The organism is Streptomyces sp. NPDC001732 (assembly GCF_053596315.1).
This window is the reverse complement of the sequence record NZ_JBSFFY010000025.1, coordinates 1-109,355: the sequence shown is the minus strand read 5'-3', so window position 1 is coordinate 109,355 and position 109,355 is coordinate 1. Positions and strand designations below refer to the sequence as shown.

Below are 109,355 nucleotides of genomic sequence, written 5' to 3'. Positions count from 1 at the left end.
ACATGCACAAGGTCATCGAGGAACTCGTCGACGACGGCGACTACCTCGAAATCCACGAACGCTGGGCCACCAACATCATCTGCGCCCTGGCCCGGATGGACGGGCAGGTCGTCGGGATCGTGGCCAACCAGCCCCAGTCCCTGGCCGGGGTCCTGGACATCGAGGCGTCCGAGAAGGCCGCCCGCTTCGTCCAGATGTGTGATGCATTCAACATCCCCATCATCACTCTTTTGGACGTACCCGGCTTTCTGCCCGGGGTCGACCAGGAGCACGGTGGAATCATCCGCCACGGGGCGAAGCTGCTGTACGCGTACTGCAACGCCACGGTGCCGAGGATCTCGCTGATCCTGCGCAAGGCGTACGGAGGTGCGTACATCGTCATGGACAGCCAGTCCATCGGGGCGGACCTGACCTACGCCTGGCCGACCAACGAGATCGCGGTGATGGGTGCGGAGGGTGCGGCGAACGTCATCTTCCGTCGGCAGATCGCCGACGCCGAGGACCCGGAAGCCATGCGCCGCCGCATGGTCAAGGAGTACAAGGCCGAGCTGATGCACCCGTACTACGCGGCCGAACGCGGGCTGGTCGACGACGTCATCGACCCCGCCGAGACCCGCGAGGTGCTGATCGCCTCGCTCGCCATGCTCCGCAACAAGCACGCCGACCTGCCGTCCCGCAAGCACGGCAACCCCCCACAGTAAGCAATGAACGACGGGGCGCGGCGGGACCGGTCCCGATCGGGGGGTCGTACCGCCGAGTCCCGTAGCCAGGAGACATTTGATGGTCAAGCAGGACCGTGCGGCCCGCACACGTCAGTCGTTGATCCGTGCCGCCGCCGAAGTGTTCGCGCGGGAGGGCTTCGTGCCCGCCTCGCTCACCGCGATCAGCCGCCGGGCCGGGGTGAGCAACGGCGCGCTGCACTTCCACTTCGAGAGCAAGAAGGCGCTGGCCCGAGCCGTCGAGGAGGAAGCGGCGCAGACCGTGCGCGGCATCACCGGGAAGGCGCGCGACGGGGAGGGAGAAGGCCTGCGGATGCTCATGGACACCACGCACGAGCTGATGGGCCGGCTGGCCGACGACATCGTCGTCCGGGCCGGTTTCGAGCTGGGCGGCGACCCGGCCCGGGGGGAGGATTCCCTTCTGCGGCGCGAGTGGCAGCAGTGGATCGAGGACATGCTGCGGCGCGCCGAACAGGAGGGCGGACTGGCCGAAGGCGTGTCGCCGGGCGATGCCTCGCCCGCCATCATGGCGGCGACCGTGGGCTTCGAGGTGCTCGGCGGTGAGGACAGGGCATGGTTGTCGGAGGAGACGATCGCCGGGTTCTGGGAGCTGGTGCTGCCCGGTCTGGCGGCCGGGCGGGAGCAGCCGGTGACGGCCGGGGCTTCCGGCCGCAGGGTCGTCAGGCCCGCGCAAGCAACAGACTGATCACGCTGTTTTCAGGCTTCGTCGAGAATGGATCTTGCTGGATACCCCTCCTCGCCCACCGGGCGAGGAGGGGTCGTTCTTTCTGTGCCCTCATCAAATCTCCAGGTGAGGAAGGATTTTGAGCGTCAAGAGCGAGTCAAAAGAAACAGCGCGTTCGGTTTGATATTGACAAACCGTACGTCCTGTTTTTTACTCGAGGTACTTCGGAGCTCATGATTCATGCACGAACAGGGGAGACGGCGTGGATATCGATGTACTGGGCGCGTTGGCCGTCCGTGAGAACGGGCTCTCGGTGACGCCGACGGCCCCGAAGCCGCGGCAGGTCCTGGCCCTGCTGGCGCTGCACGCCGATCAGGTCGTGCCCGTGGCCACACTGATTGAGGAGCTCTGGGGTGACCGGCCGCCGCGCAGCGCCCGTACGACCCTGCAGACGTACGTACTGCAGCTGCGGGACCTGATCGCGGTCGCGCTGCGGGAGGACCCGGAGGGGGTCGGGCCCCGTTCCGCCAAGGACGTGCTCGTCACCACGCCGGGCGGCTATCTGCTCAACACCTCCGGCGGCACCAGCGACGTCCGCGAGTTCGAGCGGCTGGCCGGACTGGGGTACCGGGCGATGGACGCCGGTGACTTCCCGGGCGCGGCACGGCAGTTGGGCGACGCGCTCGCGCTGTGGACCGGCGCCGCGCTGGCCGACGTGCAGACCGGGACGCAGCTGGAGATGGAGACCCGGCGGCTGGACGAGACCCGGCTCTGCGCGCTCGATCAGCGCATCGAGGCCGATCTGCGACTGGGTCGGCACAGGGAGCTGCTGGGCGAGCTGACCGTGCTGGTCAGCCGCTACCGCACGCACGAGAACCTGCACGGTCAGTTCATGCTGGCGCTGTACCGCTCCGGGCGCCGCAGCGAGGCGCTCGACGTGTACCAGCGGCTGCGCTCCGTCCTGGTACGGGAGTTGGGGTTCGAGCCGTCCGCCGGGCTGCGGCGGTTGCAGCGGTCGATCCTGATGTCCGGTCCGGAGTCCGCCCTCGACCCGGCCGCCGCCGGCGGTGGTCGCGAGCGCCTCAGCCGGGTCGGCTGAGGGGAGGGGAGCGAAGATGCAGGCCAGATCGCAGCGGACCCGGCAGAGGCTGGTTCGCGCGGGCGCGGAGATGTTCAACCGGAACGGCTACGCCAACGCGACGCTGGGACAGATCGCCGGGGCCGCCGGGATGACGAAGGGGGCGCTGTACTTCCACTTCGCCTCCAAGGACGGGCTCGCGGACGCGGTGCAGGAGCGGGGCCGCGACATGTTGCAGGACTTCATCCGGGAGCACTGGGAGGCGGGCGTACCGCCGGTGCAGGTGCTCATCGACATGACGCACTGGCTGGCACGGACGTTCCACGACGATCCGGTCATCCGGGCCAGTTTCCGGATCACCAACGAGTGCACCGGGCGGCGGCCGCCCGTCACCGACTTCCACCAGGCGTGGATCACCGAGGTGCTGCGGCTCCTCGGCCAGGCCCGGGAGGCGGGCGCGTTGCAGGACCGCGAGGTGGGGGACGGGCCCGAGGCGCTGCTGTCCGCGACGGTGTGCGGCATCGGGGTGCTGGCCGGCACCGGCATGTCGTACCCGCAACTCGGCGACCGGGTCGCGGCGTTGTGGAAGCCGCTGCTGTCGGCGCTCGTGCCGCCCGGTGACGTGGCGCGCTACCGCACCCGTCCGCCTGCCGCTGCCGGGAACCCCCGGCCGCAGGTCGTCGCCAGAAACCCCCACGCGCCGGTGCCCCCGGCGGACGCCCCCCGGCCGGTGCCCGCGGCAGGCGGCCACGCCGCCGGGCCCGCGACGGACGTCCCCGCCCCGGTGACTGCCGCAGCCGCTCACGCACCCGTGACCACCGCGGGCGCTCACGCTCCGGTCGGTGGTGTGAACGGCGATCCGGCGGTCACCGCCGGGAGTCCGGCCGGGGAACGGGCTGCCTGAACGGGCCGCCTGAACAGGTTGCCTGAATGGGGCGCCTGAACGGGCTGCCCGAGAGGCCGTGCACGGTGACACGGCTCGCTCGTACGGAGTAGTCGCGGGGGAGTGCTCCCTCCCGGGGACCAGCCCACGGCTGCACATTTCAGCACGGACGGCGATAGCCGCCGGTCGGACGCGCCTTCGATACTTCTTTCGTCGGCCAGCCGGGACGGACACTTTGGAGCCCATCCATGCCCCATGAACGTCAGAATTCCCTCAGGGCGGATGCTGCCGCGCCGCCGCCCGACGTGGTGACCGAGGTCGTGGTGGTCCTCGCCGACGTACTGCGGCTGAAGCCGGAGAAGATCGACCCTGGGCAGACGTTCCGTTCACTGGGGCTCGACTCGCTGCTGACCGTGGAGTTCGTCGCCACGGTGAATGCCCGGTACGGCACGGCCGTCAAGGCGGCTGCCCTGTTCGACCATCCGACTCCGCTGGCCTTCGCCCGGCACGTGGCGAGCGAGCTGGGGGCAGGGGGTTCCGGGGACGAGGCCGTGTCGCCGTCCGGTGCCCGGCGCCCGGCCGTGATCCAGGCCCAGGGGCCTGCACCCGTCATGCCGGGGCCGAGGCCCGCCGTGCCGATGTCGATGCCGATTTCGGTGCCGCCCGTGTCGGTGTCGGCCCCCGCCTCCGCGCCTCCGCCGCCCGAAGGTCCGCTCGCCGCGTCCGCGCCCTCCGGGATCGGCGCGAGGGAGATCCTCGACCACCTGCGCGAGGAACTTGCCCGCATCCTGTGCTGCGACCCGTGGGACATCGACCCCACGGCCGCGTTCAACCTCCTCGGCGTGGACTCCATCATCGGCGCGCAGTTCGTGGCGGTCATCAACGACGCGTACGGCATGGAGGAGCGGGCGGTCGCGCTCTACGAACACCCCGATCTCGCCGCGATGGCCTCGCACATCGCCCACGTCACCACGGGGGCGACGACCACGCCGATGGCCGGGGCAACGGCCGTACCGGCGGCGGAGCCGGTCGCGGAGGCAGAGTCCCCGGGGCTGCAGGCGTTGCTCGACGCGGTGCGCGACGACCGGCTCTCCGTCGACGAGGCGCTCACTCTGCTGCCCAGGCGGGCGTGAACGGGCGGAAGGCAATGGACGAACGAGAAATACTCACCCGCTTCAAGGCCGGCACCCTGGAACGGGGGCAGGCCGTGCGGCTGCTGGCCGGACTGGAGGCCGCATCCGGCCCCGCCCCGGAGCCGGTCTTGCCGAGGGCCCCGGGCGCGGTGACACCGGAGGCCCACGACCGGGTCCCGTCGCCGGGCCCCGGTCCGGTACGCCCCCGGGCGGGGACGGCGGTTTCCTCGTCGGCTCCTTCGCGGGTTCCGGCGCAGGGCCTGCCGCAGGTCCGCCGGGCCGGTAGGGCCGTGGACGTCGAGGACCGGTTCGCCGTCGTCGGGATCGCCGGGCGCTATCCGCTCGCCCCCGACCTGCGCGCCTACTGGCAGAACCTGCGCGAAGGGCGGGACACCTCGTCGGGCGCGCCGCTCTGCCGCCCCGGCGCGTCGCTGCTGAGCGCGGGGCAGCGCGGACACTTCCTGGACGGGGTCGCCGACTTCGACGCGGACTTCTTCGGGCTGACCGACCGGCGGGCGAGGCTGATCGATCCCCAGGAGCGGCTCTTCCTCGAAACCGTCTGGGAGGCGCTGGAGGACGCGGGCTGCACCGGCACCCGGCTCGACGCCCTGACCGGTCCGGGCGGCGCGCCGCGCGGCCTCGGGGTGTTCGCCGGGGTCAGCGCCGCCGACTACGCGCTGGTGGCCGCCGAGGCATGGGCGCGCGGCGGGCGGGAGATGCCCGAGAGCGGCCATTGGAGCGTGGCGGGCCGGCTCTCCGGCCTGCTGGGACTGAGCGGGCCGGCGCAGGCCGTCGACACCGCGGAGTCCTCCGCCCTCGTCGCGGTGCACCTCGCCGTCGGCGCACTGCGGCGCGGGGAGTGCGCGGCGGCGGTGGCCGGCGGGGTCGAACTGCTGCTGCACCCCTCGCGCGGCCGACAGGGCGTGGGGGAGGGCGTGGGCGCCGTGGTGCTCAAGCCGCTCGCCCGCGCGCTGGCCGACGGCGACCATGTGCACGCCGTCGTGCGTTCCACCTCTGCGGGCACCGGCTCCGGGACCGGCGCACCCGGGCTGCGCGAGACCCGGGAGACGACCGCCTGCCGGGTGGGCGACGCCGGGGCCGTCACCGGTCTCGCCGCGCTGACCGCCGCCGTGCTCCAACTGCGGTACGGCGTCCTCGCTCCCGCCCGGGGCGAGGACACGGCCACGCCGTGGCCGAGGCCCCGCGACGCACAGGGGCACGAGCTGCCCCGCACGGCCGTCGTCGAGATGACGGGCGGGGGCGGGCCGTTCGACGCGTACGCCGTTCTGGAGGAGTTCGTACCGGCCCGGCACCCCGGGGCCGGGTCCGTTCGTGCCGACAGGGGTACCCGCGCCGATGAGACCGATGCGACCGATGAGGACAGGGAGCGTGGCGGGACCGGTGACGCCGCCGGACGCGACGAGCTGATCCTGCTCTCCGCGCCCACCCCCGGCCATCTCGCCGCCACGGCAACCAGATTGGCCGACTGGCTCGCCTCGGACAACGGCAGGAGCGGGGACACCACCACCGGAGACGAACGAGTGGCGCTCGTCGATGTGGCCCGTGCCCTGCGCGCCGGCCGTGAGGCACGTCCCTGCCGGATCGCGCTGCTCGCCCGCGACATACCCCAACTGGTCGGCTCACTGCGGGAGTTCGTCCGAAACGACATGGGCGGTACGGACGGCGAGGGCGCGCACGGAGCGGGTGACCGCAGCAGTGGTGTGCACAGCACTGCTGGTGTGCGGTACGCGGACCTGCGTACCGGCGGGACCGATCCGCTGGGCCTGGGTGACGTACCGGAGACCCACGACTACCTCGGCGCGCTGTGGCGGGCCGGGCGCGTCGAGCAGCTGACGCGCCTCTGGCTGTCCGGTCTCGCCATCGACTGGGCCGCGCTGGAGTCCGGGACGGGCGTCGGCGGAGCCCTGGTGCCGCTGCCCCCTTCGGCGTTCCTGCGACGCCCCCTGTGGCTGGGGGGCCAGGAGGGCACGGAGGAGAAGGGGGCACCCGGATGACCGGTCTCTCGGTGGTGGAGCGCCCCGTCGACAAGTTCGCACCGGCCCGGTCCGAACCCGTCAAGCTGTGGTTCTGCCCCAACGACGAGCTCACTCCGGGGATCGCCGCCACCCTGGCCGCGCACTGGCTGGACGAGCACGAGCGGGAGATCGCGAGCCGGTTCCTGTTCGAGCGCGACCGGCGTCAGTACCTCGTAGCCCACACGCTCGTACGGCGGGTGCTGGCGCTGGAGAGCGGTGTGCCCGAGGCGGAGGCCGTGATCTGGCGCTCCTCGCGGGGGCGGCCGTTCCTGCAGAAGCCGGTGGAGGGGCTGCCGCGCGGCGGCCGGGAGCTGGACTTCAACCTCTCCCACGCCCACGGCCACAACTTCCTCGGCGTGGTCCGGCGCCACCGGATCGGGGTGGACGTGGAACGGCTCGACCGGGGCGACCAGGGGTTCGACGCGATCGTGGAGACCTTCGCGCCCGAGGAACAGGAGTGGGTGGGCCGGGCGGCACCGGGCCGCCCCCGGGACCGCCGGGTGCTGCGGCTGTGGACGCTGAAGGAGGCGTACTCCAAGGCGCGCGGGCTGGGGCTCGGGCTGCCCTTCGACAGCTTCGCCTTCACTCTGGCCGAGGACCGGGGAGTACAGGGCTTCCGCCCGCCCGAGAACGAGACCGCGCTGCCGTGGCGGTTCCTGGAACTGGAACCGGTGCCCGACGTCCTGGCGGCCGTGGCCGTGGCGGCCGACGCGGACATACCACCCGTCTTCCATCTGCACCACGGCTTTCCGTGGGACCGTGGCGCGCCCCGGCTGCTGGCCCTGCCGGAACCGGTCGCCATGGCGGCGTAATGGCGGCGTAGGGGGCGAGGACAGGGGGTTCTTCGGGGTTCCGGGCGGTGGGCGGACCGGCCGACGATGGGTGCGCCCACGCACGGACCGGCCACCGGCCCGTGCGAGACAGCGCGGGCCGGCCGCGACGTGTTCGTACCCGCGCGGGCCGGCCGCCGACCGAGGGAGCCCCTTCTGTGACCGTGCCGTACACACCGCCGCGGGCCGCCGCGACAGGCGCCCGGGAATTCCGGGACGCCATGGCGTTGCTCGCCGCGCCCGTCACCGTCGTCACCACCGCGGACGGCGACGGGAGCCCACGGGGGTTCACCGCCAGCTCGGTCACCTCCGTCTCCCTCGACCCGCCGCTCGTCCTGGTCGGCGTCACCCGCGGCTCCGGCTGCCACCAACCCCTCCTCGACCGGGGGGAGTTCGTCGTCAATGTGCTCGGCGGCCGGCACGGCGCACTGGCACGACGCTTCGCGACCACCGGCACGGACCGGTTCGCCGACGGGGAGTTCGAGGCATGGCCCGGCAGCGGTCTGCCGTACCTGCCGGACGCGGCCGTGCTGCTGCGCTGCACCCTGGCGGACGTCGTGCCCGCGGGCGACCACGACCTGCTGTTGGGCAGCCCGGCCGAGGTGCGCACGAACGGCTCCAGCGGGGCTCTGGTCTGGTACCAGCGAGGCTTCCATGTTCCTGTGCAGACTTCCCAGGAGAGAACGGCGGCCATCCGGGTGGCCTGACGACGTGGGGGGTGCCGGTGCGGCTGGCCCGGCGGGACGCACAACTCGACCTGCTCGACCGGAACCTGGTGACTGCCCGGCAGGGCGGGGGCGGTGCGGTGCTCGTCACCGGCAGTCCCGGCACCGGCAAGAGTGCTCTGCTGCGGGTCTTCGCCGAGCGGGCCGGGAAAACGGGTGCGCTGGTGCTGGACGCGTCCGCCTCACCGGCCGAGACGGATCTGCCGCTCGGCGTCGTGGGGCAACTGCTCAGTGGCGCGGGACCGGACGCCGAACGCCATCGCGCGGTGCCGTCGCCGCTCCGTTCCCCCACCCGGCCGGCCGGGCGCGGGAAGCCCGCCGACGAGCCGGCGGTGCTCCACGAGGCCCTGCGGGAACTCGCCGTGACCGCCCCCGTGGTGGTCCTCGTCGACGACGCGCACCACATGGACGAGGTCTCCGCCCGGTGCCTGCTGTACGTGTGCGGGCGGCTCGCCGCGAACCGGGTCCTGCTGGTGATGAGCGGCCTGCCGCGGTCGCACTCCGGGCCCCCGTTGCCCCTGCCCCTGGCCGAACTGCTGAGACACCCCCGCTGCACACCCGTACCGCTCACGCCCCTCGACGAGGACGGCGTCGCCGCGTTCCTGGCCGCGCCCCGGGGCGGGGGGATGGACCTGCCGACGGCGCGGCGGCTGGCCCCCGACTGGCACCGGTTCACCGGCGGGAACCCACGACTGCTGTGCGGGCTGCTCGACGACCACCGGGACTGCGAGCCGGTGCGGCCGTCCCGCCCGGTGGCGGGCACGGCGTTCCGGCGGGCCGTCACCGGCTGTCTGCGGGGTGCCGGTGCCCCGGCGGTCTCGGCCGCGCGGGCCCTGGCCGTGCTCGCCGACGCGGCGACGCTCACCCTGCTCGCCCGGCTGCTGGAGATCCCCGAGCGCGCGGTCGGCCCCCGTCTGGCCGAACTCGACGCGATCGGACTGCTGGACGGCGGACGGCTGCGCCACGAAGGGGTGCGGGCGGCCGTACTGGAGGAACTGTCCGCCCGGGAGTCCAGCCGGCTGCACACCACGGCGGGCCGGATGCTGTACGAGAACGGCGCCGAACCGGCCTCGGTCGCCCGCCACCTGGTCGCCGCGGACACCGCCGGTGGCGGACCCGGCCCGGGGTGGGCCGTACCGCTGCTCGCCGAGGCGGCCCGGCACACGATGAGTTCCGGCGGGGCACGGCAGGCCGCGGAGTTCCTGCGCACCGCCCATCGGGCCGGTGGCCGCGAGGGGGCCGGGCTGTTGACGATGCTGGCCCGTGCCGAGTGGGAGGCCGACCCCGCGGCGGTGATCCGGCATCTGCCCGCCCTGGAACGGACCCTCGGCGCCCGGTGGCAGACGGCCGAGGACACGGTGGGAGCGATGGGACTGCTGCTGTGGCACGGACGCCCCACCGAGGTGGTACGGGCCCTGCCCCGGGCCCCGCACCCCGACGGGGCGGACGGGACGGACGGAACCAGTGCACTGGGCGGACCGGCCGCGGCGCTGGCGTACGTCTATCCGGGGACGAGCCTTGGACCGTTCCCGCCCGGCGCTTTCCTGCACGGCGGCGACGATGCCGGGCCTTCCCCGCACGGGGCTTTCCCGCACGGGGGTGCCGGTGCCGGGCCTTCCCCGTACGGTGCTGACGGCCCCGGACCGTTCCCGTACGGCGGTCACGGAGGCGGGCCCTCCCCCCAGGGCGCTGACGGTGTCGGCGCGGACGAGCTCCGGGACGAGGCCGCCGAGCGGGTGCTGGCGTCGATCGTCTACGACCACGCGCCTCCCGCACCCGTCACCGCCGTCCTGTCGGCGCTCCTGCACACGGGGGAGACCGGGCGGGCCGCCCGGTGGTGCGGGTTGACGGCCGGCGGGGACCGGACGCGGGCCACCTCGGTCCGCCGGGCGGTGGTTGCCGCCGCGGCGGCCGTGGTGCACGGCCGTACCGGTGCGTACGACCTCGCGGCCGAGCACGCGGAGCGGGCGCTGTCGCTGATGTCGCCGGGGGCGTGGGGCGTGGCCATCGGAATGCCGCTGTCCGCCGCGGTGCTGGCGGCGACCCGGAGGGGCGCGTACGAGGAGGCCGTGCGGTGGCTGCGCGTCCCCGTGCCCGCCGCGATGTTCCGCACCCGGGCCGGGCTGCACTACCTGCTGGCCAGGGGGCACCACCAACTGGCCGTCGGACGGCCGAAGGCCGCACTCGGCGACTTCCACGCCTGCCGGGACATGCTGGCCGGGTGGCGGCTGGAACCGCGGGGCGCCGTCGACTGGGCCACCCCGGCGGCCGATGCCCTGCGGGTGCTGCGCGGGGAGGACGCCGCGAACGGCGACCCGATCGCCGCACTGACCGAGGCCGAACGACGGGTCGCGGTACTGGCGGCCGACGGCTGCACCAACCGGGCCATCGCGGCCCGGCTGTACGTCACCACCAGCACGGTGGAGCAGCATCTGACCCGGGTCTACCGCAAGTTGTGCGTGAAGTCGCGCGGGGACCTGGCACACCTGGTGGCGGCCCGCCCGCACTGAGAGGGGCTCCCGGTGCGGGCGGAAAACGGAACCACCGGACGGTCCGGAAGACTGCGGCGGCGGCACCGGCCGGACGCCCTCGGATCAGTCGGGTCGCCCGCCGAACTGCCAGTCGTGCACCTCGACGTCGGCGTACCGGTCCCGGGTCAGGACGGCGCGTGCCGTGTCCGGGTCCGGTGCCCGGAGCAGCGCGGCCGTGCCGAGCCAGGCGGTGCCGTCGTCGGACAGCAGCGGCCCGTAGGCGATCAGCTCGTCCCGGCCGGGCGGCACCGCGAGATCGGCGGCCTCCCCCGAACCGAGACCGAGCACCAGGTACCGGTTGCCGCCGGTCCGGCCGCCGGGGAAGTCCCACATGGTGCGCCCCAGTGTGTTGCGCCACCGCCGCAGCAGCACGTCCCGGTAGACACCGGCCTGGTAGTTCGGCTCGTCGAAGGCGAACGCGCGGGCGGCGGCGGGATCGGGCAGATCGACGATGTGCACGCTGCCGGTGGGCGGCCCGTCGGTACCGGCGAAGGTCGGACCCCGGGCGATCATCTCCTTCTCGTACCGGTCCATGTACGACCAGTGCTCTTCCGACAACGTGCCGCGCAGCGGCATGGAGCCGGACCGGTCGCGGTGGTAGCAGAGGAATTCCATGACCCCAGGATCTCTTCGAGGGGGCGGCACGGTCGAGCGGGTTTCACCGCGCCGGCCGTGCCCCGGCGTCCGTCAGCGGCGGGCGCCCGCCGTGCACAGGCCCCGGCCGTTCTTGCGGCCGAGCAGGCCCGCGGACACCAACTCGTCCAGGACCGCCGCCGGTTCGTGCTCGGGGGTGCGGAAGAACTCGTACAGCCGGTTCTGGATGGCGAGCGAGACGTCGAGGCCGATGGTGTCCAGCAGTGCGAACGGGCCCATGGGGTAACCGAATCCGGACCGGATCGCGTGGTCGGTCTCCTCGATGTTCACGTCGTGCCGTTCCAGCAGGGCGAGGGCCGCGCCGAGGTAGGGGAACAGCAGGCTGTTGACGATGAAGCCGGTGCGGTCCGGGCACGTCACCGCCGTCTTGCCGAGGGTGCGGCAGAAGGCGCGCGCCGTCGCCAGGGTCGTCGGGGCCGTCGCGTCCGTGTGCGCCAGCTCCACCAGCTTCATCACGGGCGCCGGGTTGAAGAAGTGGATGCCCACGACGTCGGCCGGGCGGCCGGACGCCTCGGCGCACGCGGCGACCGGGAGACTGGACGTGGTGGTGGCCAGCACCGTGCCGGGGGCGCAGATCCTGCCGAGCGCCGCGAACATCGCACGCTTGACGTCGAGGTCCTCGGCGACCGCCTCGACGACCAGATCGCAGTCGGCCAGCGCCGCCATGTCGTGGGCACCGGAGAGGAGTTCACGGGCCGAGTCCTTGGCCTCGACGGTGACCCGGCCCCGCCGCACGCCCCGGGTCAGGGAGTCGGCGACGGCGTCCAGCGCACGCTGCGCCTTCTCCGGGTCGCGGGCCACGAGGACCGTGGGGTGTCCCGCCGTGGCCGTGACCTCGGCGATGCCGCGCGCCATCGCGCCGGAGCCGAGCACACCCACCCGGCGCACCAGCACACCGTCCGGTTCGCCGGGGCCGTCGGCCGGGCGGCCGAGCACGGCACCGGTCTCGTCGTAGGTGTGGAAACCCTCGCCGGTGGTGCGGCCGAGCCGCCCGGCCGCCACCAGCCGGCTGAGCAGCGGGGCGGGTTCGAAGGCGCTGTCGCCGGTGCGCCGCCACAGCTCCGTCAGCACGGCGTGGGCGGTGCCGAGACCGATGCGGTCGAGCGTCTCCAGCGGGCCGGCCGGCAGTCCGCAGCCCAGCCGCATGGCGGTGTCGATGTCGTGCCGGGTGGCGTAGCCCTCGTCGAAGAGGACGACGGCACGGTTGAGGAAGCCGAGGACCAGGGCGGTGGCGTCGGCGGCGGGCCGGGCGCCGACCGTGACCGGGGTGAGCCCGGCCGAGGCCACCAGCGCGTCCACGGCGGCGGCGGTCTCCGGGGAGGTCAGGGCCGTACGCACCGGTTCGACGGGGCCGCCGGTGACGGGCGGGGTGAACAGGCGCAGCCCCGCCACGTCGGCCGGCCTGCCGGTGGCGACGGCCAGCCGCGCGACGGGCAGCGCCGCCGTGGTGGTCAGTACGGGGGTGCCGGGCGGGCAGACCGCGGTGATCCGGCCGAGCACATCGGTCTTGACGGCGAGGTCCTCCGACACCGCCTCGACGACCAGACCGGCCGCGCGCAGCGCGGTGTGGTCGGCGGTGAAGGTGACGTCGGGACGGTCGGGGCCGTCCCCGGCGGCGGTGGCGGCCTTGAGCCGCCCGGCCACGCGGGCCAGGACGTCCAGGTCGGTGTCCACGGCGACGACGGTGTGGCCCGCCCCGTGCAGCAGGTGCAGGAGTGCCTCGCCCATCGATCCCAGGCCGACGATGCCCGTCACGGGCGTGCTGCTCTGTCGTGCGGTCGTCATGAGGTCCGCGCCTCCTCTTCCCGGAACCGGTTGATGGCGTCGATGTGCTTCTCGCGCATTTCCTCGTCCCGGACGCCGAGCCCCTCGCGCGGGGCCAGGGCCAGCACCCCGACCTTGCCCTGGTGGCGGTTGCGGTGCACCTCGTACGCGGCCTGGCCGGTCTCCTCCAGGGAGTAGACCTTCGACAGGGTCGGGTGGATCTTCCCCTTGGCGACCAGGCGGTTGGCCTCCCACGCCTCGCGGTAGTTGGCGAAGTGCGAGCCCACGATCCTCTTGAGCGACATCCACAGGTAGCGGTTGTCGTACTCGTGCCTGAACCCCGACGTGGAGGCGCAGGTGACGATCGTGCCGCCCTTGCGGGCGACGTAGACGGAGGCGCCGAAGGTCTCGCGGCCCGGGTGCTCGAAGACGATGTCCACGTCCTCGCCGCCGGTCAGCTCGCGGATGCGCTTGCCGAAGCGCTTCCACTCGCGCGGGTCCTGGGTGTGCTCGTCCTTCCAGAACCGGTAGTCCTCGGCGCCGCGGTCGATGATCGCCTCGGCGCCTATCGCCCGGCAGATCTCCGCCTTCCGTTCGCTGGAGACCACACAGATCGGATACGCGCCGCCCGCCAGCGCCAACTGGGTGGCATACGAGCCGAGTCCGCCGCTGGCGCCCCAGATCAGCACGTTGTCGCCCTGCTTCATGCCGGCGCCGTTGCGGGACACCAGCTGGCGGTACGCGGTCGAGTTCACCAGGCCAGGGGAGGCCGCCTCCTCCCAGCTGAGGTGCTCGGGCTTGGGCATCAGCTGGTTCGACTTCACCAGCGCGAGCTGCGCCAGGCCGCCGAAGTTGGTCTCGAAGCCCCAGATGCGCTGCTCCGGGTCGAGCATCGTGTCGTCGTGGCCGTCCGCCGACTCCAGCTCCACCGACAGGCAGTGCGCCACGACCCGGTCGCCGGACCGCCACCGGTTCACCCCGGGCCCGGTACGCAGCACCACCCCCGCCAGGTCGGAACCGAGGACGTGGTACGGCTGGTCGTGGCGGGCGGCGCCGGGGAACCGCTTGGCGTACCGCTCCAGGAAGCCGAAGGTCGGCATCGGCTCGAAGATCGACGACCACACGGTGTTGTAGTTGATGGCGCTCGACATGACGGCGACCAGGGCCTCGCCCGGACCCGGTTCGGGGGTCGGCACGTCCTGGAGGTGCAGCGACTTGCGCGGGTCCTTGTCCGCGGAGGCCATTCCCTCGAACATGCCGGTGTCCTCCTTGCGGACCACGGCACCTCGATAGCTCTCCGGGAGCCGCAGACCCGCGAAGTCCCGCGGCGTCGCGTCCTCGGAGAGAAGAGCACTGATGATCTCGTCCACGTGAATTCCCTGATTCTCTTGAGAGCCGAGGAGAGCGAAGCGGGCCACTGTCCGCCCAGCGTGGGGCACCGCACCGCCCACGGGGCACCCCTGTCAGCCCCCTGAAGACGCGCGCCCGGTCTAGGGGGCGGTTAGGGGAGGCCCGGGAGCGGGGCGCGCACCCATCCTGTGCGCAGGCCCCACTCGGACCAGATGTCGGATCGACCATCGGATCGGAACGTCGGATCGGACGGCGGACCGGAACGTCGCACCGGACATCGGACCGGAACATCGGATCGGCTAGGAGAACTCATGACGGGAATTCCCGGCGACAACCCCTGGTTCAGGAACTACCGGCCCGCTCCCGACGCGCCCGTACGCCTGATCTGTCTGCCGCACGCCGGCGGGTCGGCCAGCTTCTACTTCCCAGTGGCGCGGGAGCTCTCGCCGCAGGTGGAGGTCCTGGCCGTCCAGTACCCCGGCCGGCAGGACCGCCGCACCGAACCGGCCGCCACCGACCTGGAGGCGCTCGCCGACCGGATCGCCGAGGCGCTGGAACCGTGGACGGACCGGCCGTACGCGCTGTTCGGGCACAGCATGGGCGCCGTCGTCGGCTACGAAGTGGCCCGCCGGACGGAAGCCGCGGGCCACGGCCCCGTCGAACTGTTCGTCTCCGGCCGCAGCGCCCCCTCGCTGGACCGCGCGGACGCGTGGTACCCGAACACCGACGAGGAGGTCGTCGCCGAGATCCGGAAGCTGGACGGGACGGGAGGCACGCTGCTCGACGACGAGGAGACGCTGCGCATGATCCTGCCCGCGCTGCGCGCCGACTACCGGGCGGTGCGCGGCTACCGCCACCGCCCGGGTCCGGCCCTGGACTGCCCCGTCACCGCGTTCACCGGCGACCACGACCCCAAGGCGCGGGTCGAGGACGTACAGGCATGGGTGAACCACACCCGGTCGGCCTTCGGCCTGCGGGTGCTGCCCGGCGGCCACTTCTTCCTCGTCGACGAGCAGGAAGAGGTGCTCCGCACGGTCCGGGAGCGGCTGACCCGGACCCCGGTGGCGGCATGACCGTGTACTCGCCCGCGCCGGGCGGCACCGGAATCCTCGGCACCGGCTCGTACCTGCCCGAACGGGTCGTCACCAACGAGACGGTCGCCGCTCGGGCCGGGGTCACCGCCGAATGGATCGAGCGCAGGACCGGCATCCGCGAGCGGCGCCGGGCGGCGGACCACGAGGCCGCTTCGGACCTCGCGACCGAGGCCGCCGTGCGGGCCCTGGCCGATGCCGGGGCCGGCCCGGCGGACCTCGCCTGGATCGTCGTCGCGACCTCCACCCCCGACCATCCGCAGCCGGCCACGGCCGCGTTCGTGCAGCACCGCATCGGCGCGCGCCGGGCGGCGGCCTTCGACGTGAACGCCGTGTGCACCGGATTCATCGCCGCACTGCACACCTGTTCCCGGCTGCTGGCCGTGCCCGAGACCGACGGGCGGCGGCGCCTGGGGCTCGTCATCGGCAGCGAGGTCTACTCGCGCATCATCGACCCCACGGACCGCAGGACCGCACCGCTGTTCGGGGACGGGGCGGGCGCCGTGGTGCTCGGCCCGGTGCCCGACGGCCGGGGGCTCCTGGGCACGGGCATGCGCACCGACGGCCATCTGCACGAACTGATCGGCGTCACCGCGGGCGGCAGCAGGAAACCCGCGTCGGAGAAGACCGTCGCCCGCGGCGACCACTTCTTCCGGATGCAGGGGCGGGACGTACGGGCCTTCGTGGAGCGGGAGTTGCCGGACGCCGTCTCGGGCACCCTCGACGCCTTCCGGGTCACGGCCGACGAGATCGACCACTTCGTACCGCACCAGGCCAACGGCGAGATGCTGCGGAGCGTGGCCGCCGGACTCGGACTGATCTCGGCACGGGTCCACCTCCCGGTCGAACGGCACGGGAACACCGGGGCCGCCTCGATCCCCCTGGCACTCGACCACGCCCGCCGCACGGGCGGGCCGGTCGACGACGATCTGGTGCTGCTGGCGGGATTCGGCGGCGGCATGACCCTCGGAACCGCTCTGCTGCGCTGGGGCCGTTAGGGCGCTTCCGACAGGGGCGGCCCGGCCCGTTTCAGCGCCGCAGATACCGCCGCAGGGCGTCGGCCAGGCCCTGGTTCCACGTGTGGAGGTGGGCGGCGCGGCGGGCGTTGACCTCGCAGGAGTACGACGAGCCGTCGTGCAGTACGAGGGTGACGAGCAGCCGTGTGCGGCGCACGGTGCGGCAGGTGACGTCGGCGATCTCGGGCCAGGAGAACTCGGCCTCCACCTCCGACCGGTCGGGGTCCTCGTCCCCCGCCCCCTGGGACGGGGCACCGGTCCGGTACAGGGTGAACATCACACCGTCGGCGTCCACCAGGATGCTGGATTCGGCGTCCGCGGCGATGAACACCTCGTCCTCGGCGGCGGGAACGTGCGGGGCGGGGACATGCGGAGTGGGGACGGGTGAGGTGGGAGCGTGCGGGGCGTGGGAGGGTTGGGGTGGCAGGTCCACCCGCGTCGGTACGTACGTGGCCGCCTGGTCCGCCGGAGCCGGAGCCGGAGTGGGAGTCGGGGCCGGAGTCGGCCTCGGAGCTGGAGCTGGAGCCGGGATTGAAGTCGAGGCCAGCAGTTGGCGAGGGTCGGGGGTGGGCGCTTCGCCTTCCTCCGTCCGTTCCGCCGGTGTCTCGAACCAGTCCAGGAGCTGGTCGGTCGTCGGGCGCCGTTCCGGTTCCTTCGCCAGGCAGGCCGCCGCCACATGCCGTACCCCCTCGGGCACGACGTCGAGATCCGCGGGTTCGTGCACCGTGCGATACATCATCCCCATGGGCGTCCCTCCGCCGAACGCGCTGCCGCCCGCCGCCGCGACAAGGACCGCTCCGAGGGCGAACACATCCGCCGCACCGGTGACTTCGTCGCCCGTCGCCTGCTCGGGGGCGAGGAAACCCGGGGTGCCGAAGGCGTGGCCCGTCGCCGTCAGACGGGTCGACTCGAACGCCCGTGCGATGCCGAAGTCGAGCACCCGGGGACCGTCGTCGGCCATGATGATGTTGCCGGGCTTCAGGTCGCGGTGGACGAGCCCGCACCGGTGGATGGCCTCCAGAGCCTCGGCCAGACCGGCCCCGAGCGCCCTCAACGCCCTTTCGTCCATGGGCCCTTGCGTACGGAGGAACTCCGCGAGCGTGGGCCCGGGGACGTACGCGGTGGCGAGCCAGGGCGCCGGGGCGTCCGGATCGGCGTCGACGACGGGCGCGGTGTGGAAGCCACCGACGGCACGTGCCGCGGCGACCTCGGCGAGGAACCGCTCGCGGAAAACGGGGTCGGCGGCCAGTTCGGACCTGGCCACCTTCACGGCGACGGCCCGCCCGCCGCGGGACCGGGCGAGGTACACGCTACCCATCCCGCCCTCGCCGAGCTTGCGTTCGATGGTGTACGAGCCGATGCGGCTGCCGGGCGCACCGAGCGCCCCGCCCCCTGTACTCACGCGGTCCCCCACAGTCCTTTCCGCCGGCCACCCCGGCCGATCCCCGCCGATGCGGTGGAGGAGATCGTCTCACCACCCCGGTCCGGAGAACGAGGAGGGCGGGAGGTCAGGAGGGCCTGGGGGCTCCGCGTCAACAGTGATTACGGGGGCGGACACCTCATCGCCTCCCCGGACGGGACGATCACCAAGCGTCGCAAGACGGGCCGACCCGAGCGGACCCGACCGGGGCGGGCAGGTCCCGGGCGGGCAGGTCCCGGGGCAGCCGGGCGGTCAGGGCGTCGATGCGGCGGGACAGCGCCTCCTGCTCCCGGCCCAGTTCGTCGACGCGGCGTCGCAGCCGGGCCAGTTCGTCGCCCGGGTCGGGGACCGCCGTCGGGGTCGGGGCGGACAGGGTGGGGGCATGGTGGAGGATCGCCTCCATCCGGCCGCGCAGCGCCGGCCCCGGCTCGATGCCGAGCGTGCCCCTCAGCCGACGGCGCGCCCGCTCGTACACCCCCAGTGCCTCGGCCTGGCGGCCCCCGCGGTACAGGGCGAGCATCAGCAGGTCGTAGAAGCGCTCCCGCAGTGGGTGATCGGCCGTCAGTTTCTCCAGCTCGCCGGTGATCTCGCCGTGCCGGGCGCAGCGCAGGCTCGCCTCGTACAACGTCTCCAGGGTGGTGAGCCGGTTCTCCTCCAGCCGGTCGGCCTCGGTGGCGCAGATCTGTCCGGGACCGCTGTCCTGGAGGGCGGGCCCGCGCCACACGGCCAGGGCGCGGCGCAGCAGTTCGGCGGCGCGGCCGGGGTCGGAGGCGAGCATCGCCCGGCCCTTCGCGGACAGACGGTGGAAGCGCTGGACGTCGGTGGTGGCCGGGCCCAGGTTCAGCAGATAGCCGGCCGGCAGGGTACTGATCCACTCCCGACCGCTGTCGACCGTGCTGCCGCCCGCCGTGCCGCTGCTCACGGTGGCGTCGCCGTCCGTCGTGCGGCCGGGGGACGGAAGCAGCCGTCGCAGTCGGGCGACATGGGCCTGGAGGGCGTTCGCGGCGTTGGCCGGGGGACGGTCGCCCCAGAGTTCGGCGGTCAGCCGGTCGCCGGGCAGGAGCTGTCCGGCGTGGACGACGAACGCGGAGAGCAGGGCGCGTTGTTTGGAGCCCGGCGGGACGATGCTCGCTCCCGTGAGCGGGTCGTGCACCTCCACCGGTCCCAGCAGCCGGAACTCGATCCCGCCGTCGTCCGTCGCGGCCGGGAGAACCGGCGCCGTGGACGGCGGGGCGAGTTCGAGCACGGCCATCACGGCACCTTGCGGGCGGACGTGGCGAGAGCGAGCGCCCGCCGGGCGTCCTCGGTAATCCGCCCGGTCAGCGCGGCGGGGTCGGGCTGGAAGTAGAAGTGTCCGCCCTCGAACAGGTGCAGACCGAGGAAGTGTTCCGACCGGTCCGCCCAGCCGGCCAGCCGGGCGGGCGGCGCCGCCGCGTCGCCGGTGCCGCCGAAGACGGACAACGGTACGGGCAGGGGCGCCGGGTCGGGAACGGGCCGCCAGGTCTCCACCAGCCGCAGGTCACCCCGGATGGCCGGGCCGAACAGCTCCCACATGTCCGGGTCCTCCAGGACCGCGGTGGGCGTACCGCCCATCTCGGTCAGTTCCCGGCGCAGCCCGGCATCGTCGAGCAGGTACCGCTGGGTCCCGTCGCCCTCGGGGCGCGGCGTCCCACGTGCCGAAAGCCCCAGCCAGACCGGCGGGGTGCGGCCCTCCGCGAGGAGCCTGCGGGTGAGTTCGTAGGCGACGAGGCCACCCATGCTGTGGCCGAACAGGGCGTAGGGACCGGTGAGTTCGGCATCCAGTTCGGTGAGGAAGTGGTCCACGAGCTGGAGGGCGTCCCCGATGGCGGGCCGGTCCGCCAGCAGGCCGCGCCCGGGAGCGTCGACGAGACGCACCTCCCAGTCGGCCGGGAAACGGTCGGGCCAGTCGCGGTAGAGCAGATGGGAACCACCCGCGTGGTGGAACACGAACAGGCGCAGCTCCATGCTGATTCCGTCTCCGTCTTGGGGCCGTGGTCTACGGTCGGAGTACCGGACCATAGTCGATGCGCGCGAATGGTGATCATTCCTCCGGCCCGGTTCGAGCACGTGTGCACTTCCCCTGGACGGAGGGCGCACGGCTGAACGACTACGTTCCAAGCACGCCCCGGGACCGCCCATGAACACAACCGCCCATGACACGGCCTGTCCTGGTGCTGCGATGTGGAAAGCCCCGAACCCGCCCTCGCCGCCTCGGATCTGCACGTGGTGATGTGCTGTGCGATGTGCACCATTACCTGTACACGGTGCTGAGCTGCGCTGTTGATGGGGAGTCGAACCCCGCGTTGCTCTTCACGCGCCCGGAGTGGGCTGGAAAACCGCCGGCCCTCGGTGTGTGCACGCCTCCGAAGCTGCTACCTGCTCCACATCGTTCCAGCCTGCTGGACTGCTCAGTCCAGCAGGTCGACCTCCCAGTTCGTACGCTGGATCCGCACATCGACCTCGCGGATCTCCCGGGCGAGTGCATCCGCCTGATCACGCAACTCGGCGACCGGAAGCGCGGAGAGCATCATCAGCTCGGACCGAAGTTGCCGGCCGTATCCCCGCTCGCCCTTGCCCGCCGCCGCGTCCGCCGCGGCGGTGACCACGGAGTGACGCAACCGCAGGACATCCCGGTGTGCGAGGGCATCGGTGAGCGTGCCGTCCGGACCCATCTCCACGGTGGCATTGGTCCGGTTGATCCGCCGGATCAGCGTTTCCAGAGTGTCCAGCACCTCACCGGCCTCGGCCAACAGCTGAGCTGCGTCCTCGGCGGGTGTCTCCCCTTCCTGGTACCGCGCACTGTCGACGACCCGCGCTCGCAGCTGTTCCACACGGCGCGCCGCTTCTGCACGTTCTGCCAGTGCCTCGGCAAGCTTCACTGTTTCCGTCTCTCCCTCCATGAGCCGTCACAAGTATATGAATGCGAACCAACTCATACGCATCTGGTTTTTGAGCCGCTGGAGCCCTGACCAGCCACCTGGCCAGCCACTGGAGTGCCGGTGCGGGTCCGGCGCAGAAATCCGGTGCCCGGCACCAGGCCCTTCGGGCAAGAATGCGCACATGGACAACGCGGCGGGGTTGGCGGGGCGTTTGATGACTGCGGCGCGGGTGGCGCAGGCCTCGGAGGCGGACCACGACTGGCACGCCTACTGGGCGTTGGTCCGGGAGACGGCGAAGGGGGAGAGCGGGGAGACCGCGTTGCGCTGCGGGTCGGGGTTGCTGCGGTCGGCCGACGTCCTGGAGCGGAAGGTGGGCTGTGATCTGGTGGGAAACGCGGCCGACGCGCATGAGTCCCTGCGTGGCGAGGCGGCAACCGCCCTGATGGCGCTGGCCGAGGTGGAGACAGAGGTCTGCGTGCTGTCGTCCCTCGTTTGCGGCCTGGGCCGGGTGCAGGACCCGCGCGCCGTTCCCGTGCTGGTAAGGCTTTCCGGACACGAGGACGCCGCCCTGCGGCGTCAGGTCGCCTCGGAATTCACCTTCATCGACAGCGGACTGCCCGACGGGCCCGATGTCCGGGCGCTGATCCGGCTCACCCGGGACCAGGACCCCGAGGTCCGCAACTGGGCGGCCTTCACGTTGGGATTCCAGCTGGAGCAGGACACGACCGCCATCAGGGATGCGCTGTGGAGGTGCACCACCGATGAGTGCGGCGAGGTCCGGGAAGAGGGTGCGCGAGGGCTGGCCAGACGGCACGACCCACGGGCCGTCCCGCTGATCGCGCACCTGCTGGACTGCGACGACGGGTCCCACGTCTTCACCCTCGACGCAGCGGCGATCCTGGGCGCCCCCGAACTCCTGCCGGCTCTGGCCACCCATGAGCCCGACCCGCCCGAAACCGACCGGGCCATCGCGGCCTGCGACCCGGTGCGGCGGGCCCGGATGGAGGACGACGCCTGGACGGTCGTCGTGGAGTTGGAGCGGCTGCGCTCCGACCTCGGCGCGGCGCTCAGCTCACCGCGCTACGAGTCGGTGCACTGGATGAAAGTGACCCACCGGGAGACGGTCGACGCAGGCTACGACGTGGCCTCACTGCTCACCCGCGCCGGCGGGGACCCGGTGCGGGCGGCCGAGCTGGTGGTGGCCGACCTCGTGGCTCAGGGCAACCCACGGGACGGCGCACCTGGCAGTAGCGTGAGGACGTGATGGCCGAGGGCGAGGCGGCAGACAGCGAAGCACTGGTCGGCGGCATGGTGAACGCGGGCGCGGTCTTCCGTCGCGGTGCCCTGGTGGAACGTCCGGCGCCGCGCACCGCGCGCGCCCTGCACGCCCACCTCCTCGCCCTTGAAGAGCACGGTTTCGACGCGGCGCCGACCCCGGTCGGGCTCACCGCGGACGGTGGCCTGCAACGCTGGGACCGCATTCAGGGATGGCTTGCGGCCCACCGCGAGACGTTCGTAGCCGCCCTGTCGGACTGACCGGCCGTCGGCCGGCACGGCGATCGCGCGGATGGGTACGGCGATCGCGCGGGCGCGGACACCGGTCCCGCACGGGGTGCGGGACCGGGCCGGGGGTGTTGTGTCAGCCGGTGCAGGTGACCTTCACCGCGGATATCGCGTGGTGTTCGTAGTGGTTGTCCTCGCCCCGGTCGTGCAACCGCACGGAGAGCTTCTGGGCGTCCACGGCGAAGGTGCCCGGCACGTTGTACCAGGTGCCACGGCGTTCCGCCTGGCGGACGGTGAAGGAGCCGACCAGGTTGTTGGTCCGGGGCAGGAAGCGGTCGTAGACGGTGTAGTAGCTCGGGTTGCCGCCCACCTGCACGATGTTGGAACTGCCCGGAACGTGGACGGAGACGCTGCACTTCCTGGCGGTGGAGGGCAGGTCGAACAGCCAGGTCGCCGAGCCGCCCGAGTCCTTGGAAGAACTGCCGGACATCGGCATGGACAGGTACGTCCCGTCACAGCCGGAGCCGCCGTACCCGCCGGAGTGGGTGGCCCAGCCCTCCTTGCCGTCGGTGTAGTAGCCGGACTGCTGGAAGCGCTGGGTGTCGCACTCGGGTCCGGACACACCGCTGTACACCACGGCGGGGGTCGACCTGGGCGCCGTGTCGGTCGAGGGGGCCTTGGCGGAGGTGTCCGAGCCCTTGCTGCCGGAGGTGCTGCTGCCGGTGCCGCTCTTCGAGGTCCGGTCGGTCCCGCCTCCGGTGGACTTGGTGTCCTTCGTGTCCTTGGACTTCGTGCCGGTGGTGTCGTCCACGGGCTTTCCGCCGGCCCCCGTGTCCGTCCGGACGTTCCCGGCCGGGCCCTTGTCGCGCCGGGCCGAGGCGTCTCCCCGGTCCTTGGCCCCGGCCGGTCCCTTGCCCTGGGGGCGGTCGGGGTCGGTGCCCGGGACGTAGCCGCCGGAACTGCCGTCGTCCTTCCACGCCGCCGCGGCTTCCTTGCTCTTCTTGTCGGGCTCGTCCTGCTGGGCCCCCGCCACGATGAAGGGGGCCGCCAGCAGCAGCGCGCCGGCGAAGGCGGCCGCGACCACCATCGGGCGCGAGATGCGGCCGGGACGTTCCGGTGAGTCCTCCTTCCCCGCCGAGCCCCCTGCGGGGGGACTGGACGAGGCCGCTGCGGAAGCGGTCGCCGTCGCGGCGACGGCCGTCGTGGTGGAGGCGGTCGCGGTGGCCCGCTCGGCGGCGGCCGACCCGTCGGGAGTCGACTCGGGAGCCGATTCGGGAGCCGATTCGGGGGTCGCCCCGGAGGAAGCGGAGGGAGCCGAAGAGGTCGGGGGAGTGGAGGAAGGTGCCGGTTCCGGGGTGGTCGATGCCTCCGCCTCGGCGTCGCTCTCCGCAGCCCCCGACGAGGTGGAGACGGCGGGTGCGCCCACGGACACGGAGGCGGCGCTCAGCCGGGCGGCCTTCCGGGCCGGCGGTGCCTCCTCCTGGGCCGCCGCCGCACCGCCGCCGTCCGGCTGCTGCTCGGGCTCGGACGTGTTCCTGCCGATGGAGACCCCGGCCGCGTGCACCACTGCCGGGGTCTTTGCAGCGGGCTCACCGGTCTCGCCGGGCTCCTCCGGGCCGGACTTCGAAGCGGTCGGCGTCCGCGCTCCACCGCTGTCCTTGCCACCGGCCGTCGTGTCGGTGCCGCTCTCCGTCGACGTGCGGGACGACGACTCGGACGGTGCGCCCACGGCCTCTCCCCGACCGCGAGCGGGCTCGCTCTCCTCACCGGATCGCTCTCGCTCCACCGATCGCCCCTCTCTCCCTGCCATTGGTCCTTCTCATCCCTTCACTCGTTCTTCGGCGGGCTTCACCCCCGGTCCCGCCACAGTGTCTGACGTTGCGTCAGTGTTCGTAGGCCTGGTTCTCGCTCTCGGCGGTCAACCACGCGATGGTGCGCTGGAGATGGTCCCCCTGACGCTGGAACGTTCCGAACTCGTCCCGTTGCAGGTTCCGCACCCCGAACTCCGTACTCAGATGGGAGTCCAGCACCTGCAGGAGGGGGAACGGGCCGCTGGCCACGGGGCCGGACATCAACATGTCGTCGGCTTTGAAGAGTTCTTGCTGCTCGATGTTCTCGCAGACCTTCTCGATCAGCTTGTCGATGAAGACGGATTCCTTCTGCGCGGCGATGAAGTGATTGCCGTAGCCGCCGGTGCGCAGCAGATGTGCCGCCGCGATGCGGATCTGGTCGTCGAAGGGTTTCTGCGTCAGCTGGGCGACGTCCGTGCCGTTCACCCTCGCCATCTCGGTCAGCGCCTTCCGCAGGCTCTTCTGGTCCCGGAGGAGTGGGCCGAACACGGGCAGGTCGTTCTCGCGGAGCTTGGGAACGTTCGGCCCGAGGTCCACCGTCCCCGGCCCCAGGTCCACGTCGGCGTACACACCACCGTGCATCTTGAGGATGCTGTACCGGGCGAGGTCGGAGGCGAACGGGTACGCCCTGCCCTTGCTCGCCACCGAGTAGGTGGCCGACAGGCGCGGGTCGACGGCATCCTCGATCGTCCTGCGCATCAGTCCCGCCGTGACCCGGATCCTCGCCCCGCTGGAGAAACTCAGCTTCGTGTTCCCGTCCGTCCACAGGTTGGTCTTCCAACCGGCGCTGTTGGCCTTCTGGGTCCAGTCGAAGATGTTCGTGAGCGCGGCCGCGGGGATGTCCCCGCCGATCCAGATGAAGTGGAGCTCGCGCGGGATCTCGGGCGGAGCCGGGATGGCGGGGAGCATCGCGACCAGTGTGCGCAGATCCTCCAGGTAGCCCGGCTGGGGGTGCTGGTTCTCCAGACGGCTGAAGAGCAGATCCACGGCGTCCTTGTCGTGCCGTTCGATCGCGGTGAAGAGGTACGCCTGCACCTTCTCCTTGTCGTCGGGACGCAGGACCTGTTCGGTGCCGTCGTTGTTCGTGAAGGCGATGTCCAGCGTCGACTCCGGTTGCTGCTGCGCGGTGTTGTCGGGGCCCGGCGTCATCGATACGGGCTCGGCCTGCGCGGCCTGCCGGTCAGTCTGCTGGTGGGTCTGCTGATCGGCCTGCTCGGTCTCCGGGGCGTTTGTCACCGGCTCGGGAGAAGTCACCTGCTCCGCACCGTCCTGTGTGCTGCTCGGGGGAACGAAGTTGAGGGCTTCGAAGATCATGTCCGAGTACGCGGACGCGGATGTGGACGCGGACGGCTGGCTCTTCTGGTTCTCCTGGTCCGGGGCGGGTGTCACCGCGGAGTTGTCGTCGACGTTCTCGATGTCCTCGCCGGCCGTGAACCACCGGCCGCGGCGTCGGGTGGTCGGGTCCGCGAGAAGGCCCAGCACGCCCGAGGCACCTGCGGACCCGGTCGCCGGTTTCGCGTGACCGACCGCGACGTCGGGCGCGTACCAGAGGCGTCCCGGTACGGCGTGTGCCGCGTCCATCACGAGGCTGCGGCCGTCGGTCTGCCGGGGCTTTCCGGTTTCGCACGCGACCAGCACGACCGGGGCCGGGGGCTGTGCCGGGTCGCGCAACGTCTCCATGAAGCGTGCGAACTGGTCGCCGTCGACCACCAACGGCTTGTCGCCCGCCACATGGAGTTCGATGCCGTCCTCGGAGCCGTGCGCGTCGAAGAACAACGGGCTGACCGGCTTCTTCGCCCCCCGGGCCTGCGCGTCGGCCCGCCAGGGGACCTTGCCGGTCGCGGAGCCTCCGTCGGTGTCGAGGACGTACGTCTCGTCGTCCATGGCCCGGTGGTGCGTGAACACCGTCTCGTCCGGGTGGTACGTGGCGTAGAAGTCCTTGCGGGGGCCCCAGTCCTGCGGGTTGTGCGACGCGTACCCCAGGGTCCGGCCGTCGGCGCCACGGATCACCCGGAGGCCCTCGTAGACGCGGCCGTAGGAGATCCGGCGCCCGTCCTTGCCCGTGAGCACGGCGTCCGGCGTCGCGTTGCCGGACGTCCACGGCGGCAGCGGTCCGTCCGAGGGCCAGGAGAGCGGCGAGGGCGGCGCGGGGAGGTCGTCCCCGGTGAGGGACGACGTCGTCCGGTCGTTGGAGAAGAACTTCTGCGTTCCGGAGAAGGAGGCGCTGCTGCCGTGGCCGGTGGGATTCCTCCGCAGCGTGCCGGCGAACCTGCCCAGCCTCTCCCGCAGCGTGCCGGAGCGTTCGACGGACGGCGTGACCGGCTCGTCCGGGCCGGTCAGGGACGCGGTCTCCTGGTTCGCGCTCTCGTCGGTCACCCAGGCCAGGTCGATCCAGGTGTCCCGGGCAGCCTCCGTGGGCCTGAACCTGGCCGTTCCCCTCAGCGTGCTCGCCTGCTGGGACGGGTTCTTCCGCATCCACTCCCTGTTGTAGTTGTTCATCATCGTGTCGATGAACAACGGGCCCGTGATGCTGGCGACGTCCCGCTTCTTCATCTCCCCCTTCTTCGCCTGCCACTGGTCGTCCGTGAGCCCCTTCTTGCCCACGAGGTTGTCCAGCAGGTAGTTCAGGAAGGGGTTCTGCGGGTGGGCGGCGATGAATTGGTTGCCGTACTCGCCGCGCTCGTAGCAGTCCACGGCGGCATTGCGGATGTTCTCCGGGGTCAGCGTCGGGTCCGGGACCGGGGCCTGCTCCTCGATCGAGAGCTGTTCCGTGGTCGAGGACTGTGGCGCGGTCGTGGACCGCGTCGTGCTCGCGTTGCGGTTGAGCCAGCCGCGTACGCTGCTCTCGTCCCGGAGCCGGGGCCCGAGCATGGGCAGAACGTCGCCGTTCGGCATCCGTACGCCGTCCTGCGGCAGGTCGAGCCGGCCGGGCGCCAGGTCCACGTCCATGTACACACCGCCCTGCTCACGGAGGATCGTGTACCGGGCGACGTCCGAAGCCATTGCGTAACTTCTGTACTTCTGGCCCTTCTTGTAGAGATTCCTGGCCTTCGCCAACGGGTCCTTGAGGGAGAGGTCGTGCCAGCTCTTGTCGAAGAGCGAGGAGACGGAAAGGTTCTTGACCTGTCCGCGCTGTGCGAGTTCTTCCAGGAACGCGCGGTTGTTCTGCTCGCCGCCCTCGTCGGTCCAGAGCTTCATCTCCCAGCCCGCTTCAGCGGCCTTGGTCGCCCAGTTCCGGAGGTTCGTACGGGCGGCCTGGGTCATCTCGCCGCCCAGCCAGATGAAGTGCAGGTTCTTGGGAATCGGCTGCTGCTCCCCGGCACCGCCCCCCAGGAGCAGCCCGCTGGGTGCGGCGGACGACTGTTCCCCGGACGGGGAGTTGAGCAACAGCGCGTCGGTGTCGTGCCATGAGCCGGAGACGTTCGGGGCGTCCGGAGCCTTCGGCGTGTCCAGAGCGTCCAGAGCGTCCGGGGCGTCCGGGGTGTGCTCGCCGGCGGCCATCCACCGGCCCCGGTACCGGGTGTCCGGGACCGAGAGCAGCGCGAACACTCCGGTGTCGCCACTCCCCTCCGCCCCGCTCTTCGAGGCCACATGGCCGACCGCGACATCGGGCGCGTACCAGCGGCGTCCGGGCATGGCCTGTGCCGCGTCCGTGAGGAAACTTCCGCCGTCCGTCGACCGGGGGCTCGCGGTGTTGCAGGCGACCAGCACGACCGGCGCCGGGGGCTGTTCCGGGTCCCGCAACGTCTCCATGAAGTGCGCGAACTGGGCCCCGTCGACCTCCAGCGGAAGTTCGCCGCGGATGTGGAGCTTGACGCCGCTGCGGGAGCCGTGCGCGTCGAAGAAGAGCGGCTTCGGTGCCTTCTGGCCGGGGGGTGCGCTCGCGTCGGTGTGCCAGGGGACCTCGGGAGGCGAGGAGAGTTCGTCGGCGAGAGGGACGAACTTTCCGTCGTCCCTCTTCCGATAGGACTTGTAGGACAGTTCGTCCGCACGGTACTTGGCGTAGAAGTCCGCGCGCGGACCCCAGTCCGCGTCGTTGTGCGACGCGTATCCGACGACGGCCCCGGAGGCGTCGCGGATCGTCCGGAGGTTCTCGTAGACCTGTTCGTACGAGACCTTCCGGCCGTCGCTGCCGACGAGTTCGCCCAGGGACTTCGTGGCCCGCCCGGGAGGCTCCGACGACAGGTCGAGGCCGGCCGGCCACATCTCGTCGTTCGACAGGATCGAGGGCCGCGACCGCGTGCTGCCGGTCCGCAGGGTGAGGTTCCCGAGGGCGGTGCTCATGCGCCGGATCAGGGTTCCCCGCCCGGACGGCACGGACTCCGTCCGGGGAGCCTCCTGGTTCTCGCTCTCGGCCGTCACCCACTCCAGACCGGTCCAGTCCTCCCAGTCGGACAACCGGACACGGAATTGGGGACGCGCCGGGGCGAAGGAGCCCGCCGAGCCGACGGCATTCCGAAGGGGTTTGGTGTGTGCCACCAGCTGTTTCCAGATGAAGAGCGGGCCGGTTTTCTCGGCGACGTTCTTCTCCTTCATGGCCTTGTGCAGCGTGCCCCTGGTGTACGGGTCCTTGTTCTTGGGGTCCGGCAGGGCGTGCAGGACCCGCCTCATGAAGGAACTCTTGGGGTGGGCGACCATGAACTGATTGCCGAATTCCCCCCTCTCGTACGCCGCGACGGCGGCGTCCTGGACACGGCCCTCTATCGGGGCGTCCCCGTCGAGACCGAGGGTTTTGCGGACGCTGGCCGAGTCCCGCAGCAGCGGGCCGAACATCGGCAGGGTGTCGTCGCCCTTCGGCAGCAACAGGCCCTCGGGGGGCAGCACCACGGTTCCCGGTCCCAGGTCCACATCGAGGTAGACCCCGCCGTGCTTGTGGAGGAGCGCGTACCGGGCGACGTCGGACGCCATCGCGAAGCTGTCCAGCTCCTTCGCGGCTCGGTACAGGGCGGTTGCGTGGGGCGGGATCTTTTCCTGGGCGGGTCCCTTTTCCTGGGCGAACAGCTCCTTGGTCGACCTGTGCCGGACGGTGTCGGGGTCGGAGGCGACGAGGCTCTTCAGGAATTCCTCGTTGCTACTGCCTCCCGTGCTGTTCGTCCAGATCGAAATCTTCCACTCGGCTTCCCGCGCCTTTTGTACCCAGTTCTGAATATTGGTGCGGGCCGTTTCCTTCAGCGGGCCGCCCATCCAGATGAAATTGATCTCCTTGGGAACGGCGGTGAGCGGTCCGCTGCCGGTGCCCAGGAGGTGGGTCGGGGGAGCGGGAGCCGTCACGGTCTGGACCGGCGTGATTTCGGCGACCTCGGTGATCTCGGACGGTGCCGCCCCGGTGTCCTGGGCCGAAGAACCGGAGTCGGCGTTGAGCAACGCGTCGTCCACCCCGGGGGCCACGGCGGCCCGGTACAGGTCGTCCGCGAGGTGCAGCACCACGCCCTGCAGCCGCTGGTTCCCCTCCGTGAGCGGTTCCGCGGCATCGAAGGTCTGATGGTTCAGGTCCGCCCGCACCACGGTCACGGGAACCCCCAGCACCCGCGCCGCGAGCAGCGCCGTAAGGTCTCCGGCGCCGTGGTTCCAGCCGGCGTCCTTGCGGTCGCCGATCTGTTCGCCGGCCGGGCGCAGCAGTGCCGTGCGTGTCAGGGCCAGCCGTTGGTCCGGGGTCAGCCGGGCGGCCACGGCCTGCGGGAGACGGCCGCGCGCGTCGGTGTGCTCGACGATTTCCGGGGCACTGAGCACGACACCGGCGTCGGCCAACTCCTGTGCGGTGAAACGCTCCTGGGGGTCGATCGCGAGGAACGCCGCGAGTTCGTCGCGGTCCGCCGTCAGCCGCTCGGCGAGCCGCTGCTTCAACAGCGCGACGTCGGCCCCGGGAAGGCTTCCGGCCGGTGCGCGCAGCCCCAGTTCGGCGAGCAGCCCGGGGCGGGTCCGCTCGACCGAGCCGAGGAGGGAGCGGTGGAAGCTCGTACCGATGTCGAGGAGCGGGGATTCGCCGTGCGGCGGCTCCACGAGTTCGAGCACCTGGCCGTCCGGGGCCTTCAGTCCGACGGTCCGGCCCGTCTCGTCCTCGCGGTGGACGGTGTACGGCTCCGGGAGGGACCGCACATCGGCCGGGCGGACATGGCCCTCGGGCTCGGGCGCGGGCTGCCAGGGGGTGAAGTCCTGACCCTGGGCGCGCGGCCCGACGGCACGGAGGGCGGACGCCGTCGCCGTATCGAAGTTCGCCCGGACCAGGGCGAGTTCGCGGTGGGCGGCGGGCAACTGCTCGATCGCCCGGTCGTACGCCGACTGCGCCGTCCGTCGCGCGGCCCGCGCCCGGTCGAGCCGTTCGCGGGCCTGCTCGCCCGTCCGCGACTTCCCGGCCCGCCGCTCCTGGGCCTCGGCCGCCTCGACGGCGTGCCGGGCGGCCAGGACCGTTTCCAGCGCCGACCGGTATGCGGCGTCCGCCGCCCGCAGGCGCTGCGCCGCGCCCGCCGCCTTGATCTGCTCCCTGCGCACGAGGGCGGTCTCCGACAGGGGCCGGGTGCCGTCGAGCCAGTCCGCCGTCCGGGCGAGGACGTCGTCCCGTGCGACGAGGCCGGGCAGTTCGGTGAGGCCCGGCAGTTCGACGAGGTCGGTGGACCGGTGGTCCGTACGGGCGGCGAGGGCGGTGATGGCGTCGAGGGCCTCGGCGGGGGCCGGGTAGCCGGGGACCGCGACCGGCGGCTGCTCGGCGGCCGGGGCGGTCTCGGTGTCCTCGCTCCACGGGACCGGTGGTGTGCCGGTGGGGCGGGTCCCGCTGATGGTGTAGTGGTCGACGGCCTGCCAGGCGGCCCCGGACGCACCGGCGAGGCGCCGCTCGGCGGCGTCGAGGTCGCGACGGTGGTTGGCCAGGTCCTGGTGTGCTTCGGCGTGCCGGACGAGGGCCGTGGCGAGCCGCTGTTCCGCCGCGGCCACGGCGGCCTCCGTTTCGGCGGCGGCCTCCGTCCCGGTGGGAGCCCCCGTCGCCGAGAGCCGCCGGACCTCCTCGTGGAGGGCGGCCACCTCGTTGTCGAGCGCGCGCAGCCGGCGCTCGGCGGTCTCCACCAGCGTGGCGGCCGCGGTGTACTTCTTGGTCTGCTCCTTCACGACCGCCGCGGCGGCCTCGACCTCGGCCGGCAGCAGGCCGTGTTCCCGGGCGACGTCGAACGAGACCCACATGGTCACCCCGTCCCGCACCGTGTGCTCGACGGTGACCGGGTGCCGGGACGCGGGACCGGCGTACGGCACGGCCGAGAGCACCGTCGAGACGACCGGCAGGTCCGCGATGCGGTGCGAGGCCGTCGCCGTCTGCCGTACGCGGAGCGGGGCCTGGATCAGCACGGCGCCGCCCGCGAAGGGCTTGAGCGTGCTCAGCGCGGAGGTCCGGCGGTCCGCGGCGCCGCTCGTCGCGTCGGAGTCCGTCCAGCCGGGCACGGTTCCGGTGGCCTGGACCGGGGGCTGCGTCTGGAAGCCCGGCCCCACGGTCATCGCCGGGGCGTGCGATTCGGTGGTCTCCCCGGTGTAGGTGTCGTTGTCCATGGTCCGCCGGCTGCCGCCGAGACCCGCTCCCGGGTCCACCGCCAGCAGCCGGGCCCCGGACAGGTCGATGTCCGCGGAGAGCTTCAGGTCCACGTCGGTGCCGCCGACGTCCGACGTGGTGTCGTGCAGGGTGACGGTCAGGGAGTCCTGGAGCAGCTGCGGGAAATAGGCGCTCAGCACGTCGGAGCTGATGCCGTTGTTGAGCACCTCGCCCGCGGCGGTGCCGGGCCGGGTCAGCTTGGACTTCCCCACGTACGGGTTCTCGTCGCTTCCCGGTATCGCCATGGCGGTGTCCGTCGTGGGGCGGGCCCCGGAGACGGCGCGGTCCACGGCGTATGCCCCGGCCTCCCGGAGCGTGGTGATACCGCCGACGGTGGTGACGACGACGCTCTCCGGTCCGGCGGCGAACAGCTTCTTGCCCGCCGTGTACGTCTCCTGGAGGGGCACTGCCCCGCCCGTCGTGCGGGGGAGCAGCCTGGGGCGTGCGGGGCGCTGCACGGGGGCCGTCACCGGACGAGTGGCGGGCGCCGCGGTCTCCTGCGGGCGGGCCAGGCTCAGCGGCAGGACCACCTCGGCGTCGCCGACGTCGTACGTCTCGCTCACCGGCGGCTTGCCGGGCAGCTCCAGGGTGAAGGTGGCCCGGAACGTCGTCCTGCCGCTCACCACCGGTCCCTCGAAGGCCACCTGGGCGCTGACCGCGTCCGTGACGGCGTGCGCGAGGGCGGAGGAACGGGCTGAGCCGCCCTTGTCGTCGAGGGTGGAGCCGCTGTTGCGGACGACGGGGTTGTCGACGGTGGGCGTCTCGGCCAGCCGGTAGCCGCCCTCGATCCCGCGCGCCAGCTTCTTCGTGACGGTCTCCGCCGTGGACGTGGGCCGGGTGATCGTGGGCTTCACGTCGTGACGCAGCCCGCCCCGGGTGGAGCCGACCCGTTCCAGGGTCACGGTGAGCCTGGCGTTCCTGGACGGTCCGAGCCTGTTCCGCACCAGGCGCAGGGACGTGCCGCCGTTCTCCATGTTCGTCTGCAGGGCGCGCACACCGGACGGCGAAAGGGAGGCCATCTGCCGTGCCATGTTGCCGAGTTGGTCCTCCAGGAGGTCCTTGGGGCCGAGCCAGTCCTTGTGTGCGGGCAGGGTCGTCCGCAGCAGGTCCGTGAACCGGCCGATCGCCGAGGCCAGGTCGATGCGGCCGACGGTGAGCGTGGCGTGACCGGCCGAGGCGACGGCCGTGTAGAGCTGCTGGGGAGGCGGGGTGGTGAGGCCGTCCTCGAAGAGTCCGGCCTTCCTGGCCTCGGCGAGCGGCACCCACACGAGCAGGCCGTCGGGGATCTCCACGATCCGGCCCTCGGGGCGGCGCCCGCGCACCAGGTTCATGGGTCCCTGGAGCAGGCCGGACGGCTGCGAGCGGGCCGCGAGGTGCCAGGCCACGTCGGCGGAGACCAGGGCCATCGGACCGGTGTACTGGACCGTGTGCGCCGGGTTCGCCGAGAAGGTCTGGGCCGTGGTCGTGGTGTTCGTGCGCTGGTACGGGGACGCGGCGATCCCGTAGGTGCCGGCGGTCTTGAGCGTGTCGGTGTGCTTGGCCCGGAAGGCGAACAGGAACGAGACGTTGTGGCTCCGGACGTGGGCGACCGAGTGCCCCCCGCCGCTGGTGCCCGAGCCGATGGCGGAGAGCGCGAGGTCGGTGGAGTCGACCACGGTGAGCACCCGGGGCCGCCGCACCGAGGGCCAGGCGCTGACCGACGCGGTGATGTCGGTGACGGCCGTTCTGCCGAACAGGTCGCTCACGTGCTTGCCGGTCTGCGCCGCGTCGCTGAAGTCCGCCTCGTTGCGGCCACTGGCGAACGCCTCGGTCAACGCGCCGGAGGCGGGCGTTCCGTCCGCCTTGTACACCCAGGAGCCGTTGGAGACGGAGGCGAGCAGTTCCTTGAGGTGGTCCAGCACGATCTCGGGCTTGGTGACGCTCTGTACTTGGTGCAGGCCCTCGAAGAGGGGGTGGGCGCTCCAGTCCTCCGCCGGGACGGGCTTCCCGGAGGAGAGCAGTTCGGCCATGGCCGGAGCCATCGGGACGAACCCGGCCGCGCGGGCGACCGGTGGGGTCGTCGCGGAGGTGGAGGCGGGGACGGGAGCAGGCGTGGGGACGGACGCGGGGGCGACGGACAGCGAGGCGGGTACGGCGAGGGTGACGTGCCCGGTCACCGAGGCCGGGGCGGCCGGTGCGTTGCCCTGACCGGTGCGCTGTCCGGTCGGTGTGTTGTCCTGACCGGTGCGCTGCCCGGTGTCCAGGAGGTCGACGCTGCCGGGCGCCTGCTTCACGAACCACCGGGTGCCGAGCAGCTCACCGGTCGCCGTCCGCACGAACTGGCGCGGGCGGGAGAAACTGGTGGCGTCGGCGGTGAACGACAGGTCGTACGCCCACAGGTGCTGCGCCCCGGAGCTGGTGATGCCGCCGTCCGGGGTAAGCGTCGGACCGTACGTCATGCCGTAGGCGGTCTGCCGGGTGTACCGGTAGCCCACGCTCCCGGTACCGCCGTAGCCCGCGCGTGTGGTGTCCTCGTAGGTCTTGATCCCGGTCAGCCCCAGGTCGAAGCCGCCGGTCAGGCCGTGGGTGCGCGTGGTCGCGCTGTCGGCCCGGCGGGTCGACAGGAGGTTGTTGGCCAGGCCCAGATCGTGGTGCGTGCCCATGAACCGGCGGTTCGTGGCCCGCGCCCGCACGTTGACGACGACATATCGCTTCAGGGTGTTGTCGAGCTGCTCCAACTGGATCCGCAGCCCGGTGCTCGTCAGCCGGTCGAGGGAACCTTCGAGCACCGTACGCGAGATGGCCTGGCGCAGCAGATGGGTGTTGCGCGCCGCGGTGTTGTACGCCCGGTCGCTCTTGGTGGCCGGGTCTTTCCTGGTGGTCCGGTCGTTCTCGGTGGTCCGGTCGTTCGTCCGGGGCGGCAGAACCAGGCCGGGGTAGGCGCGGTGCAGTCCCGCCTGGATGCGGTCGGCCAGCCTGTCCGCCAGGGAGACCGGTGGGAGGTTCCCCGACGGGTCGGTGGCCGAGAGATCCAGGACCGCGTGCAGCCCGAACGTCGCCGGATCCGACTGCGACAGGTAGGCGGGGGCGGGGGGTGCCTCGGCGTCCGGCACCGGGGTGGTGCCGTCGTCCCAGCCGGCCAGCCTGCGGGCGTCGGCCCGCGGCAACTGGACGGCGGCCGTCAAGAACGCCTCCTGTCCGGTTGCCGCCGCCGGATGGGGCGACTCCCACGTACCGCCCTGCCTGCGCACTTCGACCCGGAAGCGGATGTCGTAGAGCCCCGAGTGGCCGCGGCTGTTGAGGGTCCGGACGGACTCGGCGGTGTTGCCGCTGTAGCTGCTTTCGGCGCGCTGGGTCGACGCCCCGACCGTTCCCGAGAGCTGGACGCCCAGGGCCGTCACGGGCTGGAGCGGGGAGAACTGCGGACCGACGGAGAGGGTGAGACCGGCGCCCTGGGTGTTGCGCTTCTCCGTGGTCGCGGTGGTGCGCTGCGCGTCGGCCTTCTTGACCTCGGTCCTGTCGGACGCCTGGCGCAGTGTGCCGTCGACCGGGGTCAGGCGCAGTTCGAAGGAGCCCAGCGACCGGCTCTTGAGATCGGCGAAGAGCGGGGTGCTGACCACCGTTTCGCCGGAGCTCTGCGCGATCATGGTGCGCAGGCTCTCTTCGCCGACCAGGTCGGCCAGTTGGTGGCGGAGGAAGGAGCCGGGAGTCGCCTCGGGGAAATTCCTGAGCGCCCAGTCCAGCAGCCTGGTCTCCGTGACGACGCTCAGCGGCGCGAGCAACCGGGGCCGGGCGCCGGGCGCGAAGGTGAGCGCGGTGGGCAGCCGGTCCGGGATCGCCGGGTCCGTGACGCTGTCCGGAACCCGCCAGGCGACCCCGTCCCGCAGCCGGTAGCGCCTCGGTGCGGCGGTGGTGGCGGGCTGTTGCCCCGCGGGCAGTTCGCGGCCCTTCTTGTCCCAGACGCGCGACGACTCGACGACGATGTGCAGATCGCTCACATGCAGATGGCTGCCGTCCTTGCCGACCGCGGTGACGCTGCTCTGAGCGCGGTGCTCCTGGCTGTAGGTGTAACTCGCCTCCGTGCGCCGGACGTTGATGCCGAGCGACCCGAACGCCCCCACAGCGGCCGGTGCTGCCGCCAAGGGGATCGCCAGGCCGAGCGCGCGGGACGTGCCGAGGGTCTTGGTCTCCGTCGCCCCGGGGCGGGTGCGGAGTTCCGTCTCGACCTTGACGGGGGCGTCGGCGGCCTTCGTCCCGGTGGACTCCGTGTCGGTGGTCTCTGTGGTGGTGGTCTCTGTGGTGGTTTCCGTGTCGGGGGTCCTCGCCCGGGTGGCGGTGGACGTGGGCGGCACGGCCAACGGTGACGGCTCGGCATGGCGGCGCCAGTTCCCGTAGCTCTCCATCGAGATGGAGACCTCCCGGTGGCCGCCGTCCATGGTCGGCAGGACGAACGTCCGGGGGCTCAGCAGCGTGTGCGGGCTCTGGGTGAGTACGAGCTTCAACTCGTCGAGTCCGTCGGGCCGCAGGCGCAGGTTCTCCCCGATGGAGTCGACCAGCCCGTCGGAGCCCCTGACGGTGATCCGTCCGTGGCCGTGACCGCGCAGCGACTTGGGCAGCATGGCGTTGTCGTCGAACGTGACGAACTCCCCGCCCCGCTGCTGGGGGAGCGGCGGCACGTCGGCCTCCAGCAGCGGATCGGCGAAGGTCGCCTTCACCACCGGTTCGCCCGGATTCTCCATCCGGCGGAACACCTCGTCGCGGAGCTGCTCCTCGGTCACCAGGTCCGGCCGGTCGCGGCGGGCCCGGTACATCCGCTGCTCGTACTCGTCCGCGGAGAGCGCGCCGAGCGCCTTGTCGCGAGCCGTCTGCGGCGGCGTCGCACGGTCCCGCTCGTTCGTGCCCGGCGTGCGGTCGCCGCCGGGGCCACCGGGCGGTTCCTCGTCCCGTCCCCGCGATCGGTGGGAGCCACCGGAGAGGGAATCGGAGTCGTCGGTCTTCTCGGACGAGGCGTCGGACCGGGTGTCCCGGTCCCGGTCGGGCTCGGACTGTACGTCCCGCTCCTGGTCGGGCTCGGACCGGGTGTCCTGCTTCCGGTCGGTGTCGGCGTCGGACCGGGTGTCCTGCTTCCGGTCGTTCTCGGACAGTACGTCGTTCTCGGACCGTACGTTGGTCTCGGACTCCGCGTCGTCCCCGGACTGCGTGCGTACGCGCCGGGAGTTCGGCGACGGCAGGTCGTCCCGGTCCCGCAGGAGGGTGCCGTCCTTGTCCGTCCCCGCGGACTCCCGTGTGTCGTTCCTCCGGCGCAGGGGCTCCATCAGCTGCTCGCCCGGCTTCGTCGGACGTTGCTCGTCCCCGTTCGCACCGGCACGCCGTCGGGGCTCTCCCGACAGGCCGCTCGTGGTGTCGGTCTCCGTCCGAACGGCCGGGGGTCGAACGGTTCCCGTGGCTCCGGTGTTTCCCGAGCCCGACCCGTCCGTCAGGTCCGTGTCCCGGACGTGCGCGCTGTTCTCCGGCGCGGAGCCGGCCACCCGGGGCGTGCCGGGCGCGTCGTCCGAGTCGAAGGGGGAGCGGCCGGACGAATCGGGGGAGTCGGGCGTCTTCAGGTCCCGCAGGCGCTCCACGAGCGTGCGGGCGTCACGGGCCGCCTGTTCGCGCACCGCTTCGGGCAACTTGTCGAGCGAGCGGTCGATGCGCTGGTCGAGGTTCCGCAGCCGGTCCGGGGTGCGGAGCTCGCGTTCCAGGTTCTCCCGGCCCTCGTGCCGCAGCTTCGCCGTCTCGGCGTCGTAGTCGTCGAGGACGCGGTCGACGGCGCGGGGGTCGCCCGCCGCCTCGTCCAGCCGAGCCTGCCACGCGGCCTGCTGCTCGGGGGTGCGCTCCGCGCCCGTGGGCCCGCCGTCGGCCAGGACCTTCGATCGACGTTCGCGCTCCAGGGCCTCCATCCGGTCGAGCTGGGCCCGCTCGACCGCCTCCTTCGCGGCTGCGTCCTCGGCCTCCGCGTGCCGGTTCTCCCACTGCTGCCGCTCCTCGCGCGACAGCCCGGCGGCGTCCGATCCCTCGCCCAGCCGGTCGAGCCGCTCCTCCAGCAGCCGGTCGTTCTCCGTACGGTCGTTCTCGGCGCGGTCGTTGCGGTTGTTCTCCGTACGGTCGTTCTCCGCGTGGGTGTCCTCGGACCCGACACGTCCCGGTGCATCGTCGCCCTCGCGCAGGGCGTCCAACCGTTCCTGGAATCCGGCGAGTTCGGCTTCCGTTTCGAGAGCGGCCAGGCGACGCTCGTACTGCGCGTCGAGGTCGCCGCCCCGATCCGGACCCTCGAACCGCCGCTTCCAGGAGGTCAGTTCGGCCTCGGAGGCGCCCAGGTCCCGCAGGACCGAGAGCCGTCGCGACGTCTCCAGCTCCGCCCGGTACTCGGACTGCACCTTGTGGAGCTCCTCGGGGGTCTGTGCCTGCGAGCGCCGCTCCTCCCACTCCCGGATGCGCTTGCGGTCCATGCCCGCCGACTCGGCCTCGGCCCGTACGGCGTCGTCCAGCCGTTGCCGGAGCGCGTCGGGGGAGCGGTCGCCGAGGGTCTCCAGCTCCGTCCTGAGGGTGCCGAGGCGGTTCTCGAACTCGTCCAGCAGCCGGGTCGTCCGCCGAGGATCGTTGGTGAGGGCCGACTGCTCGATGTCGAGGGCGTGCCGCAGCCACTCCGTCCGGCGCATGCCCAACTGCGCGGCCCGCGCCTCGTACCCGCCGTCCACATGGGCGCGGAACTGCCGCAGGCGCCTGTCGAGGCCGTGCACGGCGACGAGGTCGTCGAGTTTCCGCAGCCTGTTGGCCGCGTCGGAGTGCCTGCCCGCCCGGAGGTCGGCCCGGATGTCCTCGCCCAGCCCCTGCCGTACGTCCTTGTCGATGCCCACCCGGCGGGCATCGGTCAGCAGGGAGTCGAGCCGGTGCTGCACCTCCCTGTTCAGCCTGCGCTGCTCGGCGGCCGGAACGGTGTCGGGAACGGTCGGCAGCTGTTCGCTCAGCCGGATCGCCGGGTCGTCGGGGGCACCGCCCAGTTCTTCGAGACGGGCGATCAGGGCGTCGACACCGGTTTCGTGACCGGCGTCGAAGCCTTCGGGGAAGGGCAGTTGGTCGTCCGGGGTCTCGGTGCGCATCGGCCCCGACAGGTCGTCGGCACCGTTTCTGTTCGTGTCCCCGCCACCGTCGTTCTCCAACTGGTCCGCGCCCTGCCGGTTTCCGCCCTCGGGGCCGGTGCCGGGGTCGGTACGGGGAACGTCCGGGAACACGAGGTCCGGGACGTTCTCCGGGCCGGGCAGGGTGCCGGGGTCGTTCTGGGGGACGTCCGGGAACACCAGCTCGTCCCCGGCCGGGGAGGTGGAGCCGTCGGACGTCGGCCGCCCCCCGGAGGAGGAGTGGGCGCCCGTGGACGTGGACACGGTGGGCACGGAGCCGCGTGGCGGTGTGCTGCCGCCCGCGCCGTTGTTCGGGGCGAGCCTGCTGTTGTCCGGGACGATGCCGCCGTCGAAGTCCGTCGTCCCGTCGCCCTTCGGCCCGTCGGCGGCCTCGTCCCGAAGGGCGAGGCGGTACTGCTCACGGAGCATGTCGACACGTGCGGGCCGGCCCGGCCCACCCGCCCCGTCCCCTTCCGTCAGCCGCGCGAACCGTGCCTCCAGTCCGGCGTCCGGGTCCGCGTCCGGAGTGTCCTGCCGGTTCTTCAGCCGGTTCAGCCGCTCCTGGAGCTGTTCGAGGTCGCCTCCGCTCCGGCGCCCCGCCCCGGAGTCGTCGGAGCGGACGGTGGACGGCCCCACGGGGTCGTCACCGGACGGATCGTGCCGCGGCACGTCGGGCAGGTCCGCCATGAGCTTGGCCATGTCCGGCGGGACGTTTCCGGGCAGGGGGGTGTCGGGTACGTCCGGCAGGTCCGCCAGGAACGTGTCCGTGTCCGGCAGGTTCCCGGACAACGGGGAGTCGGGGATCTCCGGCAGGTCCGCCAGGAGCTTGTTCACGTCCGTGACCGGGTCCGGGGAGAGAATCGCCGGGGAGTCGTCCGGAAGGCCGTTCAGCAGCAGATCCACCTCCGGCACCGCGTTCGGCGGAACGGGCGTCTCGGAGACGAGGGGCGGCACCGTCGGGCCGGAGGTGTCCGGGGGCGCGAGAGGGCCGGTGGTGTTGCTGTTGCCGTTGGTGTTTCCGTTGCCGGTGTTGTCCGTGGGCGGCGTCGTGGTCGAGGTGTCACCGGTCGGGTGCCGCTGGTCGGACCCGAGCGGGGAAGTCCCGCCGTCCGAACTGGTGGCGAACGAGGGGACGGACGCGTCGGACGGGTGGTACGGCACGACCTCGCCGTCGTCGTCGCGCGAGAACAGCGTCCCGCCGTCCGAGGAGTCGTCCGTGTCCAGGTAGTACAGGCTCTCCCCGTCCGAGGCGTTGCCGTCGCCGTCCCGGAGGGAGTCGCCGTCCCGGAAGGAGTCTCCGTCCCGCAGGGAGTGGGTGTCCGACCCGGATTCCGTGGACGGCTTCGTCGCGGGCCGGCCGTCGGTGTCGGGCCTCGGACCGGAGCCGTCGCGCACCGTGGTGCCCGACTCGGTGCTCGGCCGGGGCGTGGCGGCCGGCGCGGGCGACGCGTCGGACGAGAAGACCGGGGGCCGCGGCGGCGGAGTGGGCCCCGGGCCCTGCATCGTCTGGTGCAGCGTCTGGAAGGCATGGCCGAGGCCCCGGCCCATGAGACCGCCCGCGGCCCCGGCGGCGGCCGTCCAGCCACTGACCGTGAACTTGTGGTCGGGGCCGAAGATCAGGTTGTACATGCCCTCGGTGACCACGGCGTGCGCCGTATCGCCCGCGAGCCCGCCGACGAGATTGCCGATCCGGTAGCCCAGGTTCCCCTCGATGTTCTTGGTGATGGTCTGGACGAAGGAGCCGGGCAGATCGTGCGAGAGGGTCCGGACGCCGTTCTCGCCCAGGTCCTTCACATAGGGCATGAGCGCGTCGTCCAGCGAGCGGGTCAGCCCCTGCCAGTCGGACTTGCCGCCCCAGTTCTTGACCAGGGCCTCACCGTAGTCGCGGCCCAGGTTCCGGGCGGTCTCGTTGCCGAGGGAACCACCGAGGTTCTTCTCGAACGCGTTCGCGAAGTCCTTGACGACCTCCCTGCCGACCGCGCCCGCCGCCGCTCCCCTGGCGCCGTCCGCGCCCACGTGGTTGAGGGACTCGCTGGTCCGGCCGAGGACGTTGCCCAGGCGCTCGCCGAGCTTGCGGGCGGACTCCTCGGAGATCGCCTGGCCCGCGGCTCCGGCTCCGGCCCTGCCACCCGCGCCGACCGCACCCTCACCCGCACCGGCGGCACCCTTGCCGACCCCCGACCCCGCAGCGCCCGCCCCCTTCCCGGCGCCGCTCCCGGCACCGGCCGCGCCCTTCCCGGCGCCGCCTCCCGCAGCCCCCGCACCCCGGCCCGCACCACCGCCGGCCGCCCCCGCGCCCCTGCCCGCGCCACCGCCCGCGGCCCCCGCACCCGCGCCACCGGCGCCCTTGCCGAGCCCCCCTGCCGCGCCCTTGCCCAGACCACCCGCGGCGCCCTTGCCCCCGGCGCCGCCCGCGATGCCCTTGCCGCCCCCGCCCAGCCCCTTGGCCAGTACGTTCCCGGCGTCGTTGCCGAGGATCTTGCCGAGCCCCTTGCCGGTCAGGTTGCCGAGCAGCTTGCCGAACGCGCCGCCGAGCAGCGCGAACGGACCGCCCAGCACACCGCCGATGGCGCCGACCTTCGCCGCGTTCCCGGTGAAGTCCTTGTTCCACTCGGTACGGTCGCCGCGGACGATCTGGGTGAGCTGGAGAATGGAGTCGAGCAGCAGACCGCCGACGATGCCGGTGATGGTCTGCATGATGATCTGGGCCACCAGGAACTTCAGGATCAGCACCGCCATCTGGCGGAACGCGCCGATCGCGGCGGCGGCCCAGATCTCGGACAGCCCGCCCGTCACCGGCATCAGGGCCTGCGCCAGGGCTATCTGGGCGACGAGCAGGGCCAGTTGACCGAAGATCGACCACTTGGTGTACTCGATGTCGGCGGCGGTCTTCTTGGCGTTCTTCGACAGCTTGAGGGCGTCCTCGTAGGCCCGTTCGAGGATGCTCTGGTTGCCGTTCGTGGTCTGGACGAACTGACGGGCGTACGTCACGAACCGGGTCGCCGTCTCGCCCTCGAAGTCCTCGTCCACGCGGCTGACGACCTGGCGGAGAAGATCCTCGACCTCGCGGAACTTCTCCGCCATCTGACGGTACTCGTCGCTGACCACCCGCAGCATGTCCTCGTTCGCCTGCGGGAAGGGCATGCCTGTCAGGGTCTTGAGGAGGGTCGCCCACCCCTCGGAAACCTCGATCGCCATCGTCGTGGTGCCGCGTCTTCGGAGTTCGGCCGGCTCAGCCGGCGGCCAGGTGGTTGGCGTCGTTCTCGGCGTCGTTCAGGATGTTCGACGCCTTGTTGCCGCTGATGCCGACCATGTCGAGCAGTTCGGAGAGCCCTTCGAGGCCGTACGTGAGCCCCTTGCCCGCCGAGTCGACGAACTTGTGGTACTCCTTCGCGTACACGTCGTCCTTGCCGCCCGCGGTCTTGTTCTCCAGATTGATGCGGTCGTTGAGGACGCCCAACTCCCCGACGATCCTCGCGATGTCGCCGAACTGGGTGAACCGCCGCGTCAGGTCCTGCGGAACGCTCAGGGTCCCGTCAGCCATAGAACTCGTCCTCCTCCTCGTCGCGGCGGCCGGCCGGCTTCTTCCGGTCCCCGAGCACCGTCTCGGCCAGCCCGCCGGGCTGCATCTCCCGCAGCGGGGCGAGCAGTTCGTCCAGCTCGCCACCGCCGAAGAAGCCCTTCGCCAGGTCGTCCTGAGCACCCATCAGCGGACGCACCGAACCGCTCACCCTGGTGGTCATCTCCAGCCGGGCCGCGTTGACGGTGGTCTTCAGCACCTCGGCGAGCTGGGCCGCGGGCATCGTGCGGTAGCCCTCGGTGTGGAACTTGAAGGAAAGGACCTCGCCGTGGGCGTTGACCGAGGCGGTCACCATCCGGTCCTTGGAGGTCGCCGATGCGGACGCCGCGGCGAGATCCTCCTGGACCTGCTGGATCTTCCTGGTCTGCTCCGCGAGATTGGCCATGGCCTCCGCGAGCTGCTCCTGGAACGACACCATCAGTCCTGCTCCTCCTTGTCCTCCGCGGCCGCCGCCGCTTCCAGTACGTCCACCGCGAGGGTCAGGTCCGCGGCGGACAGCCGCAGGGCGACGGGGCCCGTCGGGTTGAGGTACAGGTCCTGGCCCTCGGGCACCAGCGCGAACGCCTCGGCGACGGGCAGCACCCGGTGGGCGAGCGCTCCCGCCCGTTCCAGGTGGGCGGGAGCGGTGAAGACCGGCACCACCGGGTCGCCGTCCGGGGTGCAGGCGCTCACCGCGCCGCCGCCGGGCGCGACCAGCACGGCCAGCTCGGCCCTGATCGCGGCGAGGGCGACGTCCCCGACCGGGCCGTAACCGGTGGCCGCCAACTGCATGGCGGCGTCCACGTCGTCGGTCGGCTCGGGCCAGCCCAGCATGCCCGGCGAGGGCCGGTACTCGGCGTTGCGCTGCCACTCGACGATCTCGCCGTCGGCGTCCGAACGCCACTGTCCGATCACCGCCCACAACGGGGGCTCGCCCTCCCCGCTCCACGCGGGATCCACCATGCCGAACCAGTGGTCGGGCGTGGTGCGCGCCGCCGCCCGGATGTCGTCGGGCACCGGCGGCACGGCGGAGTCCCCGCCCACGGCGCCGGGGCCGGCCGCCGTTGTTTCTGCGGAACTCATCGTCCGATCACACCCGTTCCGGTGCCGGACTCCGTGCCCCACACCTCTTCGTCCTCCGAGAGCCATACGTTGCGCTGCCGGTCGGCGCCGTTGCCCCCGCCCGAGGCACCGGCACCGCCCATGCCCATCGGCGGCATGAAGGGCATGCCACCGGCCCCCATTCCCTGGCCTGTCCGGCCCAGGGCACCGAGCGACTGGGTGGACACATTGCTGTTCGCCGCCGTGGGGGCGGCGGGCGTCGCGGGCAGCCCCAGGGCGGCACGCGCCCGGTCGCTGAGCCCGGACATGATGGAGGCCGGCCCACGGCCCGTGTTGCCGCTGCCGCCGCCGTTGCCGTCCAGCAGCTTGCGCAGGGTGTCGGTGGTGTTCTTCGAACCGCCGAAGAGGTCGTTGCTCGTGGTGGAAGGACGGCGCTGGCCGTTCAGCAGTTCCTCGAAGGTCTTGGGGGCCCGGGTCCGCAGGTTGTTGCTGCTCTCGGTGATGTGCTTTCCCTGCGGGTCGGTGAGGGTTCCGTCGGGGTTGACCCGGGAGCCCGGGGGCACGGTGAGCTTTCCGCCGTACATGTTGGTCAGGGGCTTGCCGTCCGGGCCGATCAGGTTTCCCTGCGCGTCCACCTTGGTGCCCTTGGGGACGACGACATTGCCCTCGGCGTCGACGCCGAAGCCCCTCATCAGGTCAGTGGACCCGGAAGTGGAACCGGCCGGGTACGTCGGCAACTTGGGGCCGGTGGTGGCAGGAGGAATGATCCTCCCCCCGGCGCCGATGGTGGAGCCGGGCAGCACCACCAGGGGCTTGCCGTCCGCACCGAGGACGGGTTTGCCCTTGGCGTCGGTGACGGCACCGGTCTTGGGATCGATGTGCGAACCGGCCGGCACCGTCAGGGCGCTTCCGCCGTTGAGACCGCTCGTGCCGCCGGTGCTGCCGCTGGGGCCGGTGATCGGATTCGGAGTGTTGAGATTGAGGTTGTTCTTGGGGAGATTGGACGAGGAGACGCTTCCGCTCGGACCGGTCACCGGGGGCGGGCCGCCGATGCCCAGGTTGTTGTTGCCCGTACCGCCGGTGTCGCCGTCGGCCCCGCCATCGGCTCCGCCGTCCGGCCCCTTGCCGAACAACTCCTTGAACTTGTTGAGGAAATCGTCCCCGGTGCCGCCGGCCCCGCCGTCCGTCGGGTCGTAGAACTTCTCCTGCTCCTCGGAGGTCAGCGAGACGGTGAACGTCGACTTCACGATGGAGTTCGCGTCGGAGAGCTTTCCGGTGGCCGTGTTGTATGAATTCGCCAGATTGGTCATCGTCTCCTTGGAAGCCTCGTCGAGATCGGTCCTGACGTAGTCGAGCCATTGGTTCTTGGCGGCGGTCTCCATACCGTCCCAGTCGAGACCACTGACCGTGGCGTCGTGGTCCGAGGTGGGCGCGGTATTGCCCATCACCTCAAGGAACTTGGCGTGCAGATGGGTGAACGCCATGGCGACGGAGCCGACTTCCTTCGGCGCTGACGCGAAGGTCACCGATATGTACTTGTCGAACCAGTTGGAGAAGTTCGTCTGCAACTGCTTCACCGTGGCCGTCATTTGAGTGCCCACATCGGTGAGACTGTTCTTTATCGCTCCCCCCATGTAGTAGGACTGGGTCTCCTGGAGGGCGCGCTTCACCGCCTGGAGGGTGGCCTCGAAGAGCTCCGCGGACTCGCCCTCCAGCTCCTCGGACCCGTTTCCCACGCTCTCGGCCCACTTGTTGAACTCGGCGGCCCACCCGCCCGTCCAGGCCTCCATGTTGGAGAGGACCTCGGCCGCCTTGCTTGACATCAGCGGATTGGCGTCCTTGTTCGTCCCGGCCAGGACGGACCCCAGAATGGGGCCCGAGGCTCCCGTGAACTCGCTCAGGGCGCCGGAATCGTTGCCGAAGTCGGCCCAGTTGTAGCCGAACCCGAACATGAGCCACTGTTCCTTCTCCCGGGTGGGAAAAGCGAACGCATGCCATCCGTCCAGGCCCCATTGCTTCGCCATGTGAGCCGGGTTGCCGGAGAACCACTGGCCGTTCACTTCTTTGGTTATCCACCGCTTGGACCCCGGACCCGCCACCTGGTTCCGGTCGGGGAGCTTGGTGGTTCCGTCGTGAAACATGGCGAGGATTTCCTCCCACTTGGCGGGCATCCCGGGGGGTACCTCGGCCATGGTTTCACTTTCCCTTCGGGGTGAGGATCTCGGCGAGCTCGTCGGCGAGGGAGCCGCCGATGCCCGTGGAATCGTCCTCGGCTTCCTTGTGTGCGTTCTCGACGTCGCGCAGGGCGGCCGAGAAGTTGTTCATGAGCGTGATGGCGGCCTCGTACCGGGCGCGCATGGTGCTGCGGTAGGTCTCCAGCTCGCCTTCCAGCGCCTTCGCCGCCATGTTCTTCTCGGGGTTCCCGACGGCGAGGGGAATCTTCGATCCCATGCTCACGTAGTTCGGATTGACCGTGAGGTCGCGCCGGAAGCGGGGGATCTCCTTGTTGGCGTACTTGAGATAGACGCCGTCGGTCGACTGGAAGACGTCGCCCGGATTCTCGTCAGCGGCCATGCCCGTACCTCGCGGAAGTCGACTCGGTCAGAGGGTCAGCTGCCCTGGAGGGTGCCCAGGGTGCGGCCGCCCTCCTGGTCCCCGTCGATCTGCCGGGAGTGCATCCGCTGGAGAGTCGTCCGGGCGACCCCGTACTGGGTTTCGAGCTGCAACTTGATCTTCTTCAGATCGGCCTCGAAGTCCTCCCAGGAGGTACGGGTCTGGCCGGTCAGGGTGTCGCGCAGCGCACCGAAGTTCTTCTCCATCCAGGCGAGCGCCTCCTTCATTTCCGTTTGGGCCGAGTCCATGTTCCTGAGAGCGTCCAGGACTCCCTGGTGGCTGATCTTGACCGTCATGGCGGAACTCCTCGTGGGGCGGCGGTGGGAACGGGGCGGGAAAAACGGGGCGGGGGAGGCTACTTGGGGTTGATCTCGCTGGAGATGCCCGCGGCGTAGGTGTTCGCGTCGAACTCGGCGTCCGCGAGCAGCTGCTTGGCCATCGAGGTGCCTTCGCGGAAGAACCGGGTGCGCTCCATGACGTTCTGATGGAGCCTCAGCCACTCGTCGATGCCCGCGGCGTGGGTCTCCGAGGAAACCGCCTGATAGGCCGCCCGGACCTGGCCCTGGATGGTCTTGACCTTGCGGCCCGCGTCATCCATGTCGCTGAGGTGCCGGTCCAGCGTCTTCAGCGTCTGGAGCATCGCCACTTCGTCGTTGGACAGGCCGTCGGCCGAGTTGATGTTGAAGCCGGAGACATCGGGCATGGAGGTCCTCCTGGACACTGCGGGAACACGGCGACACCACGGGTGCACGGCAGACCGACCACACCGGGAATGGAACCCTCCGGGAGTCGGCGGATCATCAGATTAATACGCTGTGCGGGATCTTGGTACGCGTGCTCACCGGCAATCTGAATGTTCACCTTCGAGGTGTGTGTGAGCTGCGGTGATGCCGTAGAAAGCGCGTGCTCACCGACCCTCTCATCCTCAAGGAAACCTCAATTCCCTCAGACCGACCGGCAATTGGGGGGCGGCGTCGCGGGGCTGGGCACGCGACGCCGCCCCCCCAATTGCCGGTCGGTCTCAACACGCCGGGCAGTCGGTTATCGGGGCGTCTCGTTTTCCGATGCTTCCACGAGTCCCCGGGACAACAGGGCGGTGTCGTCCAGCGCGGGTCCGGACGCGAGCATCCCGAGGACGGCGGACGGTACGGGGACGGACTGTTCGGCGCTGTAGCCGAGCCGTTCGAGCGCCTTGTCGCCCCCGGGCACCGGGTACTTGGCGCCCGTCTCGGTGACCAGGTAGTGGGCCGCGCCCGTGCCCGCCGAGGAGAGCGCCGTGACGAGGGCGCCGCCCCCGGGGCGTACCGCGAAGAGGTCGGCGGTGCCGGAACCCGCCGAGATTCCCGGCTGGTTGGACACCGGGCGGCCCACCACCTTCTCCGCGCGGGGCAGGACGACCGAGACGGTCGGCCTGCCGTCCGCGGTGCCGATGACGGCGCACACGGCCTCGTCCTCCCCGGCCGGCATGGGTTCGGGCAGTTCGGTCGGGACGGTGCCGCCCCCGGACGCCACGAGCCGGGTCCGCTCCGGGTCCTGATGGCGTGCCAGGTCGTCCGGGCCGATCTCGGGAAGAACGACGCTGCCCCCCGCGTAGGCGGTCCGCTGGGTGCGGGGATCACCCTTCAGAAGTGCCTCCTCCAGCGCGGTGACCGGGGTCAGGCCGTGCTCCGTCAGCAGGTAGTGGCGGCCGGAACCGGCGAAGAGCTGCCCGATCCTGGTGGGCCGGCCGGCCAGCGCGGGGCCCGCCTTGCCGCGCCCGGACACCTCCGGCACCGCCAGGTCCGGGCCCGCGGGCAGGGCGTTGAGGAAGGCGTCCGGCACCGGATGCGCCCCGCCCCGGTCGTGGCCCAGCGCCTGGACCGCGTAGTTCGCGGTGTCGAGCCGCAGCCGGGTGCCGTGCCAGAGCAGGTACGTGACGTTGCCCGGCACGCTGCGGACCAGGGTGGCCCGGCCCGAGGTGACGGGCCTGCCCTCGGCCTCCAGGCCGACGGCCAGGGTGAGCAGCGGTTCCTCGCCGGACTCGGAACGGGCGGCACACACCGACCAGGCGTCGCGGCTGAGGGAGCCCGCCCGGGGCAGCGGGTCCGGCGCGCCGACGATGCCCAGTGTCGCGCCGCGCGGGGCGTCCTCCAGGGAGGCGGGCTCGACGCTCACCGTCTTCATCCGGTCACCCGCCAGCAGCCTGGCCGAGGTCTCGTTCAGGACCGGGTGCAGAACGCCGTCGAGCGTGAGGTAGCGGGCGCCCGAACGCTCGTCGATCACCAGGGTTCCGGTGGCCTTCCACGCGTTCGAACCGCCCGGCACCACCAGCCCGTACACCGTGATGCCGAGCGCGGCCAGCACCGCGACGACGAGGCCGATGACGAAGCCCTTGGAGGTCCGCCGGTGCGCGGACTCGGGGGTGTCCGGGTCGTCCCGGAGCATGCCCAGCGACAGCCGGCTCATGACGAACATGTGCGCGTGGACCTGGTCCCGCCTGGACTGCATTCCTTGCCTTTCCGACCGGGCACCGGCCCGGCACACGAGGACCCGGGCCCCGGGATTCCGGGCCCTTCGGCCGCGAAACCCCGGGCTCGGGGGCGGTCAGCTGTTGAGGCCCCGCAGGTACTGGTAGAGACCGGCGACGAGAAGGGCCAGCGGGACGAGAACGATGGCGAAGAGCAGATGGAGCAGGTCGACCGCGCGCCCCCAGTAGGGCACCAGCCGGCGGCCGGGCAGCGTCCAGCCCGTGATGGCGAGCACGGCCGCGACGGCCAGCAGACCGGCGAGCAGCAACGGCCGGGAATCCTCCGGCACATGAAGGACCAGACGCACCGTCAGCAGTACGGCGCCGTAGGCGGCCGGCAGCACGACGGCGAGGCGCTGCCAGGCGCCGCCGATCGCCCGCGCGTGCGTGAACAGGAGCGCGCACAGGACCGAGGCCAGGGTGAGCGGCGCCCAGGACGTCTCGAACGCCAGCACCGTGAGGCAGCCCGCGGCCACCAGGCCGGTGGCGCCGTAGAGGCCGGTGAGATAGCCGTCCGCGACGGCACCGCGGGTGGCGATCTGCTCGTCCGGAGTGGGGTCGATGCCCTCCTGGAGCTGACCGGCGTTGGTGGGCAGCAGCGGCACCTTCAGCCCGGACAGGCGGAACGCCAGGGAGGGCAGGAAGTGCCCCAGCAGGACGACCACCAGGGTCAGCGGGGCGGCGGTACCGGCGGCCGGGACGCCGAAGAGCATGACGGCGCCCCCGATCGCGCCGAGCGCCGCGGCCAGGGCGGCGCCCAGGAACAACGGGGCGCACGCGCCGACGGCGGCGACCCCGAGCACGGCGGCCCCGGCCGCCGCCGAGCAGCCCGCCAGCAGCCGGGCGCCCAGTTCCGCGTCGGTCCCGCCCCCCTGCGGCACCAGCGCACCTGCCAGGGCGAGGAAGGGGACGGCCGCCGCGCCGAGCGCACCGCCCGCGCCGACGTCGCCGACCGCGCGTGCGGCGGCCCCCGCACCGGCCAGCAGGACGACCGCGGTCACCGCTGCGCAGACCGCCCTGAGCCCCGCGGGACCGGGTTGCAGCAGGAGCAGCAGGCCCGTGGCGAGAACGCCCAGGGCGAGCGCGGTCATCAGGTGGTGCGACCACAGGGGCCGCCAGGAGTCGGAGCGTTCCCGCAACCGTCCGGAGAGCCCGTCGACGAGGTCGTCGTAATGGATCTCGGGCAGGGCGTCCCCGCGAAGGCGCAGGTGCACCGTCTCGCCGTCGCGCAGGCCCAGGTCGCCGAGGGTGCTCTCGTCGTCGAGCGGTTCCTGGCCGAGACGCTGGAGCACCCACCCGCCGGCCTGGATCCCGCGCTCGTAGAGGTCGGTGCCACCGTGGTCGACGATGGTCGGCAGCAGGTCGGCGAGCACGACGTCGGACGGCACGGCGAGTTCGACGGAACGATCGGGCGTCAGCACCGTGAGGCGGCACAAGGGGGCCGCGGATATGTCAGTCAAGCGCGTTTCATCGCCTTCCAGGACGGTGGTCGACGCGGTCGGATTGATCACATTAACTTGTGCGTGCAGTCTGTACGTTGTGGGGTGCCGCGACGACCGGCAACTCCGCTTCCACCCGCCCCGGCCTGCGCACATCCGCCGTCGGCCGTACCCCGGGCGTTTGCTGTCCCGTCCTCCCGAAGACGTGACACGACAACCGGACGTGAACAACAACCGTCGGCACCCCCAGGAAGGCGATTCCCTTTGAGCGTGGTCCTCTTCAAGAGGCCTCCCCGGCGTCTTGGCCCCGAGATGCCGCACGGCGAACTGAGCCTCCAGGAACCGCCCACGGTGCCCGAGACGCAGAGCGCGATGGGCAACATGATCACGTACATGCCGATGGCGCTCAGCTCGCTCGGCATGGTCCTCATCTTCCTGCGGCCGGGCAGCGGCGGCGGACCCATGATGTACGTCGCCATCGGGCTGATGGCGCTGTCGGCCGTCGGCATGCTGCTGTCGCAGATCGTCCGGGCCTCCGGGGACCGCAAGCGGGCGCTGCTCGGCGAGCGGCGCGACTACATGCGGTACCTGTCGATCAGCCGCAGGCGCGTCCGCAAGGTCATCACCCAGCAGCGGGAGGCGCAGGCGTGGTCCCACCCGGACCCGGCGTCCCTGTGGAGCCTGGTGCCCACGAGCAGGCTGTGGGAGCGGCGGGCGGCGCACGCGGACTTCGCCGAGGTGCGGATCGCGGTGGGCGAACAGCAGTTGGCGACGAAACTGACCCCGCTGAGCACCAAGCCGGTCGAGGACCTGGAACCGCTGTCCGCCCACGCCCTGCGGCGCTTCATCAAGGCGTACGGAACGGTGCCCGACCAGCCGGTCGCGCTCTACCTGCGCACCTACGCGCGTGTCCTGCTGCAGGGCGAGGAGGGAGCCGCGCACGCGATGGTGCGGGCCCTGCTGGCCCAGCTGGGCGTGTTCCACTCGCCGCAGGACCTGCGGATCGTGGTGCTCGCGGACCACGACCGCCGAGGCGCCTGGGAGTGGGTGAAGTGGCTGCCGCACGCCCAGCACCCGACGGACGTCGACGGCGGCGGGTCCGTACGGCTGGTCACCGATTCCGTCCTGGGCCTCGAATCGCTGCTCGGCGAGGAACTCACCGGCCGGCCCGCCTTCGAGCCCGACGCCGTCCCGAACGCCGAGGAACCCTACTGCGTCGTGGTGCTGGACAGCGTCCGGACGCCCGCCGACTCCCGGCTGGCCACCGACGGGTACCGCAACACCGTGACGCTGGACGTGGCCGGCTCCCTGCCCTGGCGCCAGGCCCGCCACACGCTGCGGCTGCGGATCGCCGAGGAGCGGCTGGAACTGGTCGGCACCGACCGGTCGGGGAAGGAGACCACGACCGCGCTCGGCAGACCCGACGCGATGGGCCCCCGCCGGGCCAGGGCCCTGGCCTCCCTGCTCTCCCCCTACCGGATGGGCGTCGCCACGGACAACGGCGAGGCCCTCACCACGGACGTGCAACTGACCACCCTGCTCGGCCTCCCCGACCTGCACACCGTCGACCTGGACGCGGTGCGCGCCGACCGGAGCGAGCGGGCCAGGCTGCGGGTGCCGCTGGGACTCACCGGCGACGGCACACCGCTGGAGCTGGACATCAAGGAGGCGGCGCAGGGCGGCATGGGACCGCACGGCGTGCTGATCGGCGCGACGGGCTCCGGCAAGTCGGAACTGCTGCGGACCCTGGTGCTCGCCCTGGCGCTCACCCACTCCTCGGAGAAGCTCAACTTCGTCCTGGTCGACTTCAAGGGCGGCGCCACGTTCCTCGGCCTGGACGGTCTGCCGCACACCTCGGCCGTGATCACCAACCTCGCCGACGAGTCGGCCCTGGTCGACCGAATGCAGGACGCCCTGCACGGTGAACTGATGCGTCGTCAGGAGCTGTTGCGCAGTGCCGGGAACTACACCTCGGCGTTCGAGTACGAGGCGGCGCGGGCGGCGGGCACCGACCTGGAGCCGCTGCCGACGCTCTTCGTGGTGGTCGACGAGTTCAGCGAACTCCTCTCCGCGCACCGCGACTTCATGGACCTGTTCGTGATGGTGGGGCGGCTGGGCCGCAGCCTCGGCGTCCACCTGCTGCTCGCCTCGCAGCGGCTGGACGAGGGCCGGATGACCCAGCTGGAGTCGCATCTGTCGTACCGGATCGCGCTGCGCACGTTCTCCGCGATGGAGAGCCGGGGCGTGCTGGGCGTGCCGGACGCCTACCAACTGCCCTCCGTCCCCGGCAGCGCCATCCTCAAGAAGGACACCGGGACCCTGGTCCGGTTCAAGGCCGCCTACGTCTCGGGGCCCTACCGGGGTGTCCGCAGGGTCGGCGCCTCGGCCGTGGCCGGCCAGGTGGTCCCGTACCGCACGGACTGGACCGCGCCCGCGGTCCCCGCACCCGAGCCGGACCCGCAACCGCAGGAGGAGGAGAGCGAGGAGACCCTGCTCGCGCTGGCCGTGGCCCGGATGCGGGAGGGCGGCAGGGCCGCGCACCGCGTCTGGCTGCCGCCGCTGGACGCCCCGCTCTCGCTGGACACCCTCCTGATGGGGCTGGAGCCCCACCCCGAGCGGGGCCTCACCACCGTCGACCCCGAACTGCACGGCCGGCTGACGGTGCCGGTGGGCATCGTCGACCGGCCCTTCGACCAGACCCGCGAACCCCTGATCGCCGAACTGTCCGGCGCGGGCGGGCACATCGGCATCGCGGGCGGACCGCAGAGCGGCAAGTCCACCCTTGTGCGCGACCTGATCATGTCCCTCGCGCTCACCCACACTCCGCGCGAGGTCCAGTTCTACTGCCTGGACTTCGGCGGGGGCTCGCTCGGCGCGCTCCGCGAACTGCCGCACGTGGGCGGGGTCACGGGACGACTGGACCCGGAACGGGTGCACCGCACCCTGTCCGAGGTGTACGCGCTGGTGGCCCGGCGCGAGAAGCAGTTCGCCGAGCTGGGCATCGACTCCATGGCCACCCTGCGCGCCCGCCGGGCAGCCGGGGAACTGCCGGACGAGCCGTACGGCGACGTGTTCCTCGTCGTCGACGGCTGGGGCACGGTCCGCCAGGACTTCATGGACACCCTGGAGGTCTTCACGGCACTGGCGGCGCGCGGCCTCAACTACGGTGTGCACCTCGTCGTGGCGGCGAGCCGCTGGGCGGAGATCTCCACCTCGCTGCGGGACCAGCTCGGCACCCGCTTCGAGCTGCGGCTCGGCGACAGCATGGACTCGATGATCAACATGCGGGCCGCCGCGACCATCCCCAAGTCGCCCGGCCGCGGCATGACCGAGTCCAAGCACCACTTCCTCACCGCCCTGCCCCGGGTGGACGGCGGCGACAGCGCCTCGGACCTCGGGGCGGGCGTCGCCGACGCGGTGACCCGGATGGCCGAGCACTGGGCGGGCCCGCCCGCACCCGCGGTCCGCACCCTGCCCACCGTCCTGGACCCCGCCGAACTCCCCGACGCCGAGGTCGGCGCGGACGGCGACCTGCGCATGCCGCTGGGTCTGGAGGGCGGTCGGCTCGACGTCATGTGGCACGACTTCGCCCAGACCGCCCACCTGGTGGTGGTCGGCGACGCGGAGACCGGCAAGACCAACCTGCTGCGCACGGTCTGCCGGACGATCGCCGAGCGCTACACCCCCGCCGAGGCGCGGGTGATGCTGGTCGACTACCGGCGGGGGCTGCTGGAGAGCGTCCCCGAGGCGCACCGGCTGGGCTACGCCGTATCCGTCGACATCCTCAGTCAGGCGGTGGACGGCGTCGCACGGGCCATGAAGGAACGGCTGCCCGGCGCGGACATCTCGCCCGCCCGGCTGAAGCGGCGGGACTGGTGGAGCGGCCCACGGGTCTTCCTGATCGTGGACGACTACGACATGGTCTCCAGCAGCAACATGTCCAACCACTTCGGTCCGCTGCTGGACTACCTCGCCCAGGGCGCCGAACTCGGCCTGCACCTGATCGTGGCGCGCAGCGCCAACGGGGCGGCACGGGCGATGAACGACCCGCTGCTGCGCCGTCTGACGGAGGTGAACACCCCGGCCGCGCTGCTCTCCTGCCCGCCCTCGGAGGGCTATCTGTTCAACGACACCAAGCCGAAGCAACTCCCGCCTGGACGGGCACAGTTCATCACCCGCAGGGGAGTGGTCCAGGTGCAGACCGCGCTGCTGCCGGACACGGAGGAGGCGAACCGGTAGCACGGATACCGGAAGCTCCCGGACGGCTACCGCCCGGCACCCGTTCACCGGTGCCGGGCGGTCGGTGCGTCGGGGGTCAGGGGCGGTCGGCGCCGAAGCGGCGGTACGGCACCGCGCGCCAGCCCCGGCGCCGCCCCCTGGGCAGTACGACCGCCAGGAAGGCGACCAGCAGCGACACCGCTGCCGCCGAGGCGGCCACGACCAGGGCGCGGTCGCGCGCGTGCGGCGGGTCGAGCGGCGGGACGGCCGCCGCCGGGGCGTTCTCCGGCCCGGCCGCGGGCCGCGCGTGTTCCTCGGGCAGTACGGCGGACAGCGCCCGCACCGGGTCCACGATCCCCGGGGCGTCGCCCGCGGCCCCGTACGCGGTGCTCTCCAGCCGGTGCGCCAACTGCTCGGCGGTCAGCCGGGGATGGTAGGAGAGGACCAGGGCCGCGGCCCCGGACACGAAGGCACCGGCCACCGCGTCACCGTGCCCGACGAACTGTCCGGCGCCGCCCGGCCCCGGACCCGTCACCGACACCCCGGGAGCGCTCAGCACGGGCCGCGTGCGCCGTCCCCGCACGGTGCCGGGCTCCTCGGGCGTCTCCCCGCCCGGCCCCACCGAGGACACGGCGAGCACCCCGGGCAGCGCCGCCGGGTAGGCGGGCCCGCTCACCACGTCCGACGTGCGGTTCTCCCACTCCCGTGCCGAAGCCGGCGCCACCACCAGGGCCCCGGCCCGCTGCGCGGCGCCCACGGCGTCCTTCAGCGCCTTCGGCGCCGAGGGGACGCTCAGCGCCACCTGGATGATCCGCGCCCCGGACTTCGTCGCCGCGCGTATCGCCTCGGCCAGCTTCTCGGGTGTCGTGGCGCCGTACCGGTCGGTGGCCCGCACCGCGACCACCTCGGCCCCGGGGGCGACCCCGGCCGCCTTCGACCCCGGCTGCTGCCTGCCCGCCACGAGGCCGGCGAGGAACGTGCCGTAACCGACGCAGTCGTCGCGCACGGTGCCGCCCGCCACCACGTCCGGGCCGCCGGTGACCCCGTCCTTCAGGGCCGGCACCCGCCGCAGGTCCGCCCCGGTGCTGATGACGGCGACCTTCACCCCCGCGCCCCGGCTGAGCTCCCACGCCCGGCCGGTCCCCAGGAAGCTCTGCGCCCAGGGGACTTGGGCCGACTTCTTGGCGGAACCCGGAGTGCAGGCACGGCCGTCGGCGAGCGTGGCGGGCACTCCCGGCAACGAGGGGCTGTCCGCCCCCTCCGCCGCGAGGGCCGGAGCCGCGGCGGAGGACAGCAGGAGGAGGGCGGCCAGCGCCACCGGTCCGAGGGCGTGGGACACCGGGGCGTGGGAGACCAAGGGCCTCGAAGATCGCATGGGCCGATGGTAACGACCCGGGGAGTCGCGGGGCGCCGGGAGCCCGCCCCGGGTCGCCCCCGGTCGCTCCTGGGACACAACGATTCCGCCGGGCTCCGGAACGCCGACCACCATGGCGGGCGACCTGCGACAACAGGCATGATGAGCACAGTAGTTTCCCACGCCCTGCATGCCGCGTGTCTCCGCTCCGTACCCACGGTGCCGGGGGCCGGGAGGTAAGAACGTGTCACGCCAGATGCTCACCGTCGCCGCCGACGGGACGGGCGACCACCGCACCATCGGGGAGGCCGTCGGCCGGGCCCGTCCCGGCGCCGTCGTCAGCATCGCCCCGGGCCGGTACGAGGAGCGCCTGACGATCTCGGCCGCGATCACCCTGACCGCCGAGGAGGGGCGGGGCACGGTGGAGCTGGCGCCCCGGCGCGGGACGGCGCTGACCCTCACCGGGGACGCCGTGATGGTCCGGGACCTGGTGCTGCGCGGGCACGACGACGAACTGCCGGTGGTCGACGCGCCGCGCGGACAGCTCGCGATGGACCGGTGCGACATCCACGGCGCGTCCTGGTCGGCGCTCTTCGCCCGTGACCAGGGGGCCCTGGCGCTGCGTCAGTGCCGGATCAGCAACCCGGCGGGTGCCGGTGTGGTGTCCACCTCCGCGGCCGAGAGCTTTCTGGAGGACTGCGTCGTCGAGCACCTCGGCACGTCCGCCGTGGTGGCCGGCGACCGGGGCCGCATCACCGTACGCGCAGGCAGACTGCGGGACACCCGGGGCAACGGCGTGCTCACCAACGGGCAGGCGCACGTCCTGCTGGAGGACTGCGCGATATCGTCCACCGGCAAACCGGGCGTCGCCGTCGAGGAGGACAGCTCGGTCAGGATGGTGCGCGGCACGATCCACAAGGCCGCCGTCGGGGTGTCCGTGAACGGCCCCGGACCGGTCGTCCTGGAGGACGTCCTGGTCAGCGATGCCACCGGGCACGGTTTCGTGCTGGGCGCGGGCAGTTCACCGACCCTGTCCCGCTGCCGCACCGACCGGACGGGGGGACACGGCCTGCTGGTCACCGAGCGCAGCCGCGGCGTGTTCGACGCGTGTGTGTTCGCCGCCGCCGGGGAACCCGCCGTACGCGTCACCGGCTTCTCCTCGCCGGTCCTGACCGGCACCGTCGTCCAGGACGCCAAGGGCATCGGGGTGCTGCTCGACGAGGACTCGGCCGCCGAGTTCGACCGGCTCCAGGTCCGGGACTCCGGCACGTCCGGCATCGTGATCCGCAGCGGCGCCAACCCGCTGCTGCGGCGCTCCTCAGTCACCGGGTCCGGCGCGCACGGCGTGGAGGTCGTCAAGGACGGCAGGGGCCGCCTGGAGGAGAGCACCGTCGAGACGTCGGGCCGCTCGGCGGTGCACGTCTCGGGCCACGGCAACCTGTACCTCGGCAAGGGCCGACTGTGCACCTCCACCGAAGCCGGCATCAGCATCGGGGCGCTCGGCACGCTCACCCTGCGCGACACCGGGATCGAGAAGTCCGGTGGCGCGGGCGTGCACGTCGAGGCCGAGGGCGAACTGGCCGCCGTACGTGCGACGGTGACGGATTCCGACGAGCACGGCGTGCTGGTGGCCGCGGGCGCGCGGGTCTCCCTCAACACGTGCGAGGTGACCGGGTCGGGCGCCGACGGCATCCGGGTGGAGGGCACCGAGGCGGCCTCGCTGCTCGGCTGCACCGTCCGCGGCAACCGGGGCAGCGGGGTGCGCCAGCTGGTGCCCGGCGACCGGCTCGCCGTCGAGGGGCTGACCAGCGCGGACAACGGCTCCCCCGACGCCTGGGGCAGCGAGCGGGACGCGGCGGCCGCGGACGACGGACGGCTGCCCGGCGGCACGGTCCCGGTGGCGGCCGACCCCCGCGAGGGCACGGGCCCGGTGGCCGAACTGGAGTCGCTGATCGGCCTCGACGAGGTCAAGCAGCAGGTGCTGACGCTGATCAACCTCAACCGGATGGCACAGCGCAGGGCCAGCATCGGCATGCCCGCGCCGCCGATGAGCCGCCACCTGGTCTTCGCGGGCCCGCCCGGCACCGGAAAGACCACCGTCGCCCGGCTCTACGGCTCCATCCTCGCGTCGCTGGGCGTCCTGCGCTCCGGACACCTGGTGGAGGTGTCGCGCGCCGACCTGGTGGCGCAGATCATCGGCGGGACGGCCATCAAGACCACCGAGACCTTCAACAAGGCGCTCGGCGGGGTCCTGTTCGTCGACGAGGCGTACACCCTGCTCTCCGACGGCGGCGGAGGCGGGGCCGACTTCGGGCGCGAGGCGATCGACACCCTGGTCAAACTGATGGAGGACCACCGCGACGACGTGGTGGTGGTGGCGGCCGGCTACCCGAAGGAGATGACGGAGTTCCTGGCGTCCAACCCGGGCCTCGCCTCCCGGTTCACCCGCAGCGTCGAGTTCACCGACTACACCTCGGACGAACTGGTCACGATCGTGGAGCGGATGTGCACCGGCCACCACTACGAACTGGACCCGGCGGCCCGTACGGCGCTGCGCACCCGCTTCGAGCGGATTCCCCGCGACGCGGGCTTCGGCAACGGCCGCACCGCCCGCAAGGTCTTCGAGGAGATGGTGGACCGGCAGGCGTCCCGCCTGGCCGCCCTGCCGGAGGCCGGGGAGCGGGACCTGGCCCTGCTGACGGCACCGGACGTCGGCCTCCCGGAGGGAGGTGCGCCGGACGCCGGGCAGGACGAGGAACCGCTGCTGCGGCTGGAGTCCCTGGTGGGCCTCGCGGACGTCAAGCGCGAGGTCGGCGACCTGGTCAACCTGCTCGCCACCGCACGGCGCAGGAAGGAGGCCGGACTGCCCGCGCCCCGGATCAGCAACCACCTGGTCTTCGCCGGCCCGCCCGGCACCGGCAAGACGACGGTGGCGCGGCTGTACGGCGAACTGCTGGCCTCCCTGGGCGTGCTGCCGCGCGGCCAGCTCGTCGAGGTCTCGCGCGCGGACCTGGTGGGCCGCTGGGTCGGACACACGGCGCAACTGACCCGGGAGGCCTTCGAACGGGCCCTGGGCGGCGTCCTGTTCATCGACGAGGCGTACACCCTGACGCCCCCGTCGGGCGCCGGGTCCGCGGACTTCGGGCAGGAGGCGGTGGACACCCTGCTGAAGCTGATGGAGGACCACCGGGACGAGGTCGTCGTGATCGCGGCGGGCTACACCGACGAGATGAACCGCTTCCTGGGCTCCAACCCGGGACTGGCCTCGCGCTTCCCCCGGCACATCGCGTTCCCCGACTACTCCTCGGACGAACTGGTCACGATCGTCCGCCGGCACGCCGCCGATAACGGCTACGAGTGCGCGCCGGGCACGGCGAACGCGCTGCGGGCCCACTTCGACACCATCCCCAGGGGCGCGGGCTTCGGCAACGCGCGACTGGCCCGGCAGACCCTGGAACGGATGATGACCCGGCAGGCGGGACGGCTGAGCGCGGTCCCCGCCCCCAGCATGGACGACCTGCGGCTACTGCTCCCCGAGGACCTCTCCGCCCGCTGACGACGGGGCCGCTCGGCGCACCGCGGGCCGAAGGCCCCGCCCGTGTCCCGTTGGAAGGCCGCTCGAACCCAGGTCGAGGTACGGGGGCGTGCGGGGCGAACGGGGCTAGCGTGCGGAACGCCGACGGCTTCGAGCTCGGGGAAATCGACCGGGCAACGGGGAGGGAAACGTGGAGATTCAGGTTCTGGGTCCACTGAGTGCCGACGTCAACGGAGTTTCGATCGTTCCGACTGCGGGGAAGCCGCGCCAGATCCTGGCACTGCTTTCCTTCTACCCGGGCCGGGTCATGCCCGTGCCCACACTGATGGAGGAGATCTGGGGCACCAACCTGCCCCAGAGCGCCATGACCACGCTGCAGACGTACATCCTGCAGCTGCGTCGCAGGCTGGGCACCGCGATGGGGCCCGACGCACCCGGCACCGCCAAGGAGGTGCTGGCCACCCGGCACGGCGGCTATCTGCTGCAGATCCCGCCGGAGTCCGTGGACGTGCACCGCTACGAGCGGCTGGTGGCGGCGGGACAGAGCGCCTTCGACGCGGGCGAGGACGTACGGGCCGGAAACCTGTACCGCGAGGCACTGGCGATGTGGCAGGGAACGGCTCTCGTGGACGTACGGGTCGGCTCGATCCTGGAGATAGAGGTCCTGCGGCTGGAGGAGAGCCGGCTGGTGACCGTGGAGCGGCGCATCGACGCCGATCTGCGACTGGGCCGGCACAGCGAACTCCTCGCCGAACTAACCGATCTGATGGCACGTCACCCCCAGCACGAGGGGCTGCACTCGCAGGCGATGGTGGCGCTGTACCGCTCCGGGCGCCAGGCCACCGCGCTGGACGTCTACCGCAGGCTGCGGACCCGGCTCATCGAGGAGCTGGGCGTGGAGCCCTCGCCGCAGCTCCAGCGACTGCACCAGGCGATGCTCGCCGTCGACCCGGCGCTGGACGTCGTCTGCGGGCCGCGCCGCGGCTCCACCTTCGATCTGTACGCGGCCTGACGAACCCGCCCCCGAGGGAGGAACAGCAGATGCCCGACGAACAGCCCGTACGGCTCCACTGTTTCGCACACGCCGGAGCAGGCGTCTCGTCCTTCTACGGCTGGCCCCGCGACCTGGGCCCCGGCGTCGAGCCGGTGCCCAGGCTGCTGCCGGGGCGCGAGGCACGGCGCCGCGAGCCCCGGATCACCGGGCGCGAGGCACTGCTGGCCGATGTGATGGGCACCTTCGCCCCGGCGCCGGACACCCCGTACGTGCTGTACGGGCACAGCCTCGGCGCGATGGTCGCCTACACCGTCACCCGGGCCCTGCATGAGGCCGGACTGCCCGGCCCCGCCCTGCTCGCCGTCGGGGCCTGCCCGCCGCCCGACGCCGCGTCCGAACTCTCGGACGCCGCCGGGGAACCGGACGGGCACCTGCTGGAGCTGCTCGGCGAGGTCGGCGGCCTCCCGGAGGGGGCGGCACCCGGTGGGTTCTGGCACCGGGCCGTGCTGCCGGTGCTGCGCGACGACCTGGCGCTCGCCGACGACCTGCGGGTCAACGCCCGCGAACCGGTCGGGGGCGCACCGCTGTCCGTGCCGATGCTGGTCGTCGCGGGGGCGGACGACCCGCTGGCACAGCCGGACGTGATGGCGGGCTGGCGGCGCTGGACCACGGGACGGGTGGTGACCCGCACCGTGCCCGGCGACCACTTCTTCGTACGCGGCCACGATCTGCCGCGGCTGCTCGGGCGGGCCTGCCGTGTCGTACGGCGCACCGCACCGGCCCGCGTCGCGGTCACCGCCCGCGGCTGACCGCCACCGACCACAGGAGGGCACACACCATGAGGGACAGCCGATGAGACGTGTCGTCATCACCGGGATAGGGGTGGTCGCACCCGGCGGGGTGGGCACCAGGGCGTTCTGGTCACTGCTGACGGAGGGCCGCACCGCGACCCGCCGCATCACCCTCTTCGACGCCTCCTCGTTCCGTTCGCAGATCGCGGCCGAGGTCGACTTCGATCCGGCCGAACACGGCTTCGGCCCGCAGGAGGTGCGCCGACTGGACCGCGCGGCCCAGTTCGCGCTGGTCGCCGCCCGCGAGGCGGTCGCCGACAGCGGGCTGACACCGGCCGAGGGGGCGGAACACACCGGGGTCACCCTGGGCAGCGCCGTCGGGTGCAGCACCGGGCTCGACGAGAGCTACGCGCACGTCAGCGAGCGCGGCGGCCACTGGCTCCTGGACCACACCAGGGCCGAGGAACGGCTCGCCGACTACCTCGTGCCCAGCTCCCTCGCCGTCGAGGTGGCGCGCGACATCGGCGCGCAGGGGCCCGTCGCGGTCGTCTCCACCGGCTGCACCTCCGGACTGGACTCGCTCGGCCACGCCGCCGAACTCATCCGCGAGGGCAGCGCCGACGTGATGGTGGCGGGCGCCTCGGAGGCACCGGTCACCCCGATCACCCTGGCGTCCTTCGACGCGATCCGCGCCACGTCCGCGCGCAACGACGCGCCGGAGACCGCCTCCCGCCCCTTCGACCGCACCCGCAACGGCTTCGTGCTCGGCGAGGGAAGCGCGGTGCTCGTCCTGGAGGAGCACGGGCACGCGCTGCGGCGCGGCGCCCATGTGTACGCGGAGATCGCGGGCTTCGCGAGCCGTTCCAACGCGTACCACATGACGGGGCTGCGCCCGGACGGCGGTGAGATGGCCGAGGCGATCCGGGTCGCCCTGGACGAGGCACGCCTGGACGCCACGGCCGTCGACTACGTCAACGCCCACGGATCGGGCACCAAGCAGAACGACAGGCACGAGACGGCGGCGTTCAAGCGCAGCCTGGGCGAGCACGCCCACCGGGTGCCGGTCAGCTCCATCAAGTCGATGATCGGCCACTCGCTGGGCGCGATCGGCTCCCTGGAGATCGCCGCCAGCGCCCTGGCCATCGAGCACGACACCGTGCCGCCGACGGCCAATCTGCACGACCCGGACCCCGCCTGCGACCTCGACTACACCCCGCTCGTCGCCCGGCGGCAGCGCACCGACACGGTCCTCAGCGTCGGCAGCGGCTTCGGCGGCTTCCAGAGCGCGATGGTGCTGACCAACCGGCGTACGGGGGTGGCCGCATGACCGCCGTGGCCGCCGAGGAGGCGGGACTGATCGGCGCCCGCGGCGTGGCGGCGGCCGTCACCGGCATCGGTGTCGTGGCGCCCGGCGGCGTCGGCACCGAGCAGTGGTGGGCGGCCGTGCTGCGCGGCGAGAACGCCATCGGGCCCGTCACCCGCTTCGACGCCTCCGGCTACCCCGCCCGGCTCGCCGGGGAGGTGACCGGGTTCGTCGACGAGGACCACGTGGCGAGCCGGCTGCTGCCGCAGACCGACCGGGTGACCCGGCTCTCGCTCGCCGCCGCCGCGCAGGCGCTGGACGACGCGGACCTGGACCCGGAACGGCTGCCCGACTACGCGGTGGGCGTCGTCACCGCCAACGCCACCGGCGGCTTCGAGTTCGGGCAGCACGAGCTCCAGGCGCTGTGGAGCAAGGGCAGCCGGCACGTCGGTGCCTACCAGTCCTTCGCCTGGTTCTACGCCGCGAACTCCGGCCAGATCTCCATCCGGCACAAACTGCGCGGCCCCAGCGGCGTCGTCGTCTCCGAACAGGCGGGCGGCCTCGACGCCGTCGCCCAGGCCCGCCGCCAACTGAGCAGGGGCATCCGGGCCGTGGTCACCGGCGGCGTCGACTCGGCGCTGTGCCCCTGGGGCTGGACGGCGTACCTGGCCGGGGGCGGGCTGAGCACGGTCGACGACCCCGACCTGGCCTATCTTCCGTTCGACGCCCGCGCCTCGGGCCGGGTCGTCGGCGAGGGCGGTGCGCTGTTCGTCCTGGAGGACGAGGACACCGCCCGGAGCCGCGGCGCCACGGTCCACGGCACGGTCGCGGGCTGCGCCGCCACGTTCGACCCGGCGCCCGGCACCGGGGAGCCCCGGCTGCGGGCCGCCGCCGAACTGGCCCTGGCGGACGCCGGGGTCCTCCCCGGCGAGATCGACGTGGTGTTCGCCGACGCGGCGGGCGAACGGGACGCCGACCGGGCCGAGGCACAGGCGCTGGCCGAGCTGTTCGGCCCGTACGGGGTACCGGTCACCGCACCCAAGTCGATGACCGGCCGACTCTCGGCGGGCGGCTCCGCCCTCGACCTGGCGGCCGCCCTGCTCGCCCTGCGCGACCAGGTGATCCCGCCGACGGTCGGCACCGCGCGGGCCGCCGAGGACTGCCCCGTCGACCTGGTGACCGGCGCGCCGCGCCGGACCGAACTGCGGACCGCCCTGGTACTGGCCCGGGGCCGCGGCGGATTCAACGCGGCCACCGTGGTGCGCACCGCGCACTGACCCACGACCGGGTCGCGCACCGACCCCACCACCGGGTCGTGCTCCCCATCACCGGGTCGCGCACCGACCCGCGACCGAGGAGAAAGGCACTGCTGTGGACCGGCTGGAGCTCACCGAACTGACCACCCTGCTGCGCACCTGCGCGGGCGAGGGCGAAGGAGTCGACCTGGACGGCGACGTCCTCGACACCCTCTTCCTCGACCTGGGCTACGACTCGCTCGCCCTGCTGCAGACCACCGGCATCATCGAGCGCGACTACGACGTGATGCTGGACGAGGAGGCGCTGGAGGAGGCGGAGACCCCGCGCCAGTACCTCGAACTGGTCAACCGCGCCCTGTCCGCCCGAACCGCCGCCTGACGAACGGCGGCAGCCCGCCGGGCCCGGCACGGGCGTGCGCGTCGTCGGTGCCGGGCCCGCCGGGCGCACCACCCGGCTGCGGTCCCGCGCCGCCGCGCCCGTCCCCCGGACCCCGTTCGCCGGGCGCACCACCCGCACCACCCGCACCGTCACCCACGGCACCGGCCCCGTGTCCGTACGGACCGGCCGGTGTACCGCCGCCACCCCGTCGAGGAGCCGATCGTGTCACCGACCCCGGGACTCACCGAGATCGCCGACGGCGTCTTCGGGTACGTCCAGCCCGACGGCGGCTGGTGCCTGAACAACGCCGGACTGCTCGTCGGCGACGGCACCGGGGGCCCCGTCCTCGTCGACACCGTCGCCACCGAGGCACGGGCCCGGCGGCTGCGCGCGCAGGTGCTGCGGGTGGCGGGCGCCCCGCCGCGCCTGCTGGTCAACACCCACTTCCACGGCGACCACACCTTCGGCAACTTCGTCTTCCCCGAGGCCGTCGTCATCGGCCACGAACGGGCCCGCGCCGACATCGAGGCGGCCGGGCTGCACATGGCCGGGCTCTGGCCCGACGTGTGCTGGGGCGACCTGGAGGTCGTGCCCCCGAGCGTCACGTACCGCGACCGCATGACGGTGCACATGGGATCGGTGCGGGCCGAGCTGATCCACCCGGGGACCGCGCACACCACCGGTGACACCGTCGTGTGGCTGCCGGAACAGCGGGTGGTGTTCACCGGCGACCTGGTCATGTCGGGCGCCACACCGTTCTGCCCGATGGGTTCGGTGTCCGGCTCCCTGGAGGCGCTGCGGACCCTGCGCGCACTCGGCGCCCGCACCGTCGTGCCGGGCCACGGGCCGGTGGGCGGACCCGGGCTGTTCGACGACAACGAGGGATATCTGCTGCGCCTCCAGCGGCTCGCCCGGGAAGGGCTGGCCGCCGGACTCACCCCGCTCCAGGTCGCCCGCGAGGCGGGCCCCGGACCGTACGCCGGTCTGCTGGACGCCGAGCGGCTGGTGCCCAATCTGCACCGCGCCTACGCGGAGGAGCGCGGCGCGGCGCCCGGCGATCCGCTGGACGTCCCCGCGCTGTTCCGCGAGATGTCCGAGCACCACGGCGGGACGCCGGCCTGCCACGCCTGACGGCCGATCAGAATGATCTGACAGCCACTCAGAAGGACTGGTGGTCGGGGGCGATGCGGCGCTCACGCGTGCGCAGCTCCCCGTCCTCGTACACCAGCACGTCCTCCACCACACTGCTCGGCGCGATGACCGGGGCCGGGTCCCAGGGACGGCTGACCATCACCAGCGCGTAGTAGTGAGTGACCAGGCTGCCGTCCGGCCCCGGGTCCACGCTCAGCATGTTGTACCAGTGCCGGCGCCGCACCGGCTCGCCGCCGAACCGGCGGGCGTGCTCGGCGCGCAGCGCCGCCGCGATCGCCGCGCGGCCCCGCGCCGGCGGGATGCCGGGCGACGGCGCGAACACCCCGTCGGCGGTGAACGTCGCGGCGAACTCCTCCGCCCGCAGATCGTCGAGCAGCCGGACCTGCCGGGCGTAGAACTGCTGGACCTCCACGTAGAGCGCGGTCCGTTCGGTGTCGAGCCGAGGCTCGGTCGCATACGTCGTCATGCTGGATCTCCTGGTCTTCTGGTCGCCCGGCCCGGCCGGGCGATGTGCGGAACTTCCGGATGGGGCCCGTCGGACGGCCTCCGGCCGGGCTGCCCTGCCCGGTCGGAGGCCGACCGGCGGGCCCTGACGCCCATCCCCGTCAGCCGAGGTCGTCACGGGTCACGACGCGGTGGCGGGTGCGCCACTTGCCGCGCGAGCGGACGAGCACGTCCTCCATGACGCACACCCGGTGCACCGCCGACGCGCCCCGGCCGGGCGTCACGTACACCAGTGCGTAGCAGCGCGTGCGCAGCGTCCCGTCCGGCTGCGGGCTCAGGTCGAGCATCCCGATCCAGTGCCGGAACCGCTCCCCGCTGCGGGCCTGCTGGGCCTCGTTGCGCCGCACGTTCGCCGCCAGGGCGGCGCGCCCGCGCACCGGCTCCTCCAGGGTCGGCACGTCGAAGACCGCGTCCTCCGTGAAGGTGCCCGCCCAGCGCTCGGCCTCGTGCGAGTCGAAGAGCTGCATCTGGTGCGCGTAGAACTGCTGGATCCGCGCGTACAGGACGCCGAAGTCCTCCTCCGGGGCGTGCACCCCGTCGGGCACCGCGAAGGCGGTGTCGGTGCGGCTGAGCATCTCGGTGGTCATGTGACCGCCCTCCGTTCCATCGGATGCGGACACTCTCTGCGGCGCAGATCGAGCGCTCTTCGAAGATTCCTCAAGCGTTCCGGCCGAACGTGTAGGGGCCTGCCGGATACCGAACGGCAGCCGCGTACCGACCAGCCGGAGGAGAACGAGCCATGCCGAACCTCGCCTTTCCGGACCTTCCGCTGGACGCCCTGCTGCGCCGGGCGGCCGTGCGCGACCCCGAGGGCATCGCCGTACGGACCGCGGACACGGAGATCGGGTTCGGCGAGCTGGACGCGCTGACCGACCGCGTCGCCGCCTGGCTGCGCCGGGAGAACGGGGGCAGGAGCGGGGTGCGCACCGGCGTCGCCAACGTCCTCGACCCGGTCTTCGCCGCCACCTACTACGGCACCATCCGCAGCGGCGCCACCGCCGTCCTGGTCAACCCGCTGGTCGGGGCGGAAGGGCTGCGGCACGTCCTGGCCACCGCCGAGGTGGAAGTGGTGTTCGTCCCCGCGGCCACGGCCGAACTGCTCACCAAGCTGCGCGGCGCCCTGCCCCGGCTCCGCACGGTCGTGGTGACCGACGCCCCGGACGGGGTGACGCCCGGCGACGCGGTGCCGCTGCACCCGGCACTGGAGACGGCACCGGACACCCACGGCGGGGGCCCGGCCGACCCGGCGTCGATCGCCTGCGTCCAGTTCACCACCGGCACCACCGGCCGCCCCAAGGGTGTCCTGCTCACCCACCGCAACCTGGTCGCCAACGCGAAGCAGACCGCCCTCGCCCACCGCCTGGACTGTGCCTCGGTCACCCTCAACCACCTGCCGCTCCACCACGTCATGCACCTCAACTCGGCGGTGTACGCGGGGTCCTGCCAGGTCCTGTGCCAGGACCCGGACCCGTTCGCCTCGCTCGCCGCGGCCGACGCGGCCGGTGCCACCCACTACTACGGGCTGCCCGCCCGGCTGCACCGCCTCGCCACCGACGAGCGCCTCGCCGCCGCCGGGCACGCCCCCGCCGGTACCCGGTTGACCGCCGTGCTCTCCGGCGGCTCCGGGCTGCGGCCCCGGGCGGCGCGCACCCTGCGCGACCGGCTCGGCGTCCCCGTCATCCAGGGCTACGGCATGGCCGAACTCTCCCCGCTCACCCACTGCCAGCGGCCCGACCGCTACCGGCCCGGCGAGGTCGGCGAGCCCGTCCCCGGGACCGAGTGCCGCCTCGTCGACGTGGACTCCCGCACCCCGGTCGAGATCTGGTCCACCGGAGAGGTCCAGGTCAGAGGGCCGCAGCTGATGGCCGGCTACCTCGACGACACGCACCCGTCCCGGATCGACGAGGAGGGCTGGTTCTCCACCGGGGACGTCGGCTACCTCGACGACGACGGTTCGCTGCGCCTGGTCGACCGGCTCTCCGACATCTTCAAGCACGACAACGAGATCGTCTCGCCGAGCCGCGTCGAGCAGGTCATCGGCGAGGACCCCAGGGTCGCCGACTGCATCGTCGCCGACTGGCCCGACGACGTGCACGGCGGCCTCGTCTGGGCCGGCATCGTGCTGCGCGACGCCCCGGAACCCGCACCGCGGGCCGGAGCCGTACCGGACGGGGAGCACCCCACGACCCCCGAGGTCCTCGACGCGATCACCGCACGGGCCAACGAGCGGCTCGCGGCCTTCGAGCGCATCCGCCTGGCCGAGGCGCTGGAAGCAGTGCCCCGCACCCCCACCGGAAAGCCCGAACGGCGCGTCCTGCGACAGCAGTTGAAGGCCCGTGCCGCCGCTTGAACGACCGCATCCGCCCCGACCCCAGGAGCAGACCATGGCGACCTCCGCCGACAGGCCGACCGCGCACGGCACCAGCAGGCCGGCCGCGCACGGTGACCACAGCCCGACCACGCACGGCGAGCTCGACGCCTTTCCCACGACCGGGGCGGGCGCATGAGCACCGGCCGGCCCGATGTGCTCGTCGCGGGCGCCGGCCCCGTCGGACTGACCGCCGCCCACGAACTGGCCCGCCGGGGCCTGCGGGTGCGGCTCGTCGACGCCGCCTCCGGTCCCGCCCGCACCAGCCGCGCCGTGGCCACGCATCCGCGCACCCTGGAGACGTACGACCAGATGGGCGTCGTCGAGGACATGCTCGGCCGCGGCCGGAAGAACCGCGCCTTCACCATGTACGCCGAAGGGCGCCGACTGGTGCGGCTGGAAGCCGACTACGCCACGATGCCGACCTCCTACCCCTACACCCTCGTCATCGGGCAGACCGAGACGGAGGCGGTGCTGCGCGAGGCCGTCGCCCGCCTCGGCGTCGAGATCGAGTGGGGAGTGCGGCTCACCGCGTTCCGGCAGGACGCGAAGACCGTACGGGCCACCCTGGAGAAGGCGGACGGCACCGAGGAGCACATCGAGACGTCCTGGCTGGTGGGGTGCGACGGCGGCCACAGCACCGTGCGCAAACTGCTCGGCCTGGAACTGGCCGGCGGGGCCGGTGAGACCTGGATGCTCGCCGACGTACCGGTCGACATGGACCTGCCGCCCGACACCATCTACTGGGCCCACACCGGTGGACAGGCGCTGATGATGGTGCCCTACGCCCGCGAGGGGCACTGGCGGCTGCTGGACACCACACCCGCCCGACGGGACACCGACCCGCGCGCCGTCGAGGAGCGGCTGGGCGAGAAGCTGTCGGCCGGACTCGGCCGCCGGGTCCGGGTGGGCGAGAGCGAATGGACCTCGGTCTTCACCTTCCAGCAGCGCATGGTGGAACGGATGCACGAGGGCCGCGTCCTCGTCGCCGGGGACGCCGCCCATGTGCACAGCCCTGCCTCCGGACAGGGCATGAACACCGGCATCCAGGAGGCGTACAACCTCGCCTGGAAGCTGGCCATGGTCGAACAGGGCCACGCCGGCCGGGAACTCCTCGACACCTACGACGAGGAACGGGTGCCCATCGGCCGGTCCCTGCTCGGCTCCACCCGCACCGCCACCTTCCTCGTCCAGCTGAAGAACAAGCTCGCCCCGCTGGCGCTGCCCGTCGTCTTCACCGTGGTGCGGAACGTGCCCCCGCTGCGCCGGGCCATCCAGCGCAAGGTGCTCGGCGGCATGTCCGGGCTGCGCATCGGCTACGGCGAGTCCTCCCTGACCACCGTCGACACCTTCCGCCACGTCCCCGGCACCGCCGCGCTGTCCAACGCCGCCGTCGCCTCCGGAACCGAACCGACCCCGGCGCCCGCCCCCGGCGAACGCGTCACCCGGGCCCGGGTCCACGACCCCGACGACCCCGGCTGCGCCGCCCTGCGCGCCGAACTGCGCGACCCACGCTGGTCGTTGCTGCTCGCCGCGGGCGGCACCGGACCCGGTGACGTCCCCGTGGGCGTGGCCGTCACGGCCGCCGCCCAGTACTCCGAGTGGCTGTCGGTGCGCACCGTCGGCGGCACCGGCCCGGACGGACCCGCCCCGCTCGCCGACCCGGACGGACGGCTGCGCGCGGCGCTCGGCCTGGCGCCCGGCGGCTGGCTGCTGGTGCGCCCCGACGGCTACACCGCCGCGCGCGCCACCGCCCTGACCCGGGCAGCCCTGGGCCGGGCGCTCGCCCCGCTGCGGCCCGCCGCGCCGCTCGCCGACGCGGCCAGGACCGAGCCGGGACTCGTACTCCCCGCCCCCGCCCCACGGCTGAAGGAGCACTGACCGTGACCGACAACCACCCCGTCGCCCTGATCACCGGAGCCACCAGCGGCATAGGACTGGCGGTGGCCCGGCAACTGGGCCGGTCCGGTCACCGCGTGTTCCTGTGCGCCCGCACCGAACAGGACGTCAAGCAGACCGTCGAGGACCTCAGGGACGAGGGGGTGGAGGTGGCCGGAGTGGCCGCCGACGTCCGCTCCCGGGAGTCCGTGGCCGCGCTCGTGCGCGCCGCCGTCGAGACGTACGGACCCGTCGACGTACTGGTCAACAACGCCGGGCGCAGCGGCGGCGGAGTCACCGCCGACATCGCCGACGAGCTCTGGTACGACGTCATCGACACCAACCTCAACAGTGTGTTCCTGGTGACGCGCGAGGTGCTGAAGAACGGCGGCCTGACCGGCAACGCCCGCGGGCGGATCATCAACATCGCCTCGACGGCCGGCAAACAGGGCGTGCTGCTCGGCGCCCCGTACAGCGCCTCCAAGCACGGCGTCGTCGGCTTCACCAAGGCGCTGGGCCGGGAGCTGGCCCCGTCGGGCGTCACGGTCAACGCGGTCTGCCCCGGCTACGTCGAGACGCCGATGGCACAACGGGTGCGCCAGGGGTACGCGGCGGCCTGGGACACCACCGAGGACTTCGTGCAGGAGCAGTTCGAGGCGAAGATCCCGCTCGGCCGCTACTCGACCCCGGAGGAGGTCGCCGGACTGGTCGGCTACCTCGCCTCCGCGTCCGCCGCCTCGATCACCGCACAGGCGCTCAACGTCTGCGGCGGACTGGGCAATTTCTGAAAACCATGAGGAAGGTGATCTGTGGTGTCCGGTGAGCGTGTGCACCGTACGACGCATTCGGTCGAGGTGGCCGCCCCGGCGGGGGTCGTCTACGGAATGATCTCGAACGCGGTGCAGTGGCCGTTGTTCTTCCCGCCGAACGTGCACGTGGAGCGGCTGGAGTTCGACGGCCGGGACGAGCGGCTGCGGATGTGGGCGGTGGCCAACGGGCAGGTGCGGTCGTGGCTCTCACGGCGCGTGCAGGACCCGCAGACCCGGCGGATCGACTTCCGCCAGCAGCGCCCGCAGGCCCCGGTCGAGACGATGAACGGGTCCTGGGCCGTGGAGGAACGGCCCGGCGGAACGAGCCTGCTGACCCTGCTGCACGACTTCACGGTGATCGACGACCGGCCCGAGGACGTGGCCTGGACACAACGGGCGGTCGACACCAACTCAACAGCAGAACTGGGGCAGTTGAAGCGGCTTGCGGAGCGCTGGGGCCGGCTCGACGAACTCGTGCTGTCCTTCGAGGACGCGGTCCGGGTCAAGGGACCGGCCGAGCTGGTCTACGACTTCCTGTACCGGGTCGGGGACTGGCCCGAACTGGTGTCGCACGTCGCCCGCCTCGACCTGACCGAGGACACCCCCGGCGTCCAGGTCATGGCGATGGACACCCGCACCGCGGACGGCGCGACGCACACCACGGAGTCGGTGCGGATCTGCTTCCCGCACGCGGGCCGCATCGTCTACAAGCAGACCCGCACCCCCGCCCTGATGGAGGCGCACACCGGCGAATGGTCGGTGCTGCCCGACGAGTCCGGCGTCACCGTCGTCTCGCAGCACAGCGTCGTGCTGCGCGAGGAGGCCGTCGAACGCGTACTGGGCGAGGGCGCCGATCTCGCACAGGCCCGCCGCTACGTCCGCGAGGCCCTCGGCCGCAACTCCACGGCCACCCTGAACCTGGCCAAACGCCACGCGGAGACCGCGATCCGCATGTTGTGACCGGTGCCCCTCCCGGCAGGCCCCGCCGGTCACGGCACCAGGACTTTCATACCGAAAAAACACTGAATGCCCGGCACGGTGGAGCGTCCACCGCTGCTCCGGCCCCGCTCTAGCCGTCGCCGTGAAAGTTGCTCCGACGGACTTCCTCGGAGGGGAACGGGGCGGCAGCAGTGGGCGCTCGACCCTTTTCCGGCCGGCCGCAAACCTCTAGGAGAGGCATGAGCTCCAACACCATCACAGTCGGGGAGACGCACGACCGGACGGCACCGCCGTCCGACGGGCCGGTGCTGTGGCACCTCGCCCTGGTCGCCGGTGCCGACGGCACCTCCCTCGACGCCGGACTCGCCGGGCTCAAGGCCCGTCTCGCCGAGTCCCCCGCCCGTGAGGACGTGCCCGTGCGCATCCGCACCCTCGGCAGCGCCGGGGGCGGTCACCGCGGTGCCGTCCTGGCCGGCGACGGAGCGGCCACGGAGCTGGGCGCGGGCGCGTCCACCGGGGCCGCCGCATCCGTCGCCTTCATGTTCCCCGGGCTCGGCGACCACTACCTGGACATGGGCCGCGACCTGTACCGCGACTTCCCGGTGTTCCGGACCGCCGTCGACGACTGCGCCGACGCGCTCGCCCCCGAACTGGGCCTGGACATCCGCGAGGTCGTCTTCCCCGACCCGACGCCCGAGGAGCGCACCGCCCCGGCTGTCGACCTGCGCCGCATGCTCGGCCGCGACACGGGCCCGCAGAGCGAGAACGAGCGCAGGCTCAACGCCACCCGCCTCGCCCAGCCCGCACTCTTCGTCATCGAGTACGCCCTGGCCAGGCTCTGGGAGTCCTGGGGCGCCCGCCCCTCGGTCATGATCGGCTACAGCCTCGGCGAGTACGTCGCGGCCACCCTCGCCGGAGTGCTGTCCCTGAAGGACGCGCTGACCCTGGTGGCCCGCCGCGCCGCACTCATCGACGCGCTGCCGCAGGGCGCCATGCTCGCCGTGATGCTTCCCGAGGAGCGGGTCCGCCCGCTCCTCGGCACCGGCCTCTCGCTCTCCGCCGTCAACGGCCCCGAGTTCTGCGTGGTGGCCGGGCCGGTCGCCGACGTCGAGGCGCTGGAGCGGGACCTCGGCCGGCAGGGCGTCGTCCACCGTCGGGTGCAGTCCACCCACGCCTTCCACTCCTCGATGATGGACCCCATCGCCGAGCAGGTGACCGAGCTGGCACGGACCCTCACCCTGAACGCGCCCCGCATCCCGTACGTCTCCAACGTCACCGGCCGGATCATCACCGACGAGGAGGCCACCGACCCCGGCTACTGGGCGCGCCACCTGGTCAGCCCGGTCCGCTTCGCCGACGGGCTGAACGCCCTCGCCGACGCCGACCTGCTGCTGGAGACCGGCCCCGGCCAGACCCTGAGCAGCATGGCCACCGTGGTCCGCGGCAGCGCGGCCGGCACCGTCGTCGCCTCCATGCGCCACCCCCTGGAGAGCCGCTCCGACTCGGCCGTGGCACTCAAGGCACTGGGCAGGCTCTGGCTCGCGGGCGCCGACATCGACTGGACCGGCTTCCCCGCCTCCGAGCTGGACATCGTGGCCGACGGCGCCGCGACGGCCGCCCTGGCCGACGGCGAACACACCGCCACCCCCACCGAACAGGAACTGTACGGCCTGTGGGCCAGGCTGCTGAAGACCGACCAACTGCCGTACGACATCAGCTTCTTCGAGGTCGGCGGCAACTCGCTGCTCGCCACCCGGCTGATCCTGCGCATCAAGCGGACCTTCGGCACCGACCTGTCCCTGCGCCAGGTCTACGAGTGGGCCACCCTGACCCGGATGGCCGCCGCGATCGACACCCTGCGGGCCGGCGGCGAGCTGACCGCGACGAGGGAGGGCTCCTCGCACACGGGCAACTCCCTGGCCCGCTTCACCCTGCCGAACGGCCTGACGGTGTCCCACCAGAACGAGGCGGAGACCCGCCACTTCTACGAGGACATCTTCGACCACCGCACGTACGCCAAGAACGGCATCTCCATCCCGGACGGCGCCACCGTCGTCGACGTCGGCGGCAACATCGGCCTGTTCACCCTCTTCGCGCACTACGAGGCGAAGAACGTACGGGTCTTCACCTTCGAGCCCGCGCCCCCGATGTTCGAACTGCTCGGCCAGAACGTCGCCGAGCACGGCGTCGACGCCCGGCTCTTCAACATCGGGATCTCCGACGCCGAGACCGAGGCGAACTTCACCTTCTACCCGCGCAGCTCCGGCATGTCCTCGTTCCACCCGGACGAGGAGGAGGAGAAGCACAACCTGCGCACGATCATCGCCAACCAGCAGAGGGCCGAGGCCGACGCCGAGGTCGCCGAGCTGGTCTCCACCGACGAGCTGATCGACGTCCGCTTCGAGGCGATCGAGTTCACCGCCACGCTGCGCCCGCTCAGCGCCGTCATCCGCGAACAGGGCATCGAGCGCATCGACCTGATCAAGATCGACGTGCAGAAGAGCGAGCGGCAGGTCATCGACGGCATCGCCGACGAGGACTGGCCGAAGATCCAGCAGATGGTGCTGGAGGCGCACGACGCGGACGGCGAGGTCGGCCGCCTGGTCGAGCTGCTGGAGAACCGCGGCTTCACGGTCAGGGCCGAGCAGGACGAGCTGTACGTCGGCACGGACATCCACAACATCTACGCCGTACGCGGCGCACGCTAACGGAGTCGTAGGACATGGAATTCACGACAGCAGGAGTCGTCGGCGCGGGCGTCATGGGCGTCGGCGTCGCGCAGAACCTCGCACAGACCGGTCACCGGGTGGTGCTCGTCGACGTCTCGGAGGAGGTCCTCGACAACGCACGCCGCGAACTGCGCAACAGCCTTCGCGCCTACGCCCTGTTCAACAAGGGCTCCGGCGTCGACCCGGCGGCGGTCTTCGAGAAGATCGATTTCACCACCGACTACGAACTGCTGGCCAAGGCCGACTTCGTCGTCGAGAACGTCACCGAGGACTGGGGCATCAAGCAGCAGGTGTACGAACGGATCGACCGCATCGTCCGCCCCGACGTGGTCTTCGCCGTCAACACCTCGGCGATCTCCATCACCCGCGTCGGCTCGGTGACCACCCGCCCCGAACGCGTCATCGGCATGCACTTCATGAACCCGGTGCCGATGAAGCCGATGGTCGAGGTGATCCGCGGCCACCACACCACGCCCGAGACCATCGACACCGCCCGCCGCTTCCTCGCCGGCATGGGCAAGGAGTGCATCGTCGTCGAGGACGTCCCCGGCTTCGTCTCCAACCGGGTCCTCATGCTCACCATCAACGAGGCGGCCTTCCTGGTCCAGGACGGCGTGGCCCCAGCGGCCGACGTCGACCGGATCTTCCAGACCTGCTTCGACCACAGGATGGGCCCGCTGGAGACCGCCGACCTGATCGGCCTCGACACCATCCTCAAGTCCGTCGAGGTGCTCTACGAGAGCTTCAACGACAGCAAGTACCGGCCCGCCCCGCTGCTCAAGAAGATGGTCGCCGCCGGCCTGCTCGGACGGAAGAGCGGCGAGGGATTCCACAAGTACCACTGACAACCGGCCGGGTGGCCCCGACCGGGCCACCCACCCGGCGCCGCACCCCACGACAACAGGACGGATGAAGAGATGAGCACGGACAACAGGACCAGGATCGCGGAATACCTCTCCCGGTTCTTCCCGGTCCAGGACCTGAAGGACGACGACGACATCTTCGAACTCGGCTTCGTCAGCTCGATGTTCGCGATGCAGCTGGTCTCCTTCGTCGAGCACGAGTTCGGCATCACCGTCGAGAACGAGGACCTGGAGCTGGAGTACTTCCGCTCCATCGGCGCACTCGACGCGTTCGTCACCCGCAAGCTGTCCGTCCCGGTCCCGCAGTAGGACGGGAGCGGACACGACGATGACCGGAGCGCTCACCGACCGGCAGGCACAGGCCCAGAAGGAATTCCGGGCCTTCGCCGACCGGCACATCGCCCCGTACGCGGACGAATACCACCGGACCCAGCGCACCCCGCCCGAGATCGTCCGGCTCCTCGCCGACGAGGGCCTGCTCGGGCTGCCCGTCGCCGAGGAGTACGGCGGTGGCGGCTGCGACGCGGTCACCCTCGGCCTGCTCGCCGGTGAACTCGGCCGGGCCTGCTCCTCGCTCCGCAGCCTGCTCACCGTCCACACGATGGTGGCGCACGCGATCGCCCGCTGGGGCAGCCGCTCCCAGAAGGAGACCTGGCTGCCCCGGCTCGCCCGCGGCGAACGCCTCGGCGCGCTCGCCGTGTCCGAACCGGGCGCCGGCAGCGACGCCTCGGGAGTCACCACCCGGCTCGTCCGCGACGGCGACGACTGGGTGGTCGACGGCCACAAGAAATGGATCACGTACGGCGAGAGCGCCGGCCTGTTCCTGGTCGTCGGCCGCTCCCCGGAAGGCCCCATGGCCCTGCTCGTCGAACGGGACACCCCCGGAGTACGGACCGAGCTGATCGAGGACATGATCGGCATCCGGGCCTCGATGACCGCCCACGTGCGCTTCGAGAACTGCCGCGTACCGGTGGACAACACCCTGGCCAGGCCCGGCCTCGGCGTCTCCCACGTGGTCGGCGCCGCCCTCGACCTCGGCCGCTACACCGTCGGCTGGGGCTGCGTCGGCATCCTCGACGCCTGCCTGGAGGCGAGCGTCGACTACGCCGCGACCCGCGAACAGTTCGGCTCCCTCATCAAGGAGCACCAGCTCGTCAGACGCATGATCAGCAACATGTACACGGACGCGCACGCCGCCCGGCTGCTGTGTCTGGAGGCCGGACGGCTGCGCGACGAACGCCACCCGGGCGCCCTGGCCGCGACCTCCACGGCCAAGTACTTCGCCGCCACCGCCGCCGGCCGCGCCGCGGCGGACGCCGTCCAGCTCCACGGCGCCAACGGCTGCAGCTCCGACTACCCCGTCCAGCGCCTCCTCGGGGACTCCAGGGTCATGGAGATCATCGAGGGCAGCGCACAGCTCCACCAGGTGGGGCTCGCCGAGTACGCGTTCCAGGAACGCGGACCGAGGAGTGACCGATGACGACGACCACCCTGACGACCGTCAAGTGCGTGGTGTGGGACCTCGACAACACGGTGTGGGACGGGGTGCTCCTGGAGGACGGCGACGTCACCCTGCGCCCCGCCGTCGTGGAGGTGCTCCGCACCCTCGACGAACGCGGCATCCTCCACTCGATCGCCAGCCGCAACGACCACGACGCGGCCATGGCGAAACTGGAGGAGTTCGGCATCGCCGAGTACTTCCTCCACCCGCAGATCCACTGGGGCAACAAGTCGGACTCCGTCCGGGCGGTCGCCGAGGCCATCAACATCGGCATCGACACCCTGGCCTTCGTCGACGACCAGCCCTTCGAACGCGACGAGGTCGGCTTCGCCCACCCGCAGGTGCTGTGCGTCGACGCCCTCGACGCCCCGGGCATCCCCGAACTGCCCCGGATGCAGCCCCGGTTCGTCACCGCCGACTCCCGCGAGCGCCGCCACCTCTACCGCGCCGACATCCGGCGCAAGCACGCCGAGGAGGCCCACCGGGGCACCGACGAGGACTTCCTCGCCTCGCTCGGCATGCGCTTCACCATCGCACCCGCCCAGGAACGCGACCTCCAGCGCGCCGAGGAACTGACCGTACGCACCAACCAGCTCAACGCCACCGGCTACACCTACTCCTACGAGGAGCTGGACGCCTTCCGCCGCTCGCCCGACCACGACCTCCTCGTGGCCGGACTGGAGGACACCTACGGCACCTACGGCAAGATCGGCCTCGCCCTCGTCGAACACGGCGAGGAGGCGTGGACCGTGAAGCTGCTGCTGATGTCCTGCCGCGTCATGTCGCGCGGCGTCGGCTCCGTACTGCTCAACCACCTGATCCGCAGCGCCCACGACGCCGGCGTCAAACTGCGCGCCGAGTTCGTGCCCACCAGCCGCAACCGGACCATGTTCGTCACCTACAAGTTCTCCGGCTTCCGCGAGGTCGGCAGGAACGGCGACGTCTCCGTCCTCGAACACGACGGCACCCACCTGCAGGGCTTCCCGCCGTACATGGACGTCACGGTCGAGCACTGACCACGGACCCGCACACCCGACACACCGCCACCGCACTGCTGGAGAGGGACGGAAAGCAGAGATGAACGCTCAAGCCAACGAGGAGCGACTGCGGCGGGCCATGGCCGCCGTCCTGCAACTCCAACAACGCAACGCGGAACTCGAGAACCAGCGCCACGAGCCGGTGGCCATCGTGGCCATGGCCTGCCGGCTCCCGGGCGGGGTCACCACTCCGCAGGACTACTGGGACCTCCTCGCCGGGGAACGGGACGCGATCGGCCCCCTGCCCGCGCGCTGGGAAGCCTTCGACCTGTACGACCCCGATCCCGGCGCCCCGGGCAAGAGCTACGCGCGCGAGGGCGGATTCCTCGACGGCATCGAGCAGTTCGACGCGGGATTCTTCGGCATATCGCCGCGCGAGGCGCAGTCGATGGAACCGCAGCAGAGGGTCGTCCTGGAGACCGCCTGGGAGGCACTGGAGCGGGCCGGGCTGCGGGGCGACCAGTTCAAGGGGAGCCGCACCGGCGTCTACGTGGGCGCGATGCGCCCCGACTACGAGACGATCCGCACCGACCTGGAGCTGCTCGACGGCTACCAGGGCACCGGTGTGTCGGGCAGCGTCATCTCCGGCCGCGTCTCGTACGCCCTGGGCCTGCAGGGCCCCGCGGTGACGGTGGACACCGCGTGCTCGTCGTCGCTGGTCGCGATCCACCTCGCCGTCACGGCGCTGCGCAACGGCGAGTGCGACATGGCCCTCGCCGGGGGCGTGACGGTCATGAGCTCCCCCGGAATGTTCGTGGAGTCCAGCCGCCTCGGAGCGATGTCCCCCGACGGGCGGTGCAAGAGCTTCTCCGCCGACGCCGACGGCGGCGGCTGGTCCGAGGGCGCCGGCATCCTGGTTCTGAAGCGGCTCTCGGCCGCACAGCGGGACGGCGACCGGGTGCTGGCGGTGATCCGCGGCAGCGCGGTGAACCAGGACGGCCGCAGCCAGGGGCTCACCGCCCCCAACGGCCCGGCGCAGCAGCGGGTCGTCCAGGACGCGCTCGCCGCCGCCCGGCTCACCCCGTCCGACATCGACGCGATCGAGGCCCACGGCACGGGCACCCCCCTGGGCGACCCGATCGAGGCGGGCGCGCTCGCGGAGGTGTTCGGCCCGGGGCGCACCGCCGGAACACCGGTGTACCTCGGCTCCTCGAAGTCCAACATCGGGCACAGCCAGGCCGCCGCCGGTGTCGCGGGCGTCATGAAGATGGTGCTCGCGCTCCAGAACGACAGCCTGCCCAGGACCCTGCACGTCGAGCAGCCGAGCCCGCACATCGCCTGGGAGGGCAGCGGTCTCGAACTCCTCCGGGAAGCACGCCCCTGGCGCCGCGGCGAACGCCCCCGCCGCGCGGGCGTGTCGGCCTTCGGCATCAGCGGCACCAACGCGCACGTGGTGCTGGAAGAGGCCCCGCTGCCCGAGGAAACCTCCCCCGCACCGCGGCCCGAGCCGCCGGGCGACCTGCCGGCCGTGCTGCCCCTGGTGCTGTCGGGCCACGACGAACAGGCCCTGGGCGCGCAGGCCGAACGCTGGGCCGCGTGGCTGACGGACCACCGCGACGTACCGTTCGCCGACGTGGTGCGCACGGCCTCCCAGCAGCGCTCGCACCTGGAGACCCGGGCTTCCCTGCTCGTCTCCGGCCACGAGGACGCCGCCGACGCGCTGCGGGCGCTGGCGCAGGGACTCCCGAGCGCCGACACGGTCGTCGGCACGGCGCGGGAGCGCGGCAAGGCCGTGTTCGTCTTCCCGGGCCAGGGCAGCCAGTGGACCGGCATGGGCCGGGCACTGCTCGCCGAGTCCGAGGTGTTCCGGCAGGCGGTGGAGGACTGCGACGCCGCGCTGCGGCCGTGGACCGGCTGGTCGGTGCTGGACCTGCTGCGCGGGGAGACGGACCAGGACCTGCCGTCCCTGGAGCGGATCGACGTACTGCAGCCCGCGCTGTTCGCGGTCATGATCGGCCTGGCCGAGCTCTGGGCGTCGCTGGGCGTGAAGCCCGCCGCCGTGGTGGGCTCCAGCCAGGGCGAGGTCCCGGCCGCGGTGATCGCCGGCGCGCTGTCCCTGGCGGACGGCGCCCGCCTCACGGCGCTGCGCTCCCAGGGCCAGCTGCGCGAGTGCAGCGGCCGGGGCGCCATGGCACTGGTCGAGATGCCGGTCGCCGACGTCGAGGAGCTGATCGCCCCGTACGGCGGAACGCTCTCGGTGGCCGTGGTCAACACCGCCACCTCGACGGTCGTCTCCGGCGACGTGGCCGCGGTCGAGTCGCTCCTGGAGGAGCTGGCGGGCCGCGACGTCTTCAGCCGCCGCATCCAGTCCGACACGGCGGGGCACAGCGCCCACGTGGACCCGGTCCTGCCCTGGCTGGCCGAGCAGCTCCGGGACCTCGAAGCCCGCCCCTCGACCGTCCCCTTCTTCTCCACCGTCACGGGCGGCCTGCTCGACGGTGCGGAACTCGACGCCGCCTACTGGTGCCGCAACGTCCGCGACACCGTCCGCATGGACCTGGCCCTGCGCGAACTGGTGGACGCCGGCCACGACGTCTTCATCGAGATCAGCCCGCACCCGGTCCTCGGCATGGCCCTGACCAGCGCGACCGCGGACACGCACGGCGCGGTCGTCGGCAGCCTCGGCCGCGACCGCGGCGGACTGTCCCAACTCCTGCGTTCACTGGGCGCCCTGCACGTCCAGGGGTACCCGGTCGACTGGAGCCGCGCCCTGGGCGGCGTACCGGCCGCTCCCGCGGCGGACCTGCCGACGTACGCGTTCCAGCGCCAGTACCACTGGGTCGACCTGCCGCCGGCGGCGTCCGGCCCGCGCCCGGCCACCGGGACCCCGGCCCGCGCCACGGCCGGGGACGGCGCCCGGACCCGCAAACCCGCCGGGCTGCGCGGACGACTCGCCGGCCTCGCCGACCACGAACGGCTCGACGTCCTGATCGACGTCGTCCGGCGCGAGGCCGCGACGGTGCTCGGCGCCCCCGAACCCGTACCCGCGGACAAGCGCTTCCAGGAACTCGGCCTGGACTCGATCATGGGCCTCCAGCTGCGCAACCGCCTGTGCGACCTGACGGGCAGCACGCTCGCGACGAACCTCGCCTTCACGTACCCCACGGCCCAGGACCTCGCCGCCCACCTGCTGTCGGACGTCCTCGCCGCGTCCGGCGACGAATCGGCCGTACTGCCCCTGGAGCGGGTCGAGGCCCGTGACGTCCACCCGGCCACCGAGGGACAGCGCCGGCTGTGGTTCCTGGAGCGGATGAACCCCGGCTCCGCCCAGTACAAGGTGGCGATGCGGATCCGCACCGCCAGGCCGCTCGACCACGCCACCCTGACCCGCTCGCTCGAATGGATCGTCGCCCGGCACGAGGCGCTGCGCACCGGTCTGGAGATGCGGGACGACGAACTCGTCCAGATCGTGCACCCGGACGTGCCGGTCCCCGTCCTCTTCGAGGACCTGAGCGAATCCGGTGCCGACGCGCTGGAGGAGCACGTCCACCACGAGGAGCAGGAGCCGTTCGACCTCGGCGGCACCTCGCTGTTCCGCTGCCGCGTCCTGGACCTGGCGGCGGACGACCAGGTGGTGTGCTTCAGCCTGCACCACGCCGTCACCGACGGCTGGTCGCTCTCGCTCTTCCTGATGGAGCTCTTCCACGCCTACCAGGAGTTCCTGGCGGGGCGTCGGCCCGACCCGGAGCAGGCCGAGTTCCACCTCGGCGACTACGCGGAATGGGAACGGCGCAGCATCGCGGAGGGCCGCTTCGAGGAGGCGCTGCACTTCTTCGGCACCGAGCTGGAGGGCGTGGAGCGGCTGGAGTTCCCGCCCGGCCCGGACGGCGTCCCCGAGGGCGCAGAGGGCGGCGACACCCTCTACTTCACCGTCCCGGCCGGTCTGCGGACCGAGCTGGAGGCGCTCGCCGCCCGCACCTCGGTCACCCCGTACACCGTGCTGGTCAGTGCCTTCGCCACCCTGCTCGCGCGCTCCACCGACCAGTACGACTTCGCCGTCGGCACCGTCTGGTCGAACCGCCAGCTCCCGGGCATGAGCGGCACCTTCGGCTTCCTCGCCAACACCCTGCCGCTGCGCTGCGACCTGTCGGGGGACCCCCGGTTCGAAGAGCTGCTGGCCTCGATGTCCCCCCGCGTCAGGGGTGTGTTCGAGCACCAGAACGTACCCCTGACCGAGGTCGTCCGCGCGGTCGGCGGCGCCCGCACCGGCGACGAGAACCCGCTCTTCCGCGCCGTCTTCAACTACGGCGGCGCCGCCATGCCCACCGTGGGCGAGGGCGACGCCGTGTGGCACCTGCCCCCGGCCGGCAGCCTCGCGGGCAACGTCCGGGGCGCCTCCAAGTTCGAGCTCGGCATCACGCTCATCCCCTGCGGGGACGAGCTGCGGGGCGAGTTCGAGTACCAGGGGCACGTGATCGACCGCCCGGCCGCGCAGCGCATGGTGGACAACTTCACCACCCTCCTCGAATCGATCGTCCGGGAGCCGGACCGTCCGCTCAGCCGCCTGGGGCTCCTCGCCGACGAGGAGCTGCGCTGGCTGGTCGAGCGCGGTGGCCGCGTCACCCCGCACGCCCCCGGCACGGTCTCCGCCCTGCAACTGGTCTGGGACCAGGTCCGCCGGACCCCCGACGCCGTGGCGCTGATCTCGGACGGGCAGGAGCTGACCTACCGCGAGATGGCCTGGCACGCCTCCGCCCTGGCGGACAAGCTGCGCGCGGCCGGCGTCGGCCCCGAGACCCCCGTCGGGGTCCATCTGCCCAGGTCCTCCCAGCTCGTCGTCTCGGCCCTCGCCATCTGGCTGGCCGGCGGTGCCTACCTGCCGGTGGACCCCGGCTACCCGCAGGCGCGGGTCGCGTACGTCATCGAGGACAGCGGCATCGAGGTGGTCATCACCCGGGCCGGCACCGAAGCGGACCTGGCCGGCACCGGGGCCCGGCTCCTGCTCGCCGACGACCTCCACGAGGCGCCCGTCCCCGACGGCGACGCGCTCCCGGAGATCACCCCTCCCGCGCTCCACGACCTGGCCTACGTCATCTACACCTCGGGCTCGACCGGCAGGCCCAAGGGCGTGCAGATCGAGCACGGTCAGTTCGTCAACTTCTGCCACGCGGTCGACGAGCGGATCGGGGGCGGGACCGGTGAGACCTGGCTCGCCGTCACCAGCCCGTCCTTCGACATCGCGACCGTGGAACTGCTCTGGACCCTGACCCGCGGCTATCGCGTGGTGATCGCCCAGGGCAGCGTGGGCGAGTGGCCCTCCTATCGCGCGTACGCGCCGACCCACCTCCAGTGCACCCCCTCGCTCGCCCGGATGCTCCTCGCGGACTCCGCCGGACGGGCCCTGCTCCGGGGCCTCGACCGGATGATCGTCGGCGGCGAGGCGCTGGACCGCGGACTCGCGGCCAGGCTCATGAACACCTGCCGGGGCGGGCTCACGAACATCTACGGCCCGTCCGAGACGACCGTCTGGTCCACCACCTGGCACGCCGAGCCCGGCGAGGTGTCCCTGGGCGACGCCGTGCGCAACACCAGCCTCTACATCCTCGACCGGCACGGCGCCCGGGTGCCCCGCGGCAGCCGCGGCGAGCTCTTCATCGGCGGTCTCGGCGTCACCCGCGGATACCTGAACCGCCCGGAGCTCACGGCGGAGCGATTCGTGGACGACCCGTTCGCCGAGGCGGACGGCGCCCGGATGTACGGCACGGGGGACGTCGTCCGCTACCGGGAGGACGGCAGCCTGGAGTACTGCGGCCGGGGCGACGCCCAGATCAAGCTGTACGGCCACCGGATCGAGCTCGGCGAGATCGAGGCGGTCGCCGGGGAGCACCCCGCCGTCGCCGAGTGCGCGGCCGTGGTGCGCAGGGACGAGGGCAGCGACCCCAGGCTCTGCCTGTACTGGGTCCGCGGCGACGGTGCCGGGGGCGTGGACGACGACGAACTGCTCCGCTACTTCCTGGCCAGGGTGCCGTCGTACATGGTGCCCTCGCAGCTCGTCGGCATGGACGAACTGCCGCACACCCCCAACAAGAAGGTGGACCGCAAGGCCATCCTGGCGCTGCCGGCGCCCGGCCCCGCGGCCGCCCCGGCCTCCCGGGACGGCGACGACTCGCTGGAGAGCCTCGTCTCCCGGGCCTGGGCCGAGGTGCTCAACCTCGCCCGGGTGGACCGCGACCGCGGCTTCTTCGAACTGGGCGCCAGTTCGATGACCGCGCTCCGGGCGCACCGGACGATCTGCGAGGGACTGGGCCGGGAGTTCCCCCTTTCCGCGCTCTTCCGCTACCCCACCGTCCGGCAGCTGGCCGCCTTCCTGGGCGGCGCGTCGCAGGCCACCGCCCCCGGCCGGGTCGCGGAGCGCCGGGGTCCGGCCGCCGACGAGGCGGTCGCGATCGTCGGATTCGCCTGCCGGCTCCCGGGCGCCCCGGACGCCGACGCGTTCTGGAACAACCTGAAGAACGGCACGGAGTCGATCCGGCGGTTCACCCCCCAGGAGCTCAGGGCGGCCGGGATCGACGAGGAAACCCTGTCCGACCCCGACTACGTACCGGCCAAGGGCTTCGTCGAGGGCGCCGCCCTCTTCGACGCGGAGTTCTTCGACTGCTCGCCCGCCGAGGCCGAGACGATGGACCCGCAGCACCGGCTCTTCCTGGAATGCGCCTGGCAGGCCCTGGAACACGCGGGCCGGGTCCCGCAGGAGTTCGACGGCGCCATCGGTGTCTTCGCGGGCGCCGGGCAGGGCGGGTACCGCAGCAGTGACGACGCCACCGAGATGTCGGACTTCTACCGCACGATGGTCGGCACGAAGAACGACTTCCTGGCCACGAGGGTCGCCCACAAGCTGAACCTGCGGGGACCCGCCCTGACCGTCCAGACGGCCTGTTCCACCAGTCTCGTGGCCACCCACCTGGCCCGCGAGAGCCTGCTGCGCGGCGAGTCCGACATCGCCCTGGCGGGCGGTGCCTCGCTCAGCTACCCGCTGGAGCAGGGCTACTTCCACCAGGAAGGGCTGGTGTTCTCGCCGGACGGCAAGTGCCGGGCGTTCGACGCCGACGGGGCGGGCACGGTTCTCGGCAACGGCGTCGGAATCGTCGTGCTGCGCCGCCTCTCCGACGCGCTGGCCTCGGGGGACACGGTCTACGCGGTCATCCGCGGCAGCGCGATCAACAACGACGGGTCCAACAAGGTCGGCTTCACCGCGCCCAGCGTCGACGGCCAGGCGCGCGTCATCGCGGCCGCCCAGGCCGACGCGGGCGTGAGCGCGGACACCATCGGCTACGTCGAGGCGCACGGCACGGGGACCACGCTCGGGGACCCGATCGAGGTCCAGGCCCTGCAACAGGTGTTCGCGACGGCCGGCCGCACCGAGCCGTGCGCGCTGGGCTCGGTGAAGACCAACATCGGACACACGGATGTGACCGCGGGAGTGGCCGGCCTCATCAAGGCGGCGCTGTCCCTCCACCACCGGCAGCTGGTGCCGAGCCTGAACTTCGAGAAGCCGAACCCCGAGATGGAACTCGACCCCGAACTCCTTTATGTCAACACGGAGTTGAAGTACTGGGAGCAGGTGCAGGGCCCGCGTCGCGCGGGAGTCAGCGCCTTCGGTCTCGGCGGTACGAACGCCCACGTGATCCTCGAAGAGGTCCCGGTGACGGAGGCCGCGGAATCGTTCCCGCCCGAGGACGCACGGCCGCTGCCGGTGGTGGTGTCGGGCCGTGACGAGGCGGCGCTGCGGGAGCAGGCGGGGCGCTGGGCGTCCTGGCTCTCCGGCCGTGAGGAGATCCGGCTGGCGGATGTGGCGGTGACGGCCGCCCGGCACCGTACGCACTTCGAGTCCCGGGCCAGTGTGGTGGCGTCGGACGCCGCCGGGCTGGTGGAGGCGCTGGAGGAACTGGCCGAGGGCCGGTCGCACGACGCGGTCGTCACCGGCGACGCCGAACGTCGCGGCAAGGTCGTCTTCGTCTACCCCGGCCAGGGCTCGCAGTGGGTCGGGATGGGGCGTGAACTGCTTTCCTCCAGCGAGGTGTTCGCGGAAACCGTCGATGCGTGCGATGCGGCGCTGAAGCCGTTCACGGGCTGGTCGGTGCGGGAAGTCCTCGTGGGCACCGAGGACGACCACCTGCTGCTCGACCGGACCGAGGTGGTCCAGCCCGCCCTGTTCACGATGGGGGTGGCCCTCTCGGCGCTGTGGCGTTCGCTGGGGGTGGAGCCGGCTGCGGTGGTGGGGCATTCGCAGGGTGAGGTGGTGGCCGCGGTGGTGAGCGGTGCTCTCACTCTGGAGCAGGGCGCGCAGGTCGTCGCCCAGCGTTCGCAGGCCGTGCTGCCCTGCGTCGGCCAGGGCGGCATGGCGCTGATCGAGCGCCCCGTCGCGACGGTCGAGGAGTTCCTGACCCCGTACGGCGACGCCCTGTCCGTGGCGGCGGTCAACAGCGCCGGTTCCACCGTGATCTCGGGCCGGGTGGAGGCGATCGAGCAGATCGTGGCGGAGCTCCAGGAGAAGGACGTCTACGCCCGCAGGATCAAGGCCGACTACGCCTCCCACAATGCCCAGATGGACCCCCTCCTGCCCGGCCTCGCCGCCGGTTTCGAGGGCCTGGTCCCGCGGCGCGCGCAGCTCGCGTTCTACTCCACCGTGACGGGCGGGGTGTCCGACGGCACGGATCTGGACGGCACGTACTGGTGCCGCAATCTGCGCGAGCCCGTCCGCTTCGACCGGGCCATGGACCGGCTCCTGGACGACGGCCACACCGTGTTCGTGGAGATCTCCGCGCACCCGGTGCTGTCGATACCGCTGACCGACGGGAGCGCGGAGCGCGGCGGCATCGTCGTCGGCTCTCTCGCCCGCGATCACGGGACCAAGGATCAACTCCTGCGCAACCTGGGTCTGTTGCACGTACAGGGCCATGGCATCGACTGGGACCGGGCCCTCGGGCTCGAAGCGGGGGAGGGCGCCCTGCTGAACCTGCCCACGTACGCCTTCCAGCGCGAGCACTACTGGAAGGAGGCGCGGCGGTCCCCGCGGACCTTCGGCGCCGAGACGGGCGAGGCACTCCGCAGGGCCGTCGGCACCGGCAGCGCAGCCGAGGTCATGGAGGTGCTGGGCGCCCCCGAGCACCTCGAGGACAGCGTCGCGGACGTCCTCCCGCTCCTGGAGGACTGGTTCAGGAAACAGACGGAGAAGGCCGAAGCGGAACGACAGGGTGCGACCGCGTCCAGGGGCCGCCGGACCGGTCTGCGCGAGCGGCTGGCCACGATGGCCGGGCACGACCGGCGGTCGGCGGTGCTCGACCTGGTCGTCCAGGAGGCGGCCTCGGCCGTGGGGGTGCCGGGCGACGACATCGTCACCGATCAGCCCCTGTTCCAGCTCGGTGTGGATTCGCTGGTCGCGGTCGGTCTGCGCAGCCGTATCGCCCGCGCGACCGGCCTGACCGTCCCCGTACAGGTCATCCTGGGCGAGACGGGCTGCCTGGGCATCGCCGAGCACCTGGCCGAAGGGCTGGCCGGGGCCCGGGACGCGGCAGGCGGAAGCGGACCGGGACGCTGGCTGCGGACCCTGAAGCCCGCGGCCGAGCCGACCGCCCGGATCGTCTGTGTCGCCGGCGGCGGCGGAACGACCGCCGGTCACGTGCCCCTGATCCGGCACATCCCGGACGGCATCGAGCTGCTCGGCGTGCAGATGCCGGGCCGGGAGAGCCGGGCGGCCGAGGCCCCCGCGACCTCCATGAAGGACGTGGTGGCGGCGATCACCGCCGAGCTGACGGACCGTGCCCCCGTGCCGACCGTCGTCTACGGCCACAGCCAGGGGTCGTGGATGGCCTGGGAACTGGCGCACGCGCTCTCGGCCCTGCCGGAACCGCCCCCTCTCACGTTCGTGCCGGCGTGCGCGCTGCCGCCCTTCGTGGAGATGCCACCGGCGATGCAGCGGATGGAGGAGCTGGCCAAGACCCTCGACCGGGCCACCACCGACGAACTGGCCGTCGCCTTCAAGGGAATCCTGCCCGACGACATCCTGGCGAACGCCGAGCTCCTCACCACGTACAGCTCCGCGCTCCACCACGACGCGACCCTGTCCATGAATCATCGGGACTCACTGGTCGGTGACGAACGGGACCGTCTCCGCATCCCCGTCGTCGCCGTCGCCGCGAAGGACGACCCCGTGCTTCCCGAGGGGACGACACAGGGCTGGCAGAACCTGACGGACGGGCAGTTCGCGCACCACGTCATCGACGGCAGCCACGCGGCTCCGATCGAGAACAGCGAAGCGATGGCCGCAGAACTCGTGGCGGCGATACAGAAAGGCATGGGAGAGAAGAATGTCTGAGGCAGTCCGGCCGGACGGTGCACGGATCCACTACGAGGTGCACGGCGAAGGCTTCCCCGTGCTGCTGCTGGCCCCCGACGCGGTGGGCAGCCGGATCGAGTCGTGGGAGGAGAACTTCTTCCACCCGGTGCGTGAGCTGTCGCGGCACTTCAAGGTGATCGCGATGGACCAGCGCCACGCCGGCCGCAGCTCCGCGCCCGCCGTCCCCTTCTCGTACGAGCAGACGGTCGCCGACCAGCTCGCGGTGCTCGACGAGGTCGGGGCCGAGCAGGCCCACGTGGTGGCCGCCGGGTTCGGCTGCGTGCACGCCTGGCGGCTGGCGCACGAGGCACCGGGCCGGGTGCGGTCGGTGGTGGCCCAGGAGCCGGCGGGCCGCGACGCCACCAACACCCTGGGGGACTTCTTCGGCCTCTTCGACCCGGCGATGAGGCTCCCGCGCGCGGCCGGTTTCGACGACCCGGAGACGGAGGGCCTCGGCGCGGTCTTCGAGGCCGCCGCCCGGGACGGCGTCTTCGAACGGAACCCGGAGGCCGGGCCGTTCGCCCAACGACTGCACGACGACGGCGAGTTCCAGAAGGAGATCCTCGCCTTCCGGCGCGAGAAGTACGTCACGCTGCTGGTGCGGTTCCGTGACGCGATCTTCCCGGACGGCCGCGCCCACTTCTCCGTCCCCGACGAGTGGATCAGCGAGTTCCCCGCCCCGCTGCTGGTACTGCCGGGCGACTCCCCACACCGTCCCGAGGCCCTGGCCGCACGGATCGCCCTGGAGGCTCCCGAGGCGACCCTCCTCGAACCGGGCTTCGCCGCACCCGAGCGGCGTGCGAGGACCGTGGCGTCGATCGTCGAGTTCCTGCTGAAGAACAACCCGAGCTGAAGGAAGGTAAGCACGCCATGCAATCGCTCGCAGAGATCGACATCACGAGTGAGCAGTTCTACGACGAGAACGGCTACCCGTGGCAGGAGTGGGACCGGCTGCGGGAGGAATCTCCCGTTCACTGGTACCACCGCCCCGGCTACGAGCCGTTCTGGGCCCTGACCAGGCACGAGGACATCTCCTGGGTCGCCCGCAGCACCGACGTCTTCTCCTGCCGCGAGCGCACGGCGATCGAGACCCCGGACGAGATCGAGCCGTGGGAGACGGAGCGCGAGCGCCGCGGCCAGGTCTACGGCCACGTCGCCGACTACCCCGCCGGGCTCGGCTTCATGGACGCGCCGCTGCACCGCCAGGTCCGGCAGGCCATGTACCCCTGCTTCACGCCCAAGGCCATGGCGGCGATGGAGGAGCGCTTCTTCGAGCTCTCGACCTCGTACGTCGCCGACTTCGTGAAGCGGCTGGACGAGCACGGCACCGCGGACGTGGCGCACGACCTCGCCGCCCGGCTCCCGCTGGCCGCCATCTTTGAACTGCTGGGGGTGCCCGGCGAGGACTGGGACCACCTCTTCCGCGTCCACCAGGACACCGCCTCCGCCTTCCACAAGGGCTACAAGCAGGAAGAGGGCGAGGAGGCGCAGGCCCGCTTCATGCGCGCCATGATCGAGCTGGACCAGTACATGTCCGGTCTCGCGAAGAAGCGCATGGAGGAGGGCGGCAGCAACGGGACCGACGTGCTGAGCCGACTGGCGAAGGCCACCGTCCTCGGCAACCCCCTCGAATTCCACGACATGTCCTACCAGTTGTTCAACCTGGTGCAGGCGGGCAACGGAACCACGCGCAACGCCATCGCCGGCGGCATCAAGGTGCTGCTGGAGAACCCCGACCAGCTGCAGAAGCTGATCGACGACCCCGCCCTGCTCGACGGCGCCGTGGACGAGATCCTGCGCTGGACCTCGGTCGCCGTGGTGATGGCACGCACCGCCATGAAGGACACCGAGATCCGCGGCCAGAAGATCCGCAAGGGCGAGACCGTCGCCATGTTCTTCCCGGCGGCCAACCGCGACCCGGACGCCTTCCCCGACCCGTACCGCTTCGACATCACCCGCAGCCCGAACCGGCACATCGCGTTCGGCGGCAACGGGGAGCACCGCTGCATCGGAGCCGCCCTGGCGAGGACCGAACTGCGTGCCATGTTCCGTGCCCTGCTGCCCGTGCTGCCGACCCTGGAACTGCACGGCGACTCGAAGATGCTGGTGCTGCGCCTGCTCATCTCCGAGTTCGTGCAGCTTCCGGTCCGCCGCAAGGAGGGCCTGGCATGACGGTGGAGCAGAGCATCGAGGGCGAGACCCGGCCGGTGCCCACCACCATCGAGGAATTCGCCGCCTGCGACGAGTCCGACCTGGAGATCATGGTGCCCTGGACCGGGCCGGCCATCGACCCGGAGACCGGGGGACTGAAGGCGCCGCTGCCCGACTCCTACGTCGTGGCCACCTCCGGCGGCTGGCCCAGGCCCGGCGCGATCGAGATCGCCACCGAGCTGAACCGGGTCCTCCTGGAGGAGCTGTGGAAGCGGGAGGGCCTGCTCGCGGCGACGTTCGCCATCTCCCAGAAGTGCTGGATGAGTTCGCGCGCCCTGGCCGTGTGGACGGACGAGGAGGCGCTGATGGGCTTCCTGCAGTCCGAGGGACACATGAACGCGGTGCGCAAGACGAAGAAGCTCGCGTACGGATGGGAGGGGACGCGCTGGGTGAGCAGCTCGCCGACACTTCCCACTTTTGACGAGGTACGGGCCAGGCTGGCCCAGCAGAGGAGGAACAAATGACGATCACCGCGGTGGCGCCGGAAAAGACGGACGCGCTGGTTGCTCATCTGCTCCAGGAATTCGATCTCGCCTACGAGATGATCCTGGAACTCATTGACGGTTTTGACGACGAGACCGCGCGCACCGCACCGGAAGGCCATATGCCGGCCCTTTGGTTCCTCGGTCACCTGATGTGTTCGAAGGACTATGTCTCGGGGCTTTATCAGGAGGGTGGTATATCCCTTTCTCTTGAGTTCTACGACAAGTGGGCGGGCGACTGCGACAAGGTCGACTGGGAGGGTGCGCCCTCCTTGGGCGAAATGCTCGGCCTCTACAAGCGGATCCATGCACGGCTGCGTGGGCTCGTGGCCACGTTGAGCGCGGAGGACCTGCACCGCGAGTGCCCGGTCGAGATTCAAGCTCCGCTTGACGATTACTGGAAGAAGCGTCTCGGGAGGCTCGGGTCCGCGCTCTCCCTGGTGCAAATGCACGACGCCTACCACGGCGGTCAGCTGGGAAGTCTGCGTGGAGCCCTCGGGATGACCGTTCCCTTCTGAGGAAGGCAAGTTGTCGGCGGAAGCGCCGGTACTGGACCGCTGGTACAGTGCCGGACTGCCGCCAACAGAATTCGTGTCGTCTTCAGAGAAGGTGTTCGATGACATCCCACATCGCGTTCTTCAACTTTCCCGCATTCGGACATCTGAATCCGACTCTAGGAGTCGTGGAAGAACTCGTTCGACGTGGTCATCGGGTCAGTTGCACCACCACGGACCACTTCGCCCCGGCCATCGAGGCGGTGGGCGCGGAACCGGTTCGCTACACCTCCGTGTTCGGCCAGTACTACACGAACCCCTTCACACCCGAAGCCATTTCGGGCGAAGGACTGCGGACGCTCGAAGAGGCCACGTCCCTGGTGAACCAGGTGGAGGGCTTCTACGGGGAGAACCGGCCCGACGTGATTCTCCACGACTTCATGGCGTGGGGAGCCCGCTTCTACGCGGCACAGCAGGACATTCCGACGGTGCGGCTGTTCCCGTCGTACGGAGTGAACGAGCACTTCTCCATCCAGGCCAAGTTCCCCATGGCCGAGATGACCGACCCCAAGGTCATGGAGATGGTCACCAAGCTCGACGGGATGCTCCCCGGCCTCGGGTTCCCGGGCATGACGTCCATGGAGTTCTTCATGGAGCCGCCGAAGCGCGGCATCATCTTCCTCCCGCGGGACTTCCACTACGACGGGCACACCTTCGACGAGCGGTTCGTGTTCGCGGGCCCGTGTCTCGGTGACCGGTCGGCCTTCCAGGGCACGTGGCAGCGCCCGTCGCAGGACCGCCCGGTGCTCCTCATCTCGCTGGGCACCGCCGCGACCGGCTGGCCGGAGTTCTTCAGGACCTGCGTCGAGGCCCTCGCGGACTCCCGCTGGGACGTGGTGATGGCCGTCGGCGACAACATGGACCCGGCCGAACTCGGGGACCTGCCCGCGAACTTCGACGTACGACGCAGTGTTCCCCAGCTGGACGTGCTCCGCCACGCCGAGCTGTTCATCACGCACGGCGGAATGAACAGCGTCATGGAGTCGCTCTACAACGGCGTCCCGATGATCGTGAACCCGCTGATGAGCGAGCAGCGCGCCAACGGGCTCCGCGTCGAGGAGCTCGGTTTCGGCCGGCTGCTCACCCGCGACGACTTCAGCCTCGAAACCCTGCGCAAGGCGGTCGACGAGGTGTCCTCGGACACGTCCGTCGCCGACCGCACCCGGGCGATGGGCGAGGCGATGCGCAAGGTCGACGGCCCCGCCGTCGCCGCGGACGCAGTCGAGTCGTACCTGACCGAGAGCACCCGCTGAGTTCAAGTCGAGCTCAAGCAGACGGCGCGATGATGTCGGTGTGGCATCCCGCGAGTTCCGTCAGCCGCTGTTGATCCGACCAGGGCGTATTCCCGTCACAACACCGGCCACGTCATCCCGCGCGGGATGACGTGGCCGGTTTTTTCTGTCCGCCGGGTCGAACGCCGGGGAGCCGGCGGCTCGCCACATGAATCCGTCTCCGCAACGAGGAAGACAGCGTGAAACGACTGATAGGCACAACTCTGGCCGCGACCCTGCTCGCCGTGGTCCTCACGCCCGGTGTGAGTGCCCAGGGCAGAACGATGGTGGAAGAGGGCAGGACCCGGGGGGAGGCGGTGTCCTTCCCGGGCATCGGCTCGCTCTCGCAGCCCTCGGGCAGGGGAAGCTTCCGGTTCGGCGTCTCGAGTTCCGCGACGCAGATCGAGGACCGGAACGAGAACAACGACTGGTACCTCTGGAGCAAGCCGGCCCCCGAGGGCCTCGGCAAGAGCCCCTTCGTCGGCGACGGCGTGGGCGGTTACACGCGGGCGCTCGACGACGTCGGCCTCGTCAAGGACCTCAATGTGGACTCGTACCGGTTCGGCATCGAGTGGTCCAGGATCGAGCCCCAGCGCAACAAGATCGACGAGGCCGCGCTCGACCACTACGGCAAGCAGCTCGACGCGCTCGCCGCCAAGGGCATCCGCCCGATGATCACACTGCACCACTTCGCCAACCCCGTCTGGGTCGACGACCCGCGGGACCCCAACTGCGAGAACGGTCCGAGCGACACCAACCTGTGCGGTCTGGACCATCCGCAGGGCGGTGAGCTCGTCGTCAAGGAGATGGCCGAGTTCGCCAAGCTCATCGCCGAACGGTTCGGCGACCGGGTCGACGAGTGGGTCACCCTGAACGAGCCGATGGTCTACATGACCTTCGCGCACGCCTTCGGCGCCGGCCCGCCCGGCAAGGCCAACCTGAACACCGCGAACCTGAGCAAGTTCACCATGGCGCAGCGGCGTTACATCATGGCCCACGTGGCGATGTACAAGGCCATCAAGTCCGCCGACCGGGTCGACGCCGACCGTGACGGCGCGGCGTCCAGCGTCGGCCTGACCGTCGGCGCCCAGGAGTACGTGCCGATCCGCGGCGGCAGGATCAGCAACGACCCCCGCGACATCGCGGCCCGCGACCGCTACCGCCAGTACACCGACTACGGTTTCGTCGACGCCCTGTGGCGCGGAACCTTCGACAGCGACCTGGACGGCACCGTCGACGAGCAGCACCCCGAGTGGACGGGCACCCTCGACTGGCTCGGCCCGCAGCTGTACGCCCGCATCGGCGTGTCCGCGCCCGGCGCCTCCGGCGGCGGCGACCCGAGCTACCCGGTGCTCGACGTGGACCTGTGCACCACCTCGCCCTGCCTCCCCTACAAGGACCCGTCCTACTTCGTGCCGGCGATGAACTACGAGGCGTCCGCCCAGGGCCTGGCCGGCGTGCTGAAGGAGTACGGCAACCGCTACCGCGGGCTGCCCCTCCTGGTGAGCGAGTCCGGCATCGCGACGGAGAACGGCATCCGCCGGTCCCAGCACATCGTGCGCACCCTGGAGCAGATCTCCCAGGCACGTGCCGCCGGCGTCGACGTCCGCGGGTACTACCACTGGAGCCTGCTCGACAACTTCGAGTGGCTGTCGGGCTACTCGGCACGCTTCGGGCTCTACCAGGTGGACCGCACCACCATGGAGCGCATCCCGACGAGTTCGGTGCCGGTCTACCGGGAGATCGCCGGGACGCGTTCCCTGTCCTCGCAGACCAGGCAGGAATTCGGCGGTACGGGGCCGTTCGCCCCGGAGACCGCGGGCAGCACCGCCCGCTGACGCCGCACGAACACACCGGGGGCCGCTCCGTCCGGACGGCCCCCCGTGTCCCCCTCCGCGCCGGAAGTCCGGTTCGACGAGCAAGGAAGAGCAGATGAGCTTTGCCCAGCTGAACAGTGGTGTAGCCGCCCCCCTGCCGGGCGCCGAGGACATCGCCGGCTTCCTGCGCGACGTCGTCGCGGCAGCCCTCGACGCACGGCCGGAAACCGTCGACGTCGACCGGCCGCTGCGCGACCTCGGACTGGACTCCGTCCGGATCCTGTCCCTCGTGGCGGCACTGTCGGAACACCTCGGACGCCCCGTGCCCGGCTGGGTGGTGTGGCAGTACCCCACCGTCGCCGGGCTCGCCGCCCACCTGGCGGGCGAGGACGCACCCCCCGCCGCCGCACCGCGCACCGGCCGGACACCCGCCACCGCGAACGAACCCATAGCCATCGTCGGCCTCGGCTGCCGGCTGCCCGGCGGCATCGAGACGCCCGAGGCGCTCTGGGAGAGCCTGCGCGCCGGACTCGACGCGATCCGCGAGGTCCCCGCCGACCGCTGGAACGCCCGGGAATGGCTCGACCCGGACCCCCGGGCACCCGGCAGGACGAACACCCGCTGGGGGGGCTTCCTCGACGACGTCGCCGGGTTCGACGCCGACCTGTTCCGGATCTCGCCCGCCGAGGCCAAGCACATGGACCCGCAGCAGCGCATGGCGCTGGAGGTCGCGTGGGCCGCCTTCGAGGACGCCCGGATCGTCCCCACCGGCATCAGCGGCACCCGCACCGGCGTCTTCTTCGGCACGATGGCACAGGAGTACCACCTCGCCACCGGGGCCGACGCCGACGCCATCGAAACGCACTCCGCCGTCGGCTGGGACAACTCCATCATCCCGGCACGCATCGCCTACACCCTGGGCCTGCACGGCCCCGCCATGGCCGTCGCGACCGCCTGCAGCTCCTCGCTCACCGCCACCCACCTCGCCGTGCAGAGCCTGCGCCGCGGCGAGACCGACCTCGCCCTGGCGGGCGGCGTCAACGTCATGCTCCACCCCAACACCACCGTCGCCATGACCAAGTTCGGTGGCATGAACCCGGACGGCCAGTGCCGGGCCTTCGACGCGGGCGCCAACGGCTACGTGCGCGGCGAGGGCTGCGGCGCCGTCGTCCTGCGCCGGCTCTCCGACGCCCTGGCGTCCGGCGACCGCGTGTACGCCGTGATCCGCGGTACCGCCGTCAACAACGACGGTGCCTCCAACGGCCTCACCGCCCCCAACCCGCGGGCCCAGGTGGACGTCGTGCGCACCGCCTGGCAGGACGCCGACGTCGACCCCAAGGACGTCTCCTACGTGGAGGCGCACGGCACCGGCACCCTCCTCGGCGACCCCATCGAGGCGGAAGCACTCGGCACGGTGTTCGCCGAGGGCCGCGAGGAACCCCTGCACCTGGGCTCCGCCAAGACCAACTTCGGCCACCTGGAGCCCGCGGCCGGCGTCACCGGCCTCCTCAAGACCGCCCTGGCCCTGTACCACGGCGAGATCCCCGCCAGCCTCCACTTCGACGTGCCCAACCCGCACATCGACTTCGAGGCCAACAAGCTCAGCGTCGTCGCCGAGCGCCGGCCGTGGCCCGCCGCCCGCCGCCGCTACGCGGGCGTCAGCGGCTTCGGCTTCGGCGGCACCAACGCCCACGTCGCCCTCGAAGAGGCCCCCTACAGCCGTCGCCGCCTCACCCCCATCGCCGCCGCGACCGAGGACGCACTGCACGAGGCGATCGCCGGGCTCGCCACCGCGGGGGACACCACGACCGGCCCGCACCCGGCACCGGACGCCGACGGCCCCCACCGCGCGGTCGCCGCCCCCACCCCGGCCGGCCGTGCCGAACTCGTCGCGGGCCCCGCCCGGTCCACCCAACGCCCCCCGCTCGCCTTCTTCTTCTCCGGCCACGGCGCGCAGTGGACCGGCATGGGCCGCGACCTGCTCTCCGAACGCGCCTTCCGCGCCGCCCTCGACGACTGCGACCGAGCCGTCGCCGAGTTCACCGGCTGGTCGGTCACCGACGAACTCCTCGCCGACGCGGCCGACTCACGGCTCGACCGCACCGACGTCGTCCAGCCCGTCCTCTTCTCCGTACAAGTCGCCCTGGCCCGCACCCTGGCCGCCTGGGGCCTGGAACCCGACACCGTCTTCGGCCAGAGCATCGGAGAGGTCGCCGCGGCCGTCGTCGCGGGCGCACTCCCGCTGGACGAGGGCGCCCGGCTCATCACCACCTGGTCCGCGCTGATCGCCGAACGCGCCTCGGGCCACGGCGCCCTCCTCGTCTGCGACCTCACCGCCGACGAGGCCACCCGCCCGGCCGCCGACCACGGGCTCTCCGTCGCCGGGCACCTCGCACCGGACCAGGTCTGCCTGTCCGGCCCCACGGACGCCGTCGCCGCCGCGGAACGGGAACTGTCCGAGAACGGCGTGCGCACCGCACGCGTCAACATCGACTACGCGTCCCACAGCGCACAGCTGGAGGACCTCGCACCCGAACTCGTCCGCCGGCTCGGCACCCTGCGCACCGGCGTCACGTCCGTCCCCTTCTGGTCGACCGTCGACGACGACTTCGTCGACGGCACCGCGCTCGGGGCCGAGTACTGGGCCCGCAACATGTGCCGCCCCATGCTGGTGGCCGAGGCGGTCGCCGCACTCGCCCGCACCGAGCCCGCCGCCGCGCGCGGACTGCGCATCGTCGAGATCGCCCCGCATCCCGTCGCCCGGCACTCCCTGGAGCGGACGCTCGCCACGACCGACGACACCCGCTGCGCCGCCCTCGCCACCTGCCGCCGCGACCGGCCCGCCCGCCGGAGCCTGGAGGACCTGGCCGCCCGCCTGTGGTGCGAGGGCCACGACATCGACTGGACGGCCATCCACGGCCGCCCCGACCGGCCCGCGCCCAAGACCCCCGTCGTCCTCACCGTGTCCGGCAAGTCCGAGGAGGCACGCGCCGAGAACGCCGCCCGGCTCGCCGACCACCTGACGGGCAGGCCCGATTCGGAACTGCTCGACATCGCCTACAGCGCCGCGCACCACCGCGCCCACCTGGAGCACCGGGCGAGCGCCGTGGCGAGCACCATCGACCGGGCCCGGGAGGCGCTGCTGGCGTTGGCGGAGGGCCGGGCGCACCGCGATGTCGTCGAGGGCTCTGCCGTCGGCGGTGAGTCGGCGGTGCTGTTCACGGGGCAGGGCAGTCAGCGGATCGCGATGGGCCGTCAGCTGTACGGGGCGTTCCCGGTGTTCCGGGAGGCGTTCGACGAGGTGTGCGCGGCGTTGGAGCCGCACCTGCGGATGCCGTTGGCCGCGGTGGTGTTCGCTCCGGAGGACAGCGCCGATGCGGTGTTGGTGCATGAGACGGAGTTCACGCAGCCGGGGCTGTTCGCGGTCGGGGTGGCGTTGTTCCGGCTGTGGGAGTCGTGGGGTGTGGTGCCGGGCGCGGTGGCCGGACATTCGGTTGGTGAGCTGGCCGCCGCGCATGTGGCGGGGGTGCTGGACCTTTCCGACGCGGCGCGGCTGGTGGCCGCGCGCGGCCGGCTGATGCAGGGGTGTGAGCGGGGCGGGGCGATGGCGTCGGTGGAGGCGTCGGAGCCGGAGGTGGTGGAGGTTCTCGCGGGCGTGCCGGGACGGGTGTCGGTGGCGGGGCTGAACGGCCCGGCGCAGACGGTCGTCAGTGGTGACACGGCCGCGGTCACGGCGGTGGTGGAACACTTCGCGGGGCTGGGCAGGCGCACGCGGCGGCTGGAGGTGTCGCACGCCTTCCACTCGCCGCACATGGACTCGATGCTCGACGCGTACCGGCAGGTCGTGGAGACCTGTACCTTCGACGCCCCGCGGATCACCTTCGTGTCGACGGTGACGGGCGGGCCGGTCTCGGGGGAGGAACTGTCCGACCCCGGGTACTGGGTGCGCCAGGTCCGTGACGGGGTGCGTTTCCTGGACGCGGTGCGGTCCATGGAACGGGCCGGGGTGTCGCGTTATCTGGAGTGCGGTCCGGCGGGAGTGCTGTCCGCGATGGGCGCGGGATGCGTGGAGGGGGAGGCGGTGTTCACCGCTTCGCAGCGCGTACCCCGTGACGCGGACGAGCCGGTCGACGAAGTCCGGTCCCTGCTCGGGGCGTTGGGCGAACTCCACGTCTCGGGCCAGGACATCGTCTGGGACAAGGTCCTGCCCGGCGGAACGGCGGTGGATCTGCCCACGTACGCCTTCCGGCGCAAGCCCTACTGGATCGAACCGAAGGCCGGGAAGAACGCCGGGAAGAACACCGGCCACGGACGCCCGCACGCCGATGACGCCCTGTGGCAGGCCGTCGGCAGCGGAGAGAGCGAACGCTTCTCCGAACTCCTCGGCGTGACCGACAGCTCCGCCGTCGCCGCCCTCCTGCCCTACCTCGCCACCTGGCGCGAACAGCAGGACAGGGCCGGCGAAGTCGCCGACTGGAGCTACGAGGAGACCTGGCAGTCCTCCCCGGTGGCCCGCACCGCGCCGCTGCCGCGCGGCCACTGGCTGATCGTCGCCCCCGCCGCCCAGCCCCTCGCCGGACAACTCGCCGAGGCACTGACCGGCGCGGGCGCCTCCCCGCACCTCCTGCCCGCCGACCCGGGCGTGGGCGCGGGCACGGACCCGGGCGCAGACACGGAGCTGGGCGCGGGCGCGGATGCCGGTGCTGTTGTGGACGCCAGTGCCAGTGCCAGAGCTGGTGCAGGCGCCGGTCTCGACGCCGACCGCGCCACGTACGCCGCGTCGATCGGCGACCTGCTCGCGGAACTCGGCGACGAGCCGCTGCGCGGCGTCCTCGCCCTCACCGCCACCGACACCACCCCGCACCCCGGCCACCCCGCCGTGACCACGGGCGCCGCCCGGAGCCTCGCGCTGGTCCAGGCGCTGGGCGACGCCTCGGTACGGGCCCCGCTGTGGTTCGTGACCCAGGGCGCCGTCCGCGCCCACGACACGGACCCCGCCCCCGCACCCGCCCAGGCCCTCGCCTGGGGGCTGGGCCATGTCGTCGCCCTCGAACACGCCAACCGCTGGGGCGGACTCCTCGACCTGCCCGCCGACCCCGACCCGGCGACGACCCGTCGGCTCCTGGCCACCCTCGCCGCGCACGGCACCCCGGGCGCGGAGGAACACGTCGCGCTGCGCCCCGCCGAACGCCTCGTCCGCAGGCTGCGCCGTACGGCGACCACAATGGTGACCGCACGGCCCTGGACCCCCCGGGGCACCGTCCTGATCACCGGCGGCAGCGGCGCCCTCGCCACCCACCTGGCCCACCGCCTTGCCGAACGCGGCGCCGAACACCTCGTCCTCGTCTCCCGGCGCGGCCCCGGGGCCGAGGGCGCCACCGAACTCACCACCGCACTCCAGGCCGCGGGCGCCCGCGTGACCCTCGCCTCCTGCGACGTCACCGACCGGCGACAGCTCGACGAACTCCTCACCGCACTCGACCGCGACGAGGCACCCCTGCGCGCCGTCTTCCACACCGCGGGCGTCCTCGACGACCGGCTCATCGACCGCCTGGACGCCGAGGCCCTCGCCGCCGTGGCCGCCCCCAAGCTCGCTGCGGCCACCCACCTGCACGAACTCACCCGCGACCGCGACCTCGACGCCTTCGTCCTGTACTCGTCGGTCGTCGGCACCCTCGGCAACATCGGCCAGGCCAACTACGCCATGGCCAACGCCGCCCTGGACGCCCTCGCCGCCCGGCGCCGGGCCGAGGGCCTGCCCGCCGTCTCCATCGGCTGGGGCCCCTGGGCCGAGGGCGGCATGACCCACGGCGTCGCCGAGAACCAACTGCGCCGCATCGGCCTCGAACCGATGCCCGCCGAACGCGCCCTGGACGCCCTCGACGCGGCACTCGACCACGGCGGCTCGACCGTCGTCGCCGGGATCGACTGGGCCCGAGCCGCCGCCGCGTACACCGAGGGCGGCGACCGCCCCTTCCTGCACGAGATCCCCGAGGCCCGTGCCGCGGTCGCGGACACCCCCGCCGAGCAGGCCAACCCCCTGCGCACCACCCTCCTCGGCCTGGCCGAGGACGCCCGTGAGAACCACCTGCGGTCCCTGCTCGCCGTCGAGGCCGCGGCGGTGCTCGGCGCCGAGAACCCCGCGTCGCTCGACCCCGAGCGCGGCTTCAAGGACCTGGGCTTCGACTCGATGATGGCCGTCGACCTCAGCGTGCGCGTACAGAAGCGCACCGGCGTCATCACGCCCAAGACCCTGATCTTCGACCACCCGAACCTGGCGGCTGCCGCGCGGTGGCTGCTCGGCGAACTCGCCCCCGCCCTCGCCGAGACGTCCGTCGCCGACGCCGCGCACCGCACCGACGAACCGCTCGCCGTCGTCGGCGTCGGCCTGCGCATGCCGGGCGAGGCCCACGACCTCGACAGCCTCTGGGACGTGCTCGCCGAGGGCCGCGACACGGTGCGTCAGGTACCGGCCGACCGCTTCGACATCGACGCGTTCTACGACCCGGACCCGGACGCCGAGGGCAGGACGTACGCCCGCCACGCCTCCTTCCTCGACGACGTGGCACACTTCGACGCGGCCTTCTTCGGCATCTCGCCGCGCGAGGCCGAGCCGATGGACCCCCAGCACCGGCTGCTCCTGGAGGCCGCCTGGAACTCCCTGGAGAACGCCGGTATCCGCCCGCGCGAGCTGCGCGACTCCCGCACCGGCGTCTTCGTGGGCGCGGGCGTGGGCGAGTACGGCAAGTATCGCCCGAACGGCGCCCCGGACACGTACACCCTGACCGGCACCCTGCCGAGCTTCAACGCGGGCCGTCTCTCCTACCACCTCGGGCTCCAGGGCCCCGCGCTGTCCATCGACACCGCGTGCTCCTCGTCGCTGGTGGCCCTGCACCTGGCCTGCGAGGCGTTGCGCAACGACGAGTGCGAACTGGCCCTCGCGGGCGGCGTCCAGGTCCTCACGGACCCCGGCGCGTTCATCGCCCTCAGCCGCTCGCACGCACTCTCCCCGGACGGCCGCAGCAAGGCGTTCTCGGCCGAGGCGGACGGGTACGGACGCGGCGAGGGCGTCGGCGTGATCGCCGTCATGCGGCTCTCCGACGCGATCGAGCAGAACCGCACGGTACTGGGCGTCATCCGGGCCACGGCCATCAACCACGACGGTGCCAGCAGCGGCATCACCGCCCCCAACGGCTCCTCCCAGCAGAAGGTCATCCGCGCGGCCCTCCGCTCGGCCGGCCTGTCCACCGGGGACGTCGACTACGTCGAGTGCCACGGCACGGGCACGTCGCTGGGCGACCCGATCGAGGTACAGGCGCTGGCCGCCGTGTACGGGGAGGGCCGAGAGCCGGGCCGCGAGCTCGGACTCGGTACGGCGAAGAGCGTCATCGGACACCTGGAGTCGGCGGCCGGCATCGCCGGTGTCTGCAAGATGCTCGCCTCCTTCAGGAAGGACGCCCTGCCCGGCACCCGGTACAGCTCGCCGCGCAACCCGAACATCGCGTGGGACGACCTGCCGGTACGGGTGGTCGACGAACTCACGCCGTGGGGGCGGGACGAGGGGCGGGTGCGGCGTGCGGGGGTGTCGTCGTTCGGTCTGAGCGGTACGAACGCGCACGTCATCGTGGAGGAGCCGCCGTTGGCGGAACCGGCCGGTGTCGTTGGTGAGGGTGGCGCCGAGGGTGTCTTCCCGGTGGTGGTGTCGGGGCGTGACGAGGCGGCGTTGCGGGAGCAGGCGGGGCGCTGGGCGTCCTGGCTGTCGGGTCGTGAGGAGATCCGGCTGGCGGATGTGGCGGTGACGGCGGCCCGGCATCGTTCGCACTTCGAGTCGCGGGCGAGTGTGGTGGCGTCGGGTGCTGCCGGGCTGGTGGAGGCGCTGGAGGCGCTGGCGGCGGGCCGGTCGCACGACGCGGTGGTGACGGGTTCGGCGGAGCGTCGCGGGAAGGTGGTGTTCGTCTATCCGGGTCAGGGTTCGCAGTGGGTCGGGATGGGGCGTGAGCTGCTGTCCTCCAGTGTGGTGTTCGCGCAGACGGTGGATGTGTGTGATGCGGCGCTGGAGCCGTTCACGGGCTGGTCGGTGCGTGAGGTGCTGGCGGGTGAGGAGGGGGAGCATCCGCCGTTCGACCGGGTGGATGTGGTCCAGCCCGCGCTGTTCGCGATGGGGGTGGCCCTCTCGGCGCTGTGGCGTTCGCTGGGGGTGGAGCCGGCTGCGGTGGTGGGGCATTCGCAGGGTGAGGTGGTGGCCGCGGTGGTGAGCGGTGCTCTCACTCTGGAGCAGGGCGCGCAGATCGTGGCCCAGCGTTCGCAGGCGGTGCTGGCCTGTGCCGGGCAGGGCGGCATGGCGCTGATCGAGCGCCCGGTCGCGGCGGTGGAGGAGTTCCTGACCCCGTACGGCGAGGCGCTGTCCGTGGCGGCGGTCAACACGGCCGGGTCCACCGTGATTTCGGGCCAGGCGAAGGCGATTGAGCGGATCGTGGCGGAGCTCCAGGGCAAGGATGTCTACGCGCGCAAGATCAATGTGGACTACGCCTCGCACAACGCCCAGATGGACCCGCTGCTGCCCGCCCTGGCAGAAGGTTTCGAGGACCTGGCCCCTCAGCAGGCCCAGCTCGCGTTCTACTCCACCGTTACCGGCGGGGTGTCCGACGGCACGGATCTGGACGGTACGTACTGGTGCCGCAATCTGCGCGAGCCCGTCCGCTTCGACCGCGCCCTGAACAAGCTCCTGGACGACGGCCACACCGTCTTCGTCGAGATCTCCGCCCACCCGGTGCTGTCCATGCCGCTCACCGACGGAAGCGCGGAGCGCGGCGGCATCGTCGTCGGCTCCCTCGCCCGTGATCGCGGGAACACGTCCCAACTCCTGCGCAACCTGGGCCTGCTGCACGTCCAGGGGCACGGCATCGACTGGGACCGGGCCCTCGGGCTCGAAGCAGGCCGGGGCTCCCTGCTGAACCTGCCCACCTACGCCTTCCAGCGCGAGCACTACTGGCTGCCCGTTCCGAAGGCCACCGGCGACGCCGGTTCGCTGGGACTGGAGACCTCGCCGCATCCCTGGCTGGGCGCGGTGACCGAACTCGCCGACGGCGAAGGCCACTTGTTCACCGGACGGCTCTCGCTCACCGACCAGCCGTGGCTGAAGGACCACACGGTCTTCGGCACCGTCATTGTCCCCGGCACGGGCCTGCTGGAACTGGCCACCGCCGCCGCCCACGAGGCGGGTGCCGACGGAGTCGCCGAACTGACCCTGGCCGAGCCGCTGGTGATCGACGAAGCGGTGCGCATACAGATCACGGTCGGCGCGCCCGGCGCGAACGGCCGCCGCCCTCTCGCGATCCACAGCCGCCCCGACGACACGCAGGACGACTGGACCCGCCATGCGAGCGGCGAACTGCGCGAGGAGCCGGCCGACACGGCGGCGCCGGACGCCTTCGCGGAGCTGCGCCGGTGGCCGGTGGCCGGGGCCGAGCGGGTCGACCTCGACGGGTTCTACGACCGGTTCGGCGCCCAGGGCATCGACTACGGTCCCGCCTTCCGGGGCCTGACCGAGCTGTGGCGCAAGGGGAACACCGCGTACGGAATCGTCCGCCTGCCCGAGACGGCAGGAACCACCGGATCCGCCACCGGACTCACCGGACCCGGGGCCGAGTACAACCTGCACCCCGCGCTCCTCGACACGGCCCTGCACATCATGAAGGGCGTGACCCTCGCACGGGGGGCGGAGGAGCCGGAAGGGGCGCTGCTGCCCTTCGAGTGGAGCGACGTCGAGCTGTACGCGGCGGGCAGTGCCGAGCTGCGCGTCCGCATCGACGTCGAACCCTCCGAGACCGGGCAGGAGATCCGGGTCCGGGCCGCCGACGCCACGGGCGAACCCGTCGTACGGATCGGCGGGCTCCACCTCCGGCGGGCCACCGCCGAACAGCTCCGCGCCGCGCGGAACACCGGGGCCGACGGCCTCCACCGCCTGGAGTTCCAGCCGGTGACGGCCCCCGCCCCGCAGGGCGCGGTCGCGGACGCCGTGCTGACCGGCTCCGGCGAACTCGCCGCCCTCATCGGCGTACAGACCCTGTCCGACATCGACGAGTTGACCGCCCTGCTCGACTCCGGTCCGCAGGCACCCGCCCGCGTCGTCGTCGACACGACCGGTCGGCCGCCCTTCTACAGTGAGCCCGAGGCCGCCTACAAGGCGACCGAGTACGTCCTCGCACAGCTCCAGGAGCTGCTGTCCGACGAACGGCTCGAATCGACGGAACTCGTCTGGGTCACCCGCGGCAGCGTCGCCGCGGCCCCGGGCGACCGGCTCGACGGGCTGCCGTACGCACCGTTGTGGGGACTGATGCGGTCCGCCCGCGCCGAACACCCCGAGCGCGGTCTCCGCCTGATCGACCTCGGCCCGGACGACGCGGACCGGGCCGCACTCGCCCGCGCCCTCACGATCACCGGCGAACCCGAACTCGCGGTCCGTGACGGTGAGGTGCTCGCCGCCCGCCTGGTGCGCGAGGCCGCCACGGACGCCGGGACCGCCGCTCAGCCGCTCGACCCCGAGGGCACGGTGCTGATCACCGGCGGCACCGGCGAACTCGGCCGCGAGACCGCCCGGCACCTCGTACGCCACCACGGCGTCCGCCATCTGGTGCTGACCTCACGGCGCGGCGCCGAAGCCCCCGGAGCCGCGGAACTCGTCCACGATCTCGAAGCGGAAGGTGCGGAATGCGTACGTGTGGTGGCCTGTGATGTCGCTCGGCGAGATGACGTGGCGCAGGTGCTCGGTCTTGCTGAGAAGGACCGGCCTTGGACGGCTGTCCTGCACCTCGCGGGAATTCTGGACGACGGCGTTCTTCTCGGCCAGGACGCGGAGAGACTCTCCCGCGTGATGGCGCCGAAGGTGAAGGGCGCCCTCTACCTGGACGAACTCACCCGGGAGCTCGACCTCGCCGCCTTCGTGTTCTTCTCCTCCGCGGCCGGCACCGTCGGCACGGCGGGCCAGAGCATCTACGGCGCGGCCAACACCTATCTCGACGCCTTCGCCGCCCGGCGGCGGGCGGAGGGCCGCCCGGCCACCAGCCTCGCCTGGGGGCTGTGGCACCAGGCGGGCGTGGGCATGACCTCGCACCTGGGCGCGGTGGAACTGGAACGCATGCGCCGCCAGGGCATCGCACCACTCCCCTTCGAGCAGGGCCTGGCCCTGCTCGACGCGGCGCTCGCCCGCCCCGCCGACAACTTCGTCCCCGTGAAACTCGACCTGCGGGCGGTACGGCGGGCGGCGGAGCAGGGCCAGGAGGCCCCCGCCCTGTTCCGGGCGCTCGTACGACCGCGACTGCGCCGCGCGCCCTCCGCCGCCACAGCGACGGGCCCGGCCGGCGGTCTGCGCGAACAACTGCTGGCCGCACCCGAGGACCGGCGCCCGGACCTCGTGACGGAGATGGTGCTGCGCGAGGTGGCCACCGTGCTCGGCGTGAGCGGGGGAGGTTCGCTCTCACCGCAGCAGGTCCTCAAGGACCTGGGGCTCGACTCCCTGATGGCGGTCGAACTGCGCCGCCGCCTGTCGGCCGAGAGCGGCATCTCCCTGCCCGCGACGCTCGCCTTCGACTATCCGACCCCCGACCACATCGCCCGGCTGATCCTCGACCGGATGGACCTGCCCACGGAGGCGCCCACGAGCGGCACGTCCGGCGCCGGTGCGTCCGGGGCCGAGGACCCCGAGTCCGTACTCGGCTGGGTCCTCGGACAGCTCTCCGCCGACCGGATCCACAGCAGCGGCCTGCTGGAACAACTCGTCGAACTCGCCCGGCAGGAGGCCCCCGGCGCCACGGCGGTCACCACGCTGCCGATCGCACCGGCCGAGGAGGAGCGTTCGGTGGACGACATCAACGCCGAACTGAACGCACTGCTGGAGGCATCCGGGCTCGACCTCGACTGACCGGCCCCACCACGGCGAACGGCCACGGCCCGACAATCCGTCGGGCCGCGCGGGACACGGAGGGCCCCGGCGATCACCCGATCGCCGGGGCCCGGCCTTCGAACCGGCGGTCCGACCTTCGTAACCCCTCGTCGTGGCGATCGGCCTCATCGTGATCGGCCCTGTCGCGATCGGCATCGTCGCGCTGAGGCGTGCCGTGATCCCGGGTGCCTCAGAGGCCGGTTGACGCGCGTCCGGGCTCGCTCCCGAACCCCCGCAGCAGTGTGTCCACGATCAAAGTGGTCAGGGCGTCCACGTCTGCGTCGGCGGTTCCGCCCTGGGTCACCTCGTGGATCAGCGCGTAGTAGCAGCGTCGCGCCCACTCGATGTCGATTGGGCCGGGGCGTCCAGGCACCGTCAACCGCGGCTCAAGTGGTGACGGATTGGGTGGTCAGGTCCCTGATCTGTCGCTCCGGGACGCTGTTGCTCGCGGTGGCTGTAGAGAAGGGCTTGATGGTGTCGATCTCAAACCAGGATCGTATGGAAGCCGCACTGCCTGCGATCCGTGCGCTGCAGAAGCGTGCCGCGGATCTGGAGGCGAAGCAGGCCCGACAGCACGAGCCGATCGCGATCGTCTCGATGGCATGCAGGCTGCCGGGCGGTATCGATACGCCGGAGGCTTTCTGGGAGCTGCTGGCGGCCGGTGGGGACGCGGTGGGCGGCCTGCCGGAGCGCTGGCGGGGGCTCGACCTCTTCGACCCGGACCCGGAGTCGGTCGGCAAGAGCTACGCCCGTGAGGGCGGTTTCATCGACGACATCGAGGGGTTCGACGCCGGGTTCTTCGGTATTTCGCCGCGTGAGGCGGTGTCGATGGACCCGCAGCAGCGGCTGGTGCTGGAGGCGTCGTGGGAGGCGCTGGAGCGGGCGGGCATCCGGCCCGACGCACTGGCCGAGAGCCGTACGGGCGTCTACCTCGGCACGATGAGTTCCGACTACGGCGATCTGGGCCGTGACCTGGACGCCCTCGACGGCTATGTCAGCACGGGCAAGGCATCGAGCGTCGTGTCGGGCCGGGTGTCGTACTCCCTCGGTCTCCAGGGCCCCGCGATCACCGTCGACACCGCGTGTTCCTCGTCGCTGGTGTCGGTGCACCTCGCGGTGCAGGCCCTGCGTCAGGGCGAGTGCGAACTCGCCCTGGCCGGCGGTGTCACCGTCATGAGCGCACCATCACTGTTCGTGGAGTTCTCCCGCCTCAAGGGCATGGCCGCGGACGGGCGTTGCAAGTCCTTCTCGGCCGCCGCGGACGGTGCCGGATGGGCGGAGGGCGCGGGTGTCCTGGTCCTGAAGCGGCTGTCGGCTGCCGAGCGGGACGGCGACCGGGTGCTGGCGGTGCTGCGGGGCAGTGCGGTGAACCAGGACGGCCGCAGCCAGGGGCTGACGGCTCCGAACGGTCCGTCGCAGCAGCGGGTGATCCAGGATGCGCTGGAGGCGGCCCGGCTCACTCCGGCCGACATCGATGCGGTCGAGGCGCACGGGACGGGTACGTCGCTGGGTGACCCGATCGAGGCCGGTGCGCTGGCCGAGGTGTTCGGTCCGGGGCGGGATGCGGGCCGTCCGGTGTGGCTGGGGTCGTCGAAGTCGAACATCGGCCACGCCCAGGCCGCTGCCGGTGTGATCGGTGTGATGAAGATGGTCCTGGCGTTGCAGCACGGGGTGTTGCCGAAGACGCTGCATGCCGAGGAGCCGAGCCCGCTGATCGAGTGGGAGGGCAGTGGGCTTGAGCTGTTGCAGGAGGCACGTTCGTGGGGGCGGGACGAGGGGCGGGTGCGGCGTGCGGGGGTGTCGTCGTTCGGTCTGAGCGGTACGAACGCGCACGTCATCGTGGAGGAGCCGCCCGCCGTCGAAGCGGCGGCAGAGGCTTTCGACGGGCCGTCCTCGGTGCCGGTGCCGTTCCCGGTGGTGGTGTCGGGGCGTGACGAGGCGGCGTTGCGGGAGCAGGCGGGGCGCTGGGCGTCCTGGCTGTCGGGTCGTGAGGAGATCCGGCTGGCGGATGTGGCGGTGACGGCGGCCCGGCATCGTTCGCACTTCGAGTCGCGGGCGAGTGTGGTGGCGTCGGGTGCTGCCGGGCTGGTGGAGGCGCTGGAGGCGCTGGCGGCGGGCCGGTCGCACGACGCGGTGGTGACCGGCAGCGCCGAGCGTCGCGGGAAGGTGGTGTTCGTCTATCCGGGTCAGGGTTCGCAGTGGGTCGGGATGGGGCGTGAACTGCTGTCCTCCAGTGCGGTGTTCGCGCAGACGGTGGATGTGTGTGATGCGGCGCTGGAGCCGTTCACGGGCTGGTCGGTGCGTGAGGTGCTGGCGGGTGAGGAGGGGGAGCATCCGCCGTTCGACCGGGTGGATGTGGTCCAGCCCGCGCTGTTCGCGATGGGGGTGGCCCTCTCGGCGCTGTGGCGGTCGCTGGGGGTGGAGCCGGCTGCGGTGGTGGGGCATTCGCAGGGTGAGGTGGTGGCCGCGGTGGTGAGCGGTGCTCTCACTCTGGAGCAGGGCGCGCAGATCGTGGCCCAGCGCTCCCAGGCGGTGCTGGCCTGCGCCGGCCAGGGCGGCATGGCGCTGATCGAGCGCCCGGTCGCGGCGGTGGAGGAGTTCCTGGCCCCGTACGGCGACGCCCTGTCCGTCGCGGCGGTCAACACGGCCGGGTCCACGATCATCTCCGGACAGGCCGACGCGATCGGACGGATCGTGGCGGAGCTCCAGGGCAAGGATGTCTACGCGCGCAAGATCAATGTGGACTACGCCTCGCACAACGCCCAGATGGACCCGCTGCTGCCGGATCTCGCCTCGAAGTTCGAGGACCTGGCCCCGAGCCGTGCGGACCTCGCGTTCTACTCCACCGTTACCGGCGGGGTGTCCGACGGCACGGATCTGGACGGTACGTACTGGTGCCGCAACCTGCGCGAGCCCGTCCGCTTCGACCGCGCCCTGAACAAGCTCCTCGACGACGGCCACACCGTCTTCGTGGAGATCTCCGCCCACCCGGTGCTGTCCATGCCGCTCACCGACGGCAGCGCGGAGCGCGGCGGCATCGTCGTCGGCTCCCTCGCCCGTGATCGCGGGAACACGTCCCA

General features: G+C 72.1%; 61 protein-coding genes and 1 pseudogene. 40 read left to right on the top strand and 22 right to left on the bottom strand.

Annotated features, from left to right (window positions below; translation table 11 throughout):
* From ACWCXX_RS23335 to ACWCXX_RS23295, 9 genes are all read left to right on the top strand, one after another.
* Positions 1–701, top strand: a 701-nt coding sequence (locus ACWCXX_RS23335) for an acyl-CoA carboxylase subunit beta (protein ID WP_451130180.1), incomplete at its 5' end; no start/stop codon positions are given.
* A gap of 79 nt (positions 702–780) precedes the next feature.
* Positions 781–1,425, top strand: a complete 645-nt coding sequence (locus ACWCXX_RS23330; protein ID WP_451130178.1) for a ScbR family autoregulator-binding transcription factor — start codon at positions 781–783, stop codon at positions 1,423–1,425.
* Between the two features lie 241 nt (positions 1,426–1,666).
* The gene (locus ACWCXX_RS23325; RefSeq protein WP_451130176.1) at positions 1,667–2,503 is read left to right on the top strand and encodes an AfsR/SARP family transcriptional regulator; all 837 of its coding nucleotides are present in this window, start codon (positions 1,667–1,669) and stop codon (positions 2,501–2,503) included.
* Between the two features lie 16 nt (positions 2,504–2,519).
* Positions 2,520–3,386: a ScbR family autoregulator-binding transcription factor gene (locus ACWCXX_RS23320; protein WP_451130174.1), complete on the top strand. Its 867-nt coding sequence runs from the start codon at positions 2,520–2,522 to the stop codon at positions 3,384–3,386.
* 227 nt (positions 3,387–3,613) lie between these two features.
* On the top strand, positions 3,614–4,498 hold the full coding sequence (locus ACWCXX_RS23315; protein ID WP_451130172.1) for an acyl carrier protein: 885 nt from the start codon (positions 3,614–3,616) through the stop codon (positions 4,496–4,498).
* 14 nt (positions 4,499–4,512) lie between these two features.
* Positions 4,513–6,513: a beta-ketoacyl synthase N-terminal-like domain-containing protein gene (locus tag ACWCXX_RS23310; RefSeq protein ID WP_451130170.1), complete on the top strand. Its 2,001-nt coding sequence runs from the start codon at positions 4,513–4,515 to the stop codon at positions 6,511–6,513.
* Positions 6,510–7,346: a 4'-phosphopantetheinyl transferase family protein gene (locus ACWCXX_RS23305; RefSeq protein ID WP_451130168.1), complete on the top strand. Its 837-nt coding sequence runs from the start codon at positions 6,510–6,512 to the stop codon at positions 7,344–7,346. The genes ACWCXX_RS23310 and ACWCXX_RS23305 overlap by 4 nt, the downstream gene beginning before the upstream one ends.
* Before the next feature lie 176 nt (positions 7,347–7,522).
* A complete protein-coding gene (locus ACWCXX_RS23300; RefSeq protein ID WP_451130166.1) occupies positions 7,523–8,071 on the top strand; it encodes a flavin reductase family protein in 549 nt (182 codons plus the stop codon).
* Positions 8,072–8,082: 11 nt separating this feature from the next.
* Positions 8,083–10,599: an AAA family ATPase gene (locus ACWCXX_RS23295; RefSeq protein WP_451130164.1), complete on the top strand. Its 2,517-nt coding sequence runs from the start codon at positions 8,083–8,085 to the stop codon at positions 10,597–10,599.
* An 84-nt stretch (positions 10,600–10,683) separates the two neighbouring features.
* On the opposite strand, the gene ACWCXX_RS23290 is transcribed toward ACWCXX_RS23295, so the two are convergent.
* The 3 genes from ACWCXX_RS23290 to ccrA all read right to left on the bottom strand — a co-directional run bounded on the left by ACWCXX_RS23290 (position 10,684) and on the right by ccrA (position 14,408).
* The gene (locus tag ACWCXX_RS23290) at positions 10,684–11,235 is read right to left on the bottom strand and encodes a YciI family protein (RefSeq protein WP_451130162.1); all 552 of its coding nucleotides are present in this window, start codon (positions 11,233–11,235) and stop codon (positions 10,684–10,686) included.
* A 72-nt stretch (positions 11,236–11,307) separates the two neighbouring features.
* On the bottom strand, positions 11,308–13,059 hold the full coding sequence (locus tag ACWCXX_RS23285) for a 3-hydroxyacyl-CoA dehydrogenase family protein (protein WP_451130160.1): 1,752 nt from the start codon (positions 13,057–13,059) through the stop codon (positions 11,308–11,310).
* Positions 13,056–14,408: a crotonyl-CoA carboxylase/reductase gene (gene ccrA / locus ACWCXX_RS23280; RefSeq protein WP_451130158.1), complete on the bottom strand. Its 1,353-nt coding sequence runs from the start codon at positions 14,406–14,408 to the stop codon at positions 13,056–13,058. Before ccrA ends, ACWCXX_RS23285 begins: the two co-directional genes overlap by 4 nt.
* Before the next feature lie 291 nt (positions 14,409–14,699).
* Between ccrA and ACWCXX_RS23275 the strand changes: the two genes are divergently transcribed.
* Together ACWCXX_RS23275 and ACWCXX_RS23270 are read left to right on the top strand one after the other, a co-directional pair.
* Positions 14,700–15,461, top strand: coding sequence for a thioesterase II family protein (locus tag ACWCXX_RS23275; RefSeq protein ID WP_451130156.1), 762 nt, complete (start codon positions 14,700–14,702; stop codon positions 15,459–15,461).
* Positions 15,458–16,477, top strand: coding sequence for a 3-oxoacyl-ACP synthase III family protein (locus ACWCXX_RS23270; RefSeq protein ID WP_451130154.1), 1,020 nt, complete (start codon positions 15,458–15,460; stop codon positions 16,475–16,477). Before ACWCXX_RS23275 ends, ACWCXX_RS23270 begins: the two co-directional genes overlap by 4 nt.
* Positions 16,478–16,508: 31 nt before the next feature.
* Here ACWCXX_RS23270 and ACWCXX_RS23265 read toward each other — a convergent pair whose 3' ends face one another.
* From ACWCXX_RS23265 to ACWCXX_RS23250, 4 genes are all read right to left on the bottom strand, one after another.
* A complete protein-coding gene (locus tag ACWCXX_RS23265) occupies positions 16,509–17,897 on the bottom strand; it encodes a serine/threonine-protein kinase (protein WP_451130152.1) in 1,389 nt (462 codons plus the stop codon).
* A gap of 181 nt (positions 17,898–18,078) precedes the next feature.
* Complete coding sequence (locus tag ACWCXX_RS23260; RefSeq protein ID WP_451130150.1) at positions 18,079–19,167, bottom strand: AfsR/SARP family transcriptional regulator; 1,089 nt, start codon at positions 19,165–19,167, stop codon at positions 18,079–18,081.
* Complete coding sequence (locus tag ACWCXX_RS23255; RefSeq protein WP_451130148.1) at positions 19,167–19,901, bottom strand: thioesterase II family protein; 735 nt, start codon at positions 19,899–19,901, stop codon at positions 19,167–19,169. Before ACWCXX_RS23255 ends, ACWCXX_RS23260 begins: the two co-directional genes overlap by 1 nt.
* A gap of 443 nt (positions 19,902–20,344) precedes the next feature.
* Positions 20,345–20,815, bottom strand: a complete 471-nt coding sequence (locus tag ACWCXX_RS23250; protein ID WP_451130146.1) for a DIP1984 family protein — start codon at positions 20,813–20,815, stop codon at positions 20,345–20,347.
* A 181-nt stretch (positions 20,816–20,996) separates the two neighbouring features.
* Between ACWCXX_RS23250 and ACWCXX_RS23245 the strand changes: the two genes are divergently transcribed.
* Together ACWCXX_RS23245 and ACWCXX_RS23240 are read left to right on the top strand one after the other, a co-directional pair.
* The gene (locus tag ACWCXX_RS23245; protein ID WP_451130144.1) at positions 20,997–22,079 is read left to right on the top strand and encodes a HEAT repeat domain-containing protein; all 1,083 of its coding nucleotides are present in this window, start codon (positions 20,997–20,999) and stop codon (positions 22,077–22,079) included.
* Positions 22,079–22,273, top strand: a pseudogene (locus ACWCXX_RS23240) (aminoglycoside phosphotransferase family protein); the annotation flags it as partial. The gene ACWCXX_RS23245 and the pseudogene ACWCXX_RS23240, both read left to right, overlap by 1 nt.
* Before the next feature lie 181 nt (positions 22,274–22,454).
* Here ACWCXX_RS23240 and ACWCXX_RS23235 read toward each other — a convergent pair.
* From ACWCXX_RS23235 to eccD, 11 genes are all read right to left on the bottom strand, one after another.
* Entirely contained in the window at positions 22,455–24,047 is a 1,593-nt protein-coding gene (locus tag ACWCXX_RS23235) for a hypothetical protein (RefSeq protein WP_451130142.1), read from the bottom strand.
* 154 nt (positions 24,048–24,201) lie between these two features.
* On the bottom strand, positions 24,202–42,072 hold the full coding sequence (locus tag ACWCXX_RS23230) for a glycosyltransferase (RefSeq protein ID WP_451130140.1): 17,871 nt from the start codon (positions 42,070–42,072) through the stop codon (positions 24,202–24,204).
* A gap of 34 nt (positions 42,073–42,106) precedes the next feature.
* Positions 42,107–42,418, bottom strand: a complete 312-nt coding sequence (locus ACWCXX_RS23225) for a hypothetical protein (protein WP_451130138.1) — start codon at positions 42,416–42,418, stop codon at positions 42,107–42,109.
* Positions 42,411–42,872: a YbaB/EbfC family nucleoid-associated protein gene (locus ACWCXX_RS23220; RefSeq protein WP_451130136.1), complete on the bottom strand. Its 462-nt coding sequence runs from the start codon at positions 42,870–42,872 to the stop codon at positions 42,411–42,413. The genes ACWCXX_RS23225 and ACWCXX_RS23220 overlap by 8 nt, the downstream gene beginning before the upstream one ends.
* The gene (locus ACWCXX_RS23215) at positions 42,872–43,516 is read right to left on the bottom strand and encodes a type VII secretion system-associated protein (protein ID WP_451130134.1); all 645 of its coding nucleotides are present in this window, start codon (positions 43,514–43,516) and stop codon (positions 42,872–42,874) included. Before ACWCXX_RS23215 ends, ACWCXX_RS23220 begins: the two co-directional genes overlap by 1 nt.
* Positions 43,513–45,687, bottom strand: a complete 2,175-nt coding sequence (locus tag ACWCXX_RS23210; RefSeq protein ID WP_451130132.1) for a hypothetical protein — start codon at positions 45,685–45,687, stop codon at positions 43,513–43,515. The genes ACWCXX_RS23215 and ACWCXX_RS23210 overlap by 4 nt, the downstream gene beginning before the upstream one ends.
* Before the next feature lie 4 nt (positions 45,688–45,691).
* Entirely contained in the window at positions 45,692–46,069 is a 378-nt protein-coding gene (locus ACWCXX_RS23205) for a hypothetical protein (protein ID WP_451130130.1), read from the bottom strand.
* A gap of 35 nt (positions 46,070–46,104) precedes the next feature.
* Entirely contained in the window at positions 46,105–46,404 is a 300-nt protein-coding gene (locus ACWCXX_RS23200) for a hypothetical protein (protein ID WP_451130128.1), read from the bottom strand.
* Positions 46,405–46,463: 59 nt separating this feature from the next.
* Positions 46,464–46,811: a hypothetical protein gene (locus tag ACWCXX_RS23195; RefSeq protein ID WP_451130126.1), complete on the bottom strand. Its 348-nt coding sequence runs from the start codon at positions 46,809–46,811 to the stop codon at positions 46,464–46,466.
* 338 nt (positions 46,812–47,149) lie between these two features.
* Entirely contained in the window at positions 47,150–48,595 is a 1,446-nt protein-coding gene (gene eccB, locus ACWCXX_RS23190; protein WP_451130124.1) for a type VII secretion protein EccB, read from the bottom strand.
* 96 nt (positions 48,596–48,691) lie between these two features.
* A complete protein-coding gene (eccD, locus tag ACWCXX_RS23185; RefSeq protein WP_451130122.1) occupies positions 48,692–50,074 on the bottom strand; it encodes a type VII secretion integral membrane protein EccD in 1,383 nt (460 codons plus the stop codon).
* Positions 50,075–50,365: 291 nt separating this feature from the next.
* Between eccD and eccCa the strand changes: the two genes are divergently transcribed.
* Positions 50,366–54,292, top strand: coding sequence for a type VII secretion protein EccCa (gene eccCa, locus ACWCXX_RS23180; protein WP_451130184.1), 3,927 nt, complete (start codon positions 50,366–50,368; stop codon positions 54,290–54,292).
* 76 nt (positions 54,293–54,368) lie between these two features.
* Here eccCa and ACWCXX_RS23175 read toward each other — a convergent pair whose 3' ends face one another.
* Positions 54,369–55,646, bottom strand: a complete 1,278-nt coding sequence (locus ACWCXX_RS23175; RefSeq protein ID WP_451130120.1) for a S8 family serine peptidase — start codon at positions 55,644–55,646, stop codon at positions 54,369–54,371.
* 235 nt (positions 55,647–55,881) lie between these two features.
* On the opposite strand from ACWCXX_RS23175, the gene ACWCXX_RS23170 reads away from it, so the two are divergent.
* From ACWCXX_RS23170 to ACWCXX_RS23140, 7 genes are all read left to right on the top strand, one after another.
* Positions 55,882–59,181, top strand: a complete 3,300-nt coding sequence (locus tag ACWCXX_RS23170) for a right-handed parallel beta-helix repeat-containing protein (protein WP_451130182.1) — start codon at positions 55,882–55,884, stop codon at positions 59,179–59,181.
* Positions 59,182–59,350: 169 nt separating this feature from the next.
* Entirely contained in the window at positions 59,351–60,172 is an 822-nt protein-coding gene (locus ACWCXX_RS23165) for an AfsR/SARP family transcriptional regulator (RefSeq protein WP_451130118.1), read from the top strand.
* A gap of 29 nt (positions 60,173–60,201) precedes the next feature.
* Entirely contained in the window at positions 60,202–60,963 is a 762-nt protein-coding gene (locus ACWCXX_RS23160; RefSeq protein ID WP_451130116.1) for a thioesterase II family protein, read from the top strand.
* Positions 60,964–61,006: 43 nt separating this feature from the next.
* Positions 61,007–62,272 (top strand): beta-ketoacyl-[acyl-carrier-protein] synthase family protein, encoded by a 1,266-nt coding sequence (locus ACWCXX_RS23155; protein WP_451130114.1) that lies wholly within the window; start codon positions 61,007–61,009, stop codon positions 62,270–62,272.
* Positions 62,269–63,525, top strand: a complete 1,257-nt coding sequence (locus ACWCXX_RS23150) for a ketosynthase chain-length factor (RefSeq protein WP_451130112.1) — start codon at positions 62,269–62,271, stop codon at positions 63,523–63,525. Before ACWCXX_RS23155 ends, ACWCXX_RS23150 begins: the two co-directional genes overlap by 4 nt.
* A 94-nt stretch (positions 63,526–63,619) precedes the next feature.
* Positions 63,620–63,883 carry a phosphopantetheine-binding protein gene (locus tag ACWCXX_RS23145; RefSeq protein WP_451130110.1) on the top strand — a complete coding sequence of 88 codons (264 nt, stop codon included), beginning with the start codon at positions 63,620–63,622 and terminating at the stop codon, positions 63,881–63,883.
* Between the two features lie 222 nt (positions 63,884–64,105).
* Positions 64,106–65,014, top strand: coding sequence for an MBL fold metallo-hydrolase (locus tag ACWCXX_RS23140; protein ID WP_451130108.1), 909 nt, complete (start codon positions 64,106–64,108; stop codon positions 65,012–65,014).
* A 28-nt stretch (positions 65,015–65,042) separates the two neighbouring features.
* Here ACWCXX_RS23140 and ACWCXX_RS23135 read toward each other — a convergent pair whose 3' ends face one another.
* Together ACWCXX_RS23135 and ACWCXX_RS23130 are read right to left on the bottom strand one after the other, a co-directional pair.
* Positions 65,043–65,501 (bottom strand): nuclear transport factor 2 family protein, encoded by a 459-nt coding sequence (locus tag ACWCXX_RS23135; protein WP_451130106.1) that lies wholly within the window; start codon positions 65,499–65,501, stop codon positions 65,043–65,045.
* 139 nt (positions 65,502–65,640) lie between these two features.
* Complete coding sequence (locus ACWCXX_RS23130; RefSeq protein ID WP_451130104.1) at positions 65,641–66,126, bottom strand: nuclear transport factor 2 family protein; 486 nt, start codon at positions 66,124–66,126, stop codon at positions 65,641–65,643.
* 152 nt (positions 66,127–66,278) lie between these two features.
* Here ACWCXX_RS23130 and ACWCXX_RS23125 point away from each other — a divergent pair, with 152 nt between their 5' ends.
* The 18 genes from ACWCXX_RS23125 (at position 66,279) to ACWCXX_RS23040 (ending at position 106,254) form a co-directional block, all read left to right on the top strand.
* Positions 66,279–67,889, top strand: coding sequence for a class I adenylate-forming enzyme family protein (locus ACWCXX_RS23125; protein ID WP_451130102.1), 1,611 nt, complete (start codon positions 66,279–66,281; stop codon positions 67,887–67,889).
* Between the two features lie 34 nt (positions 67,890–67,923).
* A complete protein-coding gene (locus ACWCXX_RS23120; protein ID WP_451130100.1) occupies positions 67,924–68,046 on the top strand; it encodes a hypothetical protein in 123 nt (40 codons plus the stop codon).
* Positions 68,043–69,788: an FAD-dependent oxidoreductase gene (locus ACWCXX_RS23115; protein ID WP_451130098.1), complete on the top strand. Its 1,746-nt coding sequence runs from the start codon at positions 68,043–68,045 to the stop codon at positions 69,786–69,788. The genes ACWCXX_RS23120 and ACWCXX_RS23115 overlap by 4 nt, the downstream gene beginning before the upstream one ends.
* Positions 69,789–69,790: 2 nt before the next feature.
* Positions 69,791–70,573: a 3-oxoacyl-ACP reductase FabG gene (gene fabG / locus ACWCXX_RS23110; protein WP_451130096.1), complete on the top strand. Its 783-nt coding sequence runs from the start codon at positions 69,791–69,793 to the stop codon at positions 70,571–70,573.
* A gap of 24 nt (positions 70,574–70,597) precedes the next feature.
* On the top strand, positions 70,598–71,554 hold the full coding sequence (locus tag ACWCXX_RS23105; RefSeq protein ID WP_451130094.1) for an aromatase/cyclase: 957 nt from the start codon (positions 70,598–70,600) through the stop codon (positions 71,552–71,554).
* 218 nt (positions 71,555–71,772) lie between these two features.
* On the top strand, positions 71,773–74,241 hold the full coding sequence (locus ACWCXX_RS23100; protein ID WP_451130092.1) for an FkbM family methyltransferase: 2,469 nt from the start codon (positions 71,773–71,775) through the stop codon (positions 74,239–74,241).
* 14 nt (positions 74,242–74,255) lie between these two features.
* Positions 74,256–75,107 carry a 3-hydroxyacyl-CoA dehydrogenase family protein gene (locus ACWCXX_RS23095; RefSeq protein ID WP_388999688.1) on the top strand — a complete coding sequence of 284 codons (852 nt, stop codon included), beginning with the start codon at positions 74,256–74,258 and terminating at the stop codon, positions 75,105–75,107.
* A gap of 72 nt (positions 75,108–75,179) precedes the next feature.
* Entirely contained in the window at positions 75,180–75,434 is a 255-nt protein-coding gene (locus ACWCXX_RS23090; protein ID WP_148832722.1) for a phosphopantetheine-binding protein, read from the top strand.
* A gap of 19 nt (positions 75,435–75,453) precedes the next feature.
* Complete coding sequence (locus tag ACWCXX_RS23085) at positions 75,454–76,605, top strand: acyl-CoA dehydrogenase family protein (protein WP_451130089.1); 1,152 nt, start codon at positions 75,454–75,456, stop codon at positions 76,603–76,605.
* A complete protein-coding gene (locus tag ACWCXX_RS23080) occupies positions 76,602–77,642 on the top strand; it encodes an HAD-IIIC family phosphatase (protein ID WP_451130087.1) in 1,041 nt (346 codons plus the stop codon). The genes ACWCXX_RS23085 and ACWCXX_RS23080 overlap by 4 nt, the downstream gene beginning before the upstream one ends.
* A 61-nt stretch (positions 77,643–77,703) precedes the next feature.
* Positions 77,704–87,978: an amino acid adenylation domain-containing protein gene (locus ACWCXX_RS23075; RefSeq protein WP_451130085.1), complete on the top strand. Its 10,275-nt coding sequence runs from the start codon at positions 77,704–77,706 to the stop codon at positions 87,976–87,978.
* Positions 87,971–88,852 (top strand): alpha/beta fold hydrolase, encoded by an 882-nt coding sequence (locus ACWCXX_RS23070; RefSeq protein ID WP_451130083.1) that lies wholly within the window; start codon positions 87,971–87,973, stop codon positions 88,850–88,852. The genes ACWCXX_RS23075 and ACWCXX_RS23070 overlap by 8 nt, the downstream gene beginning before the upstream one ends.
* Before the next feature lie 17 nt (positions 88,853–88,869).
* A complete protein-coding gene (locus ACWCXX_RS23065; protein ID WP_451130081.1) occupies positions 88,870–90,171 on the top strand; it encodes a cytochrome P450 in 1,302 nt (433 codons plus the stop codon).
* Positions 90,168–90,674, top strand: coding sequence for a hypothetical protein (locus ACWCXX_RS23060; RefSeq protein ID WP_451130079.1), 507 nt, complete (start codon positions 90,168–90,170; stop codon positions 90,672–90,674). Before ACWCXX_RS23065 ends, ACWCXX_RS23060 begins: the two co-directional genes overlap by 4 nt.
* Positions 90,671–91,210 (top strand): DinB family protein, encoded by a 540-nt coding sequence (locus ACWCXX_RS23055; protein WP_451130077.1) that lies wholly within the window; start codon positions 90,671–90,673, stop codon positions 91,208–91,210. The genes ACWCXX_RS23060 and ACWCXX_RS23055 overlap by 4 nt, the downstream gene beginning before the upstream one ends.
* Before the next feature lie 98 nt (positions 91,211–91,308).
* Positions 91,309–92,499, top strand: a complete 1,191-nt coding sequence (locus ACWCXX_RS23050; RefSeq protein WP_451130075.1) for a macrolide family glycosyltransferase — start codon at positions 91,309–91,311, stop codon at positions 92,497–92,499.
* A gap of 218 nt (positions 92,500–92,717) precedes the next feature.
* Positions 92,718–94,355 carry a glycoside hydrolase family 1 protein gene (locus ACWCXX_RS23045; protein ID WP_451130073.1) on the top strand — a complete coding sequence of 546 codons (1,638 nt, stop codon included), beginning with the start codon at positions 92,718–92,720 and terminating at the stop codon, positions 94,353–94,355.
* 94 nt (positions 94,356–94,449) lie between these two features.
* On the top strand, positions 94,450–106,254 hold the full coding sequence (locus tag ACWCXX_RS23040; RefSeq protein WP_451130071.1) for an SDR family NAD(P)-dependent oxidoreductase: 11,805 nt from the start codon (positions 94,450–94,452) through the stop codon (positions 106,252–106,254).
* Positions 106,255–106,465: 211 nt separating this feature from the next.
* On the opposite strand, the gene ACWCXX_RS23035 is transcribed toward ACWCXX_RS23040, so the two are convergent.
* Positions 106,466–106,654: a hypothetical protein gene (locus tag ACWCXX_RS23035; RefSeq protein ID WP_451130069.1), complete on the bottom strand. Its 189-nt coding sequence runs from the start codon at positions 106,652–106,654 to the stop codon at positions 106,466–106,468.
* 119 nt (positions 106,655–106,773) lie between these two features.
* Between ACWCXX_RS23035 and ACWCXX_RS23030 the strand changes: the two genes are divergently transcribed.
* On the top strand, positions 106,774–109,355 hold a 2,582-nt coding region (locus tag ACWCXX_RS23030), incomplete at its 3' end, for a type I polyketide synthase (protein ID WP_451130067.1).

Coding starts and splice junctions, on each gene's coding strand:
- ACWCXX_RS23275 (WP_451130156.1), top strand. CDS start 14,700: ATGACGGGAATTCCCGGCGACAACCCCTGGTTCAGGAACTACCGGCCC.
- ACWCXX_RS23120 (WP_451130100.1), top strand. CDS start 67,924: ATGGCGACCTCCGCCGACAGGCCGACCGCGCACGGCACCAGCAGGCCG.
- ACWCXX_RS23085 (WP_451130089.1), top strand. CDS start 75,454: ATGACCGGAGCGCTCACCGACCGGCAGGCACAGGCCCAGAAGGAATTC.
- ACWCXX_RS23290 (WP_451130162.1), bottom strand. CDS start 11,235: ATGGAATTCCTCTGCTACCACCGCGACCGGTCCGGCTCCATGCCGCTG.
- ACWCXX_RS23040 (WP_451130071.1), top strand. CDS start 94,450: ATGAGCTTTGCCCAGCTGAACAGTGGTGTAGCCGCCCCCCTGCCGGGC.
- ACWCXX_RS23205 (WP_451130130.1), bottom strand. CDS start 46,069: ATGGCCGCTGACGAGAATCCGGGCGACGTCTTCCAGTCGACCGACGGC.
- eccB (WP_451130124.1), bottom strand. CDS start 48,595: ATGCAGTCCAGGCGGGACCAGGTCCACGCGCACATGTTCGTCATGAGC.
- ACWCXX_RS23310 (WP_451130170.1), top strand. CDS start 4,513: ATGGACGAACGAGAAATACTCACCCGCTTCAAGGCCGGCACCCTGGAA.
- ACWCXX_RS23150 (WP_451130112.1), top strand. CDS start 62,269: ATGACCGCCGTGGCCGCCGAGGAGGCGGGACTGATCGGCGCCCGCGGC.
- ACWCXX_RS23220 (WP_451130136.1), bottom strand. CDS start 42,872: ATGGTGTCGTTCCAGGAGCAGCTCGCGGAGGCCATGGCCAATCTCGCG.
- ACWCXX_RS23065 (WP_451130081.1), top strand. CDS start 88,870: ATGCAATCGCTCGCAGAGATCGACATCACGAGTGAGCAGTTCTACGAC.
- ACWCXX_RS23155 (WP_451130114.1), top strand. CDS start 61,007: ATGAGACGTGTCGTCATCACCGGGATAGGGGTGGTCGCACCCGGCGGG.
- ACWCXX_RS23080 (WP_451130087.1), top strand. CDS start 76,602: ATGACGACGACCACCCTGACGACCGTCAAGTGCGTGGTGTGGGACCTC.
- ACWCXX_RS23285 (WP_451130160.1), bottom strand. CDS start 13,059: ATGACGACCGCACGACAGAGCAGCACGCCCGTGACGGGCATCGTCGGC.
- ACWCXX_RS23075 (WP_451130085.1), top strand. CDS start 77,704: ATGAACGCTCAAGCCAACGAGGAGCGACTGCGGCGGGCCATGGCCGCC.
- ACWCXX_RS23135 (WP_451130106.1), bottom strand. CDS start 65,501: ATGACGACGTATGCGACCGAGCCTCGGCTCGACACCGAACGGACCGCG.
- ACWCXX_RS23175 (WP_451130120.1), bottom strand. CDS start 55,646: ATGCGATCTTCGAGGCCCTTGGTCTCCCACGCCCCGGTGTCCCACGCC.
- ACWCXX_RS23160 (WP_451130116.1), top strand. CDS start 60,202: ATGCCCGACGAACAGCCCGTACGGCTCCACTGTTTCGCACACGCCGGA.
- ACWCXX_RS23225 (WP_451130138.1), bottom strand. CDS start 42,418: ATGGCTGACGGGACCCTGAGCGTTCCGCAGGACCTGACGCGGCGGTTC.
- ACWCXX_RS23060 (WP_451130079.1), top strand. CDS start 90,168: ATGACGGTGGAGCAGAGCATCGAGGGCGAGACCCGGCCGGTGCCCACC.
- ACWCXX_RS23260 (WP_451130150.1), bottom strand. CDS start 19,167: ATGGCCGTGCTCGAACTCGCCCCGCCGTCCACGGCGCCGGTTCTCCCG.
- ACWCXX_RS23320 (WP_451130174.1), top strand. CDS start 2,520: ATGCAGGCCAGATCGCAGCGGACCCGGCAGAGGCTGGTTCGCGCGGGC.
- ACWCXX_RS23095 (WP_388999688.1), top strand. CDS start 74,256: ATGGAATTCACGACAGCAGGAGTCGTCGGCGCGGGCGTCATGGGCGTC.
- ACWCXX_RS23170 (WP_451130182.1), top strand. CDS start 55,882: ATGCTCACCGTCGCCGCCGACGGGACGGGCGACCACCGCACCATCGGG.
- ACWCXX_RS23245 (WP_451130144.1), top strand. CDS start 20,997: ATGGACAACGCGGCGGGGTTGGCGGGGCGTTTGATGACTGCGGCGCGG.
- ACWCXX_RS23090 (WP_148832722.1), top strand. CDS start 75,180: ATGAGCACGGACAACAGGACCAGGATCGCGGAATACCTCTCCCGGTTC.
- ACWCXX_RS23070 (WP_451130083.1), top strand. CDS start 87,971: ATGTCTGAGGCAGTCCGGCCGGACGGTGCACGGATCCACTACGAGGTG.
- eccCa (WP_451130184.1), top strand. CDS start 50,366: ATGCCGCACGGCGAACTGAGCCTCCAGGAACCGCCCACGGTGCCCGAG.
- ACWCXX_RS23305 (WP_451130168.1), top strand. CDS start 6,510: ATGACCGGTCTCTCGGTGGTGGAGCGCCCCGTCGACAAGTTCGCACCG.
- ACWCXX_RS23215 (WP_451130134.1), bottom strand. CDS start 43,516: ATGAGTTCCGCAGAAACAACGGCGGCCGGCCCCGGCGCCGTGGGCGGG.
- ACWCXX_RS23055 (WP_451130077.1), top strand. CDS start 90,671: ATGACGATCACCGCGGTGGCGCCGGAAAAGACGGACGCGCTGGTTGCT.
- ACWCXX_RS23315 (WP_451130172.1), top strand. CDS start 3,614: ATGCCCCATGAACGTCAGAATTCCCTCAGGGCGGATGCTGCCGCGCCG.
- ACWCXX_RS23255 (WP_451130148.1), bottom strand. CDS start 19,901: ATGGAGCTGCGCCTGTTCGTGTTCCACCACGCGGGTGGTTCCCATCTG.
- ACWCXX_RS23330 (WP_451130178.1), top strand. CDS start 781: ATGGTCAAGCAGGACCGTGCGGCCCGCACACGTCAGTCGTTGATCCGT.
- ACWCXX_RS23210 (WP_451130132.1), bottom strand. CDS start 45,687: ATGGCCGAGGTACCCCCCGGGATGCCCGCCAAGTGGGAGGAAATCCTC.
- ACWCXX_RS23195 (WP_451130126.1), bottom strand. CDS start 46,811: ATGCCCGATGTCTCCGGCTTCAACATCAACTCGGCCGACGGCCTGTCC.
- ACWCXX_RS23100 (WP_451130092.1), top strand. CDS start 71,773: ATGAGCTCCAACACCATCACAGTCGGGGAGACGCACGACCGGACGGCA.
- ACWCXX_RS23115 (WP_451130098.1), top strand. CDS start 68,043: ATGAGCACCGGCCGGCCCGATGTGCTCGTCGCGGGCGCCGGCCCCGTC.
- ACWCXX_RS23230 (WP_451130140.1), bottom strand. CDS start 42,072: ATGGCGATCGAGGTTTCCGAGGGGTGGGCGACCCTCCTCAAGACCCTG.
- ACWCXX_RS23050 (WP_451130075.1), top strand. CDS start 91,309: ATGACATCCCACATCGCGTTCTTCAACTTTCCCGCATTCGGACATCTG.
- ACWCXX_RS23200 (WP_451130128.1), bottom strand. CDS start 46,404: ATGACGGTCAAGATCAGCCACCAGGGAGTCCTGGACGCTCTCAGGAAC.
- ACWCXX_RS23130 (WP_451130104.1), bottom strand. CDS start 66,126: ATGACCACCGAGATGCTCAGCCGCACCGACACCGCCTTCGCGGTGCCC.
- ACWCXX_RS23125 (WP_451130102.1), top strand. CDS start 66,279: ATGCCGAACCTCGCCTTTCCGGACCTTCCGCTGGACGCCCTGCTGCGC.
- ACWCXX_RS23270 (WP_451130154.1), top strand. CDS start 15,458: ATGACCGTGTACTCGCCCGCGCCGGGCGGCACCGGAATCCTCGGCACC.